This window comes from Exiguobacterium sp. s133, assembly GCF_018618595.1.
GTDB lineage: Bacteria > Bacillota > Bacilli > Exiguobacteriales > Exiguobacteriaceae > Exiguobacterium_A > Exiguobacterium_A oxidotolerans.
In genome coordinates, this window is record NZ_JACSMK010000002.1 from 230,687 (window position 1) to 346,029 (window position 115,343).

The following is a 115,343-nucleotide window of genomic DNA, read 5'->3' on the forward strand; positions in this document are numbered from 1 at the left end:
AATCTTCTGTAATTCGAACGATTTCTTCCCGACTTTCTTCTACGACACCAATGATGTTCTGTACGATATCATTCAAGGACAGCCGCTCCCTCATCTCATTCGTCATGCTACTCCCTCCAGTCCCCGTGGTTGTCTCTCTCCCGATTCGTCGTTATGCTAGAAAGAACTAGTTAACGAGGAGGACATTTTTGATTATGTCATTATTTAATTATTATACAGTAAAAGAAAATGGTTTCCATGAAATCATTATACAAAAGTCACGATTTATTACATATTTAGCACGCGCTACCTCTGAGCAAGAAGCACAGGGCTTCATCGCGGCGATTAAAAAGCAACACCATGACGCCAATCACAATTGTTCAGCGTACGTCATCGGTGAACGAAATGACATTCAAAAAGCGAATGATGATGGTGAACCGAGTGGAACGGCCGGCGTTCCGATGCTCGAAGTGTTGAAAAAACGTAATCTCCGGAATACGGTTGTCGTCGTCACCCGCTACTTCGGAGGAATCAAGCTCGGTGGCGGTGGTTTAATCCGTGCTTACGGCACAAGTGTCTCAGAAGGATTGAATACAATCGGCGTCATCGAACGCGTTTCCCACGACCTCCTTGAAGTGACGGTCGATTACACATGGCTCGGAAAATTAGAAAATGAACTCCGGGCGACGCGTCACCTCATCGACCAAATCCATTACCTCGATCATGTTCAAATCGACGTCCTCGTCAATTCAGACGATGTCGCCCCATTCATCGAGTGGATGACGAACTTGACGAATGGGCAAGCGAAGATACACGAAAATGGTTCTCGCTACATCGAGCACGATGTGACCTGACGTGACATTCTGTCTCGACCTGCTATACTGTTTGTAAAGAATTTAAAAGTTTTTTAATTATTCAGTAAAGTTAGGGGCAATGAACAGTGGAGGATTCTACACGATCTCGTTCTAATAACCGAAAATCAAAACGCTCTTGGTTTAAGATTTTCGTCACCGTATTTCTCATCGTCTTAGTCACAGGTGGCGCTACGTTCGCCTACGTCGCATATAAAACCTTTCAAACAGCCAACAAAACAGAAGTAAAATTATCCCGTGGTGAAAAATCAGAAAAACGTCCAGCGGCCGTCGATTTGACGAAAGATCATTTCTCCGTCCTGCTCGTCGGGACGGACGAACGCCCTGGTGACACTGCTTCACGATCAGACACGATGATTGTCGCCACCTTCAACAAAGCGGAAAAGAAAGTCAGCATGTTGAGTATCCCCCGGGATTCCCTCGTCATGATTCCGTCTGTCGGCTACGAAGATAAAATTAATCACTCGTATGCGTTCGGAGGAATCGATTCAACGATTGAGACGGTCGAGAACTTGCTCGATATCCCAATCGACTATTATGGCTCAATCAACTTTAATGGTGTCGTCGCGATTGTCGATGCAATTGGCGGAGTCGACGTCGACGTCAAGTTGCCGATCGACACACTCGATTCATCTGATCAACAGAGCGGCGTCAAGCTCGATCCCGGCGTTCAGACATTAACCGGTGAAGAAGCACTCGCCTATGCCCGGATGCGCTACGAAGATCCCGAAGGTGACATCGGCCGTACAAAACGCCAACAACAAATTTTACAAGCCATCATCGATGAATCGACTTCGCTCGGTTCAATCACAAAGTTGAATCAATTGATGCAAGCGACCGGCGATAACTTCCAAACAAACATGTCGTTAACGGAAGCATTCCAGCTGCAGCCGTTCGTCAAGTCACTCGCGACCGTCAACCGGATCGACTTAGAAGGATCGGATGCCCGAATCAACGGCGGCTATTACTACAAGCTGGATGAAGAGTCGCTCCAAGAAGCAAAAAACATGTTAAAAGAACAACTCGCTCTGCCGACGAACCAGGCAAGTGAGGCATCGGCTGACGATTCAGGGACAAAAGATGATACGTCGACTGAAGCAAACTGACTTTGAGGCGTTGTTCGCATTACAAAAACGTGCTTATCAAATAGAGGCGGAGTTAATCGGTACGACCGATTTTCCACCTTTGCGCCAAACATCGGCTGAATTGACGCAAGAAGCTCCGCTCGGTTACGTCTTGACGTCCGAATCCGGACTCATCGGTTGCCTGACGTATTCCGATCGGACGATTACACGTCTGCTCGTCGCACCCGATTTTTTCCGGCAAGGTGTCGCCTCTCGTTTACTGCACCATGCGCTTGCAGCAGAGGATCTGCAGTTCGTCTCAACGGCAAAATTGAACGCGCCGGCGATTGCGCTTTATCATCAATTCGGTTTCATCGAAGACGCGACGACCGTCCGGCAAGACATCGCCCTCGTCCACCTCAAGCGTAAGACTGGAAACAATGGAGCTGACTCATAAGTCAGAGTAAAATCAATCCTTATGTCGTACGTTTCCGACAACAATCAAATGGCCGATGATTCTCTCTTTTATGGAATCATCGGCCATTTCTATTTCCGTACTTTTCGCTCATGCCGTCTTGAAACCTATCCAAGTCTCGTGAAAGCCCGCACTTTTTGTACAAAGCGATCACGCGCTCTAAAGCGTCTGTAGATTGCCTTTTTTAAGTAAGACCGATTCCGCTTAACACCATTCCAATCACTGCTCCAAGTAAAACGATGCGTAACGGCGACTGGTTATAAAAACGAAGTAAACAAAAGAGCCCGAAGGCGACGAAGAAATCGAGACCCGTCTCGACGCTCGATGTAAAGATGGGGTCATATAGGGCGGCTAACAACAAACCAACGACTGCTGCATTGACGCCGATCAACATCCGTCCGACTTGTTTGTTCATCCGGACGCGATCCCAAAACGGGACGACGCCAATCACGAGCAGAAAACCGGGTAAAAAAATCGCCAATGTCGCGAGCAGACCACCCGACACACCTGAAATGACCGTCCCGAGGTAGGTCGCAAATGTAAAGAGTGGACCGGGAACGGCTTGGGCCGCGGCATACCCCGCCAGAAAGTTCGTTCCGTCCATAAATCCTGGTACGAGTGCCTGGTTGAGAAACGGTAAGACGACGTGACCGCCCCCAAACACGAGTGCACCGGCATTGTACATGATGCTCGCGAGCTGCACGTTTCCCGTCGCTACCGTTGCTAAAATCGGTGTCGCGACTAACAAACCGAAAAAGAGTATGAGCGCACTGATGCTCCACACGCGTGATACGTGAACGGCTAACGGCTGACCAGATTGTGGTTCAACTTTAAACAAGAGTAATCCGAACAATGCCGCCAGTAGTAAGACACCGACTTGCGCAAGCGGATGATCGAAGATTAAGACACCTGCAAGCGCAAGCAACATCAACGCTAACCGCTTCGGTCCAACAGCAAGCTTCATCCCCATTCCGAGTACAGCATCGGCAACAATCGCCACCGCGACGAGTTTCAGACCGTGAATGAATCCCGCATCGGTCAAATCGTAAGTTGTCGCAAGCAGTGCGAACATGATCAATAACAGACTCGACGGTAATGTAAACCCGATAAAGGAAATGATTGCACCGACGACGCCACCACGAATCAACCCGATTCCCATCCCGACTTGACTCGATGCCGGACCGGGAAGAAACTGGCAAAGTGCCACAAGATCGGCGTAGCCTTTCTCGTCAATCCACTTCCTTCGTTTGACGTATTCTTCATAAAAGTATCCGAGATGCGCGACAGGACCTCCGAACGATGTCAAGCCGAGCTTCAAAGAGACGATGAAGATTTCTATCCATCTACTCATTTCTCCACCTCCAACACCTAGTATACGAAACGTTTGTAAATTTTTTGTGACAGCTTACAGTTCAGTCGACTTTTGTTTTCCGTATGTCCCCTTTCTCCACAATGCTTCGATTGGCCCTTGGTGATGGTGTCGCAAATACCAACGCGAGAAAAACGTTTGGCAGGCTAATAAGATGAGAGCTCCTAACGTCCCTTGCCACAGCGGAATCGTGCCGTATGTCCCGGATAAGAAAACAAGGACTGTAAAAACGAGTGTGTGCGTCAAATAATTCGTTAGCGCCATCCGTCCGAGCAAGCGGAACCCTTCCATTCGCAGGCCGGCCCGAACAACCAAGGCGATGGCTGTCGCATAAGTAATGGCGAGCGTTCGTCCGGACAACCAGACGAAAAAGTAATTGATTAGTCCATCTGCAACCTGCCCTTGGTGAACGCGAATAATTTGCGTTAGTGCAGGGAGTGACAAAATCAAGCTTACGAGGAACCCTACGATGAGTAATCGTGTTGTCGGTGGCCGCACTGAAAAGCGTTCCATCAAATAGGCGCCGATTAAAAAGAGAGATAAAATTTCCGGCCAAAGCATCAACGTATTTCCGAGTGCATCCGGCAATTGGACGGTCGCATGATAAATGAAATAACCTCCGAGATCACGTTCGGCAACAAGATCGGTCAATCGACCGTCCGGTTCAATGATGGAACGATCGCCTTCTGATTGAGCAAAGAGATAAATTGAAAGATAGAGAGAGACCGTATACAGTTGGAGGGCAAGACCGATGAAGAGTTTGGTCAGCGGTCGTGTTTTGACGAAGAGCAACAAAAGGAATCCGCAAAACGCATACGTTTGGAGAATGTCACCTTCCCAAAACAATAAATGAATGAGACCGATCGCAAATAAAATCGTCAAACGGCGAACAAAAATCCACAGCGAACGCTTTTTTTGACGGAGCCGGTCGATGAAGAGGATAAAGCCAGCACCAAACAACGCGCTGAACAACGTATAAAACTTCGTTTGAATGAACAAATCAAAGAAAAGCCGGAGCAATCGGTCGACTTGTCCCATATCGGACACGAACCGTTCCCCGAGAAAACTCGGCATGTTGACGAGCAAAATCCCACACAGTGCAAAACCACGGAGGACATCCAAATAAATAATCCGTTCTTTTTCCGCTATCGGATTCATAATAGTCTCCTTAATCGTCAATCAGCCGCCCAAAAATCAAATTTTGAGCGGCTGATTGGTCATTTTGATGTAAGTCGTTCGAGTAAATTCAATAACGGACGATAGCGTTCGCCAAGTAGTCCCAGCGATTCGACTAAGATATCGAGCACAATCAATAACATGATTAACGAAACGAGTGCCCCGACGGAATTCGTTTGTGAAAATAAAATCGCCGTCATGCCGAAAATCGCACACAACCCATAAATCACGAGCACAGCTTGGCGCATCGTAAATCCAAGATCGAGCAGACGATGATGCAGGTGGGCTTTGTCTGGTGCGAACGGTGGTTTCCCTTGAAGAACACGCCGGACGATTGCAAACAACGTGTCGGAGATCGGAATCCCGAGCAAGATGACCGGAACGGCAAGCGAGAACAAGGTCACGTTTTTAAAACCGAGTAACGATAAGACACCAAGCATGTATCCAAGGAACAAGGCCCCTGTATCCCCCATGAAAATCTTCGCCGGATAAAAATTGTGGAACAAAAAGCCGAGCGTGCTCATCAAGAGTAAAATTGCGACGATCGTCACGTAAACATTTCCTTGGATGACAGCGAGGCTGATCAACGTCAACAACACGATGCTCGAGACACCGGCTGCGAGTCCATCCAGTCCATCAATCAAGTTGACGGCATTCGTAATCCCGATGACCCAAAGAAACGTCAACGGCACACTCCACCAACCGAGAAACAGTTGCTGGTCAAACGGCAAATTGATGAATTCGATTCGAATACCTCCATTTAAGACGATGACGGCAGCAACAATTTGTCCCATCAGTTTCAACCGGGCATTCAATTGGAATCGGTCGTCGAAGGCCCCCGTCAAAATGATGACGAATCCTCCGACTAGAATATGAGTCGCATAGGGACTCGAAGGTTGCAAAATAAAATAGCCAATCATGAACGCGATATAAATCGCCAAACCACCTAGACGTGGCATGATTCGCACATGTACTTTTCGCGCGTCCGGACTGTCAACGGCACCGACTGCAATCGCAAAGCGTTTTACGACGGGTGTGATCAGTAAGGCCGCGATAAAACAGACGATGGACGCAGTCCATAACATAATAACATCACGCTCCTGCGCGAATTATATCATAAAAAAAAAGAGCCGACGAGCGGCTCACATGAAGATTGGGACTTCAGCAGACGGATCATATGTATAAATCCCACGGCCAACCTTTTTGATTGCCGGGTTCGCTTGCTCGACTTTCGCCATCAATTGATAGATGTTACTGATTTGATGACGGTAACGTAATTCAAGTTCCATTTGAATGTCACGTGCCGACATCGATTCACGTTCACGCATCAAATCACTGATTTGGTGGACGTACACTTCAAGCGGGTAACGCTGATTGACACGCCGTTGTTTTAGAGGGCGTTCTTGTGCTACGGCGATTTCTTTTGAATACTCTCCAGCACCACGACTCAACTCTGCAATCAAGTATTCTGCACGCCGTTGAAGACGGCGGTATTCCTCTTCAATCTCCATCAACTCACGATAAATGTGTTCACTCGTTCCCATGTTTACCCTACCTTCCAAAATTAAACATAAATATTTCAATTATGTTTCAATTGTATGTTTATTGAAATATTACAGACTATAAATTGTCTGTGTAATATATAATTTTTTTAAATATTTAATTATCCTGTAATATTTTCATCAAACACCCGATACAATGGTTACACCTCATATTAACAGAAAGGAGCTAGAACGGAACATATAAATTATAAATTAAACTATCTCAAAAGCACTTATTTTATTCGTAAAGGTGTTCTAACTATTGATTTTACACAAAAGGAGACTGGAAAATTAATGGACAAATTAACTAAATTATTGTCGTTTGCACTAGTACTTTTGCTTCTACTCACGGTTGCGTTTCCGTCTTCTTTAGTATCGGCAGCTAGCGGTACTTCTTTTACGAAAACGACTTATAAAACAACAGATTCTTTAAATCTTCGGACATCCAATACAACCACGTCGAAAAAGTTGACGACGATTCCGAAAAACACACAGATCAGCTCCTCTTATCGTAAAGGGAATTGGTACAAACTGTCTTATCAAGGAAAGACGGGCTACGTGCTAGGAACATACTTAAAGAAAGTCGTCACGGGGACTGCTTTCGCGAAGACAACTTATCAAACAACCGCAGCACTTTCTTTACGCAAAGCAGCGACGACTTCTTCGACACGGCTGTTGACGATTCCAACAGGTAAAAAAATCAGCTCAAGCTATAAAGATGGAAACTGGTACAAAGTCACGTACAGTAATAAAACCGGTTACGTCTCCGGCTCTTACTTAAAAAAAGTCGCGGCTTCGACAACATCGAAAACGACTGCTTATACAACAACCGAACGGTTAAATCTTCGTACCGCACCGAGTGCATCCGGGAAACTGATCTTGACGATTCCGAAAACTCAAGTCGTTCAGTCGCTATCTACAAGTGGCGCGTGGCATAAAGTGACCTATAACGGATCGACGGGTTATGTCATCGGTACTTACTTGAAAAAAGGGACTTCTTCTCCCGCCTCTTCTTCTACGGCGAGCGTCGATTACAGCGGTTCAAAAATGTATGTCCTCATCAGCTCAGGTAGTACGGTCACATTACGCTCCGGTCCGTCTTCTTCAAGTAGCCAACTCGCTCGTCTCGGACGCGGTACGCCGGTCGTCGTCTCAAACAGTACACATAAAACACGTGGTTATGTCGCGGTCAAGACAGCGGACGGACGCTCCGGTTATGTCGAGTCGATGTATTTAACCCTCTTTCAACCCGCTCCTTCGAATCGACCATTGATCGTCCTTGATCCTGGTCATGGCGGTTATGATCCCGGTGCTACACGGGTCGGACTAACAGAACGCGATATCGTCCTCGCCGTCGCGCGTCAGGTCGCAAGCCTTCTCGAAGGAAAAGTCGATTTACAATTAACGCGGTATACGAATGACTATTATCCGACATTGACCGACCGCAGCGTCATGGCGAACTCACATGCAACTGCTCGCTTCGTCAGCATCCATATCAATGCCTCAAACGCTACGAGCGCTTCCGGTGCCGAAAACTATTACTATAGCGGATCAACATCCATTCAATTAGCAAATGCGATTCAACAACGGCTGGTCAGTTATGCCGGTATGCGAAATCGCGGTGTGGATTTCGGTAACTTAGCGGTCATCCGAGGCACGAATGCTCCCGCCGTTTTGACAGAACTCGGATTCCTTTCAAACAGCACAGATCGTTCGAAGTTAACGAACGCTGCCTACCAGGCACGTTACGCACAAGCGATCGCAGATGGAATTCTCGCGACACTTTAATTTTCCACAACACTTCGAGCCGACTAAAAAATATGACATACAATCACAAAAAAGGATTGCCATCTACCGATGCGCAATCCTTTCAGCGTGTAGACAAACTATTAAAAAGCGTAAACATATGGTATCGAGATGCAATCCGTTCGCGCTTCCCTGTCTCGCCTCGTCTTCAAAGCGGCAATCGGTCACGCCGCTACAGCAAAGCTGCAGGGTCGCGACCGATTGCTTTTCGCGGTTCTAAGCGATTCGAAACGGATTGCGCTCTAAAACGTCTCCATGCCCGGCTTTTTGGTCACGGTATTAGCTAAAAAGCGTCATATTTCGTTGACTCCTACGGGAAAAAGTGCGTTTTTAACGCACGTTCAGAGGCAGGCAAGACCCTGCTCGTTGTCCGTAAGGACCAAGGAGCAACGGCTTGCGCCTCGCCCGAGGAAAGCAACGAATAAAGACGCTTTTTCTCCTGATAGCACTTTGTCTACAGTCTGCACGCTAAAAGGATTGCCATCTACCGATGAATTTTGCGAAAAAAATTTGTTTTGAGAAGAAGCAGGAAAGCAACTTTTCACCATCCGTTAAGATTAAAAACCGCTTAATTTGTCTATACGCAAAAAGGACCGCTCAGGGAAGCGGTCCTTTTCCTCACATGAAAAGAGTCAATCAGATGAAACAACGAACCATCAGGGAATGGAACGTTGTCGTTAGCGATTAGCTAAGATTTGCTCAAGGGAAAGCAAATCTGTCGAATCGACACGATAGTCTGCCTCATGTAACGTCGTTTCCGGTCCGACGCCGACAGCATACATGCCTGCCGCGTGGATGGCTGTAATACCGGCTGCTGCATCTTCTACACCGATACAGCGACTCGGATCGACGTCAAGCGCTTCAGCTGCCCGTAAAAACACTTCAGGGTGTGGTTTAGACTGAGCAACTGTTGCCGCATCGACGATATCATCGAAATAGTGTCGGACCTTTAGTGCCTCAACGACCGTCAGCGCATTTTTCGAAGCCGACGCCATACCGATTTTCAGCCCAGCAGCCCGAATTTCATCCAAGAACGAAATAATTCCCGGAAGAAGATCTTGTTCTGAGATATGTTGAATCAACTCGACGTAGTGCTCGTTCTTTTTCGTCGCAAGCGCGTTTTTTTCGGCTTCCGTGAAAGCATGCTGCTTTCCACCGAGCGCCAAGATCCGCTCTAACGAATCGGTCCGACTTACACCTTTAAGTGTTTCGTTGAAATCCCGGTCGAACGGAATCTCAAGCTCCTCTCCGAGTTGCTTCCACGCTAAGTAATGATACTCGGCTGTATCGGTAATCACGCCGTCTAAGTCAAAAATAACCGCTTCAATCGTTGGTGCCATCCGACATCCATCCTTTCATCCATCGTACATGAAAGACAAGAAATCGAATGATTTGCGCAAACGATTGCACTTGCCTCAAGAAATATTTTACCTCTTCATACACCTCTTTGCAAGCGTTATCAAAAATTTCTTCATTTAGACCTTTTGAAGTTATCAGGAAAAATTAGTTTGCATTGATAACGCTTTCAAATAAGCATAAATGTTTTCTCTATTTATCTCTTTACTATTCGTTTTACATTTTTTAACTGGTATAATCAGGTTAGTTTTAGAATCGGAATTGAAGGAGTGACTTAGTATGTTTCAACGTGTCAAACAACTACTCGACGAACAGAGCCGTCGGATGCGACGTTATGAAAAAATCGTCCTGTCGATCAATAGTCTAGAAGCGGAAATGCAACAGAAGACCGATGACGAACTCTGCCGCTTAACCGCTTCTTTAAAAGAACGTCTTCAGACGGGTGAGTCGGTCGAAGCGATTACTGCGACTGCATTTGCGCTTGTTCGGGAAGCGAGTAAGCGGACGCTCGGATTCCGCCATTACGATGTCCAGCTGATTGGTGGCCTATCGCTACTTGAAGGACATATCGCCGAGATGGCGACCGGGGAAGGAAAAACCCTCGTCGCTTCGCTCGCCAGTTTTACACAGAGTCTGTACGGGCAAGGCGTCCATGTCATCACCGTCAATGAATATTTGGCCCGCCGTGACGCGGAACAAATCGGACAAATCCATCGCTTTTTAGGACTGACGGTCGGCATCAATCATTCCGACTTATCATTTGACGAGAAGCGAGCCGCCTACGCTGCCGATATTACATACGGAGTCGGAACGGAGTTCGGTTTTGATTACCTTCGCGACCATCTCGTCATGCGCAAAGAAGACCGGTTGCAACGCCCTCTCCGCTTTGCTCTGATCGATGAAGTCGATAGCATCTTGATTGATGAAGCTAAAACCCCCCTCATCATGGCGGAACGTGACACCGTTCACGAAGCGCTCCAACAACTCGTCCGTCGTGTCATCGAAGCGTTCCAGCCAGAGGAAGATTATACGTTTGACGATGAAATTAAAGCGGTTGCCTTAACCGACCAAGGCATCGAGACGATTGAGCGAACGTTCGGAGTCGATCAACTCTTTGCGGCAGAACATGCTGTCTTGTTTCATTATGTCATCCAGGCACTTCGCGCGCATGTCGTCTTGACACGCGATATCGACTACATCGTCAAAGATGATAAAATCGCCCTCGTCGACTTATTCACAGGTCGCTTAATGGAAGGGCGCAGTTTATCTGACGGCCTACACCAAGCACTCGAGGCAAAAGAGAATGTTACCGTGACTGAAGAAAACCGGACGACAGCCCAAATCACGATTCAACATTATTTCCGCCTCTACCGTCATGTTTCGGGTATGACGGGAACCGCGTCGACCTCACGCGATGAGTTCCTGAAAACTTACCGGATGGATGTCGTATCGATTCCACCGAATCGCCCGAAAATCCGAATCGATGAACCAGACGTCCTTTTTTTGACGCGTCAGGAAAAATATCAGGCCATCGCACAGGCAACACGACTCGCACATCAAACAGGACAACCCGTATTGATCGGGACGACTTCAATCGAACAATCCCTAAAAGTCGCTCACGTCCTGGAGCGCGAACAGTTGCCTTATGAGATTTTGAATGCAAAGACGGTTGATCAAGAAATCCGAATCATCGAGTCAGCCGGACAAGCCGGCCGGATTACGATTGCGACGAACATGGCCGGTCGTGGAACGGATATCGTCCTCGATGCCTCTGCCAAACAGCAAGGTGGATTGTTGGTCATCGGGACAGAACGCCACGAGTCGGTCCGCATCGATAATCAACTTCGCGGCCGGGCCGGTCGCCAAGGTGATCCAGGATTGACGCGCTTCTATTTATCACTCGAAGACGAGCTTCCCCGCCGCTTCGCAAAAGACCGCCTCACCCGTGTTCAAAAAAAGCTTCCCGATGTCGCAGGTCCTGTCACGTTAAAAGAGGCGCGTCAGTTGATGTGCTATGCGCAGGAGACATGTGAATCCGTCAACCGGAGCGTCCGTGATGAACTCGTCCAGCTAGAAGATGTCATCAGTGAGCAACGCCTCGCGATCTATCGTCTTCGCAATCAAATTGTTGAGTCCGAGTCACTTGAAGGGTTCGTCCAGTCCTTTGCTGCTCGTGTCATTCATGCCTTAGTCGATGAGCATCTCCATGACGCGCTCGTTCCAGAAGAATGGCCACTGGCATTACTGACATCGGAACTTGAACAGCTCGTCCAACAACCGGTCCTGCTCGAGCGCGTCGAATCGCGTGAAGAAATGAAACAACGATTGACTCCACTCATTGCAGAGACCGAGACCACGATGGCAGACCATCTTGCGTCCCATGAAGAAACAGCACGTCGCTTCATGCTGCTCGCACTCGATGAACAGTGGACGGGTCACTTAACGGCGATGAATTCATTGAAGGAAGGGATTCATCTTCGCGGTTATGCGCAGGAACAACCTGTTCGTATCTTTGAACAGGAAGGAATGGACTACTTCACTTATGCGATTTCTACTTTTGAAAAACAGATTGTCTCTAGTCTTTGTCGCTTCGAAAGTGTTACGACTGAAGGAGGAATGCTTCATGCAACCGTCGACTGATTCACCGGTTATTCAACCTGCGCTCTATTTCACGGACGATATGCCAATCGTCAAAGAAGATGAGTATGTCTTCCGCTACGTCGCGGCACAACTACCTGGACTCGCTCCTGGTCAAATGGCAATCCACCTCTTCCAAAGGTTAGAAAACAAGCCGTTGCGCTTGATTGCCTTGTTCCAAAATACACTTGACCAAGCTTTCCAGCTGAATGATTTAGTCGTTCTTGCACTGTCCGGCGACCAGTTGATTGCCCGGAAAACGCTTAGTATCGAGGAGATACCGGTCCTTTTACCAATGGTAACAATTCCGCTTTGGCTTGAGTTTGCGGAAGAAGATGTGTTTGTCGACCTTGATTTACTTACTGATCCGGTCCAACTTGTCTTTTCGAACGAATTATTGACCGATGTGCTGATTGATTCGTCCTTCTCGGAGACTGAACGCCAACGGATCCGCCAAATCGCTTTTTCTCACCCGATTCCTCCGACAGACGGTTGGTCGCTCCTTCCGGTATCGATTCTAAAAAAAGAGACTTCCGTTGAAGCGATTGTCTTAGTGCGTAATCCAAGTAATCAGCTTTTGACACTCGATCAGTTGGCATTCGAACTCGTGACCGGAGAAACGACGCTTGCGCAGACCGAGCACCCCGCTGTATCTGTTTTTTCGACGAGCGAATATGCCATTCGCCTCCAGTTTGACTATTCGGCAAAGGCAACTGAAACGTTCGCCCTCCGCTACCTCCCCTAATCAACAACGAGGCGCCTCGTCCAATGACGAAGCGCCTCGTTCCTTTTTTATCCTTTTAACAATCCGATGACGCGGACGTCGACTGCTTTCGGTGGGAATGCCAACATGTTTTCCATGTCTTGCACAATCCGTTCTTGCACTTTACCCGCTGTCTTGATGATCGACATACCATACTTGATATGAACAGCCAGGCTGACCGTAATCTCGCCTCCGACATCTTCGACCTTAACGAGTTTGACCATTTGTTTTTCTTGCAGTTTCGAATCATCTTGCGTAAATGCGATACCTTCTGTTTCCTTGACGGCAACTCCGGCGATGACCTCGATTACCTGCTGAGAAACGTTTACGACACCATCCGCGTTGTTTAAGTTATATGACATACTTTCCACGCCCTTCATCTATTAATCCATCTACTTTAAAGTGTATAGCATTTAACCTTTTTTTGAAAGGTCTTCCCGCTTCTCGACAATCGGACGGATGTCAATTTCAATCAATGGGCGTAACATCCGAACAACTGCCGGGTGAACGATGATTCCGACGATTAAAATCGCAACGCCAAAAATGATCAACAAAGCGACCCAAGGTTCTGTTACAAATGCACCCGTTACATATTGTCGCCAAGCCATGACGAAGAAGACGTGTAAAAGATAAACGTAGAGACTCAGCTCCCCTGCCCGGGTCACGAGTGGAAGCCTGCGCATCGGCACAAGCATCATGAACCCGAGTGACGCCGTGATCGATAAGAAATAGATGACGCTATGCTTCAGTACCCCGACCCAGGCATCGCTATCATATTGTTCGACGTAAGGAAAACGGTGTTTAAAGGCATTTGCAAGATCGACGACTTCTTGCGGTGTATCCCGCCAGGCTTGAAACAATAAAAAACCGACGACGGAAGTAAACGCGAGTCCGCCCAGTAAGCGGACGTTCATCCGGCGTTTGAAATTTTTCGGCATCTCGAAAATCCGGATAAACTCGTGTTCCGAGAGATAGTTCCCTAATAAGAAATACGGATAGAACATGATTAACTTCCGTAATGCCAGGAATCCTGTATTCTCAAGTTCGAAGCCGTATAACAGGGCGAACGCTAAACCGAACCAGATATATCCTCTCAAGTGCACGACGTATGGTGTGACAATGTACCAGACGACCATGACGAACAAATACCAAAGCGCCCAGTACGGACGCAACAAGTGCGTCCCGATATTTTGACCGGAAAATAAGGGTAACCCTTCCCCAAAGGTTGCCCACGACCCGATTAAAATTTGCCAGACACAATAGACGGCAAATAATTGAATCACCCGTAAGTACTTGTTTTCGCGAAAGAAGTAGCCACTCAAAATGATGAACAATGGCATGTGGAACGAATAAATAATTAAATAGACCGTCTCGAGTACCTTGCCATCATAGTCGAACCGAATATCAGTCAGCATATGACCAATGACAACGAAAATGACAAGAAATCCTTTAATATTGTCGAACCATGGATTTCGATTCATGTTACACTACCCCTTATACTCCTCTGAAAGGAACGATTGTTTTATGAAAAAAGCACTATTGATTCTCTCGGTTGTCATAAACATCGTTCTCCTTGCACTACTGTTCGGACGTAAACCACTTGATTTAATCGAAGACGTCTTCCCTGCAATGAGTTCGAAACCGGTTACGACATTCCAATACACAAAAAACTCCAACTATGTCCGATTGAATAGTCTCTTCCATACTTATCAATACCCAAAATCTCCGAATGCTGTCATGTTAGGTGATTCGATGACACATTTTGGTGACTGGCGGATTTTGATGAATGATTCATCGATCGTTAATTTCGGGATTCCCGGTGATACAACGGAAGGATTTTTGACACGACTTGACCTAATTCTTGAGTTAGAACCAAAACAAGTTTTCGTGATGGGTGGTATCAATGACATCCGGCACTTCACACCCGTCTCTAAGATTACAGAGAATATGACGACGATCGTGACGACACTCCGAAAAAATAACATCGACGTCGTCATCCAGTCAACGGTCCCCGTCGCACCGAAATATTCCGACTCCGTCCGGGTCAACCGTGAAGTCGAAGCGTTGAACCGTAATTTGAAGCAGCTCGCAGAATCGGTCGATGCCGACTTCGTCGATTTACGGCCGGTCTTGACGAACGATCAAGGATACCTCCAAAATCGGATGACGTATGATGGGTTGCACCTCGTCGGTGGCGGTTACTTGCGGTGGAGCGATGCCTTAAAACCGTATGCAGAAAAGATAGATGTGACGGAAAATAAATAAGCTCTACTCGGCCGACCCGAATGATGCGCTTGTCATTCGGTTGGCTTTGATTGTATTCAAAAATCTAAAAAGGACGATTCCGACAGCGGAATCGTCCTTTGAGCTTGTAAAGATTCGGTGAGGCTGATGCCTGACCAATTCTTAGTCTTCTTGATTTTTAACGCCCATGTACGCAGCAACGCTTGAAGCTGTGAACACAGCGATTGCGACGATACCAACCGCGATCCAAACGACTTGATCCACCATCTGTTTTCCTCCTTTAATGTAACCGCTCACTTTCTTTTTTTAGCGTACACGAAAATCGTCAAGAAAGAAACACATTTTCCATGTCTAATGACTGGACGTTTAGGGAAAAAGTAACTATAGTAGAAGGACAACTATAAATTGTCAGAAAATTCGATTATTTCACAAGGAGGTGATTCTGATGGCCACTCCACTCTTGAAACCGAAACTCATGATGCAACGACGAAGTACACTCAACTTTGGTTATTGGCTCGTCATCGGGCTCATTGGTTGGATGATGCTCAGCTTAGTCACAGGACTTCGCGATGTCCTGACAAGTCTTCCTTTGTATGAAACAATTCCACTGACATTTCTGATCGTCTTTGTTACCGGCGTTACTTTAAAGATGCTTCGCGATGAATGGTGGATTCGTTATCTCAATCGGCAAAAGCAATTCTATATCGGTCAAGAAACCGTCCTGACGTGGTGTTCGATCATCGACAGCATGTGGCTCGTCCGCAAACCGATGCGTCGCGAACTACGGCACCTGTACAAACATATCACACAGACGAAAATTTCTGAAGAAGCAAAAGAGACACTCGCAATGCAACTCGTTGAGCGAGGAATCTTGATTGTTTATTCTCGTCCGAAAAGTGACCATCCAGCTTAAGAAAAAAGCATTGAGAACTCAGGATTCTGCCCCTTGAGTTCTCAATGCTTTTTTATTGTGTCAATTGATTGTTTAACCAGGATGCCGCGCTTTCAATCGTCGGCATGACGAGCTGATGTCCGTGGTTTGACCATGTCACGTCGACATGCGCTCCGGCACCTTCAAATAGTGCTTTTAGTTCTTCCGTCTCACTTGCGGCACAAATCGGATCATTTGCCCCCGCTCCGATGAAGACGTTGACGCCTTCACTATTTGGCAACGGGATGCCACGACGCGGTACCATCGGATGGAGCAAAATCGCTTGTGCGAACAGCGCTTCTTCAAACATCATGTTCGCTGCGATATTCGCACCGTTCGAGTAACCGACGGGAATTAATTCCTGAACGGAAAATTGATACGTCTCACTTTTTTCTTTGATGAATGCCATCAATTCTTTTGTCCGTAAGGCTAAGTCGGCTTCGTCAAAGACGCCTTCTGCCAAGCGTTTAAAGAAACGCGGCATCCCATTTTCCGTGACTGCTCCACGAACGGAGAGATAACCGGCATCTGGATGAAGCAATTGGACGAGTCCGATTAAATCTTGTTCCGATCCACCCGTGCCATGGAGAAGCAAGAAAATCGGTGCGCCTTGTTTTTTAGGTTGTTCAAAAAGATGTATCATACGAGTCTCCCCTTCTTGACTGTGATTGGTGCGGCATGTTGCGCGATTTGCACCCGGTGCGCCTCAAATTGTTCCGGCAACTTTAAGTCTTCACCGAGTGCTTCGAATGCTTCATCAACGGCAAAACCAGGATTGTCCGTTGCGCTTTCATGACGATTACCTAGTTACTCCCTTTTATCCTTAATATAATAATAGTAACTAAATTACTAAAAGTAAACAAAAATGCTCAATTATATAAATTTTAAAAATGGAACCTTTAACCAGTTTTAACGTAAGGGTACAATGTAAAGAGAAGTGACTACTTAGTCTACCAAGGAGGTTCACATGCTAGAACTACAGAACATCACAAAACAGTTCGGCGATTTTACAGCCGTCGATGAGCTATCGTTTCAAGTTCCGGAAGGACAGATTTTCGGATTACTTGGCGCGAATGGTGCCGGAAAGACGACGACGTTCCGGATGTTGCTCGGTATCTTACAGCCGACGACAGGATCAATCACCTGGAAAGGAAAAGCCATCCCCCTCTCGCAAATCGGCTATTTACCAGAAGAACGCGGTCTTTATCCAAAGATTCGGGTGGACGAGCAATTAATCTTTTTAGCCGAGCTTCGTGGGATGCGGCGTAAAGAGGCTAAAGCATCTCTAGTGGCGTGGTTGGATTACTTTCAAATTCCTCAATATGAAAAGATGCGTGTCGAACAGCTTTCAAAAGGGAATCAGCAAAAAATTCAATTGATTTCTGCCGTCCTGCACAAGCCGGATCTGTTGATTCTCGATGAACCGTTCAGCGGACTTGACCCTGTCAACGTCGAACAACTTAAAAAAGCGGTCCGGAAACTGACGACGGACGGGACGACGATTGTCTTCTCGAGTCACCGGATGGATCATGTCGAAGAATTATGCGAACATGTCGCGATTTTAGATCACGGAAAACCTGTTGTCGCCGGTTACTTACCAGACATCAAAGCAGGCTACGGAAAAACGCGTGTTTTGTTAGCAACCGATGCCCCACCATTGTTATGGGATGCACTGCCTGGTATTTTACAGGTCGAGACGGAAGGCACCGGCTACACGCTCCAAGTCGAATCGAAAGAAGCCGCCGACGGATTACTTCGCCATTTAATTACAGAAGGTTTCCACGTCGAACGTTTCGTCTGGGATCAACTCTCCCTACAGGACATTTTCATCGAGGAGGTCGGAAAACGTTATGAACCGTAAATTTATGACCCTGTATCGCTTTAGTTTATTACAAAAATTGCGGGCAAAAAGTTTTCTTATCTCAACCGCTTTAATGATTGTTTTTTTGATTGGATTTTCGAATATCGAACGAATCATTGACTGGTTTGCAGGAGACGAACCTAAAATCGCTGTTGTCAGTTCACTGGATGCGGACATCGTTCCTGTTCTAAAAGAAAGTGGGATAAAATCCGAAATCGATCAGAAAGATTATTCATTACAGGAAGCACGAGATGCCGTTAAAGACGGCACATATGAAGTGGTTGCGTTGATGACGAGCGATCCTTACGCTGTCACATTAATTAGTGAGAGTCCGGAACAATCCCTGAAAACTCAACTGTCAACGGCACTAAAACTGGTTCGTGATCAAAAAATCATTTCTGAATCAAATGTTGATCCTGCGATTCTCGCCGCATTGGCTGCTCCTATTACAACAAAACAAGAGTTAACATCCACTGGCGGAAAAAATGAGGACGAACTGTTTGCCGCTTCTGCCCTCGTGTATGTTTTGCTGTTCTTAATGTATTTTACGATTGTAATTTATGGCGGAATGATTGTAACCGAGATTGCCAATGAAAAATCATCACGTGTCATGGAGCTGTTAATCTCTGCTGCCAGTCCGATTCAACATATGCTTGCAAAAATTTTATCCATTGCAACGGTCAGCATCATTCAACTTTCTTTGCTTGTTGGCGTTGGTTACTACAGTGGACAAAAAAGCAGCTTGTTTGACCAACTATCACTCGACTCTTTAAGCATTCAAACAGTTGTCTACTTATTTGTATTCTTCTTACTCGGCTACTTCCTTTATGCAACGTTGCTCGCCGCACTCGGTTCACTCGTCAGTCGGGTCGAAGATGCACAGCAAGTAACGATACCCGTTATCATGCTGATTGTAGCCGCGTTCATGATTTCCATTTTTAGTTTAAACGCTCCAACAAATCAAGCGGTCGTCGTCTTATCATTCATTCCGTTCTTCACCCCGATGTTGATGTTCTTACGGGTCATGCTGACGGACGTCCCGATGTGGCAAATCCTTTTATCCATCGGCTTAATGGGGGTAAGCATCGCCCTTGCCCTGTTCGTCGGAACGAAATTTTATCGAGGCGGTGTGCTGTTCTATGGATCGAACCCGCTCAAGCAACTGCGACGTATTTTAAGTGGTCGTCAGTAGTGGTTTACAAGATGAGACGTTTCCGCTATCGTTAAGTGAGAAAAACTTTAGGAGGAACTACGTTATGCGGTCTCGTTTTTGGGCAGCTATTTTATTCACCACTGCCGCCATCGTCTCGTCCCTTGTCATGTTTACGAAATTTCCACAAGCGAGCGAGACGTGGAAGCTCGTCCTTGCCTATGGTGGCATGACGTTTGTCGTCAGTCTATTTTTCTGGTCGTTCGTCGCTATCCGCATTCAATCATCTCGCCTCTTCGGAAGTTGGATGGGAATCTTCATCGCCGGCACGACGGTGTTACTCGTTTGTATCGCTCGGTTTGTGATCCGTGGAGATTTCATGATGGTCTTCAAATGGCAAGCTATGCTTGGTAGCTTGACGCTCAACTTTGGATACGTCGGATGGGTTCTCGTCATCGCGAACGCAATCATCGGCTTCATCATCGGGCGGACACGTCAAAAAAGCCGAGTCTCTCATCACCAAGTTCCACGACGATCATAAAACAAATGCCGCCACTTCTTCAGGAAGGGGCGGCATTTTTAATGAAAAGACTTCGCATCACTTTCGATGATAGCGCATTCGTTCAATCTGATTACTATACTGAGTGTAACACGTCGTTCGCTCGGTCGTTTCTCCCTCAGTCAAACGATCTAAATACTCGTCGAGTTGAATCATCGAGGGGAGTTTATCCTCGAACATCTCAAACGTCCCCCGCGCTTCTTCCCGACGAAGCTCTCCGGCCTCCATGACCGACTCGACCAGCTCGTGAAAGATTCGCTGTTCCGTCGTACTCATCGTCTGTTCAATTCGCTTCACGTCATCATCATACATCAAGTCAAACATCCGCATCCGTTCTTCGAGTTGTTCTTCGATGACGGATTCATCCTGACCCAGTGTCTGCTCGTACGCTAAACGCATTTCCTCGAGCGGTGTGCTGTCCTGCATGACGAACTTCAACGATTCCCCTGTCCAAATATGCCGCGCCAAATAACTCGAATCGATTTGTAAAACTTCTGCTAACGACTCGATGTAGGCTTTCGTCGGGTAGACCTCACTTAATTCTGTTCGTCGAATGAAATAAGGTGCGACACCCAGGTTATCTGCTAACTGATCAATCGAGATTCCGGCGCGTTCCCGCAAAATCCGAATCCGGTCCCCGTACCCTCGATATGGTGAATGATTCAGCATATGCTCCCTCCTCGCTATGCTCTTATCATACCCTTGAATCCGGTATCGGATACATCGAACTTTCGCCTGACTTTTGAAGCAGGTGTCGTGGGTATCGAACCCAGAGCGGGAAGATGCTTCCGATATAACAAAACGTGACGATTCCAATCCACATCAAGGAAACACCGAACAGGGGACCCATCTTAAGACCCGCCTCGGAAATGATGGCTTGGAACAACAACCAGGCATGAAATACGGAAATCAAGTATGGAATCATCAAGACCGCTCCATATTTCACAAGTAAAAACGTTCGGACACTTTGACGATCAAAACCGAGGGCAAACAGCGTCTTCAATCGTTTTTGTTCTTGTTCAGCCGTCATCTGCATCCAGACGTGGAGGAAACTCGCGTTGATGACGAAGAGCCAGACCGTCAGTAAAATGACGACGAATGAGACAAGACGGACAATCCGAATCCCATCGAGTTCATCTTCTGTTTCATTGATTAATTGATACGGCGCCGCCGCTTCGTTCGTCATCTTCGATTTCGACTGAATTTCCCGGACGATTGACATCCAGTCATCCCAAGCCCCTGTCCCGTAATCCCGATAGGCTGGCGTTTCAAAAACACGAATCCGGGCGAGGGATTGTGCCAGTTCGTTGAAGCGCTGATCACTGATGACAAACAGCGTTTCGATGCGATAGTTATAACCGAAAAAGAGGCGGTGTTTAGCCGGGGTTACTAATCTGTATCCAGCTTGTTCCATCGCCTGTCGCGCTTTTTCCATCGTCGGTGTCTGTTCTTTTAACTGAACGGGACGGGCTGGAATTTGAAGCGCCTCACGGTCGTTCAGCTCGCGTCGTTTCTGTCCCAGCTCGTTTAATAATTGATTGTAGTCGGATAAAGGCAACACGTAACGTGTCCCCTTCTTTTTCAGACGAACTTCCTGCTGATATTTGTCCGGGAACGTCTCTTCCATCGTCTCTTCAATCTTTTGCAAGCGTTCGGACTGCTCTTTCGACTCTTCATAATAGACGAGTCCAAAATGATTTTGTGAAGATAAGTCTAACCCGACTACTTGAAAGATGAAGACGAGCCCGACTGCCGTTAGTGCACATGACGTCAAAATCGTCCCAAGGGCAACGAGGGTGCTATTCGTCCGGAGCTGTGTCGCAATTTCAGAAAGGATGAGTTTACGTAACGACAACGTCCGGGGACGATACAATTTCATCAACGTCGGTAACACATTACGGCAGATGAAAAAGGAACCGATAAAAATGACGAGTGGAAACAACAAAACAAATCCGGTTTGTTGGACGAACGCTAATATATAGCCGTACAACAACAGAAGAATCGCCAGGACGCGCAGCGACATACGAAAGCGGCGTTTCCATGTTGAACGTGTCCGAATGGGGCGATCCGGACGGAATCGATAGATTGCGAGTACTGTCGCCGTTAAGAGAACGAGGAGCGCCCCGGCGATGAGTACCAAAAACGACAGTGCAGAGATTTCAATATCGAGTCGTGGTAAAAACATCACTTTTTCGATTGCCAGCAACATTAGTTTCGTCAAGACGACTCCAAGCAACAACCCCGCCGAAATCGCTAGTCCGCCGACAAGGAGAACCTCAATGAGGAAGTACTTTAAAAAGTGCGAAAATCCGCTCCCGAGCGTCCGCATGACACGTAAATCATTTTTACGGTGTTCAAGCATCGTATACGTCGTCGCATAGATGAACAGGATACTGAAAAACAAAATAATCAGTTCCGCGATAAAAACAAAAATCATCGTCAGTTCGATGACTTGATTCAATTGACTTAAGACTTTTGCGACATTTTGGAACGAAGCACTCGTCACTAAGTTCCAGTAGCTCGTCGAAATCGTCATCGCGATGACAATCGTCAGGGCGTACCCATAGTACAGACGCTGATAGCGTTTAATGTTACGTAGGGCGTATTGTAGATAGTTGATGTTCGTCCCCTCCTAATAACGACAGCGACTCGATGACGCGTTGAAAGAAGACACGACGCGGTTCGTCCCGAAACAACTCGGTTTGAATATTACCATCCTTCAAAAATAAGACATGGTTACAATACGAGGCGACCGTCGGGTCATGGGTGACGATGACCATCGTCATCCCGGCTGCATTTAACTCAGCAAGTAATTCCATTACATGTTTTGTCGCTTGGAAATCGAGTGCACCGGTCGGCTCGTCAGCCAACATCAAACGCGGAGCATGGATTAAAGCACGCCCAATCGCAGCGCGTTGGCGCTGTCCACCGGATACTTCATCCACCTGTTTGTCGAGTAGCTCATCGATTTGAAGCCGTTTTGCGAGATGCAGCATCTCCTCTCGCGCGAGCTTCGTCTTTTTCCCAGACAGCATCAACGGAACGAGCATGTTTTCACCAAGCGTCAACGAATCGAGTAGATTGAACTCTTGAAAAATGATTCCGAGTGTCTCACGCCGAAAGCGCGTCGTTTCTTTTCGCTTGAAGGTCGATGTATCAATGCCCTCCATCAAAATCGAACCCCAGCTCGGTTGATCGAGCGTCGCCAGTAAGTTGATCAGTGTCGACTTGCCACTTCCGGACGGCCCCATCACCGCGACCATCTCGCCTTCCTCGACACGGAAATTCAAATCCGTCAGCGGTTGTTCCGTTACTTTTCCTGCATATACTTTCCCAAGCTGTTTGACTTCAATCATCCGTTCGTCCTCCTACAAGCTTCAATCGACACGTCGTCCCTTGGCCTTCCAGACTATTCAATTCAATTTCATGCCCGAGCTTCGTACAGACCTGCCAGACGAAATAAAGTCCCATTCCGGTCGACTCTCCGTAACGCCGTCCATTTTCACCCGTGAAGAAGGCGTTGAAGACACGCGGCAAGTCACGCTTCGGAATGCCGACTCCATCATCAATCAATGTCAGCACGACTTGTCCGTCGCGTTCCATCGCCCGAATCAGAACTTCTTTACCATGTCCCGTCGTGTATTTGACGGCGTTCGTCAACAGTTGAAGTAACAAAAAGCGGAACCATTTAGCATCTGTATACACGTATAAGGACGGTTCGATTTCAAGCTTCGGATAGACTTTATTTTTGACAAACAGTCGTTTTTCTTGATTGATGATGTCCATGACGAGAACACGGAGATTAAGTTGCTCCGCCTTCAAATCCGTCTCGATTGCTTCGAGGCGTGATGAATACAACATTTGATCAAGACCTGTCCGTAGTCGTTCGACTTCGTGCCGCATATCTGTCCGGTAATCTTCACCCGGATGTTCAAGAATCAGTTCGATGACCGAGAGCGGCGTCTTCATTTGATGAATCCACTGATCGACGTACCGGTGCCGTTCTTTTTCTTTCCGCCGTTCGGCAAACAAACTGTTTCGAAAAATCGTTTGTTGCCGTTCTAAAAATTGTTCGACTGCTGCAGCGATTGGTTCCTCACTGCCGGGGCGAATCGGTTCTGCAACCGAGGTAATCGGATTTTGTAATCGTTTAAGCAGTGGCAACATACTAAAAAAGCGATAGCTTAAATAAATGATGAGCGCGATTGTATCAAGTAAGATGATATAGAAAAACGCTGCGGGTTGATAAAGATCGTATAACCATAAGACGAGAAATAAGCCGACCAGTTGAACGATGAAAAACAGCAGTCCTGGAATCGTATAACGAAAAAACAGTTTCATTTTTCAAGCACCAGGCAATACCCGACTCCCCGGACCGTCTCAAGCCCTGACACGCCGATTTCTGTCAAACGTTTACGAACACGCGTAATATTGACGTTCAATGTATTTTCATCGACGAAGGCTTCATCATCCCAAATTCGTTCGAGCAGGTCTCCCCGGCTGACAATCCGCGGGCTAGCCGTCAGTAACATTTCTAAAATCAAACCCTCTTTTTTCGATAGTTCAATCGATTGATCACCATGTTCGACGATATACCGATCTAAATACAACGTGATGCCCGCCTTCACGACGGTCCGTTCATCATTCTCACTTGATAACGTCCCGTACGCCCGCCGAATCTGACTTTTGATTTTCGCGATGACAACGGCTCCTTGGAACGGTTTAACGATGTAGTCATCCGCCCCATATTCAAGTGCCATGACTTGATCCATTTCTCCGACTCGCGCCGAAATGAACAAAATCGGGGCACGTGTTTTTAAGCGAAGCTGCCGGCACCAATAAAAGCCGTCGAACTTCGGAAGGTTCACATCAAGCAAGATGACATCCGGCTTCGTCTCTTCAAAACGTGCCGCGACATCACCAAATCCATCTTCGTGAATGACACGGAAATCATAACGTTCGAGCAACTCTTGAAGTAACTCCGCGATTTTTTGATCATCTTCCACTAATAAAATTGTTTCCATCGAATGATTCATCTCCTTCGTTATCTATCATACCGAACAAAAAAAGGACTGGAAACGATTATTCGTTTCCAGTCACCGTCGTCACATCACAATCCGCCGGTACGCTCGGACCGTCATGATGTAATACACAAGGTAGACGACCGTATAACAGCCAATCGCAAGGACTGTCGGCATGACGATGTTGTAGTTGAGTAGTTTTTGAAGGACTTGCATCGCAAAGATGCTGTGAATGAGTCCAAGGAGGTACGGTAGGGAGAAGACAAATCCGACGAGGCGACGAATGATACTCACCTGTTCGCCTTGCGCCACCCCAACCTTTTGAATGATCGCAAAACGGTGCTTTGATTCTTCTGCTTCCGCAAGCATCTTGAAGTAGATGATTGAACCTGTCGCGAGCAGGAAGACGAGTCCGAGGAAGCCGGCAGCAAATGCGAGCAGCCCTGTCGTCGCCGTCGTTATCGCGTAGACCGGATAATAGGCCGCCATGTCCGTTTCCGCCTGCTTTCCGTAAAGTGCCTCGAGTTTCTTCATCAACCCGTCATCCGTCCGTTCATCTGAAAATTGATAATTCGTCAGCATCCATGCACGCTCCGGCATCATCGCGAAGGCATCGTCCGAAACGACGAACGCCAATCGTTGTTTCTCATAGAGTTGAGCGATTGGTAAATCCGTTTCACCCGTGATGCGAAAGGACGAATGGATGTCGTTTATCTTGATTCCAACGGGTGACTTGACTCGTTCCTGCAACAAGTCGTTTCCTTTGAATGTCTCGAGGACAATCGCCTCACCTTGTTGCGGCTCAGGTAAAACACGTTTTCCGTTCGCCTTCGCTAGTCTGCGGTAGTCTGAATAATTGATGTAGCTGAATTGTCCTTTTGAACCGTCCATCGCATATGTTCGGTAGTACTTCGTCAAATATAACGGATTTGGTAACTCTTTCATCTGATGGTCGACATTTTTGACGTTGACCATCGTCCGCTGTTCAATGGTTTGATTCGATTCCTTAATCAATTGCTCTGCCTCCGGTCGTTTACTCGCAACCGATAAACTGTATGGCATTTGTTGCTCGACCGTTCGATCGATGAAATAGTAAATCGATGTCGCTGTTCCGACCGTCGTCAGTGTGACTGCCGTGATGACAGTAATCGTTGATAACATGACAGCATTCGACTTGACGCGTGACAGCAATTGACCATGTAAAATCAAATTCGTTCCTTCGAAGTGACGTGCCTGCTTACTGAGAACACGCAACAAGAAAATTGTAAAGTAACTCATCGTCCCGAATGTTCCGACGATGATACAAACTATCAAGAGTGGCGCGACTACAGTAAAGTGATCGAGCAGCGGCTGCCCCGTCAGGTAATAACCGAATCCCATCAATAGAAGAGAAAGGACTGCGAGAATCGGATGGACTTTCGGAATCACTTCGACTTGTTGGTTTGCTTTGAATAGTTCAATCAAGGTGAAGCGATAAATTGTTCGTGCCGATCGCAGAGCAATCAATAAAAAAATGACCAAGAACACGGCAATCGTCTGACCCATTGCAGCGAGGCTGATCGTAAACGTCGCTTCGATATCGATTGCCATGACATGCGCAAGCAGTTGAACAAAGTATTTTGAAGCAACCGTCCCTAGAGCGGTCCCGATGATCAATCCGACCATTCCATATCCCATCGTTTCAATAAAGATCAGTTGAGCGATTTGTTTTCGCTCGAGTCCAAGTAACGCATATAAACCAAGTTCTTGTTTACGACGTCGTAAGAAAAAGTCACCCGAATACCAAATGAAAATCGTCGAGAACACGGCCAAGATGATACTCGATCCCGTAAAGACCGTCCCGAGCTTACCGTACATCTCATTTGCGTTCAGCATCGCTTCGTTCGAACGAATCGCTAAAAACGTGTAATAAATCAAAATTGCGAATGTGACGGCACCTAGATACATCATATTGTGCCGAATGTTCTTTAAATTACGAAAAGCTAATTTAGACAAACTCACGTGCTGCACCCCCGAGTTCGCGTTGGACTTCCATGATTTGTTCGAAAAATTCCTTTTGCGTCCCAAACCGATGGATTTCTCGGAACAGCTCTCCATCTTTGACAAAGACAATGCGTTCCGCGTATGACGCCGTGACAGAATCATGGGTCACCATCAAAATCGTTGCCCCTTGTTCATTCAGCGTCTCGAGGGCTTCGAGTAACCCTGTCGCTGACTTTGAATCGAGTGCTCCCGTTGGCTCATCAGCTAAGAGGAGTGATGGTTGGTGGATGATTGCACGTGCTGCTGCGACGCGTTGTTTTTGACCACCTGAAAGTTCGACCGGACGTTTCTTCAACAAATCTTCGACTCCAAGTTGCCGCGCCACTTGTTCAACACGCAACACAATCATCGCTTTCTCGACACGTGCCAGCGCAAGCGGAAGGGCAATGTTTTCTTCGACCGTCATCGTGTCGAGTAAGTTAAAGTCTTGGAAGATGAAACCCAGTCGTTCCCGACGAAACCGTGCCAATTGTTTTTCAGTCATGCTCGTGACATCTTCACCATTAATCGAAATCATACCTTCACTCGGTTGATCAATCGTCGATAAAAGATTCAACAGTGTTGATTTACCAGCTCCTGAAGGACCCATGATGCTGACAAACTCCGCTTCATGTACCGTCAATGATGTCGGTTTTAGTGCTTCATGCCGCGCCATCTTCGTTTGGTATACCTTCGTGATATTTTCTGCATTCAAAATTGCTTTCATATTCTGTTCCTCCTGAAGTCGATTCGTTACCTTCAGTCTACCGAGCAATCGTACTTCAAGGGATGGAGTTGACTTTCAATTCACTTACAAAACAGTAAGGTTTGGGTGGAGAACAAAAAACTCCCTCATCTCGTAAGATGAGGGAGTCGTGTAGACAAACTCTTATGAAGCGTGAATATGCTATATCGAGACGGATTGGGTTCTAAACCGTCTGCATGCCTTGATTTCCCTCACGGTATTACCTAAAAAGCGTCACGTTTCGTTGACTCCTACGGGGAAAAGTGCGTTTATAACGCACTTTCAGAGGCAGGCAAGACCCTGCTCATTGGCCGCTAGGATCCAAGGAGCAACGGCTTGCGCCTCGCCCGAGGAAAGCAACGAAAAAAGACGCTTGCTCTCCCGATAGCACGTTGTCTACAGTCTGAAACTCCCTCATCTCGTAAGATGAGGGAGTTTCAGGAGAAGCGCAAAATTTCGCGCGTAATCAGATTATTTATGTGTTGCCTTGAACAATTCTGTTTCGCCTGCCACTACTGAAGTACCTTCAGCAGGAACAGCAGAAAGTGTGAATTGGTCGTGGTTCGTGACGATGATTGGTGTAACCGTCGATGGTGCATTCGCACGGATGTAATCTAAATCGAACTCAACGAGGACATCGCCCGCTTTGACTTTATCACCAGATTGAACATGTGCTGTGAAACCTTCACCTTTAAGGTTAACTGTATCTAAACCAACGTGAATTAATAGTTCGAGACCATCTTCACCTTTAAGACCGATTGCATGTTTTGTTGGGAAAATCGTTTCGACTGTTGCGTTAATCGGTGCGACCACTTTACCTTCAGTCGGTTCGATTGCGACTCCGTCTCCCATCATTTTTTGTGAGAAGACTTGATCGGGTACGTTCTCGATGCTGACGATTTTACCTGTAAGTGCAGAAGTGATTTTTGCGTTTCCTGCTTCGTTGCCACCAAACAATTTTTTAAAGAATCCCATGATACTATCCCTCTACTTTCTTGATCGTTTTTCTTCATTGAAGAAGATTCGATTTTTTTATAGGAGCGTGTTTATGAACGACTCGCTCACGTTCTCACAAAAAGCATACGTTTGTCCCTCTAGTTTTGCAAGTATTTTTGTGTGATAATAGTTAGAAATCAAAAGGAGGCGCTTACATGTTACCATTTTCAGAACTTACATATGTCCGTCCTGATCTGAATGTTTTAGAAACCACCATGCAAAACGCAATTTCTCGTTTAAAAGAAGCCACACAAGTCGAACAGGCAAACGCAGCCATCACTGAGATTAATACCCTTAGAAACCAATTCGAAACAGCGAGCCAAATCGTCGAGATTCGTCATACGATTGATACGCGCGACGCATTTTACGAAACGGAACAAGGTTTTTTTGATGAAGCAGGCCCCGTCTATCAGGGCTACGTCTCGAGTTACTATCATGTGTTGACGGCGCATGCGCTCCGTGAACAGCTCGAAACGACTTGGGGCAAACAACTCTTCCTCTTAGCAGAAGCCAGCTTAAAAACTTTTTCAGAAGCAATCATTCCGAAGCTTCAAGAAGAAAATCGTCTCTCGAGTGAATACACGAAGTTGATGTCTTCAGCAGAAATCGAATTTGATGGCAAAACGTTGAACTTGTCTCAGTTCGGTCCTTACTTGCAGTCACCTGACCGCGCGGTTCGTAAAGCGGCTTCAGAAGCCCGCTACGGTTATTTAAAAGAACACGGAGAAGCAATCGATACGATTTACGACAAACTCGTCCATGTCCGGACTGAAATCGCAACGACACTCGGCTTCCCATCATTTGTCGAACTCGGTTATGCCCGGATGCTTCGCGTCGACTATAACCAGTCGATGGTCGAGGATTACCGCCAGCAAATCCTTGACACGATCGTTCCGATTGCGACGTCACTAAAAGAACGTCAACAACGCCGGATTGGTGTCGATTCACTCTACTACTACGATGAAGGATTCGCTTTCAAATCAGGAAACGCGACACCGCAAGGCGAGGAAGCTTTCATCATCGAAGGCGGAAAGAAAATGTACCGCGAGATGTCGCCTGAGACAAATGAATTCTTCGATTACATGATCGAGCGTGGTGCCCTTGATTTGACGGCGAAGCCAGGTAAAGCAGGCGGTGGGTATTGTACCTACATCGCTGACGAAAAACTGCCGTTCATCTTCTCGAACTTCAACGGGACGTCGGGAGATATCGACGTCTTGACGCATGAAGTCGGTCATGCTTTCCAAGTTTATGAGAGCCGTCACTTCACGACACCGGAGTACGGGTTCCCGACATATGAGGCATGCGAAATCCATTCGATGTCGATGGAATACTTCGCGTACCCATGGATGGAAGAATTCTTCGGTGAAGAAACATCGAAGTATAAATTCAGTCACTTGGCTGGCGGTGTTACCTTCTTACCATATGGAGTCGCAGTCGACGAGTTCCAACACGTCATCTACAGCAAACCGGAGCTCACACCGGCTGAACGTCGTCAAGCGTGGCGGACGATCGAGAAGAAATACCTCCCGCATCGCAACTACGAGGAGAATGACTACCTCGATTCAGGTGCTTGGTGGCATCAGCAAGGACATGTCTTCGGCAGCCCGTTCTATTACATTGATTACACACTCGCTCAAGTCTGCGCCTTCCAGTTCTATGCGTGGATGGAGAAGGACCGCGAAGCCGCTTGGAAATCGTACCTCGCGCTCTGTAAAGCAGGTGGATCAGAAAGTTTCCTTGCACTTGTCGAACGCGCCGGCTTGAAGTCACCTTTCGCTGACGGAACAGTCGACGAAGCGGTCGCACCAATCAAAGCCTATCTCGAACAAGCAGACGACTTAGCACTCGATCGTGTCTAACTAAAACATGCCTGGCAGCAACAGGAATCACTCGTTCGCAAGTGTGCTGTCCTCAAGCAAAAAACATAAGCCCCGTTTTCCTGTCAGTTCAATGGACAGGAAAACGGAGCTTTTTTTGTGCACGCGTAGTTTACGTTAATCCCAGCCGAAACGAACGAAGTACCCACTCTCCGCTTCGGTTGTCTCATGAAGATTTCAATGTTTCCTGATGCTGCATGAACCAAACTTCAAATTCATCTGCCGGAATCGGACGGGAATAGTAGAACCCTTGTCCATATTCACAGTCGAGCTTTCGTAAACTCTCGCTTTGTTCCAACTGTTCAATTCCCTCTGCGACTACGTCGTACTTCAACGTATGCGCAAGCTTGATGATTGTCTCGATCAATGGTGCATTCGAACATGCATCTTCCCCGCTAATGAAGGAGCGGTCGATTTTCAGACGTTGGATCGGAAGGCGACTTAAATAAGACAAAGAAGAATAGCCGGTTCCAAAATCATCGATTGCCAATTGATAACCCATTGCATGTAGCGACTCGAGGGCATCAAAGACGCGTTTATCGGAAAAGACACCAAACGATTCCGTGATTTCTAACTCCATCCGCCGTTCAATTCCCGGATGTTCATTTCTGATATCCGCCAAATAGTCGACGATGCGACCGGAAGCAAGTTCTTTCACTGATAAGTTAGCTGAAACACCAAGCATCGCAAGTGGCGTCTGCTCCCAGCGTCTAATTTGGTTGACCGTTTCCTGAACGACCCACATGCCGACTTCTTCAATCAGCATCGAGCGCTCGGCAATCGGAATGAAGACGGCCGGGCTAATCATGCCTCGTTCAGGATGGAACCAACGGAGTAACGCTTCACAGCCTTCGACCTGTCCTGTCTTTAAGTTAATTTGTGGCTGATAAAATAATTGAAGCTCATTTTTGACGATCGCTTCGCGCAACTCTGCTTCGAGAACGACCGATTCACGGTACTCTTCACTCATCCATGATTCGAACCAAACCGGCTCCCCTGCTTGATCTCGTTTCGCATGTTGCATCGCGATATCAACAGATGACAAGAGCGAGGTCACGGCAACTGCATCGTTCGGATAACGGACCATACTCATACTGATGCTGACATGGATTTCTTCACCTTCGACATAATACGGAAGTTCCATGACTCGTTTTAATTCGTGGTAATCGACGATGCCTTGCTGCGAAATCAAGACAGCAAATTCATCTCCACCGATTCGTGCCGGTGAACCTGTCCCGATGAAGTGACGGCGTAAACGGTTCGCTACTTCTTTTAGAATCAAATCACCCGCGCTATGCCCATACGCATCATTGATGCGTCTAAACTGGCGTACACTGACTGTGACGAGTTCGCCGGGCTGTAACCCTGCCAATGCTTCCGTCATCTTTTGTTCGAAACCATTTCGATTCAATAGCGTTGTCAAGACGTCATACAGTGCCAGTTGCGTAATCCGCTCTTCTCGTCTGTATTGATCCGTTTCATCGTGACACGTTAAATAAAGTGCAATCCCGTTCTCGCTTTTCGTCGGCACATAAATGATGTTGACGAACATATTCCGAATGTCCGCTTCGAAAATCATCTTACAACGAATCGTTTGACTATGCCCTTCGATTGCCCCATTTAAGGCACGACGCACCCGGTTCAAATCAGCCGGGTGAATCAGTTCTTCAATCGTCACGAACTCTGTCGTCTCGACGAGCTTCTGGAACTGGTCATTCCCATGCAATAACTTGAAGTCTGCTGCTAAGGCAATGATTGGATCTGTATTTTGTGAAAACAGGGATTCGATTTCTGCTTTTCTCTGTTTGATTTCGAGCGTTTTTTGGTCATTGTAATCCAGTAGTCCTGAGATAATCGCCGTCATCGTCCGAAAAGCATGGACGACAGGTTGAAAATCATTGCGTTCCGGCACTTGATAAAACGATTGTTGCTGTCCTTCAGCAAATACGTTTGCTTCTTCCTGTAACATGACTAAGTCTTTTCGGAAAGCACGTAACAGCGAGAGCGTCAGTAAGAGTAAAGCGAAAATGATGAAGCACGTCGCAACGAACATCAACCACGCATTTCGAATGACATCATTTCCCCGGTCCGTCATTTCCGTTTGTACGTCTGAAATTGCTCGATTAAACAAACGGTACATGCTGCCTTGATAGCGATCTGAAATACGTTCTAACGTTTCGTATTCGCGAAGTGCGGGTTCACTCAACGTCGTATCGATCACACCAAAATATGCCGCCATCTCACTTTTCATCGTATTAATATCAAGTCTCGACGCTCCGTCTTCAGCATCAATCGTTGCCGAAAGCGTTTTCGTCACCGTATCATTTCTCACTGCCAAATCTTGACGTATTTGCCGTATTCTTGATAACTCGTATGCATCCAATTGTTTGTCTTGATCTGCACTAAGCAGGCTCTGTCCTGCTTTTCCGAAATCCCGTTCCATTAAGAACAGGTTAGAAAACAAGGAATAATATTTCCCGGTATCTTGACTGAGCGATAGCTGATTAAATAAAATTTCACTTTTATAATTTGCTACGGCCGTAAAAAATCGATTGCTCGCGACATAACCGTTTTTTCGAACCTCGTCGATTTCGGTTAGTACGTCCTCTTTCAAAGAACTTGTCGTCGGCATTGTCTCTAAACGTTTGCTCAGCGCCACGAGCTCGTCATCGACCTTTTTCGACCACTCGATTCGTTCCGTCAACGAGTCATCGACCCGTGAACTCAATGATAAGTAATAATAGTATGTAAGATCGCGTTCCGCCTGATTGACTTGTTCAAATACATCCATCACGCCGCTCGCACGTTTATAACTGTAACCTTCTTCTACATTTTTTAAGAGTTGCTGCGTCGCAATTAACACGGCTAACAACCCGATAATCGAAATCATCCATGAGAACGTTTTATAGTAGGAGCGTTTCCGAAATGCTTCTACGATGAAGACTGGTGGTAAAAGTCGCAACACATCGTCCTCCCTAAATTGTCATTATGTCTATATATCGTCTAAAAGAAGCGATTCGTGAAGCGGAAAGAGGTCAATAAAAACGCTTTCGCCCGTTTATTTTCGGGACAAAAGCGTTTTTGATCCATTCTTCAATATTGGACATTCTCTCGCTCTACCTTTTTAGCGAAATAGTCGATGATGTCGCGTCGACGAATGATTCCAATGAAGTGTTTGCCGTCATCAATGACGGGCACGAAGTTTTGATCAGTGATGACCTCAATCATTTCTTCCATTTGTGCTGTGATCGAAACGGGTTTATAACGAACACGTTGTTTAATGTCTGTCAGACGTGTTTGAAGTACATGATCATAATCCGCATGTTCCAGGTTTTTTTCAAGTGCCCAAAGCACATCACCTTCCGTGAGCGTTCCTGCATATTTTCCTTTATCATCAACGAGCGGGACTGACGTGAACCGATGATGTTTCATCTTTTCAAGTGCTTGCCTGACCGTCGACTCAGGATCTAAGTATTTCACTTCATCTTTTGGCAATAAGAAAAAAGCAATATTCATTTCTAAGTTCCTCCCTAGTCACTCTGTGACATCCACTTTATTTTATCATGAACTTCCGTTCGATTCATTTCTCAAATCATGAAAATCTCACCATAATTCCTTCATATTTAACATTACCCGTCCGATAATCAGAATAGACAGATTTTATAGATTATTTAGATAGGAGAATTACATATGCGCCTTCCCATCACACGCCGTCTTTTCATCGGTCTCATTCTATTACCTGCGCTTACGTTAGGTGTCTCAACCTGGTTCTCATACAACCAGACAAGTCAAACTGTTGAAAATCTTGTCGATTCAACGTCTCAAACGGCATTAAAGCAACTCGAGCAATCCTTCTCGCGGATCATCGACGATACAAAAAAAGATACGTCTTTACTCGCCGGACTCCCGTTCACGCGGGCGAGTGGCTCACTGCCGAACTATACTGATCCAAAAGACCTTCCTGATCTGACGGACGAACCGTCTCAAAAAGCAAAAGACATTTACAGCGTCCTCGAAAAATACGGTTCATCGAAAATCGAAAATTCTTTTCTCCAATACGCTGATACGTCAGGCGGCTACTTGAACTGGCCGAAGCAAGACGTCCCTGCCGGCTATGATCCACGAAGCGACCTTTGGTATAAACAAGCACTTGAAAATTCAAGTACGGTCGCCATGAGCGAACCGTATTATGACGAAGCGACGAAACTATCCATCATCAGTTTCTCAAAAGCGACACTTGATGATCAAGCAAACATCAAGGGTGTCTTGTCCGTCTATAAAAGCATCAACCGCCTCTCAGAAGACATGAAGCGAATCGAAATCGGACAGGAAGGTTTCGTATTCAGCTATACAAAAGACGGAAAAGTCGTCACGCACCCGAATAAAAATTACTTCTTTAAAAGTCTCGACCAACTCCGTGAAGAAGGAAAGTCTTATTTCAGTGCACCGAAACAGATGATTGACCAAGAATCCGGTTCCGCCATCATGGATGTTGCGGGGAAAAAATCAGTCGTCATCTGGCAACTCTCTTCTAAAACAGGTTTCAAGCTAGCAGTCGTACTAGATTATGCGTCTCTGTATGCTCCTAAAGATGCCATGCTCGAACAGTCGCTCATCAACTTTGTCGTCGCGATTGCGCTAGCGACATTGATTGCCTGGTTAATTGGACGCTCAATCAACCGTCCCCTCTCGACACTTCGGACGGAAGCCCTCGCGATCGCAAGCGGTGATTTACGGACGACAAAACGTCCAAAACGCTTTATTCGCGATGAACTTTCTGACCTCAATGAGAATTTCGATGCGATGCGTCAAAAGTTGCGTCAAACGATTACGGCCATGACACAATCAGCCGGAACCGTTCGTGATGCGTCACAGGACTTATCAGCAAATGCGACCCACGTCCAAAATGCGTCACAACAAATCGGTCAAACGATGGAAGAAATTGCAGCCGCCGGTGAAACGCAAACGAAACAGGCGGAACGATCTTCGCATGCCGTTTACGGTGTCAAGGAACGCTCCGTCGCGATGCAACAAGCGGCCGCTACGACGTTGTCTGAAGTCGCATCCGTCGCCGATGCCGCAACGCGCGGTAGCTCACTGACGAAACAAACGATTACCGACTTACTACAACACTCCGATTCACTCGAACAGGAAATTCAGAACACGTCCGAATTCCTCGGTAAACGTTCAGGCGAAATCGGAAAGATTCTCGGGACGCTTCAAGCAATTTCAAGCCAGACGAATCTCCTGGCTTTGAATGCCGCCATCGAAGCGGCGCGTGTCGGTGAACAAGGTCGAGGTTTTGCCGTCGTCGCAAGTGAAGTCCGGAAGCTTGCAGAGGAAAGCGATCATTCTGCAAAACAAATTAAACAGCTCCTCGATAACATTCAAAAAGAGACGCACACTGCGATGAGTGCGATGAACCATGTTATGGATGATTTGAAAATTTCCCTTGAGTCCGTCAAAACGACAGGCGTCGACTTCGAACAGATCGCCGGTTCCGTCCATCATGTCTCACAACGGACTGAATCGCTAACCGGTGATATCAGCGCTTTGACGACTGCGACAGAAGAAGTGTCTGACGCGATGGGAACCATTCTCGCGTTGACAGAAGAGAACGCAGCCGGTATCGAAACGAGTGCCGCAAGTATCCAGGAAACGAATGCGACAATCGAAGCCGTCACGACGGCAGCGACGCACTTGGCTCATATCGCAAGTGAACTTCATCAATTGACGTTCGACTTCCAATTAGACGATACACTGCCACCTGAAGAAAGAACCGAAGCTGACGAACTGCCTCATGCCGATGCGTCTGATGAAGTTGCGGACGAAGCAGCCGTGACCGAATTGGAACAGACAAGCGATAGCGACTTGTTTGAACTTGATGCTGAAGAAGTGCTCGATGATTCGACTAATCAGCAGGAATCAGACAATCGTTGATAAGCCTTATTAAAAAAGGAACCTGCCACGCGCAGGTTCCTTCTTTTCGTTCCTCCCTATACAATTTCTTGTACACCCCTTAGACTAGACTTAATGATTTCTACCGAGAGGAGTAGACCCATGAAGCCGCTACAAACAGACGATTTAATCCAGATTGCTGAAAGTATTTATGGGACGACCGGTTTTTTTGTATCGTACCAATCACATGAAAACGATTCACTTCATGTACGACCAACCGCGCCTGTCCATCCCGATCAATTGACGCTTGAAGCCGAGTGGCCGACTGCTGAATCGGTCCCACTCCTCTACACGCTAAAAGATGGAACGGCGTATTTATTCATTGCCGTCGCAGATCAAGGGCAATACCGAATTGGTCCCGTCCTGTTACAATCCGCCTTGTTTCGCGCGCATATTCAGGATGAGTCTTATCACCAATTTTATAAATCGTTACCTCGGACGACTGAAAATCGATTAATCGACTGCGCTCACCTCGTCTATCGGTTATTGAACGGACGACAGCTCCCGTCCCGCGCAATCCGGACGGAGTCTGAAATCGTCGAAGAAGAAATCCCGCTCGTCGCAGACGTACCTGCCCATACAGGAACGACAGCCTACCGCAAAGCTTGGCAACGCGAACAGCAAATCATCGACTGGATTTCCTCCGGTCAAAGCGAGCGATTGGCGACGACTTATTCCTTACCTGCTTATGGTGAATTCGGCTCGCTCGCACGCCATCAACCACTTCGGGCAGAAAAGAATCTCCTACTTGGAACGGTCCTGCTCAGCGCACGTGCTGCCATTATCGGTGGACTTGAACCGGACGAAGCCTTCTCACTCAGCGACCGGATGATTGATTCGATTGAAGCAGCAAACAGTATCTCTGAACTTCGTAATCGTCACGTCCGGATTACTGTCAGTTTTGCAGAAGCCGTCAAGCAAATCCAAGAGTTACGACACTCGCCACACGTCTTAGCTGCCATCCGTTACATTCAACAGCATCTTTACGATCCGTTGTCCGTCTCTTCAATCAGTCATGCGATTCACGTCTCCTCCAATTACCTATCCGTCCTGTTCAAGGACGAAACTGGTCTACCGCTTGCCCGGTATGTCATCCGGGAGCGAATCCGGGAGGCGAAACGCTTGCTCCGTTCGTCTGATGATTCGTTGCTGACGATATCAAACAAACTGCATTTTTCGAGCCAAAGTCACTTCAGTCAAGCGTTTAAACAGACGACTGGTGAGACACCCACCCATTATCGACAACGGCACTACCTGTAAAACGCAGCTGACGATTTAGTTTTTTAACCGACAACAGGCCCCCTCCGTTTACACGAAGGGGGCCTGTTTTTTGAATCGCCTGATTTAGTTAAAAGGACGAGTCGAACTCTTTTTTTAAAAGATCGACCGGCGCTGCATAGCCGATTGGACCACACAATAAATTTTCTCCGATCCACATACTTAAATCCATCATATGCACTTGTTCTGTCGGTAAAAAGTCCTCAAGCTTCCACGAAATACTAATGATGGCATCATTCAATTGTCCGATGATACTTCGATCATGTGTCTTCGAGTACTGGACGTCACCGCACCGTTCCAGATAACGATCCACGACCGCATTAGAAAATCCTTCTGCTAAAAATGTGTCCTTGATTGCCTTCAAGGCAATGACATCAAATTGTTTGAATTCTTTCATTTTCATGCCGTAGAAGACGATACTATATCTTGTTTTGTTATTCATCAAGACAACACATTTTCTTCGATCAAACGTGAACACATTCGCATGCCATTCATAAAAAGAACCTGCGTGAGTTGTCTCATACGGAGTTAAGTTGATTTTCATCGCATCTGCTAGTTTTTTTGTACATTCGATCAGCATGCTCCAACCCCGCTTTTCCTTTAGTTAGAAAGTTGCTCTTACATTTTTACGAAAAGAGCTACACTCTCGACGTGTGTCGTATGCGGGAACATATCGACAGGTGTGACTTCCATCAGCTTGTAACCAAGTTCAGCAAGCAACTTCGCGTCACGTGCTTGAGTTGACGCGTTACATGAGACATAGACGATTCGTTTTGGTGCCACTTCAGCCGCAGCACGCAGGAATTCTTCGTCACAGCCTTTACGCGGCGGGTCAACGACGATGACGTCCGGTTTGATTCCAGCTTTGACGAGTGCCGGCATGACGGATTCAGCCGTTCCATACTCGAATGATACGTTGTCGATACCGTTCGCAGCTGCGTTGCGACGTGCGTCGTCGATTGCTTGAGGAACCATTTCAATCCCGTAGACATGTTTCGCTTGTTGTGCAAGTGATAATGAAATCGAGCCGATACCGCAATACGCGTCGACGACGATTTCTTCACCTGTCAATTGTGCATACTCCAGTGCTTTACCGTATAGTTTCTCCGTTTGCAACGGATTGACTTGGAAGAATGAATGTGGCGAGATTTCATACGTCAATCCGGCGATTTGATCGCGGATGACAGCTGGTCCGTGCAGGACGATGTTCTTTTTCCCTAAGATGACGTTCGTATCCTCTGGGTTGATGTTGTGTTGAATCGATGTCACGTTCGGGACGGCTTTTAAGATGCCGGCGACGATTTTATCGATACCACGCAATTGTTTGACCTTCGTCACGAGGACGATCATCAATTCATTCGTATGGTACCCGTGACGTGCCATGATGTGACGGATGACACCCGTTTGTTTCTTTTCATCGTAAGCTGGGACTTTTAAGTCAGCGAGGACTTTACGGACCGCTTGGATTGCTTCATCATTTTCCTTGTTTTGAATCAAGCAGTAATCCATATCGATGATGCGGTGGCTCCGTTTTTGGTAAAAACCGGCCATCAACTTGTTCGACTGGAAAGCGACCGGGACTTGTGCTTTATTGCGGTAGCCCCATGGATCTTCCATCCCGATTGTTTCATGGACCGGAATTTCGAGTCCTGCGAGGCGGGCAAATGCATCACGAACACGGTTGTGCTTAAAGACGAGTTCTGCATCATATGATAAGTGTTGCAGTTGGCAGCCCCCACATTGGTTGTAGACAGGACATGGCGGCTCGACACGGTCAACACTCTTCGTCTTTTGACGGATAATTCGTCCGAAACCATATGATTTCGTTGTTTTCGTAATTCTGATTTTGACTTGTTCCGTCGGTAAAGCTCCTGGAATGAAGACCGTATAACCATCGATTCGTGCGACACCTGAACCGTCGTGCGTCAAATCAACGATATCGACGACGTGCTCGTCATTTTTTTGTACTGGGATCATAATTGGGTTCCTCCTAGAAAACCCCGCGCCTTACGCGAGGTTTGTTTCTGTTTCTTGTAGTTGTGTATTAATCAGTTCCATCTCATCGATCCGGAACTTCGGTGTCATGACATCGAAATGCGACTGTAAATTCGTCATCTCCCCTTCACAGGTGCCACCGAACTCACCGTCGATGTTCAAGCTCATCTCAGAAGTATTTTTCATCCGGACGAATGAAGTCGTGACATGCTCGACACAAGGATCCGAGAAGTGATCCCCTTTTAAGGCGAGACGCATGACGCGAATCAGTTCGACAAGATTACATTTTTTTAAGATGAATAAATCAAACCGTCCATCATTGAGTGACGCATTCGGAGATAGCTTCTCAAAGCCACCAACGGAGTTCGTATTCGAAGTCAAAAACAACATGACTTCGCCTTTGAACGTCCCTTTTTCATGTTCGAGTTCGACATACGTCGGACGGATTTGTGGTAACTTCTCCATCCCTTTGACGTAATAAGCGAGTTGTCCGAGTGCCGTTTTGAGTTTTGACGGAACCTCGTAAGACAACTCCGTCATGATGCCGCCACCTGCGATGTTGATGAAATAATGAACACCCGTCGTTCCTTCAATCTTCCCAATGTCGACAGGCATCGTATAGCCGGTGCAGATGACATCCATCGCGCCTTCAATCGTCAACGGAATCCGCATCGCTCGTCCAAAATCATTCGTCGTCCCGACAGGCAAGACACCCAGTTTAGGGCGAATCTTGTAGGCAGCCATCCCACTGATGACTTCGTTTAACGTTCCATCTCCACCCGCAGCCACGACGAGGTCAAATTCAGCTTCACAGGCCCGTGCTGCTTCATGTGTTGCGTCACCGACCGCTTTCGTCGAATAGACGGAAGTCTCATAACCCGCTGCTTCAAGCCGGTCTAAGATATACGGCAGATTTCGCTTTACCATCTCTTTCCCGGAAGTCGGGTTATAAATCACTCGCGCTCTAGGTCTCATAAGTTTTTCTCCTTTTTAATCAACCGGTCCATTTGATACATAACTGTTTTATTTTACATGAAGTTTTGCTACATTACAAAGCCGAAAAAAAAGATGTTCCCGTTTTCCGCCTGATTACGAGACGGAAAATGGGGACATCTACTACGATTTAAAGGATTATTTTAATTTTTCGAGTTCTTCATGGAAGAGTTGATCGAGGAGGGCCGGATTCGCCATCCCTTTCGTTTTCTTCATGATTTGACCGATGACGAAACCTTTTTTCCGGTCTCGTCCACCCACGAGTTCTTCGACGACAGCCGGATTTGCTTCGAACATCTCGACGATCAGTCCTCGTAAGAGACCCTCGTCAGAAATTTGAGCGAGTCCTTGTTCTTCGACATACTGACGCGGTTCGACACCCTGTTCGATCGTCGCCGCGAAAACTTGTTTCGCGATTTTCGAAGAAATCGTTCCGCCGGCAATCAATTCGATCATCTCGGCGAGACGTGCCGGTGTCAGTTTGATTGTTTCGAACGTTTCACTCGACTTGTTCAAGTGTCCTTGTACTTCACCGACTGTCCAGTTCGCTGCCGCTTTCGGTTCTGCACCGGCAGCAATCGTCGCTTCGAAGTACTCAGCCATCTCGCGTGTGACGGTTAATTGTTTCGCGTCATACGCGGATAAACCGAGCGTTTCTTGATAGCGGACACGACGTGCATCCGGAAGTTCCGGAATCGCGGCACGAATCGCTTCTTTCCAGTCTTCGTCGAGGACGAGCTTGACGAGATCCGGTTCTGGGAAGTACCGGTAATCGGACGCGCCTTCTTTCACACGCATCAAGACAGTCTGTTTTTTCGCTTCGTCAAACCGAAGTGTTTCTTGACGCATGACGCCACCCGCCAGTAAAAGTTTACGGTGACGGTCTTCTTCGAATTCGAGTCCTTTTAAGACGTTCCCGAACGAGTTGAGGTTCTTCAATTCGGTTTTTGTTCCGAACTTCTCTTGCCCGTAAGGACGGACTGAGATGTTACAGTCGCACCGTAACGAACCCTCTTCCATCTTCACGTCCGAGACGCCTGCGTATTGCAGGACTTCTTTCAAACGTTCGAGGTAGGCGACCGCTTCTTTTGGTGAACGCATGTCGGCTTCACTGACGATTTCAATCAAAGGTGCGCCCGTCCGGTTAAAGTCGACGACAGAATGATTAGCACCCGTATGGTTCATCTTCCCGGCATCTTCTTCTAAATGGACCCGTTCAATCCGGAAGCGTTTTGTTTCACCGTCGACTTCCGCATCGATGAATCCATCAAACCCGATTGGCTGATCGAATTGTGAGATTTGGTAGGCTTTCGGCGTATCCGGATAGAAGTAATTCTTCCGGTCGAATTTTGTTTGATCGGCGACGTGGCAGTTGAGCGCCATTGCCGCACGAACCGCGAGTTCGACTGCTTTTTCATTGACCATCGGAAGTACGCCCGGGTGTCCGAGACAAATCGGACAGGTCTTCGTATTTGTTTCCGCACCGTACTCACGGGCACAGCCACAAAACATTTTTGTATTTGTATTTAGTTCGGCGTGGACCTCGATGCCGATAACCGTTTCAAAGTTCATAACGCACTCTCCTTATAACTTCGGAAGCGCGAATCCGCCCGTTGCAAGCTCGAAAGCATGCGCCGCACGATAGATCGTCGCCTCGTCAAAGTGTTTTCCGATGATTTGTAGACCGACTGGTAATCCGTCGACGAGACCTGCCGGGACCGAAATCGCCGGAACACCCGCTAAGTTGATTGGAATCGTCAAGATATCATTCGCATACATCGTGACAGGATCATCGTTTTGCGCACCGAGTTCGAATGCAGGTGTAGGTGCCGTCGGTCCGATGATGACATCATAGTTCGCGAGGACGTCATCAAAATCTTTTTTAATCAATGTCCGCGCTTGTTGCGCTTTTTTATAATACGCGTCGTAATAACCTGAACTTAACGCATACGTTCCAAGCATGATGCGGCGTTTTACTTCGTCGCCGAATCCTTGGGCACGTGAATACTTGAAGACATCTTCGAGTGCATCTGCTTCAGCACGGACACCGTAACGGATTCCGTCAAAGCGGGCTAAGTTCGATGAGGCTTCCGATGAAGCGAGTAAGTAATACGTCGCAAGCGCGTACTTCGAGTTCGGAAGGGATACTTCGTCGACCGTCGCTCCGAGGGACTCGAGTTTTTTGATGGCTGCACGAATGTTGTCTTTCACAGATTCACTGACACCTTCACCGAAGTATTCTTTTGGAACGGCGATTTTTAAGCCTTTGATATCACCTGTTAGTGCTTTCGTATAATCAATATGGTCGACGTTCGCTGACGTCGAATCCATGTCACAATGCCCTGCGATCGCGCTGAGCAAATAGGCGTTGTCTTCGACCGTCCGTGTCAATGGTCCGATTTGGTCGAGTGATGACGCGAATGCGACGAGACCGAAACGTGAAACGAGACCATACGTTGGTTTTAAACCGACGACACCACAATAGGCAGCCGGTTGACGAATCGAACCACCTGTATCAGAACCGAGACTGAACAAGACTTCTCCTGCCGCAACAGCAGCAGCTGAGCCACCTGAAGATCCACCTGGAACGTGTTTTGTGTTCCATGGGTTACGGACCGGTTTGTATGCTGAGTTCTCATTGGAAGACCCCATCGCGAATTCATCCATGTTCAGTTTACCGATTGTGATGGCACCTGCTTCATGTAAGCGTTCGACGACAGTCGCGTCGTGCGCAGGGACGAAGTTCTCGAGGAATTTCGAGCCGCATGTCGTCGTCATCCCTTTTGTGACGATATTATCTTTTACACCGATCGGTAAGCCGAACAGTGGGTTTGCTTCATGTTTTGCGAGCTCATCCATCCGTTTTGCTTGTTCGAATGCGTCTTCGTTCAAGGATAAAAAGGCACCGACCTTCCCGTCAACACGATCGATTTGATCAAACGATTCTTGAACGAGATCCGATACTTTCACTTCGCCATCCTTGACGAGTGTATGCAGTTTTTTGACACCATGCTCAAAAAGTGACATCTCTGTGGTCTCCTCCTTATTCGAACACTGCTGGGACGCGGACTTGTCCGGCTTCCCAATCAGGTGCGAGTCGTTCTACTTCCGTGCGCGGAAGCGATGGGCGTACTTCGTCTTTTCGTAAGACGTTCTTTAAATCAAGGACATGTGTCGTTGGTTCGACTCCTGTCGTATCAAGTTCATTTAGTTGCTCAGCAAAACCGAGAATTTTTTCGAGCTGAACCGTAAATTGTTGTACTTCTTCATCTGTCACGGCAAGGCGTGCCAAATGCGCCACGTGGCGGACTTGCTCTTCATTAATATTTGCCATGTCATTCCACCTCCGGAACTTTTTCAGTATATTTTACACTATTTCTAATCATAGCACTTTTTAGTCAGACAAAAAAGACGATGGTGCATCGGGGGGAGGTCCGCACCATCGTCCTTATAGGGGTAGCAAAGCTTTCGGGCGGAAAGCTTCTAGTAATTCATTACCCGTGCGACTGTTTTACAAAACAAAATAACAGAATATTCAAACTAAGAGATCAACCAGTAAATAGACATTGAAGATGATGACGATCGTCACGATACTCCAGGCAAGGAGTTTCATCTTCATCCCGTTCTTGAAGTCACCCATGATTCGCCCACTCGACGTTGCCCGAATCAATGGAATCAGCGCGAACGGAATCCCGAACGATAAGGCGACCTGACTCCAGATTAAAGCACGCGTCGGATCAAATCCCGATAACAACAATACAATGGCTGGCGCCATCGTGATGCTCCGACGAAGGAAAATCGGAATCTCAATCTTTAGGAACCCACGCATAATCGCATCGCCGGACATTGTCCCGACACTTGATGATGCAAGACCGGAGACGAGTAAGGCGACCCCGAACAAGTACGGTGCTGTTCCACCGAGCGATGTCCCGAGTCCTGAAAAAATACTTTCAAGTGTCGCTGCTTTTTGATCGGTTCCGAAGAAGACTGTCGCCGCGATGACGAGCATCGCCCCATTGACCGCCCCTGCGATTAACATCGCTGCCCAAATATCGAGCGTCTGAATTTTCATCAATCCTCGTTTATCCGCAATTTTCCCCATCCGGCGTTTCGTCAAATCCGAGTGCAAATAAATCGCGTGCGGCATGACCGTTGCCCCTAACATCCCGGCAGCAAGGACGATACTCGGTGTTCCCTCGAATCCGGGAATCAAGCCCCCTGCCATGTCCCGCACGTTCGGCTCGACTTGAATGACTTGGATCGCGAATGCAACGGCAATGACGAGGACCAGTCCAGCGATGACGGCTTCGAAATGGTGTAAGCCCTTCCGTTCAAAGCCGAGAATGACGAACGACGCGATGGCTGTTAACAGCGCAGCGATTTTCATATCAATATTAAATAACAAATGAAATCCGAGTGCGGCACCAACGAATTCCGCGAGATCCGTCGCCATGGCGACGAGTTCTGCCTGTGCCCAGTAAAACAGTCGGGCAACGGGCGATAGCTCGTCCCGGATGACTTCCGCCAAGCTCATATTACTGACGAGTCCAAGTTTTGCTGACAACGTTTGGATGACGACCGCCATCAAGTTCGCTGCGACGATGATCCAAAGTAATAAAAATCCGTACTGGGCGCCGGCCGTCATGTTCGTCGCAAAGTTCCCCGGGTCGAGGTACGCGACGGCGGCAACAAAGGCCGGACCGATAAATTGTCTTTTTTTCAATCGTTCGACCGGTGCTACCGGTTGACTGACCATATTGAACACCTCTCTTTAGTTGCAAGTATACGCTTTTCTTTCCTTCAGGCAACATACATGCTTCACGGAAATACTTATTAACAAAGTAAACTGAATCATTCAGTCCTGAAATCAAGCCATCTACCATTCTTTTTGACCGCGCATTCTAACCACAAAAAAAATCGAAGTTCACATTCAAGTGAACTTCGATCAGATTGTAGACAAACGCTGATGAAGATTGAAGCTTATCTATTCGCATACTGTCTTACTGCGCTTCCCCGTCTTGACTCGTCTTCACGGCAATTCAAGACGAATTGCGCCCTAAACTGCCTGCATACCCGGCTTTCCGTCACGGTATCACCTAAAAAGCATCACGTTTCGTTGACTCCTACGGGAAAAGACGCTTGATCTCCCGATAGCACGTTGTCTACAGTCTGAGTTCAGTCCTTACATGACCTGCTGTTCACTTACACGATTTTCCGCTCTGGTTCGACACCTTTCAACTGCGCCTTTACTTCATCAAACTCACGGTAGACCGCTTCACTTGGTTCAGCCGTCGCCAGACTGACGACAACGAGTGCAATCGTCGACGCGAGGAATGCAGGAATCATTTCATACATCTCCGAAATATAGAACGGTAAATCCTTCACGTACAGTTTGACTAAAATCCAGGCGATGACGACGACGGATCCCGTCAGCATCGAAGCGAGTGCTCCCGCTTTGTTCATCCGGCGCCACAGTAAGCTGAACAAGACGACCGGACCAAAAGCAGAACCGAATCCTGCCCACGCGTACCCGACGAGTGTCAAAATCGATTTTTGTGCGCCGAACGATAACGCAATGGCAAGTAAGGCAACCGCCAGCACCATGATACGACCGACGAGCATCAACTCTTTGTCTGAAGGCGTCCGCTTCATGAAGCGTTGATAAAAGTCATTGGTCGCAGCACTCGAAGAGACGAGTAGCTGTGTCGAAATCGTCGACATGATGGCAGCGAGTAACGCTGCGAGTAAGAGACCGGTAATGAAGCCCGGGAATAGATCACGCGAAAGCTGAATGAAGACGTTCTCCGGGTTGTTCAGCTCAATCGCCTGTTGCGTAAAGTACGCATAACCGAATAATCCTGTCACCATCGCGCCGATGATGGAGAAGGTCATCCAAACCATCCCAATCCGGCGGGCCGACTTCATTTCACTCAAGTTACGTATCGCCATGAAACGGACGATGATGTGCGGCTGACCAAAGTAGCCGAGTCCCCAAGCGAGTAAGGAGATGATGCCGATAATCGTCGTTCCTTTAAACAGTTCAAGTTTTGAACCATCCGTCGTCCGAATCGTCTCGAGCGTCTCATTGATCCCGCCGCTCAGTGAAAGGGCGACACCCGGAACAATCAAGAGTGCGATGACCATGATCATCCCTTGGACGACATCCGTCCAACTGACGGCGAGGAATCCGCCAAGGAACACGTAGGCGATGACGACGCCTGCTAAAATCCAAAGACCCGTCGTGTACTCTAAACCGAAGACCGCTTCAAACAGCCGACCGCCGGCGACAAACCCGCTCGATGCGTACATTATAAAGAATATTAAGATAACTCCAGCTGAAACTGTACGCAACACACCACTTTTGTCATGGAATCGTTTTTCGAAATAGTCGGGAATCGTGATGGCGTCGCCCGCATGCGCCGTATACGCCCGCAGACGTGGCGCAACAAGCACCCAGTTTGCATAAGCTCCGAGCAATAGGCCGATCACGATCCATCCACTGGACAGACCAGTTGCAAACATCGCACCCGGCAATCCCATCAACAACCACCCGCTCATATCGCTTGCTCCGGCTGAGAGTGCAGTGACGACGGGCCCGATCGTACGTCCTCCAAGCATATAATCATTCATGTTTTTCGTCCGGTAATACGCCATCACGCCAAGCGTCACCATCAGACCGAGATACAGTAAAATCGCTAACCACATTCCGTTCATCCTTGCTCCCCCTTTTCTATGGTGTATAAAAAAACGGATATGCAGGTCGCATACCCGTTTCATCTATTAAACACTAATTCAGAACATTTCTGAAGTCGTTTTTGCTTGCAAGTGGAGTGTTAAATAATCCGGTCCACCGGCTTTTGAATCCGTTCCTGACATGTTGAAGCCACCAAACGGTTGGTACCCGACGATTGCGCCTGTACAACCACGGTTGAAATAGAGGTTCCCGACATGGAAGTTCGCCCGTGCGTACTCTTGGTTTGTCCGGTCTTGTGTGATGACTGCCCCTGTCAAACCGTACTCCGTGTTGTTCGCGATCGCGATTGCTTCTTTAAAGTCTTTCGCTTTCGTGAACGCAACGACCGGTCCGAAGATTTCTTCTTGCATCAAACGATCCGTCGGTTGAACGTCCGCGACGACCGTTGGTGAGACGAAGAAGCCTGTTGAATCGTCAGCCGTTCCGCCTGCTGCAATCCGTCCTTCTTGTTTTGCGATATCGAAGTACGACGTGATTTTTTTGAATGCCGCTGCATCGATGACAGGACCGACGTTGTTCGTCACGTCGACCGGGTTCCCGATGCTCAGTTTTGCTGTATTCGCAACAACTTTTTCGAGTAACTCGTCGTAGACAGAGTCGAGTGCGACGACACGTGAACATGCTGAACATTTTTGACCTGAGAAGCCGAATGCTGCTTTTGTGATCATGTCTGCCGCGTAATCAAGATCGGCTGACTCATCGATGACCATCGTGTCTTTTCCGCCCATCTCTGCGATGACACGTTTGAGCCAGATTTGACCGTCATTTAATTTCGAAGCACGTTCGTTAATCCGGAGACCGACATCACGTGAGCCTGTGAAGCTGATGAAACGTGTTTTCGGGTGGTCGACGAGGTAATCCCCGACTTCTGCCCCTGGTCCCGGGATGAAGTTCAAGACGCCAGCCGGAAGACCTGCCTGCTCCATGACTTCAACGAATTTAGCAGCGACGACTGGTGTCGTCGATGCCGGTTTCAAGAGAATCGGGTTTCCGGCGACGATTGCCGCAACCGCAGTCCCTGCCATGATCGCGAGTGGGAAGTTCCATGGTGAGATGATGACCCCGACACCGAGTGGGATGTAATCGTAACGGTTGTATTCACCCGGACGACTCTCGACTTTTTTGCCGTCTTTTAAGACGAGCATCTGACGTGCATAATATTCAAGGAAATCGATTGCTTCTGCTGTATCCGCATCTGCTTCGTTCCATGGTTTCCCAGCTTCTTTGACGAGGTAAGCCGAGAATTCATGTTTGCGTTTACGGATGATGTTCGCCGCTTTGAACAGGACGTCCGCACGAACACTCGGATTGACGAATTTCCACGTTTCGAATGCTGTGACAGCTGCCTGCATCGCATCCTCTGCGTGTGCTTGTGTCGCTTTTGAGACACGTCCGACGATCTCTTCTTTGTTTGCCGGATTGACCGAAACGATTTTATCTTCCGTCGTCACATGTTTGCCCCCGATGACGAGCGGATAATCTTTTCCTAGCTCTTGCGATACGAGTGCAAGTGCCTCCTCGAACGCTTTCTTGTTCGCTTCTTGTGAGAAGTCCGTGAATGGTTCGTGTTTGTACGGAATCATCTCTATTCCCCCTTTATACATACTTTTAATCGCTTACATTCTCCATTGTACAGAAGCATGACGCCGCTTACAATTATTCTAGTCAAAAAAAATGAGCAGGCTGCGTTCTCCCGCTCACGTTTCGCTCGAATTATTCAGTTGCTTGGGAAAAGACGATCTCTTCGTTTTGGATTGAGACCTTGACGTCCTGCTCCTGGAACAACCACTCATCTTGATCGGAGACGACGAAATGAATCCCGTCCACGACTTCTTCAACAGCTGCCCGTTCGACTTCTTCCATATGGACACCGACCGAAAATCCTTGTGTCAAATCCGTCGATCCGCCGTATTTCGCGAAAAAGCGAATCGTGTCGCCTTCCTTCGCTTCCATCTCATCTTTAAAGTATTGTAATGCTTCATCCGTTACGTGAATTTTCATGTTTTATCCACTCCCCTTTAGACTAGTGTACCTATTTCCTACTCAAAAAAGCGAATATCCTGTATGGTGAAGACAGTAAACACTTCATTCCATCATTCCTGTTGATTCTGATTTAGGAGGTCCTATATGAAACGATTAATCACAGCTCTACTATCAACGAGCATTCTGTTAGTCGGATGTGGGAACGATTCCACTTCCTCTACAGATACTGAATCCCCGAAGACGACGGAAACGAAACAAGTCGCGCAAGCCGATCAAGCCGTTCTTGATGTCTATCAAGCCTATCAAGATACGTTAGGGAAAACGGGATCAGCTGATGCGAAAGCACTCGCTAAGATTGAGTACACGGGTGAAGATGAACCGTTACGCGCAGCAGCGATTGGTGCTAAAAACCTGAACGTTACGCCTGGTAAGGTCGTTAAAAGCTTCCAACAAGGCGACGTCGCCTACATCATCCATGAGTTCAATGATGCGGACGGGTCCCCGCTCCCAAACCGTGCGTCGAAGTTATTCCTGAAAAAAGATGGGGAATGGAAAGCTGTCATCGCACCAACGACCTTTGAACCAGCCGTCTTCACGACGCTCGCTGAGATGTTTGATTCATTTAATGCAGACGAATATGGCGTCAATGCCAAAGCAGCAGAAGCCGTCGGGAACACACCGGAAGATGAACAGGATAAAGTGTTCACACGCGTCAATGCCCAAACCGACTATATGGCACTCGAAATGAACAGTAACATCTTAATGATTTACGGTATGGCACTCGGCAACGAAGGCAATCCCGAAGTATTAGTCGATTATTATTCCGATTACGCGGACTGGTATGTCGATGAACAAGATCTATTACTCAAAACTGCGAAGGCCGGAACAGACTACGAAAAATATTTAATTGCACTTGACCCATTAAAGGAAAGCTTACAAAAGAAACTCGGAAAGTACGCTGATCAACTGAATATGGAACTAGGTTAAAGGAGGACTCTTTTATGAACGCACCGACATTTACGTTACCGAACGCTACAGGCGAAGACATTTCACTCGCCGATTATCGTGGTAAGAAAGTCATTCTCTACTTCTATCCGAAGGACTCGACACCGGGTTGTACGACGGAAGCCTGTGACTTCCGTGACGCGACGGACGCCTTCGCGGCTGAAAATACCGTCATTCTCGGCATCTCCGCTGACAGTCAAAAACGGCATCAAAACTTTATCTCAAAATATGAACTTCCGTTTCAGCTTCTCTCTGATGTCGATCATACGGTCTGCGAACAGTATGGGGTCTGGCAACTCAAAAAGAACTACGGTAAGGAATATTACGGGATCGTCCGTTCAACGTTTTTAGTTGATGAGGCGGGTGAATTAATCCAAGAATGGCGGAGCGTTAAAGTTAAAGATCATGTTTCTGAAGCCTTAAACTACGTAAAATCACTTGATTAAAAAGAAAAACACGCTACTGATGTAGCCTGTTTCAATGTAGACAAACTCTTATGAAGAGTGAATATGCTATAACGAGAGGCAAAGTTCGCGGTTCTAAGCGATTCGAGACGGATTGCGCTCTAAACCGTCCGCATGCTCGGCTTTCCGTCACGATGTTACCTGAAAAGCGTCACCTCCTACGGGAAAAAGTGCGTTTTTAACGCACGTTCAGAGGCAGGCAAGACCCTGCTCGTTGGTCGTGAGGATCAAGGAGCAACGGCTTGCGCCTCGCCCGAGGAAAGCAACGAAAAAAGACGCTTTCATCTTCCGATATCACTTTGTCTACACGCTGACCACGTTACGGATGTAGCGTGTTTTTTAATTTTACAATCATTTTATCGCTACCAATTTTATCCTTTCAAAAATTTTTTTCACATAAAAAACCTTGGTATTGCTCATATTTTTAATGTTTTTGAAATAATCTGAAAATATTCTATTGATTTTTCTGAATATTGTATTTATTATTAGAAACAAGTTGATCCGGTGCTTTCCTTCAACAAAAGTAAAAGGCGATGACCCCTCTTATTTTTTTCATAGGACACCGGATCGCTCTAACTATCGGGTACTCATTTTATCATCATATATATTTATTCTTGGGAGGGAACTTATCATTATGAAGAAGAAAAAAACACTCGCACTCGTTGGTGCACTAACAATCGCAGGATCAAGCTTGGCAGCTTGTTCATCAACAGATGACTCGAAAGACACATCCGGCTCGACAGACACTGCAAAATCAGATGACAAGCAAGTCTTGAATTTAACAAGCGGATCAGACATCCCGGCACTTAGCCCGACAGTCGCGACAGACTCTGTTTCTTTCACAGTTTTAAACAACGTTCAAGAAGGTCTCTTCCGTCTTGATGAAAACCAAGAGCCAACACCAGGTGTTGCAGAAAATGTTGACGTCTCGGAAGATGGACTTACATACACATTCAAATTACGCGATTCAAAATGGTCTGACGGCAGCGATGTCACAGCAAAAGACTTCGAATATGCTTGGAAACGTGTCCTCGACCCTGATAGCGGTTCGCAATATGCTTATATCATGTATGTCATCGATGGAGCGGAAGGCTACAACACTGGTAAAGGGAAAGCGGAAGATGTCGGTGTCAAAGCAGTCGATGACAAGACACTCGAAGTTAAGTTGACACAACCTGCAGACTACTTCAAAGCCTTGACTGGATTCGGTTCATTCATGCCGCTTAAGCAGGAATTCGTCGAAGAAAAAGGTAAAGATTTCGCGAAAGATCCTGAAAACTTCCTTTACAACGGTCCATTCCAACTAACAGACTGGAAAACAGAAGTCGGTTGGTCGTACAAAAAGAACGATCAGTATTGGGATGCTGACGCAGTTAAACTTGAAGAAGTTAACTACAAAGTCGTTAAAGAAGTTTCAACGGCTGTCAACCTGTACGAAAAAGGCGACATCGATACAGTCGGTTTGACAAGCGAATTCGTCGATCAATATAAAGATGATGAAGATTTCCAAACACGTCTCGATGCATCAATGTACTATATCCAAATGAACTTCAAAAACGAATTGCTCAAAAATAAAGATATCCGTAAAGCGATCGACTCAGGATATGACAAAGAACAAATGGCGAAAGTCCTCTTAAACAACGGTTCAATCCCGGCATACTACTATGTCCCGCAAGAATTCGCAAATGGTCCGGACGGAAAAGACTTCCGCGACGGCAACGAAGGCTTCGGTTCATTCGATGCTTCATCTGCAAAAGCATCATTCGAGAAAGGTCTAAAAGCAGAAGGCAAAGACAAAGTTAAACTCGAGCTTCTCTCATATGATGATGACAACTCGAAAAAAATCTCTGAATACCTCAAAGGTGAATGGGAGAAAAACCTTCCTGGTCTTGAAGTAACAATCAAGCAGCAGCCATTCAAAAACAAATTAGATCTTGAATCGAAAGGTGAATTCGAACTTTCATTCGCTGGTTGGGGACCTGACTACCAGGATCCAATGACGTTCCTCGATATGTGGATGACTGGTGGACCGTACAACCGTGGTAAGTACTCAAGCGAAAAGTACGATTCACTCATCAAATCTGCAATGAAAGACGCGAATGCCGAAACACGCTGGCAGTCACTGAAGGATGCTGAAAAAGTCTTACTCGAAGACGATCAAGCAATCTCTGTCATGTACCAACGCGGTGCTTCCCTCTTACGTAAACCTTACGTTAAAGGAATCGTCAACCACAAAGTCGGAGCGGATACTTCGTTCAAATGGACATACATCGAAGGAAGATAAGCATACAAGATCTCTAAAGGCCAGCCTCGCTTTACGCGGGTCTGGTCTTTTTTTCCATATGGGGCGAATGTACTGTTTTTTAAATATTGATTAAAAAGTGGTAACATTCTGTTTTCATTTGTATTACTTCCATTTATACTTATGCAGAAGAAACTAAATTCACTTTTTTTTACAATAATTCGCGGTAATTCTTCAGATTTAATGAAAAAGTGCCGATACATTCTATATAGAGGACTTTTGCCTCAACACTACGATTATTTAGGAAGGAGGACTCATCTTTGAAGCAACGTGTACTGACGAGTCAACAAACATTCACAGAAGAACAAATCGAGATGATTGAAGCCATCCGTGCAGTCGGCGAACTGATTCAAGACCGGCCACGCCGGACGATCTACCGCCGCTATGCCGTTATACATGGTTGGCCATTACCTGAAAACATCATCCGTCAATTCGGTTCGTGGCCGGAAGCTTTATCTGCCGCAGGTTTTGAATGGCATATCGATCAGCAACCGGAAGAGCTGGAGCGGGCACCGAAATATACGAAAGATGAAATTCTGAATTCTTTCCACCGGTATGCGAAAGATGTCGGTTCGACGATTACCTTGAAGAAGTACCAAATTTGGCGGAAGTCGGTCCACCATGCACCGAGCCACTATCATATTGTGAAGATGTTTGGTTCTTGGCATGATGCCTGTACAGCAGCAGGACTCGAAGCAAGCGTCACGTATTCGAAAGCTGAGCTTGCGGCATCACTTCGACAAGCAATTGAAGAAGTCGGATTCTCATTGTCTTTTGAAGCTTACCGTGAGTGGGCGAAGCGAAACAACAAACCCTCTACAAAAGCATTGCTCCATCGCTATGGTTCATGGTCAGCCGCTATTCATGCGATCGAGAGTGAAATCCGTATGAGTAACCAACAAGCGCAATAATCAGTCTAGTGCATTCATTTTCTTCCTATTTTATAGTTCACACGCTAAACAGACCATTCGAAACCTCGACTGGTCTGTTTCATGTTTAATAGTAGTGGCCGATGCTTCCGTGAAAAGATGGAAGCATCGGCCACTTGATTTGATGTAGGACGAAAACGTCTGTCAAAAAGATTGTTTGGGCTACACTTATGAGTCAGCACCGTTATATTAAATCACTTTTTCTTTCCATTCTTGGTATGACGCAACGCGGTCACGCCCCTGGAATTTAGCCCCTACGTACATCGCACGGTCTGCATTTCGAATCAGGCTCGCAAGATCGCCTAACTCTTTCAACGTATCGATTCCGATGCTTGCGGTGATTTCTAACGAATGACCGGATACTTCGATTGGATTGGCGTGTAGCGTCTCACGGATGCGCTCTGCAACGATTCGTGCCGATTCGATGTCCGTATTCGGTAATAATACGACGAACTCTTCCCCACCGTACCGCGCGACAAGGTCTGTGATGCGTGTCGCCTGTATCAAGAGTTTAGCGACCTCGAACAATACAACATCTCCGATTTCGTGACCATGGGTATCATTGATTTGCTTAAAGTGATCCAAGTCAATCATTAATGCCGAGAACGGATATAAATCCTTTTGCTTGATTCGTCGATCGCCCCACTCTTGCAAGGCACGGTAGTTCGGTAATTTTGTCATGGCGTCTGTCCGGCTATCGATTAAAAGATGTTGTCGTTCTTGGGCCCGTTCAACAGCCCAGGATAACACACGCAATGCACGATACAGCTCATAACCAAAATCTGTCGTGAATTCACCACTTGCTTCTGATGCTAAAAATAACGAGCAATTGATGGTTTCCGTCGCTTCCGGTTTGATGAACAGAATCGATTGTGTTTCTTCAGGAAGACAATCGTAGAGGCGAATGTCCCACTCCTGTTGCATGCCGTAAAGGAGAACTTCCTCTTTTTCAATCAATTCTTCGATGATGATTCCTTCGACGTGATCCGCTTTTAATTTCCGTCCATCTTTCAGCGAATAATAGACTGTCTTTCCTTCTCCAAAATCAAACTTTATCCAGGCGATGTCAGGTTTAACGAATTGATTGAGTTGTTTTAAGTAGCGTTCGATGATGAACTGGGAATCCCCGTCCTGCCACGCTGCTTCTTTTAGACGCTCAATCTGTTCCCAGTGTTCAATCCGGTCACTCGCATGAACTGAACTGCCGAGCGCACGTTTGATGATGAATAATGCAAATGCCGTCATGACCAATGCACTGATTCCATTGTTTTGGGCCATCAAGGTACTAAAAACTCCAAATAACAGTTCTGCCGTAATGACGACTGCTTCAAAACGTAGCAACGGGATCATGACGCTGCTCGGGATATTCTCTCCGAGTAAGAAGTTCGACAATGTATATTGGAACAAGAGGACGACCCACATGATGACGACCATCGTCACGAGCGGTACGATATTCCCGATGAGTGAAAAATCCGGACCGTGTGTTCCACCGAGCGCATTGTAGGCTAAACCTGCCGGCAAAATCAATAAGAGTTCGAGCGTGACGTTGAATGGATAATTGTGCAGCATACGCCGTCGTCCGATTGCCGTATGAAAAGAACGCAATTGGTAAATCAGCATCGTCAATTGTCCGACACAAATCGCTGATAACAATCCGTATGTTAAAAAGGTATACAGGACAAATCCAAAGTGGAACGTAAAACTCATATGTCTTCGACGAACCGGGTCGACGACGAAAATCGTCGATAACGCTACTACCAAAAAGAATGTAAAGTAATCGATGCTGAGGCTGTATCCGTCTGCTCTCGCGATAAGATCAATGACAATCACGACGATAAAGAACACGACCCAGCTTCGAAGGAGGTATTGTTGAAAACGACGCACGTTGAGTTCCCCTTCCTAAAAAATTTTTATTTTTTTAAGTGTACTGCATTGCACCTAAGAAAATCTTCAAACGCTCTTTTTCCTAGACGGATTTGTTACAATGTAAACAGAGGTGATGAATACATGAGTACTCAATTTACAAAGGAAGCCTTCGAAACGTTTGAAATCGAAGGGTTAGAAAACCGGATGGAAGCGATCCGGGAACGGATACAACCTGTTTTCCGGCAGATTGGCGCTGAAGTCTCACCCGATTTGACAGTCAATCTCGCAGAGGATATGTATGTGCACATCGCACAACATGCAAGACGCAAGGTAAACCCGCCTAATGATACGTGGATGGCGTTTTCTCCAAACAAACGTGGTTATAAAAAACATCCGCATTTCCAAGTCGGACTCTTTGATGATCATTTGTTCATTTGGCTCGCTTATATCTACGAGCTTCCTAATAAACAACAATACGCGACACAACTTCTCGAGCAACAAAATTTGTTACAGGACTTACCGGAGGACTTCGTCATTTCCTACGATCACATGAAAAAAGAAGCAGTTCGTGTGACTGATGCAAACCTTGAACAAGGATTAGTTCGTTTTCGTGATGTAAAAAAAGCTGAATTTTTAATCGGACGGCATGTTTCCGCCCAAAAAGTCAGCACAATGTCCCATGATGCATTACTTGAATTGATTCGAAATACCTACGACCATCTCGTGCCGGTCTATAAAAAGGTTAAATAAAAAGGATGGCCTATAAGGTCATCCTTTTTCTCATTAGTTATATTTTACTAGAATTGACATGACTTGTGTACGGTCAGAATTTAAATTTAGATAAATGTTGACCTTTTTCGCTGAAACGGTCATCGTGTTGAACATTGGATCAAGTTTAGCAGTTGGATACGCTTTTTTTACTTCCTTGACAGAAATCGTGCGTTTGACCATTTTCGGATCATATACGATTGCTGAAACTTTTGCTTTACTGTCCTTTACTCCATACGTCGAACAATAATGAACGGAACGATCGGGTGTCATAAGCCCATTACCACTTTGGCACCAGTTCGAATTCTTTTCACCTTTATATGCACTATGTACCTGTGCGAGTGTCGTTCGGTTAAGTTTAACGTTTTTGTCGAGTGACTTAGCATAACCGGCGTTCTTCTTAATATGTTGAAGCCAATTGACATCCGTTGGTTTCGTTGCTTCTGCTGATTGATTATATGAAGTGCCTGACACGACGCTGACGGCAAGAGCTGCTGTTAAGATAAGTCCTAAGATTCGTTTCATGGTGTTACCTCCTAAAAATGCTTTGTTAAATAACTCATTCCCCCATTTCTCAAAAAATACTCATCTTCCATACATTTTTTAGAAAAATATTTTAAAAAAGGCTGGTATCCGTGGGATACCAGTCCTTTGTTATTTTTTATGCATTTTAAACTCTAAGAATAATTCATTGTAATGGGCAAGCATCTTTTTCCCCAAGTTTTTGTAGACTTCGAGTGTATCCGTCACAGCTTTATCCGGATAGAACCGTTCGTCTTCCCGTACCTCTGCGTCGAGGAGTTTTAAAGCATCTTTGTTCGGTGTCGAGTAGCCGACATAATCCGTATTCTTCGCAGCGATGTCCGGGCGCAACATGAAGTTGATGAACGCATGTGCCCCTTCGACGTTTTCCGCCGTTTTTGGAATGACGACATTATCAAACCAAACGTTCGATCCTTCTGACGGGATGACGTAGTTCAAGTCTTCATTTTCACTCATGATTTCATTGGCATCACCGGACCAGACGACCCCGATTCCAGCTTCTTCGTTTGCGAGCAGTAGCTTGATTTCATCTCCAACGATCGCTTTGACGTTCGGCGTCAAGTCCATCAAGTTCGCTTTTGCTTCCTGGAGCTTATCTTCGTCCGTTTCGTTCAATGAATAACCGAGACTGTTTAGACTCATCCCCATCACTTCACGGGCTCCGTCCGCTAATAAGATTTGATTTTTAAAGGCAGGGTCCCATAAATCTTCCCAACTCGTTGGTTCTTTTCCATCCAGAAGCTTTTGATTGTAGACGATGCCGACCGTCCCCCAAAAATACGGGATTGAATACTGATTGCCCGGGTCGAACGGCAAATCAAGGAAACGATCATCGATATGCTTGAGATTCGGAATTTTCGATTGATCAATCGGGATGACGAGATCTTCTTCAATCATCTTCGCAATCGCATAATCTGAAGGAACGGCGATATCATACGTCGTCCCTCCTTGCTCAATCTTCGTCAACATCGCTTCGTTCGAGTCGAATGTCTGATAGACGACTTTAATTCCTGACTCTTCTTCAAACTGATCGATTAAGTCCGGGTCGATGTAATCCCCCCAGTTGTAAATATTCAAGACATTTCCCCCGGAATAGCCTTGTGTCGCGTTTAAGCGGTTCAAAGCAAACAGGATGACGCCCGAGATTAGAAAAATCGTTACGAACAATTGGATTAATTTTTTCAACGGTCATTTCACCTCCGGTCGTGACAACTTCGCTACAGAACGTTGGTTCAAGAAATAGTAGCCGATGACAAGTAAGAACGTAAATAAGAAGATGACGGTCGACAAGGCATTGATTTTCATCGAAATCCCTTGGCGTGCCAATGAATAGATTTCAACGGATAAGGTCGTAAACCCATTCCCCGTCACGAAAAATGTCACGGCAAAATCATCAAGTGAGTACGTCAGTGCCGTAAAGAATCCGGCAAAGATCCCCGGTGTGATGTACGGCAAGATGACTTTCGTCAGGACGTCCAAACGACTTGCCCCTAAATCACGTGCCGCATCAACGAGCGTCGGGCTCATCTCTTGCAGTTTCGGCAAGACAAGGATGACGACGATCGGGACAGAAAACGCGATGTGCGACAGTAAGACGGATGTAAAGCCAAGTTGAATCCCAAGCATCGTAAAGAAGATTAAGAACGATGCTCCGATGATGACATCCGGACTGACAATCAAAATACTATTAAGTGTCAGGAGCGACGTTTCAATCCGCTTTTTCCGAACTGCTTGAATTCCAATTGCACCGAACACACCGACAATCGTCGAGATTGCTGCTGAGAGCAAGGCGATGACGAGTGTATTCAAGACGATGATCAAGAGGCGTGAATCTTGAAAGACTTCCTTATACCAATCCCACGTGAAGGAATCAAAATTCGTCATGTTATCTGCACTGTTGAACGAATAGAATGCGAGATAGAAGATTGGAGCATACAAGACGATGAAGACACCAATCAAATATAGGTTTGCCAGTTTAAACCGTTTCATCATGTCGTCGCTCCTTTCTTCCGTTTTGTACTCGTCAAGGCGAGAATGATGGCCATCGCGATAATCAAGAAGACGGCAATCGTCGCACCCATCCCCCAGTTTTGGGTGACAAGAAATTGTTGTTCAATTGCTGTACCGAGCGTGATGACACGGTTCCCGGCAATCAGGCGGGTAATCATGAAGAGTGATAACGCCGGGATGAAGACAAGTTGACAGCCTGACTTCACACCATCAATCGTCAACGGGAAGACGACACGACGAAATGTCGTAAAGTTCGATGCCCCTAAGTCACGTGCCGCAAAAACGAGCGACGGACTTAACTTTTCGATGGCATTAAAAATCGGCAAAATCATGAACGGGATGAAGATGTAGACCGACACGAACACGAAGCTGAAGTCCGTGAACAGGATTTGTTTGCGCCCGATGCCAATCGCTTCAAGCGTTTGGTTCGCAAGCCCATACGTACTGAACAATCCGATGAAAGCATAGGCTTTCAGCAACAGGTTGATCCAGGTCGGCAAGATGATCAAGAGCAACCAAAGTTGTTTATGCTTCGTTTTCGTCAATAAATAGGCCGTCGGATAACCGATCGCAAGCGAAAACAACGTGATTAAAAAAGCATACCAAAATGAACTGAGCGTCATCGTCAAATACGTCGAGGTAAAGAAATTCTGATAGTTGACGAACGAGAAGTTTCCATCTAAATCAAGGAACGAATAATAGATGACAAGCACGATTGGTGCGATGACGAACAAGGCAATCCAAAATGTATAGGGAATCAGGTACCAGTTACGTGTTTTTTGCATCATAACACCCCATCGTACGATTCAAGCCGTTTATCAAAGTCCTCTTCCGTCTCATTCAGACGCATGACATGAATCGCTTCCGGATCAAATGTCAGACCGATATGCTCACCGACTGTCGCTTTTTTCGTGCTATGGACGAGCCACTCATTTCCGACTTCATCGATACAGGCGATTTCATAATGGACGCCGCGGAAGAGTTGTGAATCGACCGTCACCTGTAACTTCCCTTGGGCGACATTCGTGATTTCTAAGTCTTCCGGACGGATGACGATTTCGACTGGCTCATTCAATTCAAGTCCCCGGTCGACACATTCAAATTCTTTTTCAGCGAACGAAACGAGGTAGTCGTTTAACATCCGTCCCGGAATGATGTTCGATTCACCGATGAAGTCGGCGACGAAGCGGTTGATCGGTTCATCATAAATGTCGGTCGGTGTCCCCGATTGTTGGATTGAACCATGATTTAAGACAAAAATTTCATCCGACATCGCAAGCGCTTCTTCTTGATCATGCGTGACGAAGATGAACGTAATCCCAAGACGACGCTGTAAGTCGCGCAGCTCGTATTGCATCTCCGTCCGCAACTTCAAATCGAGTGCTGACAAGGGTTCGTCCAGTAAAATCACTTCCGGTTCATTAACGATTGCCCGGGCAATCGCGACACGTTGACGTTGTCCACCCGACATCTCTGTGATTTCCCGTTTTTCATAGCCCGATAAGTTAACGAACTTCAACGCATCAAGGACACGTTGCTTAATGTCTGCTTCTTTGACCTTTTTGATTCGGAGGCCGAAGGCGATGTTCTCGAAGACGTTTAAGTGCGGGAACAAGGCATAATCCTGGAAAACCGTATTGACTTGACGTTTGTTCGCCGGAACATCGTTAATCCGTTTTCCGTTGAAGATGATTTCACCCGCTGTCGCTTCCGTAAAACCGGCAATTAAGCGCAGTACTGTCGTTTTACCGCAACCGGATGGCCCGAGCAATGTGTAGAACTTCCCCCGCTCGATTTCGAAGCTGACACCGTCGAGGACGGTTTGGTCGTCAAACTGTTTTGATACTTCTTTGAATTGAATGATCGTATTCGTTGTCACTTTAGTTCCTCCTTAAAGATACGAGTCGGTTGCTGTGACGAGAAGTTTCGCCTCCGTCGCTGACTCGTTTCGTAGTTGATGGATTTCTGACGCTTTATAGTAGAACGTCTCACCTTGTTTCGCCCGGAATATTTGTCGACCGAGTGCGAGTGTCACGTTACCCTTGAGGACATAAACGAATGTTTCCGATCCGGACGGTTCATAAGCTTTAAATGAACTGTTCGCAGCAAGCGTCAACAGGACCGGCTCCATTTCTTTTTCATTCGACTCCGGAATCAACCAGGTGACGTGGTACCCTCGTTCCTCATCGGCATAACTCGTGACATCGTCTCGTGTATAAACGACTTTCTGATTCAGCGCCTCCTCATCGAAAAAGTCTCTTGCTGAGATGCCTAATACTTCAAGGAGGCTAAATAATGTCTCGATCGAGGGAGAGCTGATCTCTCGCTCGATTTGCGAAATATATCCTTTACTTAAATCGGTTCTTTCCCCGAGCTCTTCTTGTGTCAATCCTTTTTGAAGACGCAGGTTTTTAATTTTATTACCAATCGTACGCACTTTACGCCCTCCTCTCCCATACTGTTCCTGAGTTTAGTATAAGACGACTGAAAGTTTACTAATCACGTACCGATTATAGCGTACTGACTTTTTTTAGCAAGGGAAATTACTCACTTTTTTCAGGAGAGTTTGACACTGATAGAGCTTACACCTACAATTAATATCAGGTACTAAAACGAGGAGGAATTCACGATGCGCATTGCTTGGATTACAGACAGTACGACGATTGTGCCAAACTCAATCGTCGACCATCAAGACTTAACGATCGTCCCGTTACTTGTCATGAAGGATGGTGAAAGTTTTATCGACGGTGTCGATGTCAATGCTGAGACTGTCTATAGCTGGATCGATGCCGGTCATAAGGTCACGACAAGCCAACCTTCGATTGGGACTTTTACAAAACACTATGAAAAACTAAAAGCAGACTATGACTTCGGATTTGCCGTTCATTTATCAAGCGAACTGAGCGGTACGTATAATACTTCCATTCAAGGAGCAGAAATTGCTGGTTTTCGTCTGATTGCGATTGATTCCCGTTGCGGTATCTATCCAGCAGGACAATTACTTGCGGAAGCGATCCAGTTAGCAGAACAAGGAGTTGCGATTGAACAAATCGAACAGATGATTTTAAAACGACGGTTCGATCATCACATCGAATTTACCGTCGAAAACTTAAAACAGTTGCAAGCTGGCGGTCGCATTTCATCAACGAAAGCTTTCGTCGGTAATTTACTTCAATTACGCCCGCTCTTCCACTTCGAGGAGGGCAAAATCGTTCCTTACCAGACGGTTCGGACCTTCAAGAAAGCACACTCCAAAATTTATGATCATCTCGTCGAAATCCTTGAACGTGGTGACGTAACGGATATTTCACTGTTTCATGCCACAGCGTACGACTTAGCACGGGAATGGAAGGTAAAACTTGAGGCGCGCTTCAATGTCTCGATTCGTATTGACGATCTTACGCCTGTCCTCGGCTCACACACCGGGAATCCGGCGATTGGCATGTCATTCTTGAATCCGACAAGCCGACACTAATGTCTAAAACTGAAAGATTCAGGGTAAACCTTCTTTAGAGATTAAAGGAGGTTTTTCTATTGAAAAATAAATGGATTTGGTTGAACTGGCTTGGTTTCATCTTTGCTGTAACAGTTAACGCACTCGACGGTGGGAAAACCGGTCGTATTTCCGACACGATTCCGACGTTGTTCAAACCTGCCGGGTACGCGTTCTCGATTTGGGGACTCATTTATGGTGTTTTACTTGTTTGGTTAATTTTACAGACCATCCCGAAATTCAAAGAACATGAAATCGCAAAAAAAATCGGTCCTTGGTTTTTGATTAGTTGTCTCTTTAATGCCGCTTGGATCGTCACATTCGCTTACAAACTTTTCCCATTGACGCTCGCCGTCATGATTGGTCTACTCGCTTCTTTGATGGTCATCTACTCGAAGGTCGATCGCGAAACAAAAGCCCTTCGTTTTAAAGTCCCGTTCTCCCTTTACATCGGCTGGGTCTCGGTCGCGACAATCGTTAACGTCTTCATCGTCATGCAGACGCAAGGCATCACGAAGTTGCTCGGCATCGGTGACGCCGGTTGGACGATGATCATGCTTCCGGTAGGTGTCATTGTCGCACTCATCTTTATGTTTGCGAACCGCGATCCGATTTATCCGCTCGTCTTCGTTTGGGCCTATATCGCGATCAACTTTAAATCAGATGACGGTCTCGTTGATACGGTCGTCCTCGGTAGCGTCGTCGTCCTTCTTGCAGGATACGTCTTCTTACTCGTCCGGATGCGTCGGCAAATCCATGTGAGCAAGTAACGTTATTTCTGTTTGAAACACGCGTATACTGGAGACAAAGGAGTGATTGTCATGAACATCACATTTACACGTCCCGCACTTGACCGGATTGAACAATTGCGCGGTGACATCAAAGGACAGCTTCATCTTTATTACGACACAGAAGGATGCGGTTGTGGAAACTCCGGTATCTTCAGTATCCGTTTCGTCGAGTCGGCGACTGACGAAGATATGACGATTGATTCAAATGTCGGTCCCGTCCTCGTCAAACGTTGGTCGAGTCACTTTCTCGATCAAGACATGACACTCGATTATAAAGAAGAATCAAAATCACTGATTTTAAAAAGCGACGGACAATACTTCAATACGAATGTTCTTGTGACCGATCATACCGGCTGTCAGTTGACACCGAATCGGTAAGTACAAAAAAGGCAGCCTCCCTTGTGGAAGCTGCCTTTTGTAATAGTTGGACAGACAGAGGCTGCGTTGATTACAGAGTCACGGTCATCTATAAAATGTACTAGAGTTCTGTCTGCATCGTACACGAGTCGAGTAGGTTTTTCCGCCCGATTAACCTACTACCAATACGTTTTTCGTCCCCCATATTTTCGCACGCATCATGCCGGCGTGCTTATCTAGCTTACGTAACCAATCCGTGATTGGATTTAAAAAACAACATTTTTTTAGCCGACATCACGTACTGTGCGCTCAATCGTCTGCTGATCCAAGTCCTTGACGTTCATCGGACGGCTATAATAATACCCTTGTCCATAATCACAGCCGAGGCGTTTTAAAAATTCGTGTTGTTCGAGTGTTTCGACACCTTCCGCCACGACCTCAATTCCGAGACTTTTCGCTAATTGAATGATCATTTCCGTGATGGCCGTGCCCCGCTCGTCATGCGGAACCTCATCGATGAACGATTTATCAATCTTTAAGATATCGATTGGTAAGTGCTTCAAGTGGGTCAATGAAGACAACCCTGTCCCGAAGTCATCCAAAGCAATCGTCAGACTCAACTGTTTCAGTTCACCAAGCATCATCAGGGCCCGTTCCAAGTTTTCCATGACAGAGGTTTCCGTAATTTCGAGTTGAAGATGAAGCTCTCCCCCGCGTTCGAGTGAATGATGGACAATCTCTTTAATCATTGAATTATGAGACTCGGACCGGAAGTGCATCGCTGATAAGTTGACCGACACTTGACGAATGAAATGATCCTCCTTTTTCCACAACTCCATCTGGTGGACCGTCTCCTTCAGGACCCATTCCGTCAGTCGATGAATCAAACTGTACTTTTCAGCAATCGGAATGAACTCGGCCGGTGAGATGAAGCCGAGTTTCGGATGGTTCCACCGAATCAGGACCTCTGCTTGTTCGACCTTCCCTGTCGCTAACGCAATCTTCGGCTGATAGACGAGATTAAATTCTTTGTAATCGGTCATCGCCTTTCGGAGTGAACCGACGATCAACTGTTCCCGTCGATCCGAGTGAATCAATTCATCATATAAAACAAACCGATCGCGCCCTTCATTTTTTCCGGCCCGTAAGGCACTCTCCATTTGACCAATCCGCATCTCTAACGTTTCTTCCGGATTCGGCAAGATGACACCAATCGTCGCAGTTAAATGAATCTCTTGATTTTCAAGGAGCATCGGTTGACGGATTTGCTCGAGTACTTGATTAAATGAAGCCTCAAGTTGTTCCGTATCGACTTGTTTAATCAAGAAAAATTGTGTTCCGTTATAGCGGATACAGGCTTCCTCTTCGCCGAGGATTTCTTTAATCCGATCTGCGAACTGACGAATGATCGTATCCCCTTGATCAAAACCGAATGTGTCGTTAATCCATTTATAGCCGTCTAAATCAATCAACGCCATCGCCATCGTTTGTTTCGAGCGGTTGTATTGTCCATCCACCTTCATCATGTGATGGTCAAGCCAGCGCCGATTGTGCAGCCCTGTCAAATGGTCCGTATAGGCCATCATTTGAAGTGCGCGTCGTTCCAAGTGGATGTAGAGTCCCGTGATCAAGATGATTAAAATAAAGATTGGAATCGCCACTTCACTCAAGATGTTCGACGTGATCGGGTCATTTGACAAAACGGTAGTGGAATCAGCCGGTATACAAAATGTCGTTCCGAGCATGCCTACGTAATGCATCGCTGATACGGCTAAGCCCATCAATGTCGCGACAGGGATTAAAATGCGTTTTTTGTCGACATGGCGCGTCATATAAAGCAATAATAGCGCCACATAGGCAACCGTCACGGCAATCAACACTGAAAGAGTGAAGATGCCGGTGTCATAACGGATATCTCCCCCAAACTGCATCGCGGCCATCCCGAGGTAATGCATCATTGTAATTCCAATCCCGATGAGTGAACCTGCAAGCACGACTTTTTTACGCGTGATTGCAGAATAATATAATAAATAAAAGGCAATCCATGCAGCCGTGATCGCGGGTACGACCGAGAGTAACATCAGGACCCAGTCATAATTGACCGCGACCGATAATTCGAATGCACCCATTCCAATAAAGTGCATGCCCCAAATCGATAATCCCATCGTCAATGATGAAAGAAGCAGTGTTCGTTTTCTTAAGGATGTCGCTTTAGCCAAGCGTCGATTGAGTTCAAGCGAGGCGTAGGATCCGACAATGGCGACGATAACCGATAGGATGACCAGTGCCTCTTCATAGTGTTTCGGTAGTATGATCCATTCATTCATTGTGTAAGTGCCTCTCTTTTTGACTGACATTCCTATTAGTATCGTCTTAATTCGTCATTTCTTTCAGTACTGTTTCGAATTTTTATACAGTTTGATGTGTTTTTCGACTATTTTGTACGAAATATACAAAAAAGAGACCCACATTTGTGGATCCCTCGACATTTCTTCTCTTATAGTGTAGCGGATGCAATGACTGCTCCGGTTGGTTGTTCTAAATCTGGTTCAGGTTCGACCGTAATCGCGACGGCATCAATCTTTCCACTGCCTTTGAGTGCAAAGACTGCTGCTGCTTGACCATCTTGTTCGATGACTCCGTTCGCCTGTACTTGATCGCCTTGAATCGTCCACATCTGATACAACTCGCCTTCTTTAAGCGGTGGCAAGTCTTTCAATTGAACGAGCATGTATTCTTTATCGTCTTTCGTAAAGATCATGCTCGATCCTTGAATCGAAGCCGTACTCTCGAAGTTTCCCATGCCGTTCACTTCATCCAGCGCTAACGCTTCTGTTTGTTCTGGTTCATCTTGCGCTAAGAAATAGGCGTTCGCTCCAAGCGATAATAAGAGAACCGCTGCAATGCTCATTAACCAACCGAGTGGGACTTTTCGTCTCGTTTGCTTTTTCGCACGTTTTGTCTCGAGTTCCGAGGCATGTTCCGGTGTCGGCTGTGTTGTTTTCACAATGTTAGGCGCTTCTTGATCCGTCTCGTTTGACGAAGCAAGGACTTCTCCTAAGATTCTTGATTTCATCCCAGCCGGTACCGGTCGTTCTGGAAGTGATTCCGCGATGGGAAGCATCAATTCTTCCATTTCTTGTAGCGCCTGCTTGCAGTCGTCACAAGTCGCAAGATGTGCTTCGAACGCGTCTCGATCGGCTGCAGATAACGTTCCATTAAAGTAATCAATTAAATCATGACAACGTTCTTCCATCAACGTTCCCTCCCTTCCAATAATTTTCGTAACGCTTGAATCGCACTCCTTATCCTCGTCTTCACCGTTCCGAGGGGCAATTCGAGCTGATCTGAGATTTGTTGTTGCGTTAACCCTTTAAAATAGACAAGCTCAATTAATTCTTGTTGCTCCGGTTTCAATGCTTGGACCGCTTCACGTACTTCAGAAGCGGTTTCCCGTTCGACGACCGTTCGTTCGACCGGTTCATCAAACCCACCGTCTCGTTCTTCAATTTCAATTGTCGGTTGTCGCTTTTCACGCCGTAAACAATCAAGCGCAGCATTTCGGGTAATCGTCAACACCCACGAAGAAAACTTTCCTTTCTCCGTATTGAAGTCAACACGTCCATTCCATATCTTCATCCAGACTTCTTGAATAACTTCTTCAGATAATCGATCGTTGTTCGTAAAGCGATGTGCGAATGAAAACAACAGCCTCTCGTATTTATCATATAACGTTTCAAGAGCCTGTTCATCTCCTCCACGCATCTGATGATAAAGCGATTCATCGGATTGAGTATGCATCCTTCTCCCCCTTGTGATTAGTCAGCCTTATCATATAGTATACGCAAGCTGACGCAAAATCGTTTTAGTTTTCTTTCGTTATTTTGATTATTTTTCTCCATCACATCCATATTCCCTGTTCTATCAAAAAATATAGCTGAAAAATCGATTGAATTGACAGAAATACCATGATGGGCATAGCATGAAGGTATCGAGAATACGTGTTGCACCTTAGAATGGAGGAAAATGAATGGATTACGATCAAAAGATGAAAAATCGGGTCAGTCGGATTGAAGGACAACTGCGCGGTATTTTACGGATGATGGAAGAAGGTCAAGATTGTCGTGACGTCATCACTCAGTTATCCGCTGCACGGTCAGCAATGGACCGGACGATCGGTGTCGTCGTTAGCTCAAACTTGATTGAATGTGTCAAAGAGGCTGAAGCCAGTGGTGAGGGACAAACAGAAGACTTAGTTAAGGAAGCTGTCAGTCTTCTTGTCAAAAGCCGTTAATTTAAAGGATGGTCTTCATTTCGGTAAACTTCCGAGCTGAAGACCTTTTTTTAATAGAATCGATTGAATTTTCGAGCGGACGTTTTAGATTAAAGTAAAACAGGTACATTTACTGTGGATACTATGATTCATTTTAGATCACGACACAAACGACTCATATCGCTCTCTTCATTAAGATAGCAATGGTAATTTGTCTTTACTTGATTGATTCAAGCAAGACCATACGTAGGAGGAACATATATGACAGTCTCACTTTTTATTGATGTAGCATGTAAAACAGGCGAATCGCCTGTCTATGACGCCAAAACGAAACGCTTTTATTTCGTTGACATTCCAAACAAGCTGTTCTTTTCATATGATTTGACGACTGAGGCCTTGAAGCCGTTCCAGGTACCGAGCGCGATCACTTCAATCGCTTTAACTGATGCCCCTGATTTTCTCCGGGTGACTTCAGAACATGGTTTCGGAACATTCGATCTGAAAGAAGGTCATCTCTCACTCGAAACGAAGTTGACGATGCCCGACTCGGACCGGATGAACGACGGTAAACTCGATCCATCTGCGCAGTATGTAGCCGGTAGCATCAATGAAGAGGACGGGGAAACGGCCAGTCTCTACCGTTTGCGTCACGATGGCTCGATTGATGTCTTGCTCGAAAGCCTCACGAACTCAAATGGTCTCGTCTGGTCAGAGGACGGAACGACGCTGTACCATATCGACACACCGACTAAAAAAGTCTACGCCTTTGACTACGCACCTGATCAGCCCTTGACGAATCGCCGCGTAGCAATCGATTTAGAAGAAGAAGATGGTTTTCCGGACGGCATGACGAAAGACCGGGATGGACATGTTTTCATCGCGCATTATGCCGGTTCTTGCATCACACGTTGGAATCTTGAAACGGGTGAGAAGCTCGCACACATCGAGTTCCCGGTTGCAAATCCGACGTGCCCAATCGCTTATGAAGATCGTCTGCTCGTCACGACAGCGGCAGATGGAGACGATTCTGCGCATGCTGGTGCCGTCTTCGAAGTCACGTATTAATTTTTGTTTACTCCTCGGTCCAGTCGAGGAGTTTTTTTGTAGACGTCTGTACTAAAACAGGTGATACTAAAGTATCGACGATTATTTTAACGAGGGAGTGAAACGCTATGCGGATCTCAACGATTGAACGACTCCATCAATTACAGACGACACCATCTTTTTTCCCGGTCAACTGTTACCTTTTTGAAGAAGCCGACAGCCTGACCTTGATTGATACCGGGATTTCACTGAACGCCAAAGCAATCCATCGCGTCATCAAGTCCCATCACAAACCGTTACGTTCCATCATCTTGACGCATGCCCACGCTGATCATGTCGGTTCACTCGACTTCTTAGCGAATGCCTTTCCACTCGCCGAAGTGGCAATCAGTTACCGCGACGCAGCGCTTCTTAGCGGTGACGAATCGCTTCGTGAAGGAGAGACGACACCCTTAAAAGGGGGCATCCCGAAAAACATCAAGACACGACCAGACCGTCTGCTTGAAAGCGGCCAACAAGTCGGAAGCCTGAGCGTCATTACGTCTCCTGGGCACACCCCGGGCTCGATTTCCTTATGGCATGAAGGCAGTCGGACGTTGATTGCCGGAGATGCCTTCCAAACACAAGGCGGAATCGCTGTTTCCGGCGATACGCGCTGGCAGTTCCCGTTCCCTGCTCTCGCGACTTGGGATAAAGACGTCGCCTTGAAGTCCGCCCATCAATTGACGGAACTGACGCCCGACATCCTTGCGACTGGACATGGTCCTCTCGTTCTCGCACCGAGCTATGAAATGCGTGAAGCTGTCGATCGGTTTGAACAATTGTTAAAACGCTGATCCCACAACAATCTACCGAACCCTTTACCTTGCTTAAAAAGCAGGAAGTGCGGGAGGTAAAAGCGTAAGTATAGACAATTCATGCAGCCGATTTAGAGCGCAATCCGTCTTGAATCGCATTAAACCGAAAAAAGCAATCGTTCGCGCCCCTGTCGCTTTGAAGACGAGACGAGGAACTGATCGCATCTAGACATAGCGTATTCACTTCTCGCACACGTTTTTCTACACGCTCAAAGGGTCTGACTCAAAAGCGGGAACCACTCTCGATTAAAAGGAATCAGGACTTTTTCCATACGTATCTCAGTCAAACACTCAACTATCTGAAACAATAAACATTTGTATAGATATGGCCGATGATCCCGTCAAAAGTGGGTCATCGGCCATTTACTTAATGGAGGACGGGAACGTTCATCCTCGACCCCTGTGGGAAAAGGTAGCGCGATTCGCGGTGAGGATAACAAAACCGTCCGTCACTCTGATTGATGTTGGAGCGACTCTTGAGTCAGCTCCTTCTTTTTTCATCAGCCCGTTCGAAATCAGCGGGACCTAACTCTTGTCATGACCCTCGATCAGAATGTTCCTCAAAACCACGGCACTTTTTCTAGCGTGTCACTTTCTTGTATTTTCCTAAGATGAAACCCTTCACTATTTCACCGACTCGTTTGGTACAGACGCGCCTCATAGGGCTGTAAGATCTCACTTGCACTCTCTTCATAGTTCGAGAGAAGTAACTGTTCATTCGGTAAGGCGAATGTCGTTTCGACCTGTTCATCATGGACGTTCAAGACGATTCGCCACGTCACCCCTGCGAATTCCCGTTCATATACGTAAAGATAAGGATCCTGAATCGCCAAATCACGATACACGCCATACACCATGACAGGATGTTCTTTTCGTAATTGAATCAACTCCCGGTAAAACGCGAGAACCGATTGCGGATCCTGTTCAGCTGCCTGCACGTTGATTGTTTTATAGTTCGGATTGACCGTCATCCATGGTGCCCCTGTCGTAAATCCGCCTGCCCGGCTATCATCCCATTGCATCGGTGTCCGCGAATTATCCCGCGCCCGTAGCTGCATCGATGACAAGACAGCGCCACTCGGCTCTCCCGCTGCGACGCGCTCCTCGTAACGATTACGGAAGGCGACGTCTTGGTACAGAGAAGCATCCGAGAAACGAATACCCGTCATCCCGATTTCTTCTCCTTGATAGACATACGGGATACCCGGTAACGTGTGTAACATCAAGCCGAGTAACTTGGCGCTCTCGACACGATAGCGCTCGCTACCGAAGCGCGTGACTTGTCTTGTATGATCGTGATTATTCAAAAATTGTGAAGTGACGCCTTTCGGGTACAGCGCATCATACCACCGTTTTTGAATCTGTTTATACCGCAACAGGTCCATTTCTTCCATGTCATCGGCGACTTCGAAATGAAACAACGTCTGTAACTCCTGACGTTCTTCGCTGACATATAACAGCCCGTCTTCGGGACCGACAAACGGAATCTCCCCGACCGTAAACAAGTCTTTCCCCGCAAGAACTTCCTGATGCATCTCCTGTAAAAATTCATGGACTCCCGGTTGATTGCCTAAGTAGGACAAGTCAAACGGATCCTCCACATCGTCAAACGCCGCTCGTTTTTTAATCAAGTTAATGACATCCATCCGGAAACCATCGATACCTCGGTCAATCCACCATCGCATCATCGTGTAGACAGCTTGACGGACGGCAGGCTGTTCCCAGTTCAAATCAGGTTGTTCTGACGCAAACGAATGAAAATAGTACTGTTGCCGTCCTTCATCCCACGTCCATGGACTCGGCGCAAAATACGACCGCCAATTGTTTGGTGGTGTTCCTTTTTCCCCGTCATGCCAAATGTACCAATCTGACTTATCATTCGTTTGATCACGGCGCGACTCCTCAAACCAGTGATGTTGATTACTTGTGTGATTGACGACAAGATCGAGAATGATTTTTAAGCCGCGCGCATGCGCCGATTCAATCAGCTGGTCCAAATCTGCCATCGTGCCGGCTTTCTCCATGATGCCGTAATAGTCAGCGATGTCGTAACCGTTGTCGATATCAGGTGATGTATAACAGGGGTTAAGCCAAATGACACCCACCCCGAGTGAGGCGATGTAGTCGAGCTTTTCGATCACGCCCCGCAAGTCCCCCATCCCGTCTCCATTCGAGTCGTTAAAACTCCGCCAGTACACTTGATAAACGACGGCTTCTTTCCACCAGGTCCGATTCATCTTTTCCATCTCCCGTCTAGTAGTCAATCGATTACTTGTCTAGTGTATCAAGAACATCGTCTGAAATTGGAATGTTCTTCTAATTTTTAAGGGATTTTAAAAAACCTCTTTCATTTTGACTGAAAATTCGCTATTCTTGACGACAATACCCGAAGGAGGAACAGAGATGAAACATTTCGCCCCATCGATCGCCATCGATCGCTTGCCCGATCCCGTCTTCGCAGAACTTGCCCAACGGATCGGTTCCGTCAAAGCCGCAGGACACGACGTCATCACGCTTGGTCAAGGAACGCCGGACCAAACGACACCCGTACATATTCTCGATGCTTTAAAACAAGCCATCGATGATGCAAGTAATCTCCAGTACCCCCCGTTTCGCGGACATGATTTCTTAAAGCAGGCCGTCGCTAATTTTTATGAATCAGAATTTGGCGTGTCGATTGATCCGGCGACAGAAGTCGCGATTTTACTCGGAAGCAAGGCCGGCATCGTCGCCCTTCCGCAGACGATCGTCAATCCCGGTGAAGGAGTCATCGTCCCGGATCCCGGTTACCCGGATTACTTGTCGGGCGCAGCACTTGCCGGTGCGTATCCAATCACGCTTCCGCTTCTCGCTGAAAATAGCTTTTTGCCTGACTATGACCTCCTCGATTCGCTCGACGTCGAACGGGCCCGGATGTTGTTCCTCAACTACCCGAGTAATCCGACCGGTGCGACGGCGACAGCGAAAGCCTTTGAACAGACGGTCGCATTCGCTGATGAAAACGACATTTGTGTCGTCCACGATTTAGCGTACGGCGGGATCAGCTTCGATGGTCCGACACGTAGTTTCCTCCAGACGGAAGGGGCAAAAGACGTCGGAATCGAACTGTTTTCGCTCTCAAAACGATTCAACATGTCCGGCTTTCGGATCGCCTTTGCGATCGGTAATCCATCCGTCATCGCGAGCATCGAAACATACCAGGAACACCTTTACGTCAGTGCCTTCACACCGATCCAGCATGCAGCGACGGTCGCACTTTCAAGCGATCAGACATGTGTCCGTGAACTGAGCGCCTTGTATGAGACGCGACGCGATGCGTTGTTCGGTGCATTAAACGAAATCGGCTGGGCAGGACCGGTTCCGGGTGGTTCGTTCTTCGTCTGGCTCCCTGTTCCGTCCGGCTTCACGTCACAAAGCTTCACCGATCACCTGCTCGACGAAGCGCACGTCGCCGTGACACCGGGTCATTTCTTTGGTACATACGGTGAAGGTTACGTCCGGATCAGTCTGATTGCCGATGTCGACCGACTCGTCGAGGCTGTCAAACGAATCGGGACCCTTCAGCTCTTCCAAACCGCCGTTGCCGAATAATTCTGAAAAAACGTTTGACAGATGGGAATCATTTCCGTTAAAGTAAATCCCAACAGCATAGCTACTTATCGAGAGCGACCGAGGGATTAGGCCCAACGACGTCCGGCAACCACCAGTAATGGAACGGTGCCACATCCTACAGAACTTCTTTTGTTCTGAGAGATAAGTTACGAAATTCTACAATTCGTCGCTTTTTTCTGGTTGCTCTCTAACTGGAAAAAAGCGATTTTTTTGTATAGGGAGGGAAACATCATGATTGAGTTCGCACACATCACAAAACAATTTGTCCGTGACCGCACACCGATTTTTGCATTAAACGATGTCAACTTAACGATTGAACAAGGGGAAATCTTCGGCATCATCGGTGAATCCGGCGCCGGAAAAAGTACACTCTTACGGTTGATTAACGGACTCGAGACACCGACGAGCGGTACGGTCATAGTAGACGGAGCCAATCTATCACGTGTCTCCAAAACGTCTCTCCGCAAACTCCGTCTCCGGGTCGGTATGATCTTTCAACACTTTCAACTGATTCAGTCCCGCACGGTTGCCGACAATATCGCGTTCGCCTTAAAGGCTGCCGGTGTCAAACGGCGTGAGTTCCCGAAACGGATTCAAGAATTAACGGCACTCGTCGGACTCGAAGGATTCGAGACGAACTATCCGAGCCAACTCAGTGGTGGACAAAAACAACGCGTCGGCATCGCACGAGCGCTCGCCAACAATCCAAACATCTTACTCTGTGACGAAGCGACATCAGCGCTCGATCCGGTGACGACGCTCCAGATTCTCGATTTACTGAAAGATTTGAACGCCCGGCTCGGTTTGACGATCATCCTCATCACCCACGAAATCGATGTCGTCAAACAAATTTGTCACCGCGTTGCCGTCATGGCGCACGGTGAAGTCGTCGAAGTCGCTTCGACTTACGCCATATTTAGTCAAGCCGAACATCCGGTCACAAAACATTACGTCGATACGGCACTCCAAATCGAGTTGCCGGAACGAATTTTACGGACGACACCCGGCAAAGTCATTCGACTTCAGTTCACGGGTGAAAAAACAGGTGAGAGTACCTTATCTGAAGCCATCAAACAATTCGATATCGCAGTCAGCATCCTGCATGGGAAGGTCGACTACATTCAGGACGTCGCGTTTGGCGTCTTAATCGTCAGTTTGACGGGACCGACACTGCATGTGAATCGTGCCTTAACCTGGCTCGAGGGACAGTTGCACGCAATCGAGGTGATTCAAGATGTCGCTTGACCGGTTTACGACAATGCTTCCCGACTTAACGAAAGCACTCGGAGAGACGGCCTTCATGGTCGGCATTTCACTCGCCTTCGCCATCATCATCGGAATTCCACTCGGGATTTTATTATTCATCACCGACCGCGGACTCTTTTTCCAAAATGTTTTCATTCGAACGACGTTGGACTTCGCCATCAACATCGTCCGCTCGTTACCATTCATCATCCTACTCGTTGCTTTGATTCCATTGACGCAACTCATCACGAAGACGACAATCGGTCCCGCTGCCGCCTCGGTCAGTTTGAGCGTCGCCGCGATTCCGTTTCTCGCCCGACTCGTCGAAACCTCACTCCGTGAGATTCCACCCGGCTTGATTGAAGCAGCAGAAGCGTGCGGGGCGAAACCGCTTCGCATCATTATCAGTGTTCTCCTTCCGGAAGCATTGCCCGGAATCATTCAAGGCTTGACGTTGACCTTGATCAGCCTGATCGGATTCTCAGCGATGGCAGGGATCGTCGGTGGCGGCGGAATTGGTGACCTCGCGATCCGGTTCGGTTATTACCGGTACGATAACGTCGTCATGATCATGACGATCGTCGTGCTTGTCGTCATCATTCAAGTCATTCAGGCACTCGGCAACCGGTTCGCACGTGTCGCCGATAAACGATAACTTACAAATAGAGAACGCAAGGGAGAGATTACGATGAAAAAACGCTATGCCTTTTTAGCAACAGGATTATTAGGAGCAAGCATCTTAGCCGGATGCGGTGACAGCAGTGCAAATGAAGAAACGAAGTCCATCAAAATCGGGGCGACGAGTGGTCCGTATAGCGATATGGTCAAAGAAGCGATTCAACCGGGACTCGAAAAGAAAGGCTATAAAGTCGAAATCGTCGAATTCAGTGATTACATTCAACCGAACCTTGCCCTCGGGAGCGGTGATATCGATGCCAACCTGTTCCAGCATTCGATTTATTTAAAAACGTTTGCGAAAGAAAAAAATCTCGACCTCACAGGGCTGATCACTGTCCCAACCGCACCGATGGGATTATACAGCAAGTCCTATAAAACGTTGGACGATGTCAAAGAAGGCGCTGAAGTCGCGACACCGAACGATCCGACGAACCAGGCACGTGCTTTGAACCTGTTAGCGGATCAAGGTTGGATTGAACTAAAAGCAGATACCGATCCACTGACCGTCTCAGAAAAGGACATCATCAAAAATCCAAAGAAACTCGTCATCAAACCGCTTGAAGCCGCTCAGCTTCCACGCGCTGTCGAAAGTGTCGATATTTCAGCCGTTCCCGGAAATTTCGCACTTGCTGCGAAGTTCGACTTACTCGATGCACTCGCACTCGAGACGATGAACGAGCAGTACCGCAACTTAGTCGCTGTTAAGACAAGTGACGAAGACAAACAACTGGCCAAAGACTTAACCGCTGTCGTCAAATCGGATGATTTTAATGAAGTGATCGAAAAATCATTCAAAGGATTCAGCAAACCAGACTGGGCGAATTGAGCAGAAGTGTCACTTTTACGGAAAGACCTTATTCTCGCCACTTCTCAAAAGAATAAACGCCATAAAAAACCGGACGGCTCCACCTCCTTTCAATAACAGGGGTGGGCCGTCCGGTTTTTCGATAGTATCTCTGTTACTCGTCGCTCCCCCTTCCCGAATCGCAGCCTTTCTCAGGTCTTCTTCCATTAGAAAGCCTAAAAAGATTTGCTTCCACGTGACTCCTACGGGAAAAAGCGCAAGGCTTGCTTGCGCTGTCAGAGGCAGGCGAGACCCTGCATCTTGACCTGTAAGGGAAAGAGGCAACGGCTTGCGCCTCGCCCGAGGAAAGCACGGGAAGTAAGAATCTTTCGTACCACTTATATCAACCACCTACGTTTTTTGATTCGTAAGATATCACGTTTCCCGGGACTCAAGACAAACCAAAAAGCCTAGGTTCCCATTGACGAGAACCTAGGCTTTACTTTAGTTCGTGCTATTTTCACGGTGTTCTAAAGTTAATCGTAAAGTACGGTGCATCTTTTCTAAACGCCACTCCAACATCCGCTTGTTTGAAGCCGCTTTGCATGATGTTTTCACGATGCCCTTTTGAGTTCATCAATCCCCAGTGGGCAGCGAAGACATTCGGATACCCCATCGATAAGTTTTCACCCGCCATCGAGAAGCGAATGCCTTCTGCCTTCATCCGGGCGAACGGGTCACGGCCTTCAGGATCCGTATGCGAGAAAAAGTTATTCTCCGCCATGTTTTCACTGTGTCCGCGCGTGACCGGTTTTAATGCTGTATACGGCGACAATGCAGGTTTCTTGTATTCGGCACGTTCCCAGTTCATCAGGCGTAACATCAATTTCTCATCCGTCGTCCGTAATGCTTTTGAAGCAGCACCATAGAACCCTTCTTTTTTCGCTTCGACGTCCTTCGGAATCGCCAGTGTTGCTTTGACGCGATTTTTATCATATTGATCAAAGAAATACGTCACGTAGTTATCGTTCTTTTCATAGACGGCTGCGTGATCAAGGTTCAGCATGTAGTTCGTATTTCCCTTTCGATAGGACTTGACGACCTTCCAGCCTTTTTTCGCAAGCGTCGCTTCCGTATCTTTATTTAACGTCGCGCCTTGCGTCGTCACGCCGTCCCGGAAACGATACTTCCCGTAATCTTTCCCGTCTTTCGTCAGTGCGACAAACTCCTCTGTCGCTGTCCGTCTGACTTCCCACTTGTATCCCGGGTACTCACTTGTATATGCATCAATCAGCTTTCCCCCACTTTTCGGGTACTCCGCCTCCGCTTGTTCGATTGGAACGCTTTCGCAACCAAAGAAAGCAAATGCTATTACCCCGAGGACTAATACTTTTTTCATCCTGCTGGTCCGCCTCCTTCTTTCTTGCATTACCCTTATTTTAAAAGAAATTGAACCGTTCGAACAGTCAGAGTATCCATTCTAAGAAAATCACATGATTCATTCGACTTGTTCACAACACAGACACATTTTAGTAACATCGCCTTTAAAGGTCTGACAACTTAGTCCGAAGCCATTCTCATTTCATTATCGTACAGAAAATGAACTATTTTCCCCTCTTGTTGAAATGTGTGAACATTCTTTTATTTTCATTCTTTGCAAATCTTATTGCCGTTCTTTCATCACCTAGCTAATATTAGGAATCGTAAGGAAAAAAATACGTGTTTGTCCATATAATATCCATCAAAAGGAGTATGCCATGATTCTTCTCTATTTTATTTATGAATCGATTACGTTTCTCGCGATTCAGCAGTACTTGTTTTCAGGTTGGATGATTCTCGTTGTGTTGACGGTCTCCTTTAGTCTCGCGAACGCACATGACGAAGTTCACTATAGCCAACGTTTCGGATTCGAACTGCTCGTCCCCGGTGTCGGAAACTTATTACGGAAGAACTTTATCGTCGGTCTCGCCACGATTATTACCTTAATCATCATCCACTTCATGTACATGTTTCGGATCCTTCCTCTTGAAACTGCCCTGCTCTTCACCTTTTCAATCAGTAGCCTTTCCTTCCTATCTCTTTTTATCCGAACACACAAAAAAGCGGACCGCTAAGTCCGCTTTTTTTATTTATTGAAATTTATCAGAAGTCGTTAATTTGTAGCGTTTTGAAAGCTCAAGCCAGTTCTGTCCATCTTTTTTCGTCTTCACAAGAATATACGGCAAGCCTTTCGAAACACGAAGTTCGAGTAATTCACCTTGTTGCTGACCATGTGTTTCACTCACTTTCAACCAACGCTTTGCAATTTTTCGTTCGATGACGATGTGTTTTCCTTTTTGAACAGCGCGCCATTTTCCGATTTCAGCTTTTCCTTTGACAGGAATCGCACTCTCCGCACCTTGAATCGAAATGATTGCCGGATCGTGGTCGCTCGCGCTTCCGTCTGCTTCCATGTAATCCGAGTTGATGTTGACAATATCAGATGAAGTATAGCGTTTTAAGTTTTTCGAGATTAAGATGTGATCGAGTACTTGTGCGTTACCATTATAGACATACGAGTAACGTTCTGATTTCGGAAGATCATCGACCGTGTTCCACAAGTTCTTTCCTTTGAGGATGTCGAGTGTTTTCGAGAACTGGAAGTCATTCAAGTCACCAAGAACAACGACATTCGAGTCTTTGACTTCTGTTTCGAGTTCATTGACGAAATCTTGGACGATTGTCGCAATCGCATGACGCTGTACTTCGCTCTTACGTACGACCGGTTGATTTTTACCGAAGTCTGCTCCGTCGCCACCTTTAGAGTTAAAGTGGTTGACGATGACATGGTACGACTCCCCTTTGAAGAGGAATTCCCCGACGAGTGGCTTCCGTGAACTTGCGAAGTTCGGGTCGAGCGGTTGAATCCGTCCCGGGTTACTCGTCAACTTGCCGTTTTCGACTGAAACCGCTTCTGTTGCCGTTCCTTTTTTACCTGGTGCAAGTGAGACGCGCTCCGGGTTATACAAGAAGCCGACACGGATGTTTCCGCCTGGCTGTCCGCCATCTTTTTTATCTTCTGGTGCGATGTCTGTATACGCATACTTAACGCCAGTTTTCGCTTCAATTGCTGCAATCAATGTTTCAAATGATTTGGATGCATCGACTGTTCCGCTATCAACTGCACCATCGTTATCTTGCATTTCTGTCAAACCGACGATGTCTGGTGTTTTGAGGAACGTCGCAATCCCTTCCGAGACACGATCAACTTTCCCGGCGTCTGCTGTCGAAGCAAAGTTTTCGACGTTATACGATGCGACCGTCAAACGTGACTCTCCTGTTTCGATGTTCGTCGGTTGACGATCAATTTCACTCGTGACGAGTTTCGGAAGATCAGCTGCTTTTGACAAGACTTTATAAGCAGAGTAGTTGTAGCTCATGACGCCTTCAATCGTTCCTTCAAAACGGTCACCTGATTTCGCACGGTATGACGAACTGCCCATCTCGACGAAGAGACGTTCCGGGTTGACGTTGTCTGCCGTCAAGATTGGTGTACCGCGTTTCGTGTAGACTTTGTCTGCTGTTTGCGTCCGGACCGGAATCGTCCGGTTTGCTTGTGGACCTGTGACGATGGCATTCGGAAGTGCAACACGCATCCCTTCGACACTTTCATACAGGTCGATTGCATCCTCTTCCGGATCAAAGTTCGCGAACGCATCGTTATCGACGACATCCGTCGGAATCAAAACGCCGTCCCCACCGAGGACGATGCTTGCAGGTAATCCTTCGTTAAGTGCTCCTTTAACGAGGTTGACAGCACTGAGCTCTGTTACAGGCAAGTCTGTCTCCGCTTTATCACTATATCCACCTAATAGCCATTCTTTCACATATCCAGTTGTCGCGACCTTTTGTCCGACTGCCGCTCCGTGGTTTTTCGAATACACTAAGATACCTTCAGATGTCTTACTGTTATTATCCGGATTCGGATCCTGCATGTAGAAGTTGTTTGCATCCACGATATACGTGACGACACCTGTCGTCCGGACGAGTTGATCGGCGTATGGAGACAAATGTGCAATTCCTTGGATACTGCTGATTTTCGTGAGGGGTGGTGCGATGTAATATTTGAACGTCGAAACGGCTGACGTTTTACCATTCTTGACGACGACTGCTTGAATCGTCATTTCCTCATTAATTGTGATCGGCTCTGAGTAAACCGGACTTTCAACTGTCGGTGTTAATCCATCGACTGTATAGTGAATCGTCCCTTCCCCTGTAAGCGTTACTTTATCACCACGCTCAACTTCGCCGACTGGGTCAGCCGTTGGTGCAACGAGAATATCACCTGCTTCTGCTTTATGTGATCCTAAATCTGTTAATGTATCGACCGGGAAGCTTGTCCATTGTGACGGTTCATATGTTTTTGAACCGGTCGTCACGTTTGTGTTACGGACGAGCGTCGTATCTTTCGCGAAATCCGCACTTGATCCGATCGGTCCGATGATGTCGAGGACGACATCTCCTTTTTTCAGGGCAACGGGATCGTTACCGTTGAAGTTCAGTGATCCTGTCGTTTGTTGTGCTTTTGCTTTAATGTCAGCATTTGCACTTGAGTTTGCAATGACGAATGTTTTCCCCGGGTCAATCGTTCCGGAAAGCGTGATTTTTGATTCAGACGGTCCACCATTCGTATACTGTACGAGTGTGTAGTCAGCGAGATTGATGATTTGCCCCGAACCATTGTAAATCTCGATCGCTTTGTTATTGCTCGATCCTTCTATGTACTCTGACAGGATGACGCCTTCGCCCTCTGCCCCTACGATGATGCCTGCCTGCGGAAGAATACCTGCTGTTAATGCTCCGACCAATGCCCACTTACCAAACGTACTTCCGTATTTCATTATGTTGACCCCCTATTTAATTTTCTGACACTTCTTTATAATATCAGAAATAATTTGTAAAGGTGTATATTTTTCGTAAAAAAAGATGTTATCCTTCGTAAATGATAAAAATGGTATCGCTTACAAATTTTTATCGTTCGCTTTTATTATAATTATCTTTTGGAGTCACTCTCATCAATGGATGTCTTCCCACCGTTAGCAGGTTAAAAAAGGGCATAAAAAAAACGCCTTCTCAGCGTGTTGGTTTCTTTTACATTAGTTGTCAGTGGAATCGAGGACACAGGTGATCAAAACACCTGAAACGACGAAAGCCCTACCTCTCTTTCGTTGTTACGGCTCCTTGGCCGCGCCAGCTGAATCAAGCGTTTTAGCAAGAATCAAGTTGCGTATTAGGTTACGCATTTACTGGGATTTTTAGAGTTTCGCTCGGATGAGCTGAAAAGTATCGAATGGAAGGTTTATCTTGCTGGGTCAACTTCTTCCCTAAAGAAGAAGGACAAAATAAAAGCGATGACTTATGTCTGACTCGATTGTCAGTTAAGGTCTAAAAATCCTGACCTGATTATTAAATTGTGTATTGTGGGTTAAAGATTCTCACATGAGTGATCATCCCCGATTCATGACATTTCTTAATATAACACAAAATATTTTACAAAGTCAATCTTTTTTTCATCTCTAGATCTCTTTGACTAAATCAAGTTGATACAGACCTTAGAAATCGCTATCGTAAAGATACAAATAATATAGAAGAAACGAGGTACACATTATGCCGACAAACCGGTTGATTCACGAAACAAGCCCTTACCTGCAACAACATGCTTCCAATCCGGTTGATTGGTATCCGTGGGGAGAAGAAGCCTTCACTGCCGCCCGGACAGCAAATAAACCGATTTTTTTATCGATTGGGTATTCGACCTGTCACTGGTGCCACGTCCTTGCCCATGAAAGTTTCGAGGATGACGAAACGGCGACGATGCTCAATGAACGTTTCATCTCGATTAAAGTCGATCGGGAGGAACGACCGGATATCGACCAAATCTACATGACGGCAGCCCAAATCATGACCGGTCAAGGAGGATGGCCGCTCAGCGTCTTCATGTCGCCGGAACAAGTTCCGTTTTACATCGGAACGTATTTTCCGAAGACACCCCAGTTCAACCTTCCGAGTTTCCGGCAAGTCCTGCTTCAGCTGAGCGAACACTATCAAACGGATCCGCAAAAAATTAAACGGGTCGGTACACAAATCGAACAGGCGTTGCTCGATGTCAGCACGGTCAAGCAGCACGGCACGCTGGATGAGGAGCTGTTACACACAACATTCGACCAAGCGATGCGCCAATTCGATGTCACGCATGGCGGATTTGGCGGTGCACCGAAATTCCCGTCTCCGTCCCTGTTGACGTTCCTGCTCGATTATTACAAGTACGCGGAAGACGAGACGGCACTCCAGATGGTCATGCGGACGCTGACTGCGATGCGTGACGGCGGCATCACCGATCAAGTCGGCTTCGGCCTCTATCGTTATACCGTGGATGCCGCTTGGATGATTCCCCATTTTGAAAAGATGCTCTACGATAATGCCTTGTTCGCGACCCTTTGCCTCGAGACGTATCAAGCTTCCGGGAATGACCGCTTCAAACAGTACGCGGAAGAAATCTTCACGTATGTCGAACGTGACCTGTTATCGAACGAAGGTGCTTTCTACTCGGCAGAAGATGCGGATAGTGACGGTCACGAAGGACTTTTTTATAGTTTCTCCTATGATGAGCTGACACAACTGCTAGGTGAAGAAGCCTTCTTCACGCGGTATTACGGTGCAACACCAAACGGGAACTTCGAAGGACGGAATGTGTTTCATCGTTCAAATCAAGATCTCCACGCATTCGCTGCTGAAGTAGCACGCCCCGTCGCAGATGTCGTGCGCCAACTTGAACACGAACGGCAACAACTCTTTGCACACCGCGCGCATCGAACTCGACCGTTTCGGGATGATAAGATTTTGACGTCATGGAACGCGTTAATGATTTCCGCTTTTGCAAAAGCAGGACGGATTTTAGGAAACCCGCATTATACGACCGTTGCCAAACGCGCGCTCACCTTCATCGAGCACCACTTACTCGATGGTAGCCGCTTACGCGTCAGCTATCGAGAAGGACACGCTCAAGGCAGAGGATTTCTCGACGACTACAGTTTTCTCGCGGAAGCTTATCTCGAGTTACATCTTACGACGCAAGAAGTACCGTACCTTAAACAGGCTCGTCGCCTGACGGATGTCATGCTTTCAGCGTTCGGCGATCCGTCCGGTAGTTTCTTCTTCACGGCGTCAGGAGCAGAACGCTTGTTGATTCGACCGAAGGAAGTCTATGACGGTGTGACACCGGCTGGTAATAGCACAGCGACCTTGAACTTATTCCGCCTCTCCCAATTGACGGGAGACTCACGTTACCTCGAGACGGCACACCGTGTCCTTCAATCGGTCGCGGAAGAGATCAAGCAACAACCGACCGGTTATGCTTCATTGATGAGCGTCTATTGCCGAATCATGATGAAACCTCAAGAATTGATTGTGTTAGCAGACGACATGACGAAGGTCGAACCGTATCTTCGGCGCCTCTTCAAACACCGTCACCCGGAGTTATCCCTTCTCGTCGGCCAAAAAGCAGAACTACTGGAAATCGCTCCATTTATCGAAGACTATCAGTTAATCGCGGGTCAGCCGACAGCCTATCTGTGCCACGACTTTACGTGCGATCAACCGACGACAAACCTCGACGAACTCCTCGATCAATTGGACCTCTAACAATCATTCCCTTCTGTTTTCTACAAACAGAAGGGTTTTTCAAAAATCTAAACCCCTATTTTCAAAAAAATTCTAATTTTACTTTAGATAAATGTTTTATTGTCGATAGTAGAGATAGGAACACTTATCTTACACCTTAGAATCGACACCCTAGAGCCTGAAACGTCCCCGGACGAATTCTAACTAGGAGGAAATGCTCTTTGAACACGACACTATTCACGAAAACCTTGAAGATGCTCGTCAGCTTCATCATGGTCCTCGGCGTAATGTTTACGTATACTAAAGCACCTGAGGCCGCCACGACGAAAGCGACGACTTATCGCCTGTCTACAGATAGTTATCTGTATGACCGGACGACATCTTCCCGGAAACGCTTGTTGACGATCAAGACCGGAACAATCGTTTCATCCACGTATGAGTCTACTTCTGGCTATTTCAGAAGAGTAACGTACGGCGGAAAAACGGGATACGTCGCGTCAAAATATTTAACACCCTACTATCAAAAACAATCGATCAGTGGGCAACGCTTCGCCATCTCAAAACCGATGACGCTCCATCAATCTGCGATGACGACCGCGAAAACAATCGCGACACTCGATGCAAACGATGTCTACTACACTTCTCAAAAGGTCATCAATCCTTACGGTGAAGTTTGGTATCGCGTCATGTACGACGGAAAGACAAGCTACATTCAAGCGCTCAACGCAAATCCGATCAGCTATCAACGTTTGACGGATACGACGTATGAGACGACCGACGCTTACAGCCTTCGTCAATACGCAGGAACAGGCTTCCCGCGTGAACTCGTCGTTCCGAGCGGGACGTCCTTAAAGACGACAGGTCGCATTGGGGATTGGTTCAAAGTATCCTATGCCGGAAAATCCGGTTATATGTACAAAGAGGCATTCCTTGGCGCCTCTAAACAAAACGTCACGACAATCCAAGAAACAACGTTCAAATTAAAGCTCACGACGTCGCTTTATGATGCGACGGACTTAAGTAAAAAATCGCTTTTGACGATCCCAAGCGGTACTCTCGTCAAATCGACCGTCAAATCAGGTCTCTATCACCGTGTTACATACAACGGAAAAACAGGCTATGTATTAACGACGGCACTCACTGAGTATACGTCGACTGCTAAAATCGCTTCTTCTCGTTTCATGATGACGAAGTCGCTTGAAATTAAAGCGATCCCATCCAGTACGAGTTCTACAAAAGCGACATTCCACTCAGGTGATGTCTACTATACAAAATACTTGGTGACGAACGCGATTGGCGAACAATGGCACAAAGTATCAAAAGATGGTCAGACTGGGTATGTCAAAATCAATCAAGGAACGTCGATCGCTTATAAAGCACTGACGGATCTCTCCTTAAAAACGACTGCTCCGACGGCACTTCGTTCCTATGCCGGTCCTTCATATGCGACCGTCAAAACGATTCCGACGGGTACGGTTATCGCAATTAAAGGTCAAATCGGCAGCTGGTACAAAATCACGTATGATGGCAAATCAGGTTATGCAGCAGCTTCAACGTTTGCCGATCATGTCACGACTGAAAAAATATCAGGTGTCCGTTTCAAACTTTCAACTGACGTCGCTATCAAAGCTTCACCAAAATCGTCAGCAACGACAGTCGCGACGTTCAGCAAGGATGACATTTATTACACGACTGAAGTCGTCACAAACGGCTCAGCTAAATGGCACCGTGTCACAAAAGACGGTAAGACAGGTTACATCCCTGTCAATCAAGGGACGCCCGTCTCTTATGCGTCAGAAGACTTGAATGTCAAGACGACTGCAACGACGTCACTCCGCTCTTACGCCGGATCTTACGACGTCATTAAAGCAATCCCGGCAGGAACGATCTTAGCGATCAAAGGCAAAATCAACGAGTGGTACAAACTCTCGTTCGATGGAAAAACGGGTTATGCCGACTCTGCTACAATGACGGAATTAATCACGAAGCAATCATTGTCTTCTTCACGCTTCATCTTATCGAAATCCGTCGAAATCAAAGCAAGTCATCATTCGACTGCTGATACGATCAAGACACTATCGGCTGGAAACGTCTACTATACGACGCAGCTCGTCACGAATGGACGCGATGAGAAGTGGCACCGTATGTCAATCGACGGACAAACAGGTTATGTCAAGATCAATCAAGGAACACCGATCTTATACAACAGCTTACCTTCACACCAGTATGAAGCGACAGCTGCAACACCAATTCGCTCGTACGCTGGATCATCATACGCAACACTCACGACGATCCCGACTGACACAGTCGTGACGCTAAGCGGACAGATTGGTGAATGGGTCAAAGTAACTTACAATGGCAAAACGGGTTATGCTTCGAGCGCTACACTGAAAGAGCATCTCGAAACGAAAAAAATCACAGGTTCACGCTTCTTGCTGAACAGTGCCATTGCCGTCAAATCATCTCCGGATGATACGGCAACAACCGTCACGACGTTAGGTTTCGGAAATGTTTACTACACGACGACACTCGTCACGACATTCACGAACAGCCAGTGGCATAAAATCACGGTCGATGGGAAAACAGGGTACGTCAAACTCGGTCAAGCGACGTCACCAATCAGCTACACGGCAAAAGACAAGCTTTATGTAAGAGCAACTGCGCCTACGTCACTTCGCTCGTACGTTGGTGATTCTTACAACGTCTTAAAGACGATTCCTGCAAACATCGTCCTGACCGTCACTGGTCAAATCGGAAACTGGTATAAAGTCAGCTACGATGGTAAAACAGGCTATGCGTATAATGGCACACTCGTCACGACATCATCGAAATTGAACGTCTACAACTCAGTTGCGACACCGTACACGTTCGACAGTTTCATCAGTGCACAAATGAAATTGTATCCATCACCACAAACAGATCTGTACAAAAATAAGATCATGTATGTCAGTGCTGGTTACGTCCGACTCGGTGGTGGACTCGATCCCGTTTACGGAACGCTTGCAACCGTCACAGCGACGACACCGCTCAACATCCGCTCAGGCGCGACGACAGCGAGTCACATCTATGGTCAGTTCAAACCAAACAATTTAATTAAGGTCTACCAAAACGTCAGCGGTTTCTATACGACGTATCCACGCGTCTACAGTTCATCTTCGAACTACTCGACAATCCAGTGGTTAAATGCACTCGAGTCAGACGTCCGTGATATCGCTGATCCATTGAAGGTCGACCGTAACTCACAATCATTCTATCAATTCCTTGATTTATCGAAGTCGACGGGTGCTTCTGCCGCGACGCTCGATAAAGTCATCGGTTCAAAAGGCATCTTTGCAAAATGTACGACAGGAAGTTGCGGACAAGCTTTCATCGACGCAGGTTCAAAATATGCAGTCAATGAAGCATACCTCATCTCGCATGCGATGCTTGAGACAGGCAACGGCACGTCGACACTCGCGATGGGTGTGACATGGAACGGACGTAAAGTCTACAACATGTACGGAATCGGTGCATATGACTATGATGCGATCAATACTGGCGCAGCTTACGCGTACAGCCAAGGCTGGTTCACACCGGAAGCAGCGATCATTGGTGGTGCGGAGTTCATTAGCACGAAGTACATCCATAACGCCTACGACCAAAACACGCTTTACAAAATGCGCTGGAGTCCGACGCGCCCTGGTTCCCATCAATATGCAACAGACATGGGCTGGGCCGTTAAACAGACGTACCAACTCTATAACCTCTATCAACAGATGGACAGTTATACGGCCGTCTTCGATATTCCAGTTTTTGCACGATAAGCACGACTTTGCTTCGCAACAAAAAAAACGCTGTTCCCGTCATTGCGGAAACAGCGTTTTTTCTTTGACCGATGATTATGATTGCTCATTCATTTTAGCTTGGACCGTCAAAGGAGCTAGCATCGTTACCCACAGGGCAACCACTCCAGAAACAAGAATCACAATATCGCGTTCGAATCCAAGGGTCAACAATGTAATACAACTTGCGACCAGTACGAGACAGAGCGTCGCGATCATGACATGACGCGATTGTTTCAACATTTTTCTCATGTGGCATCTCTCCTTTCCTTCCATACTCGCTTACTATTCTAACAAAGATCAGGTCGCTTGTGGGGCAGTGACACGGGATTGACGACGCTTTGTGACGGAACTGTCATCTGAAAGTTTACGTTTTCGGCGCCTCAGACATTCATTTGGTACACTGTTAGGTAAGACAGGTTAAGGGGGAATTTTTTTGTTACACGAACACTCATTCACACGCGTCGACGGTACGACAGCGACGTTAGACGACTACAAAGGACAAGCTTGGCTGATCGTCAATACCGCCAGTAGATGCGGCTTGACGCCACAATTCGAAGGACTCGAACAGTTGCATCAAACGTATCGCGATCAGGGTCTCGTCGTTCTCGGTTTCCCGTGTAATCAATTTGCTGAGCAGGATCCGGGCACGGATGAAGAAATCCAAGAATTTTGCCAAATCAACTACGGTGTCACGTTCCCGGTCTTCTCAAAAGTCGAAGTCAACTGCGCGCAGACCCATCCCTTATTCGCCGAACTAAAAGCAGCCGCACCAAACGCAGACGGTGCGGACGACGTCGAATGGAACTTCACGAAGTTCCTCGTCACGCGAGATGGTGAAGTGACACGCTTCTCACCGAAGACGAACCCAACTGATTTGACAGCAGCCATCGAACGCTTACTCGTTCGTGTCTGAACATGAAAAGACCACCGGCCGGATTCTTCAGCGAATCTGACCAGTGGTCTTTTTTATTTAAGGTGTGCCCGGTTCAAGGTGTCCTTTAATCATCTCTTCCGCGAGACGTGTCACGTCCTCGACATCACGCATTTCTGTAAACGAATGTCCCCAGACGTCAAGTCGTTCAATTTCTTCAATCGGCTGCGTGCTGAAGCGTTCGCCCGTCGGTTCAAATGAACTGGCGATCGTCGACTCAAACGCGGCATACTTTAATAACCACGGTTTGTCCGTCAACAACTTCACGACCTGCTTCGGTTGTTTGAACGCGACGTCGCCGACCAGTACGACGGGGTCAAATCGCTCATGGAGCGGGTGCGTATATTGGACAGACACGACGAGCGCATGTTGGACGTGCTTGTCATTTTGTCGGATGTACGACCGCGTCAAAAAATGTGGGACAAGTGACTCGGCACTATCTTTTGTCTGATGGATGCTTAAGCCATGCTCAGTCTGTACAAGATCAGGAAGAATCGGTTCGTACCCTCGATTCGCCAACTGCTGGTCCAGCTCTTTAAATAATAATAGTGTATGTTCGACGAGTGCCCGCACTTGACGAAATGACAGTTGAATCGATTGATTGATCATGAATGTGACCTGCCTTCCAAATGATATGGTAATATATAGTCTTTTACCCAGCTTAGACAGGCTTCATTCCTATTCTTTGAAAATCGTGCTAAGATTTCGAATTCACGTATTTAATCGACGCGTGATTTGCTCAGCACGACGAGCGAGACGCAAACGGGATAATTCGCTGTCTAACGTGACGCATTCGTCAGCATCATGAATCGATTCACAGATTAAAGCTGGCGCGTATGGACGTTCGACATGACCAGCAAGTATCACGCATGGTACTAAAGCTTCGTTCGCCCGCTCGGCGACGATTGCTGGTAACTTCCCTAGTGACGTTTGCGCATCCACTTTCCCTTCCCCTGTCCAGACGTAATCTGCCGCTTCGAGCCGTTGATCAAACTTAATCTGATTCAACAAAAAGAGTGCTCCGGAAAAGATATCCGCCCCTAATGCCGCAGCAGCTCCACCTAACCCGCCTGCAGCACCAGCACCTGCGACTTCGTTGACACCGAGTATGTTACCGATTCGTTCGAGATGAACATCGAGCACATCAATCTCTCGCGCCGTCAATCCCTTTTGTAGTCCGAATACTTTCGCTGCCCCGTGCTTTCCGGCATAAGCAGCTGTTACATCTGCCAACACGTGAAGTTTGACGGCAAGCTTTGGCAAGATGATGTGTTCCGTCTCGAATAAAGGGTTGTCTGTCCAAGTAATCGGTTGACTTCGTCCGTCAAGCAACATTGCACCGAGTTCATACAAAAATCCAAGCCCTCCATCCGTCGTCCCTGTCCCACCGAGTGTCAAAAAAATTTCTGTTACCCCTGCATCCATCGCGCGGAGCACGAGTCGCCCGACGCCTCTCGTATGAAGAGTGATCGGCAAACCGGTTGCTCTAACCTGTCCAAGACCACAAACTCTCGCCACCTCGATGATGGCTTGTTCATTTTTCCTGGTATATTGTGCCCGAATCGGACGACCTGCTAAATCGATTGTTTCTGCTTCTGCTTGAACAAAGCCGTTTGCAAACAGCATCTCAAGTGTTCCTTCTCCTCCATCTGCTCCCGGGCTCCAGTCAATCGTCGCCTCTCGATCCCCTTGTAAAATCCCGTTTTGGACGGCCAACGCTACTTCCTCCGATGTCAAACTGCCTTTGAAACTATCGCTGATATTGAACTACCTCCACCTACGCTTCGCTTAGAGGTGGAGGATTCCTGAGTGATCCGACCTAACGGTCGAAAATTGATCAGGCTAACCCCGTCGTCCCGACGGTTGAAGAAGCTAGGATGCGTTCTGCTTCTTGTTTAAGATTCAATCCTGCGTTCACATCCCGGTCGTGATGGATCCCGCAACTCGGACATGTCCATTCACGCAATCCAAGATGTTTCACGTCTTTGTGTTGATGTCCGCAACTGGAACACAGTTGACTAGAGGCGAAGGTCTTGCCGACTTTCACGACGGTCTTTCCGTACCATCCCGCCTTGTATCCGAGCATGCGGAAGAACTCCGACCAACTGACCTCGGAGATGGACTTGCTCAACTTGCGATTCTTCTGCATGTTCTTCACCTGCAAGGTCTCGATCCCGATGACGTCGTGGTTTTTGACGATTTCGGTCGATACCTTGTGCAGGAAATCGGTTCGCTTGTTGGCGATCTTCTCGTGGATGCGGGCGACCTTCCGCTTCTGCTTCTGATAGTTCTTCGCCTCGGAAAGTGTTCCTTTCTTGTCCAAGGCCAACCGTTGACGACGAGAGAGTTTACGTTGTTCACGTGCCAGCTTTTTCTCAAGCGAACGGAAGTAACGGTCATTCTTGTACACCGTGCCGTCCGACAGGATGGCGAAGTGCTTCAACCCGACATCGACGCCGACGGATGAACCCGTCTTCGGCATTTCATTGCTCTCCTGCTCGACGAGCAGGGAGACGAAGTATTTTCCTGAAGCGTTCCGCCGGATGGTCGCGTTCAAGATGCGTCCGACGACTTGCCTCGAATTAGCGAAGCGCACCCACTTCAGCTTTGGGATTTTGATTTTGGCGCCAACGATCGAGACTTCTGGAAGTTGAGACTTGCCCTGAATGTTCGTCTTATACGATTGAACAGGGTTGCACTTTGACTTGAAGCGGGGTCGTTCGTTCTGCTTCTTAAAGAAGCGGTCAAAGGCATCGGCAAGATGTTTGACGCTCGCTTGAACAGACGTGCTATCGACTTCCTTCAGCCAGTCGAACGCCTGCTTCAACATCGGAATTTCTTTCGAACAAGAACCGTAAGACAGTCCTTTTCCTGTCATTTTGTATGTCTCATCCCACTTCGCCAAAAAGTGATTGAAGACGAAGCGCGAACAACCAATCGTCTTCGCAATCAGGATTTCCTGCTCTTTTGTCGGATAGATTCTGAATTTGTAGGCCTTGTGAGTCAACAAGATTTTTCACCTCCTTCAAAAAGAATATACCCGAAAAGCAGGCTGGCGATTCATCTCCCACTTTCACTCGAGCTTCACCCTGATTGTTTAGAAGTGGGCGTATTCTCGCCTGATTTTGATAAAATGATGCATCCGTTATCCCTCCTGACGTTTTTGATTCAATCGGACATCGTTTTTTTGATTCCGCTTCCAGTTAATGTTATTATGGACTTAATTTTCATAATATTTTTTTGTTTGAAGAAATTATTTTCTTACAGGAGGTCTGTCGCATGGAACGCTGTTCGCTTTGTGGAACACCTTTAAAATCACAGGATACAGCTTGCTCCCATTGCCAGCATCCTGTGACTGAAAAAAAACGATTACATATGTCATCCACTTCATCGTCACACGTATCAAAGAAACGACATCCTCTGCTTTGGACGATTGCTGTCATGACGGTTTTCGTCATCTCTTTCGGTGCCTGGTCTTGGTTCGGTCCGACGACGGCAACGAAAATCGACAATCCGTCGAACGTCCAACCAATCGCCTTATCTGAATGGACAGATGAGGACAGTGCTTATAATCAAACGTATTCAAAAGAGAATCCACCGACTTCATATGAAGTCCTAAAATTCGTTCGCCAATATACGCAAACAATTCCGGAGCTCGTGACGTACTCCGCAGCAAATGATTCGCTTGAAACGTTTGCTGCGATTCAGTTCACAACGCTTGAGGCATTCCAGTCAGAGTTCGATGCCCTTCGCGCAATCGTCGCCGTAAGCGATCATCCAATCACGCCACTCCCGCATACGATTGATTTCAATCAGTTCCATTCAAAAGAGACGACATTCGAAGTCGAGACGACAGAAACGTATAAGATCGCTACCGTTCCGGAAAATCAGTTCGTGACGTATGACGTTCACTATACGGTTCGTCTGCATACCGACCACCTTCAAATCACGACCATCACGCGAAAGGAGGTCAACACATGAAACGATTGCTTTTATTGGTGCCCTTCTTTTTGATCGGCTGTACATCAGATCCAACAACACAGATTCAAGATGAGCTGGACAACAATCAATATACAAAAGCGGTCGATTTATCGACCGATCAAGACGAGATGAACGAGCCCGCCCGTTTGATGGTGCAGCTCGAACAGGCATTAGCCAGCTATCGTTTGCAGGATGTCGTAACCATCTCAAAAAAAATTGAACAGCTTAATCTTCCGGATGACCATACCGTTCGTGAACGGGCCGTCTCAATCCGTCTCGGTGTCGATGCGTTGTTACAGGACCTGTCGCGCCTCGAAGCGACCTACCGAGTCGATCGCAGTCTGTTGGATACAGGAGTGTCCGAAGAAAAATTTGACGGACAAGGTGACATCGAAATTCGATTCGATGACGAACACTCCCTGATTGCGACCTTCCTCTATGATGACTTCGGCATGAAAGAAGCACCCCGGCAAGGAACAGATGAAATCCGTTTTGAACCAGATTTGACGGCCCGCGTCCCTTTATCAGAAGGTGTCATCTCTTACCGCTTCATCCGCACGACCTTAAAAATCACATATGAAGGCCCCGGCGGAAAACGGATTTATTACTTGAAGCAACTAAAAGATGATGCGTAAACAGACAGATGACAAAATGGGACTATTCCGATAGCTGGAATAGTCCCATTCGTCTGCCAATATAACGCGAACAAGAAATGTCGTGTGATTTTTTATAACTTGGCGACGACTTCCGCACACAATTCATGGGTCGCCAAGCTGTCTTCCGCTGTAACGGACGATGACGGTTCACCATTAACGCTCGCAATAAATGCATCGACCATCTCGACGAATCCGCGCCGCTTGAGTGTCGCTTCCCAGTTGTCAAGCGGACGACGGAGCGTGCCTGCTTTCGTTAATTGATCGACCGACGTCACGTCCGTCGCAATCCGTTTTTCATGTGGTCCCATGACTTCGACACGTTCTTCTGTCACACCATTATTCCGGTTCATGATTCCGATTGCCGTGATCCCGTTCGCTTCGAACTGGATCGTCACGTGATGCAGTAAGTCGTCGACCTTTTTCCCGCGGACACTCAAGTTTTCGATTTTACCGCACCCTGTCAAAAAACGTAACGTATCGACGACATGGACAAAGTCGTCAAAAATGAATGATTTCGCATCTTCAATGAACGAAATCCGATTTTTTTGCATGACGATTAGATTCGGTTGTTCGACTTCTAATAACGTCCGGTGTGCCGACGCGAAACGTCGATTGAATCCTGTGATGAAGTGTAAGCCTTTCTCCCCTGCTAATCGTGTCAGCTCACGAATTTCCTCGATTTCCATCGAAACGGGCTTATCGATGTAGACATGGATGCCTGCTTCGAGCAGTTGTTTCGCTTGCATCGCGTGCACTTTCGTCGCCGAATGAATCATCGCCACGCCAATGCCTGCTTCCGTTAACTGATCAATCGATGTCAGTGTCCCGGCAAAACGATACGCATCACACAGTTGCTTCGCCTTGTCTTGATTTTCCGAGACAAGATAAATGTCTAAGTCGGACCGCTCCGCGTAGACCGGTAAGTACGCTTTTTGTGCAATATCCCCAAGACCAATGACTGCAATTTTCATGAATAAATCCCCCTCAGTTCTTTCTGTTCTACTCATTCCCTATGATACGTAGTTTCATACCTGGCGTGTAGAAAATTCTAGTTTTTTGAAAAAAAAGAGAATTTCCTTTTTTTGTTTTATGCTAGAGACATATTTGAACAAGGAGGGAATGAGATTTTTATGAAAGTATCGCTCAGAATTGGACTGACACTGTTACTGCTCGTCGCCCTATGTCTTCCGGCATTACCCGCACAAGCTGCCAGTTACCAGGTCGTCGTCACTTCGACGATCGGGGCGAACGTCCGAACGAAGCCGAGCACGAGTTCATCAGCGACCATCACGCGTCGCGCTCCGTACAAAGCGAAGTTCACAGCAGTCTCGTACTCAAACGGTTGGTACAAAATCAAAGATGGTAGTGCGTACCGTTACCTTTCGAATCAAGTCGCGAAAAAAGTCACGGCAAGTTCGACGAAAACGTATAAAATCATCGTCTACTCGAAGTATGGTGCGAACGTCCGTACATCACCAAGCACCGCGTCCTCTAAAAATATTAAACGGCTCGCTACATACAACTCGAAGTTTAATGCCGTTTCCTATTCGAATGGTTGGTACAAAGTAAAAGGGAAAGTGAACTATTATTACGTCTCAAGTCAGGTCGCGAAAAAAATCACGACAAGTGCACCTGCGACTTCAAGTAGTTATCCCGTCGCCTCGATGCGTTATTTCAAACTCGGCTCCTCAAGTTATGAACTGTCAAAAGCCAGTACGACACGCCGTTATCCGGCAAGCACGACAAAACTGTTGACGGCCCTCGTCGCTTATGACGCCGCTGCCAAAAAAGGAACGCTCGATCAAACGTTCACTTTGACCTACTCTATGCTCGCCGTTCCTGCTGGAAGCAGCACGGCTGGATTCCGTTCGGGTGATAAAGTCACACTCCGTCAACTGTTGAACGGGATGTTGATTCGCTCCGGCAACGACGCAGCAAAAGCCATCGCCATCCGTACGGCAGGTTCTGAATCGAAGTTCGTCTCGTTGATGAACAGTCGTGCCAAAACAATCGGTATGGCGTCAAGTCACTTCATGAATCCGCACGGCTTCTATCATGCGAGTCACTATACGACAGCAGCAGACATGCAAAAACTCGCTAACACGTATGCTGAATACAGTTACTTGATGACCGTCAGTGGCCGAAAATCATACAAAACGACCGTCAAAGGACCATACGCCCGGACGTTGACGTGGTACCATACGAACACGTCGCTTCCAAACGAATCGCGTGTCTATGCGAGTAAGACAGGGTATACACCAGAATCTGCCTATACACGTGTCTTCTTCATTAAAAAAGGTTCGACGCGCTACGGCCTCGTTACGTTGAAAGGAACACTTCCACAAACGGAAACGACATTACGCGCTGTCTTAAACCGTTAATCGCCCGTCCCCTAGGAGACTTTCTTCGGAAACGCTTCTAGGGGATTTTTTTGTTCTGATTGCGTTTAAAATTTCACTTGCATTGGAAGCGAATTCATCATATGGTTAAAGCACAATCAGACGTCTGACGTCTCAATGGAGGTATGACCGTGGGAAATGTAAGTTTATTATTTGGGGGCGTTGCGCTCTTTTTAAATAGTTTGTCCTTGTTTGGAAAAGTTGATTTAAAGAGTGCCGGTGTCTTCAGTTTGTTGACAGGATTACTACAAACGTTCGTTGCGACGTTGCTCGTCATCGGTGCAGCAGGTGATCCGATCTTGACGTTCGGCTATGCGAGCATTTATTTGTTTGCCTTTACGTATCTGTATGTCGGCATCACGTTCATCTTCGGACTCGACGGGAGCGGCGTCGGCTGGTTTTCCCTGTTCGTCGCCATCGCTGCATTTTTCTATGCCGGCGTCAGCTTTAGCGCAGGCGACTGGATGAGCGGAACGACGTGGTTGTTCTGGACACTCTTATGGTCGATGTTCTTCATCGGAATGGGACTGAACCGCAATGTCGATGCATTGACGGCACGCGTCGCACTCGTCCTCAGCTGGTTGACGTTGATCGTACCTGCACTCGTCGGACTTCGTTTCGGTACGGCAGGAAGCAGCTACCAACTGTTATGGAGCGCAGCTGCCATCGTGACCGTTCTCTACTTTGTTTACTCGGCCTTGAAATTGTCGCCGCTTCGCCGACCTGTCCAATCATGATGTCCGACACATGCTACTACAAAACGCGCTGTTCCCTTGATGCTTACAGGGAATAGCGCGTTTTTTTGGTTCGTAAGGCGCGTTCCCTTCCCGAATCATCTCCGAGCGGCAAGCTTTTTGGTTCGTAAGGTATTCGCATTTCTCGTCGCGCATTCTCTTCCCGAATCGTCTCCGAGCGGCAAGCTTTCGCGCCGCTTCGTTTCACTGCAGGGTCGCTCCTTCTTGCTCTTTCGCTCGAAAGCGATTCGTGTCAGGAAACGCGACGCATCACAGGCTTTTAGTGTTTCCTTCTATCAGAAAAGCTAAAAAGATTTGCTTCATCGTGACTCCTACGGGAAAAAGCATAAGATGACTTGTGCTGTCAGAGGCAGGCGAGACCCTGCCCCTTGACCTGTAAGGGCAAGAGGCAACGGCTTGCGCCTCATCCGAGGAAAGCACGGGAAGCAAAAATCTTTCGCACCATTTACATTGATCAACTACGTTTTTTGGTTCGTAAGGTCTCCTTTTATTCGGAAAGCTAAAAAGATTTGCTTCATCGTGACTCCTACGGGAAAAAGCACAAGGTGACTTGTGCTGTCAGAGGCAGGCGAGACCCTTCCCCTTGACCTGTAAGCGAAAGGGGCAACGGCTTGCGCCTCACCCGAGGAAAGCACGGGAAGCAAAAATCTTTCGCACCATTTACATTGATCAACTACGTTTTTGACGCATAAGACATTCCATTTCGCACCACTCAATCCTTGGGTTTCCTTCTATCAGAAAAGCTAAAAAGATTCGCTTCATCGTGACTCCTACGGGAATAAGCGCAAGGTGACTTGCGCTGTCAGAGGCAGGCGAGACCCTGCCCCTTGACCTGTAAGCGAAAGGGGCAACGGCTTGCGCCTCGCCCGAGGAAAGCACGGGAAGGAAGAATCTTTCGTACCACTTACATCGATCAGCTACGTTTTTGATGCATAAGACATCCCGTTTCGCATCACTCAATCCTTGGGTTTCCTTCTATCAGAAAAGCTAAAAAGATTTGCTTCATCGTGACTCCTACGGGAATAAGCGCAAGGTGACTTGCGCTGTCAGAGGCAGGCGAGACCCTGCCCCTTGACCTGTAAGGGAAAGGGGCAACGGCTTGCGCCTCGCCCGAGGAAAGCACGGGAAGCAAGAATCTTTCGTACCACTTGCATCGATCTACTACGATCTTTCCCGCCACTTAACTCCACTTTCCGATTCGGAAGATGTCTTGATCCCAAGCAAAAACCCAGACACCGTTCACTTTAAAACCCCGCTCTATCTCAACGATTGTTGCAAACTCGTTTGCACCTCTTTCAGTGACTCCGCCGTCGGATGCCAGTAATAAATCTGATCCGACTCGATTCCACCACTTCCCTCGAGCGATAACGTCTCGACGTTCTTCAAAGCATCACGGTAGTCTAACGCAATTTTCCGGACGACCGGAAACGGGACGTTCGTCTTGACGTTTTCACCGAGCACGCTGAGTACGTCGTTAAAGCGACTGAGCGAAAAATCTGACGTCAATTTGTCTGCGACAGCCTGAACGACTTGACGTTGACGGATTTGACGACCGAAGTCTCCTCGAGGATCGTCGTAGCGCATCCGTGCATAGGCCAACGCTTCTTTTCCGTTCAAGTCGAGCTGCCCTATCGGAAACTGCATCTCGTAATACGAAAAATCGATGTCATTCGTAACACGGACACCGTCAACTGCGTCAACAAGATCCGTAAAACCCTCGAGATTGATTTCAGCAAAGTAATCAATTCGGATATCGAGTAGGTTCTCGACCGTATCGATTGCCATTTCAGGCCCCCCGAAAGCATAGGCATGATTGATTTTATCGTGTGAGCCATTTCCGATGATTTCTGTTTTCAAGTCACGAGGTATGCTGAGCATCTTACTTTCCCCACTCGCAGGATCAATCGTTGCGACGATGATCGTATCGCTCCGTCCCGCCTCATCTCCATGCTGGTCGACCCCGAGCAAGAGAAAGGAAATCGTTCGTTCTTGTTCGACCGCTTCAATCGCTTCGACACTTGCCTCGACCGGCAACTGGACGTCTTCGAGCGTCTGACTCGCTTGATGGTAGACATATCCACCTGATCCGAAGAGAACGAGCAGTCCGATGCCAATGACCGTCAAGACAATCCACTTCCATTTTTTCATATCTCCATCCCCTTCGAATCAAGTCGATTTACGAATCTTGTTGGTTCATAAGCACCATGATTGCATTGCTCCAACTCCCGAACAGGGATGTGATGACACCAATACTCGGTACGTCCTGTCCTTCGCTAAAACGTTGGTAGCTCGCAATCGTCAAATGCTCCGTCTCGTGTCTGGCTCGCCCTAGCACGAGCAATACTTCCTCTTCCGTCCACCGTTTTCGCGGAAGTTCGATGCCGATGATTTCTAGCGCATTCGTCCATGAACCGTACCGTCGTGCGATTGTCGCTACCGTCGGCCGATTTTTTCCGACCGCCCATTTCGTATAGGCTTGACTCGTTAATGTAGGTAATGCTTCCTGTGCTTCCAGTAATGATTCGATGATCCGACGTTCCATCTCCTGGACCCGTTCCTTCAAAATGTCTGCTTCTGATAATGCCTGCTGCCACGAGTTGAATTGATGGACGATATCGGTCAAGCTCGGCGCCTGATGCCGTTGCGCCCACTCACGATATGTCGCACTCGTGAATGGTTCGAGTTCCGCTTTCGCCGCTCGTAATGCCTCGATGATGTCGGATTTTGTATAAACCACTCGGATTTGCCCGATTTCAGCGCGTTCCAGCGCGATTTGCCAAGATCCAAATAACATCAGGATTTCCGCGACGGTCGGATACTGGGTATTCAGTTGCCAACGAAAATAGGTATTTGCCGTCAGTTCATTCTTCCCGTTCGCAGCGAGACGGAGTGCTTCGATCGCTTCCTCCAGATCGCTCATCACGATGTCTCCCTCCCACACATTCATAGCCGAACGTTGCGTCGAACATCCTCAACAATACCTTGACGAACGGAGCGAATCACGAGTGCTTGTTCCGTAAACGTCATCTGTGAGGCGGACGGCAGACAAAGTCCTTCAGCAAACAAGCGACCGCTGACATCAATCCCGTCACTTGTAATGAACGGGACATCCCGGTAGACCGGTTGCAAGTGCATCGGTTTCCAGACCGGTCGTGACTCGATGTGATCCTGTTGTAAGCGGATGATCAATTGATCCCGTTGTTCCATTCCTCCCGGTAATGTCAAAGCCGTCAACCAGCGATTGGCGCGACTCCCTTCAACCTCTGCTTGGTACTGTGTGGCGTCGAGCATGTCGAAAGCCCGCGTATATCGCTGAAAGATTTTCCGGCGTGCCGCGACGCGATCTTCGATGACTTCGAGTTGTCCGCGTCCGATGCCGGCTGAGACATTACTCATCCGGTAATTAAACCCGACTTCTGTATGTTCATAATGAAGGACCGGTTGCCTAGCTTGCGTCGAGAGATAAAACGCCCGTTCAATCAAATGCGGATCGTTTGCGACAAGCATTCCGCCACTTGATGTCGTGATGATTTTGTTACCGTTGAACGAATAAATTCCGAACGTCCCGAATGTCCCAGTCATTCGACCGTTGATCGTCGAACCGAGTGATTCGGCTGCATCCTCAATCAACGGAACGTCATACTCGGCGCAAATCGCACTCAACTCTTCAATCTTTGCGACGACCCCGTATAAATGGACGACGATGACGGCTTTCGGCAGGCGTCCGCGTGTCGCGGCTTGAATCATGGCTCGCCGGAGTGCCGCGGGTGACATGTTCCACGTCTCCTCTTCCGAATCAATCAGGACAGGACGAGCACCGACGTAACGAATCGGATTGACGGAAGCAACGAACGTCAACGACTGACAGAAAACATCGTCGCCCGTCGTCACACCGAGTGTCGCCAAGGCGAGGTGAATCGCTGCCGTTCCACTACTTGTCGCGAGGGCTGCCTCTGTTTTGGTATATGCGCGCATCCCCGCTTCAAAGGCTTCAACGTTCGGTCCGAGTGGTGCAACCCAGTTCGTTTCGAGTGCTTCCGTGACATAGCGTGCTTCTTGGCCACTGAGGTGCGGGATCGATAGTGGGATTTGCTTCATGATGTTTCCTCCCCTCTTGATGACAAGTGACGGATCGGTGTGCGATAGACGGGAAACCACTTACAATCGTTCGCTGACGGGTACTGCGTTAAAAACGCTCGGTTCAATTGTTCATACGCCACTTCGTCAAGAATCGACGTCCCGATCGAAAAGAACGTATGCGCTCCTTCACTAAAGGAACGTTTATATAATAAAAGACTGTCTGATGCATCTTGTGAAGTGCCGCCCCCAAGATGCATCGCAACCATACCTTTCTCCTTTGCACGTCGCATCATCTCTGCGAATAACAACTGATTCGGTCGAACCTTTAACTGGCTCGGATCGGACGCCCCGAGGTGATAATGGGCGAAACGACTTCCATATAAGACGATGCACCCGGCGATGATGTGACCATTTAATTCTGCAACCAATACTTCGGCGTCGAGTGTTCCTGATAACAGCTGTTTAAAGTATTCATCCGTAAAGTAATACCGTGGTGCTGCCTCGTGCTTATCCATCGTCAAGCGGTAGAGGTGTTTAAATTTCTCGTACTCTGTCGGTGCGGCGACACGGATCGTGACGCCTTCACGGATTGCTTTTCGTACATTGCGCCGTGTCATTTTTGAAAAGCCACCGAGAATCATTTCATATGAATCCGTCAGCTCCACCGTCACGGTCGCTTGGAGTCGCTGCGTCGAACGACACCAATGCTTTCCCAGTTCAACGTTTTGCAAGAGCGGATGGAACCGAATCGTTTCGGTGATGATCTGTTCCGCACGACAATAGTCGAGAAAATGTTGACGGACTTCGCGGATTTGATCGAGTGACCAAAGCCCAACGAAAATCGGTCCCCCGTATCCGTAGGGTGTCGTGATGTCGTGATATGACGTTCCATCGATTGGTCGTTTCAAGTAAGGATAAATCAATGTCCCGAATTCCGTCGGATAGAAGAACATCTCCGGGGTGCCTACTTCTTCAAGTGCGAAGTAGGCATATTCGTAATAACAATCGAGGCGATACTGACTAACGAGTGCGTCCCATTCGGTCGGATCATGGATGAGTCGTTCATCGCTTAACGACATCATGGGGAACACCTCCGTCAAGTCCTTTGAACTCGCCCATCCCCGTCTGATGTTCCGTCGAGTTCCCTTCTGAGGAGACGACGATTTTTACTGTCTTCATGAGAATATAGAGATCGAGACGAAACGTCTGATGTGCCGCGTACCATTGGTCTTGTTCGAGCCGCTCTTGCCACGTCGTCGCGTTCCGCCCATGAATTTGTGCCCAACCGGTTAGTCCAGGCAACACATCATGCCGCATCATCTGCTCTTTCGAATAGTGGTTCAAGTAACTGACGAGGAGCGGACGCGGTCCGACGAAACTCATCTGACCGCGGACGATATTGAAAAATTGTGGGATTTCATCCAGGCTGAGCCGCCGAATCCATTCCATCGCGTGCGGGATCCGTTGTTCGTCTGGGAGTAAGAGGCCATCCGCATCCGTCTCGTTCGACATCGTCCGGAATTTATAAATTTTAAATAACTGTCCGTGATAACCAGGACGAACTTGATTGAAGAAGATCGGTCGACCGAGCTTCGTATAAATGAACAAGGCGACGAACAGGTAAACGGGGAGTAAGATGAGAATCGCGACTAGGCTGATTGTGAAATCGAATGTCCGTTTCATGATGACTTCCTCCTTTTACATAGTCGAAAAGAGATCGAGTTGTCGTTTGATGACATCAGCTTCGTTAAAATGTTTCATTGCCCGTTCGAATCCGGCCCGGCCCATCTCTGACGCCTGTTGCGGGTGTTTGACAAGATCGGTCATTCTTGCTGCCAACTGCGTTTCGTCATGGACTTCGACTAAATAACCGGTCGTGCCATCGATGACTTCTTCCCGGCAGCCGCGGATGTTCGTTGCGATGACCGGTTTCGCCGTCGCCATCGCCTCGATGATTGAGCGCGGGACCCCTTCTCGGTGCGATGGCAGGACAAAGGCATCGACTTGTTGTAAAAGTCGTGGCACATCTTCAACGAACCCTCGATACTCGATATTCGGAATCTCGCGTAGACGTTCGAGGAAACGATGTTTCGTCGTTTGATCCCGTTCGCTCTCCATCATTTCACCGGCGATGATCAAGCGGACATCCGGGTCTTGCGACACGACGTTTTCAAAAGCATTCAGAAGTTCGAGCACTCCTTTTTCCTCGACGATCCGTCCGATGAACAGGAAGGTGAAAGCTTCGTTTCCTTGCCGCGCCTGTGGATAGAATCGGGTCAAATCGATACCGTTCCCTAAATGCATCAACCGTTTCGTCGCCTTAAAACGTTTCCGGTTTGCCAGTTCATAATCTTCCCCGCTTTGGAGCAGGAGGTAATCCGTCGCGAAACGGGCGAGCCATTTTTCGACAGAATAGGTCAATTGATACGTCACCCGTCCCATCTTTTCATGAAAGTAAAAGCCGTGTGCCGTGTAGACGATATGCTTCGTCCCCGCTCGTTTCGCTGCGACCCGTCCGAGCGCTGCCGCGACCGGTGTGTGGACATGGACGGCGTCATAGCGACCCGTCTTTAAAATGTGAACGATCGAGCGGACCGTCTTCCAATTACTCGTCCAGTCAATTTTCCGTTCAATTGGAATGTCATGCATCGCAAAGCCTTGTGCTGCCAGCTTGTCAGAGGCTCCCGTGTCGGCACAAGCAATCCCGACATCATGCCCTGCGTCGCGCAGCGCAAGCAGTAACGGTTGCAGCATCGTTTCAGCTGTCGTATCAAGCGCGCAAACTTGGAGAATTCTTAAAGACGCCATAAGTGCACCCCTTCCGGTTTTTCAGCTGGTGCGAGCATCCCTTTAATGTCGACGACGACACCACGCCCCACTTTGAGTAAGTGTTTCGCGAGTAGCCAGTTTCCTTCGACGTACTCTTCATGACTGACGGCGAAGATGACGACGTCGGCTGGTTTAAGCTCTGTCATGTCGAGCAAATCAATCCCGTATTCGCGTTTCGCTTCATCCTTCGAGACAAGGCGATCGGTCACTTGGACTTCAATTCCGAATTCTTCGATCTCCTTGATTAAATTCGCGACTTTCGAATTCCGGATGTCACTGACGTTCTCCTTGAATGAAAGACCGAGGACAGTAACGCGTCCGCCGAGGACCGGCATGTTTTGTTTGATTAGATTTTTGACGAGTGATGTCGCAATGAAGCGCCCCATCGTATCGTTGATGCGTCGCCCGGCAAGGATGACTTCCGGATGATAACCGAGCGATTCAGCCTTCATCGTCAAGTAGAAGGGATCGACCCCGATGCAGTGTCCTCCGACGAGGCCTGGTCGAAACGGAAGGAAGTTCCACTTCGTCCCTGCTGCTTCGAGGACCTCGAGCGTATCGATGTCCATCCGGTCGAAGATGATGGCAAGTTCGTTCATCAAGGCGATGTTTAAGTCACGCTGCGTATTTTCGATGATTTTTGCCGCTTCTGCGACTTTGATCGATGATGCCCGGTGGACCCCCGCCTCGACGACGGCTTCGTACACTTCTGCGACAACATCGAGCGTTTTTTTATCCTGTGCTGAAACGATTTTTTTAATGGTCTTGAACGTATGTTCATGATCCCCCGGATTGATCCGTTCCGGTGAGTAACCGACGAAGAAGTCGACGCCTGCTTTAAGACCCGAAGATTCCTCAAGGACCGGGATACAATCTTCTTCCGTCGCCCCCGGATAGACGGTCGACTCGTAGACGACGATGTCGCCTTTATTCAGCTGGCGTCCGACAAGTTGTGACGCCCGTAAGAGCGGCGTCAAGTCCGGTTGATTTTGCGCATTAATCGGTGTCGGTACGGCGACGATGATGAAGTCACTCGCTTGAAGTGCTGCTGCATCCGTTACATAATTGACGTCCGCATTTTTTAAAGTGAACGGTGTCAGTTCGAGCGTCGCATCGACTCCTTCACGAAGTTCCTGGATGCGCTGTTCTTTAATGTCAAAACCGACGACACCTGTCTTTTCACCGAAAGCGATGGCGACCGGGAGACCGACGTAGCCGAGGCCGACGACGGCAATTGAACGGTTGGCGATGGGAAGTGATCGTGTTTCGGCTGCTGTCGTATCTGTGATGTGTTTGACTGCCTTATTCATGATGGACTCCTCCTATTTCATCGACTGTTTGATGATCAATGTTTTTCCATTCGGTTCTTGTTTAACTTGTTCGACGGACTCGAGCGTAATCAACATATCCGGTCCAAGCAATTTGCGCATCTCGTTCAATAAAATCTTTTCATGTTTCGGTTGGAAACGCTGATTGTCTGGAATGTAACGCAGTGTGACACGATTGAATGCGTATTGTTCGACTTGAAGTCGTAAGACCGAGTTTGGTAATTCGCGGGCAATTGTCGTAATATCACCTTCAAAGACTTTCCCCCGCTTCTCACTGACGATGAAACTTGTCCCCCGTCCGTCTATCGAGGCGATGACCGGTCCGTTCAATCCACATCCACACGTCTCATGACTGAGGGTCATGCGGTCACCAATCCGGTAACGGATCAGCGGGGTCCCGCGTGTCGTAAAACACGTCACGACGACTTCACCATCCGGTCCGTATGGTTCGATGATGCCAGTTTCGTGATGCAGGTGCAGCTTCCGGTGCGTGCATTCAGAAATGATCGGAGCGCCTTCTGACGAACCGTATTGATCGAAGACTGGTGCGACGAATGCCTCCTCAAGAATCGATCGCATTTCTTCTGTCACTGTTTCTGACGTCGGAAAGATGGCAACGATTTTGAAATCGAGTCGAATCTTATTTTTGAGTAAATAACGGGCGATTTCGACCATCGCCGTCGGCGTCCCGTCTAACGCGACTGGTCGGAAACGATTCAATTCCTCGATATAGGCGGGAAAGTTTTCTTCTTTCATATGAAAAATCGAGAGCAGCAATTGATTGAGCGGACGATTCATCCGCCAAAAGATCGGCTTTTTCTGATCGACTGCCGTCAAGGTCCGTCCGGTGAAACTCGCCCGTGGCATCCCGCCGTAAAACCCATGCTGTTCCTTAAAGTAATCGAGATGTGCCATTCGTTCTTGAATGTCCTCGCGCATGAAAGCAACCTGGAGTGACTTCCCGCTCGTTCCGCCTGTCCGTCCTCGGACAGGCGCGTCGACTTCCGACATGAATTCGTCGTTTTGCTGCCGTAACGTTTCTTTTTCAAGGACCGGAATCAGCGCCAACTGATCGAGTGACGTCAGCGGAAGTTTCATGTCGAGCTGTCGAAACAGCTCCCGGTAGTACGGGGTATGTTGTTGCACGAACAAGAGAAACGCATTCAAACGTTCAAGTTGTTCGACGCGATAGTCAAGTGACCGGTCTTTTTCGCGTAATTGCATCAGTTTTTGTTCATAACGGACCCCGTACCGCTCATGCATCAGCTTTTTGCCATAAATGGATGTCAAAATATTCTGAATAAATATCGGAGACTTATAATAAAGGTCTTCCTTAAGCGCCATCTTGGACCTCCTCCTTCAGCTGGTAATGACGTTCATACCAATCGATGAATGCATTGACGCCAGCTTCGACCGTCGTCCGTGGCCGGTAACCGATCGTCTCGAATAACGACGTGACGTCAGCGAAGCTTTCCGGGACGTCTCCTGCCTGGAGTGGCATACCATGTTTGATCGCCGTCTTCCCGAGCCGCCGTTCGATCAAGGCGACGAATTCGTTCAGGCGGATCGGACTGTGACTGCCGATGTTGAAGACCCGGTACGGAACGAAACTTCGGTCCGGTTGAGGCTGCGCCTTATCAAAGGATGGATCAGCGACCGGCTCTGTCTGTAACAACCGATAGATGCTCTCGATGATGTCGTCGACATAGGTGAAGTCGCGTCCCATCTCACCGTAGTTGTATAAATCAATCGGTTGACCGTTCGCGATTGCTTCCGTGAATTTGAACAACGCCATATCCGGGCGTCCCCACGGACCATAGACGCTGAAGAATCGAAGCCCCGTCGTTTTGATGCCGTATAGACTGCTGTAGGTGTGGGCCATCAACTCGTTCGCTTTTTTGGAAGCGGCATAGAGACTGAGCGGATGGTCGACCGCGTCCGTCACGGCGAAAGGCATCTTCGTGTTCGAGCCGTAAACGGAACTGGAAGAGGCATAGACGAGTTGTTCGACCGGATGATGGCGACAAGCTTCGAGAATCGACAGGAAGCCGACGATGTTCGATGTGATATAGACGTCCGGTCGATCGATGCTGTATCGGACACCTGCTTGTGCTGCGAGATGAAGCACGAGATCAATCTGTTCCTTCGCGAAGATGGCGTCGACGGCTGCTGTATCCTCGAGCGATACACGATAAAAAGTATAGCGTCTCGGATCGAGTTCGACTAAGCGCGCCTCTTTCAACGCCGGGTCGTAGTAATCGTTGACTTCGTCAAGTCCGATGACACGGTACCCTTCCGCTAAAAATCGACGAGCGGCATGAAACCCGATAAACCCTGCGATACCGGTGATTAAAATCGTTTTATTCTGCACGTTGTTCGACCTCCTCAAAGTGGTGAAGTGCCTGGTAACGAATATAATGAATCGATGTGTAGACGATCAGGAGCATCGGAAACAATTTGTAGCGGTGACGGATTGCCGTTCCGACGTTTCCTGTCCCAAGACCAAAGATGAGTGCATTGACGATGAAGAGGAGCAACATGAACAATAAAACAGCAGCGTAAGGATGGTGTTTCAAATAGCGGAAGTGCCGGATTGTCAGTGCGAACAGCAGGAGATAAACGGCGGCGTCGAAGAAGAAGATGGCGATGTTCGTCACACTGGACCATTGCCACGGGAACGGTGAGAAGAGGAAATAGATCATCCGGAGCGGTGAATAGAGAATCATGTCAAGTGGTCCCGTGACAGTCAACCCGTTCAAGTAAGCCGATCCACCACGGTCGTAACTCATCCCGCTAAACAATTGACCGTTTTCCGAGACGTGTGTGAATTTCGCGAACAAGACATCCTGAAAACTGTAGACGATGAAGCCGACGATCAGGACTTGCATGACCAACCGCTGTACTTTGGAAGCTTCGAAATCCATCCGACCGGTCGCATGATTATAAAAGGAGAAATAAACCAATAAGACGACGATTCCAATCGCGAGACCGGAATGGAAAATCGTACTGACGAAGTAAGCGAGGTAGGCCAGTGCCAAGGAAGTACCCGACTTATCCATCGTCCAGCGCACCATGTAATAGAGCGTATAGACAATACCGAGTGCGACGAGTTGATCGCGTAACAGGATCGGCGAAAGCAACAATCCTTGGGCGAAGAAGGCAAATAACAGCGTCGACAGGAACACGACCCGCATCGGCAGACCGAGCAGCCGAAGCGTTTTCGCGAGAATGACGACGGCGACGACGCCGAGGATGACGTTAAAGTATTGTGCCAAGATCCGTTCAGGTCCGAATGCAAGATAGAAGATGCCGAGGAACTTCGAGTAACTTCCGCGAACGACTTCGTTGAACATCGCTGGATCGAGATAGATTTGCAGCCCTTCGAGATGGAACGCCTCCGTATCATCCCCACTGTGTGGCGGGAGCCGAAACAGCTCAAGATCGACGAACATCAATCCGAGACGCACGATGAAGGCGGTGACGAAGACGAGAAATAATGGCGTCGTCTCCGAGTTTTTGAGCAAATACCAGAGCATCAAGATGGAATTGCCGACTAGCAGCAACGTGATATAACTTTCCGGTGTCGAAAAGAGCGGCCGCAACAGTTGACTGAGCAATGCTTCGATGATCAGTAGAATGAGGATCGGCCGCATCTTTTTCCCTCCTTTAGCTACTTTGTTCAATCGCGAGCGGCAAGTTCCGCGGATAGAGCGCCCGGTAGAGCGCTGGCACCAACAAGACGATTTGCGTGACGGCGCATAACGCATAAGCTGTCGTCGCACCGTATAACCCATACAGTGGAATCAAGAAACTGCAGGCAATCAGATTGACGGCGACACTTCCGAAAATCGCAAGCGTCTGGATACGAAATTGCTGGAATCCCGTTAGTAACGCTTGGATGACGGTCGAATTATAGAAAAAGAGCGAAGCGACCATCATCAAGACGAAAATTGTATGGTACTGCACGAATGAAGCATTGTAGAAAATCGTCAACCCCCATTTTCCGAAGAAGATGGCCCCGATGATCAACAGGACACCGACCGCGTTTGTCATCAGCAGCATCGAGCGTGTCAGCTTTCGGAGTGCCGGGAGACTTTGTCGTTCACCCGTCTCTGACGAAAAATTTGGTAAGAGAACGGCGACGAGCGAGTGGATGAACAAGCTACCTAAAACGAGTAAGTAAGCGATACTCGCGTAGTAACCGAGTTCTTCCGTCCCGATTGTTTGACCGACGAAGAGACGCGGGATGTTGGCATTCAAGGCAACGAGTAAGGCAACAAATCCGAGCGGGACGGCCTTGAAAAACAATTGCCGGCCCGTTTGGTAGCGATCGCTCATCGTGATATTTTCAAACCCTTGTCCAATCCGGCGGACGGTCGGTAAATCGTAGATGATCAGCATGATTAAGTTCCCAGCAATCATCGCGAGGACGAATCCGTGAATCGAATGAGTCGTAAAGAGGATCAAGGCTGCACCCGAGACGTTGATCAGACTTCTGAAAATCTTCGATAACGCGACTTCTTTGAACGCCATGTGTCCTTGGAGGAAGCCGTACGAGAGATCGGCGAACGATTCCATGTATTTATTGAGATAAACGAGTAACGTCAACAGTAAGATATCCGCTTCACCGAAGAAATAATAGACGATCAGTAAGACGAACACACCGAGCGTCAAGAGGAAGAACCGTGTTTTGATGAAAAGGGTGAAGTTCTTCAGCCCGGCCCGTTCCGCCGTCAAAATCGTGCTGGCATTGAGCCAACAAAACATGACGATCGGGGCCGTCAAGGCGAGAGCGTAATTGAAATAACCGATGTTGAGTGGCGTGCTCCATTTGATTAAGAGCGTCAAAATCATCCATTGGTGTAAGGAATAGGCCGTATCGGCAATGAAGATCAAGTTAAAGCGTGATAACTGCCGCGGTGCTTTCATTTATCTCACCTCTCATTCTCGCGCGATCCGGACGACTTCTGGCATCGCGACCGGGCGGCTGTCATTCGTCGCACCGAGCAGGTACGTCCGAAGCGCCTCTTCATCGTCGAGGCAACGATTGATTTCCCGAAGATACGGTTCGACGGAGCCGAAGGGCCGGGTCTTCCCAACTAGAATTTTCTCGAAAACCCGTTCCTCATGGACTTCTTCTTCTGCGAGTAACTCCTCATAAAGCTTCTCGCCTTTTCGAATGCCGCTGTAGACGATCGGAATCTGTTCTTCCGTAAAACCGCTCAAGTGAATCAAATTTTTCGCAAGCGTCGTGATGTTGACCGGTTTTCCCATGTCGAGGACGAACACCTCTCCTCCGCTTGCGAGGACGCTTGCCTGGATGACGAGCCGACTCGCTTCCGGAATCGTCATGAAGTACCGCGTCATCGCCGGGTCCGTCACGGTGATCGGTCCGCCTTTTGCGATTTGTTCCTTGAAGAGCGGGATGACGGAACCACGGCTGCCGAGTACATTTCCGAAACGGACGACGGCGAACGTCGTTTCACTGTTGCGGGCAATTTGCTGGATGACCATCTCGGCAATCCGTTTCGTCGCCCCCATCACGCTCGTCGGATTGACGGCCTTATCAGTCGAGATCATGACGAATCGTTTGACGTGTGCTGCTTCCGCCGCAAGCGCGACGTTGCGTGTCCCGTAAATATTATTTTTGACGGCTTCGCGTGGATTATCTTCCATCAACGGGACGTGCTTATGGGCTGCCGCATGATAGACGAGATCTGGTTCGAACCGTCCCATGACTTCATTCAGTCGTTCTAAATCCTGAACGTCCGCGATGACGGAATGAAGGACCGTACCATCGGTCATACATTCGAGCTCCCGGCGAATCAAGTAGATGCTGTTCTCGCCATGTCCGAGGAGGATGAGCCGGTCGGGCTTAAATTTAATCAACTGGCGACAAATCTCTGAGCCAATCGATCCACCGGCTCCCGTCACGAGGACGGTCGCCCCGCTGACGCTTCGTTCGATTTCCGTGATGTCGAGTTCGACCGGTTCACGACCGAGCAAATCAGCGATGGAGACTTCGCGGATTTGATTGATTGATACTTTTCCTGATGCCAGTTCGACGAGCATCGGTAACGTGTGGGCTTCGACCTTCGTCTGTTTGATGCGATTGAGTAAAGCGACCCGCTCCGTGTAGGATAAGGAAGGAATCGCGAGCACGACCGCTTCGATTTTCTGTTCTTCGATGATGAATTCGAGTTGCTCGATCGTTCCGATGACGGGGACGCCGTGGATGCGCATCCCTTTGAGTTCTGCGAGGTCGTCGAGTAAACCAACGACGTTCAAGATGTGCGCTTTTTTCTGCTTTAACTCTTTCGTAATCATCTGTCCGGAAGCTCCGGCACCGATGATTAACGTACGTTTACCGAGCGTCCGGTCCCGTTTCAGTTGAAGCGTCCGTCCGCGAATCGCTAAGCGGACAAATAAGATACCGTTCAGGACAAGTCCCGTTTGCAGGAAGACGGCGCGCTCGACGGCGAAGTCGAACAAGGCATACTCGAGCCCGAGTAAGACAAAGCTGCTGGCGACGACGACAAACAGGAGGACACCTAAATCCCTCAGACTCGCATAACGCCAAACGATTTGATAAAAGCGCATCCAGTGGGCGACGAGTGTTAGGGCGACCCATTGAATCAATGCGATTTCAATCGCATTCCGTAAATCGAACTGGACGGTCAGGTGAAGAGGATTGAAGAAGTAGAAGGTGACGACGGTTGCGGCGGCGATAATCAGTGCGTCGACCCCGCGTAAAAGTCCGATTTTCATATGGCGACGATACTGATGCAATGGTGGTGCTTGCATGACTGCTCCTCCTTCCCCGAATCATGAGTGTGGACGGCTGACGGCTTGTGGATAGGACGCATCATCTTTCGTTGATTCAGTTGCTGACTTCTTTCCTAGTACACGGGAATAGACGATTAGTAAGCCGAACATCAACCCGAGTACACCGCCGATTGCCGTGTTCATCAAGATGTTCGGAGACATCGGTTTCGTCGGAATCCGTGCCGTCGAGAAAACTTCCGTACTGCTCGTATCAATCAACTGAGGCAAGTAATCTTGGAACACTTCTGTCATCGTGTTCGCTTGGATGGCAGCTTGTTCAGCTGATCCATCTGTAATCGATAAGGCGATGACTTGAGAATCAAGGTTACTCGACACCGTCAAGCGATCGGTTAAATCGAATAGACGCTTATCGGTCACACCCATCTTTTGGGCGACTTGATCGACGACTTCCGGACTCCGAAGAATATCTTGATAGGTACTGACGAGTGACGTCGAGGAAGTCGTGTCACTACTCTTTTGCGGTACGACGAGGATGTAAGCTGTTGCTTCATACGTAGGTTTAATGACGTACGTGCTGATCAGGTAACCGGCACCCGCAAACAAGATGGCACAGACGATGAGGATCCACCAGCCCTTTTTCAATGTCATCAAGTGGTCTGCAAATGTTCTTTTTTGATGCATGGTATTCACATGGTTCACCCCTTTCTTACCTTGAACGTCGGAGGGTCATTGGTTATGACTTCACCTTATTTCCAAACGACTACCAAAACAATTAGAGCTTGGTGGAAATGATTAGTTTTTTTTCAGTAGTCGTTGTGCATGCGTATCATTACATCATCGAAAAATATCGTTTCACGAAAAAAAGACGATTCACAGAAAAATAATCGTCGTTCCTTCAAAAACATTCATCTTATCCGCATAAATATCGTTTATTTACGGGTAAATACCAATTTGATGATTAAAAAGTCACATAATCGGTAATAAGTCCTATATGAAGGGTGGATAGACTTTAGAAATGATGTTAAAATCCGTCAATATACCCGAGTCAATTGCCTTATTCATCCTATTGCTATTTGTGACGATTGATTTGTGGACGCGTCCGTTACGCTTTACGGATGAAGTCTTACCGGAGCATTGGAACGTCGTGACCGTCTTTTTATACCCGTTACTCTTTCTCATTTTTTATATCGTGTCCCGTCCGTTATACTTTCCGTTTCGGTCTCGTTCGCATCGACTCATCCTCGTCTTTTTGAGTTATTTGACATTACACACTGTCTTGTTTTTCTCTCGTCCCGCGACGGATGCACCTTTTTCACTCTTCTTTCTTTTGACGACATGGATGTTTCTGATCATCGTCCTATCACTCTCTTCTCCGCTTTTCACTCACTGGCACCGGTTCTTATTTCTCATCCTCTTTTATCAGGCACTATTTTTAGCGAGTTACGCCCTGCTCGTCTCGTTTGGACAATCCTACATCCCAATCGACAACTTGCAGTGGTTACGGATTGGTCCGATCGCGCTTCCACAACTCTATGTCGGGGAGCAAGGTAGCTTTCTACGCTTAGCCAGCTTGACGAACAATCCGAACGCATTTGCTGCTTGGCTTGTTCCTGGTGGATTGATTGCTTGGATTGCGGTCCTCCGTTCCATCACGACGAGTGCCTGGCGCCGTCTCTTCTTCTTTGGCGTTTCGCTGGCATTGATATGCGGAGGGCTGTTGGCAAGTGCTTCGCAAACGGGCATTTATTCTTTTTTTCTACTCACTTTATTGACGACCGTTCTATTGTTACCTTCGCGGCGACTACGTCTTCAGGTCAGCGCCTGTTACATCACCGGAATCGCAATTGTGTTTGGCGCCCTGTCGCTAAAGCTGGGACTCCTCCTCCATTTAGTCAGTTTGAATGGTCGCCTTGATCTTTGGCAGGCGGGACTCGCAGCTTCAGCAGATCGTTTTTGGGTCGGTCATGGTTTTGGCGCCGCAACGACCGGCTTATCTGAGCAATTGGGAGAAGAGACCCTTTACACGTTTCACAGTACGCCGATCGTTTTCCTCTATGAGTTCGGCATCATCGGGTTACTCCTCTACGTGTTATGTTTTAGTTTCATCTTGTTTCGTTTAATTCGGAATTATCGTTTTGACGACGTCGAGTCGCTCACACTTCTACTGCTCATCTTCTGGTTGTTGTTGCTTCAGTTTACAGAAAGCATCCTGATTCGACCGGGCGGCTTTTATTTCATCTGGCTCAGTCTACTCGCATACGCGACATTCCGTCGCGACACACCAACAGACAGTACCCACACCTAGACGAACACCTACACGAAAGGGGTATGACATCATGAAGAAATGGACAGAACAACAAGTGATTGATAGTTTGGTCGAGGCAAGTCTTGCCTCACCTGCGTTAGACGCTAAAACATATGCCCGCTGGTCCAGTACTAAAGAAGTACCTTCGATTACGACGATCATCAACGTCTTCGGTTCATGGCGCGAAGCATTGCATGCAGCAGGACTTTCATCGATTCGTCCCTACTTTTCCGATGAAGAAATCTTGACGTTCATCAAAGAAGCCTCGAACCGCCTTCATCCGTTTCATAGCAACAGTTATCGTGAATGGGCGAAAGCGAAACAGGGTCCTTCCTTAACGTTAATCAACCTTCGTTTCGGGTCATGGTCACGGGCCCTTGAGGAAGCACATATCGAGATGACACGCTCCGTCTGCATGACGGAAGAACGCATCATCAATGCGCTACTCGAAGCATCGGACGTCCTCCCGCGTCTGACGACCCAAACCTATTCGATTTGGGCGCAAGAAAATGGGCATCCGACGGTCGCGACGATTGCCCGAAAATACGGCTCGTGGGTCGATGCCCTCGCGTGCCTTGATATCGCGCCTCCCCGCCGGAAATGGGTCGAAGAAGATGTTCTCAGCGCCTTAAAACAAGCGCAAGCTGAACTTCCTTCCTTCAGCATCATCCATTACCGGAAGTGGGCTGAAGGAAAATCTGTCCCGAGCACTTCGACGATCAATGCCCTCTTCGGAAGCTGGACGTCCGCTGTTCAGTGCCTCAAGCGTTCCCGTGTGTCGCTCTCATAATTCCATTTAAAAACGGGGCTGGCTCAAAAGAAATCAAAGCTTTCGTATGTATAACGTAAAGACGCATCAAGACATCAGGAACGAGAAAAGACGCATCGAAAACGCCGATGGCTCCGTAGGAAAAACGGAAACATCGGCGTTTTATTTTATATGCGGAACACGCGTTTAAATATCTGCATGAATTTTCTTCCTTACGGCACAGCTCAAAGATTCGCTTTCAGCATGCTCACGCTTATGACGCGTGAACATGCGATATCGAGATACAATCAGTTCGCGCTTCCATCACTAAGATTTCGGAACGACGTAGGAGCCATCCTCCGTCTTTTTAGTATTTCGTTTGTTCAAACTGTGCCGCCGATACGAGCGTCAGCGTATCGTGCTTTATCATGTAAAGGTTTTCCTGATAGTGACCGATATCCGGTTGATTGACGAGCCCGCATAAATTGCGCCAGACTTGAGCGGGGAAGTTGACACCACATGCATAGGCATGGGGATACCCGCCGCCGAAGCGGGGATTGATTTCCGATAAGTAGAGCGTTCCGTCGACATCGAAAATATCGAAATCGAGCGGACCGACCAGTCCAGAACCGG

The 115,343-nt window shown here is 47.5% G+C and carries 101 protein-coding genes and 1 riboswitch (2 of these 102 running past the window's edge); of the genes, 40 read left to right on the forward strand and 61 right to left on the reverse strand.

Going from position 1 to position 115,343, the window contains the following annotated elements; translation table 11 throughout:
• Positions 1-106, reverse strand: the 5' portion of a protein-coding gene (locus KNP96_RS03760) for a sensor histidine kinase (protein ID WP_088837799.1). 1,067 nt of this gene lie to the left of the window's left edge; 106 of the gene's 1,173 nt are visible here — the first part of the coding sequence; its start codon is at positions 104-106; its stop codon lies beyond the left edge, outside the window.
• 88 nt (positions 107-194) lie between these two features.
• Here KNP96_RS03760 and KNP96_RS03765 point away from each other — a divergent pair, with 88 nt between their 5' ends.
• From KNP96_RS03765 to KNP96_RS03775, 3 genes are all read left to right on the forward strand, one after another.
• Complete coding sequence (locus KNP96_RS03765; protein WP_214768858.1) at positions 195-833, forward strand: YigZ family protein; 639 nt, start codon at positions 195-197, stop codon at positions 831-833.
• Between the two features lie 86 nt (positions 834-919).
• Positions 920-1,957, forward strand: a complete 1,038-nt coding sequence (locus tag KNP96_RS03770; protein WP_214768860.1) for an LCP family protein — start codon at positions 920-922, stop codon at positions 1,955-1,957.
• Complete coding sequence (locus tag KNP96_RS03775) at positions 1,932-2,372, forward strand: GNAT family N-acetyltransferase (RefSeq protein ID WP_088837802.1); 441 nt, start codon at positions 1,932-1,934, stop codon at positions 2,370-2,372. The genes KNP96_RS03770 and KNP96_RS03775 overlap by 26 nt, the downstream gene beginning before the upstream one ends.
• 202 nt (positions 2,373-2,574) lie before the next feature.
• Here the strand turns inward: KNP96_RS03775 and chrA are convergent, their stop codons facing one another.
• From chrA to KNP96_RS03795, 4 genes are read right to left on the reverse strand one after another with little or no spacing between them, the layout of a single operon-like run.
• Entirely contained in the window at positions 2,575-3,741 is a 1,167-nt protein-coding gene (gene chrA / locus KNP96_RS03780; RefSeq protein ID WP_214768862.1) for a chromate efflux transporter, read from the reverse strand.
• A 54-nt stretch (positions 3,742-3,795) separates the two neighbouring features.
• Complete coding sequence (locus KNP96_RS03785; RefSeq protein WP_088837804.1) at positions 3,796-4,917, reverse strand: DUF418 domain-containing protein; 1,122 nt, start codon at positions 4,915-4,917, stop codon at positions 3,796-3,798.
• 59 nt (positions 4,918-4,976) lie between these two features.
• The gene (locus KNP96_RS03790) at positions 4,977-6,020 is read right to left on the reverse strand and encodes a glycosyltransferase family 4 protein (RefSeq protein WP_214766783.1); all 1,044 of its coding nucleotides are present in this window, start codon (positions 6,018-6,020) and stop codon (positions 4,977-4,979) included.
• Positions 6,021-6,077: 57 nt separating this feature from the next.
• Positions 6,078-6,479 carry a Rok-like winged helix domain-containing protein gene (locus tag KNP96_RS03795; RefSeq protein ID WP_029331484.1) on the reverse strand — a complete coding sequence of 134 codons (402 nt, stop codon included), beginning with the start codon at positions 6,477-6,479 and terminating at the stop codon, positions 6,078-6,080.
• Between the two features lie 291 nt (positions 6,480-6,770).
• Here KNP96_RS03795 and KNP96_RS03800 point away from each other — a divergent pair, with 291 nt between their 5' ends.
• Together KNP96_RS03800 and KNP96_RS16830 are read left to right on the forward strand one after the other, a co-directional pair.
• The gene (locus KNP96_RS03800) at positions 6,771-8,264 is read left to right on the forward strand and encodes an N-acetylmuramoyl-L-alanine amidase (RefSeq protein ID WP_214768864.1); all 1,494 of its coding nucleotides are present in this window, start codon (positions 6,771-6,773) and stop codon (positions 8,262-8,264) included.
• Positions 8,265-8,393: 129 nt separating this feature from the next.
• Positions 8,394-8,528 carry a hypothetical protein gene (locus tag KNP96_RS16830; protein WP_256442617.1) on the forward strand — a complete coding sequence of 45 codons (135 nt, stop codon included), beginning with the start codon at positions 8,394-8,396 and terminating at the stop codon, positions 8,526-8,528.
• A gap of 431 nt (positions 8,529-8,959) precedes the next feature.
• On the opposite strand, the gene pgmB is transcribed toward KNP96_RS16830, so the two are convergent.
• Complete coding sequence (gene pgmB / locus KNP96_RS03805) at positions 8,960-9,622, reverse strand: beta-phosphoglucomutase (RefSeq protein WP_214767987.1); 663 nt, start codon at positions 9,620-9,622, stop codon at positions 8,960-8,962.
• 295 nt (positions 9,623-9,917) lie between these two features.
• Between pgmB and secA the strand changes: the two genes are divergently transcribed.
• Entirely contained in the window at positions 9,918-12,278 is a 2,361-nt protein-coding gene (gene secA / locus KNP96_RS03810) for a preprotein translocase subunit SecA (RefSeq protein WP_214768866.1), read from the forward strand.
• Positions 12,262-13,020 carry an SLAP domain-containing protein gene (locus KNP96_RS03815; protein ID WP_214768868.1) on the forward strand — a complete coding sequence of 253 codons (759 nt, stop codon included), beginning with the start codon at positions 12,262-12,264 and terminating at the stop codon, positions 13,018-13,020. Before secA ends, KNP96_RS03815 begins: the two co-directional genes overlap by 17 nt.
• A gap of 47 nt (positions 13,021-13,067) precedes the next feature.
• On the opposite strand, the gene KNP96_RS03820 is transcribed toward KNP96_RS03815, so the two are convergent.
• Both KNP96_RS03820 and KNP96_RS03825 read right to left on the reverse strand, forming a co-directional pair.
• A complete protein-coding gene (locus KNP96_RS03820) occupies positions 13,068-13,400 on the reverse strand; it encodes an Asp23/Gls24 family envelope stress response protein (protein WP_235195173.1) in 333 nt (110 codons plus the stop codon).
• Between the two features lie 51 nt (positions 13,401-13,451).
• Positions 13,452-14,519 (reverse strand): acyltransferase family protein, encoded by a 1,068-nt coding sequence (locus KNP96_RS03825; RefSeq protein WP_088837812.1) that lies wholly within the window; start codon positions 14,517-14,519, stop codon positions 13,452-13,454.
• Between the two features lie 43 nt (positions 14,520-14,562).
• Here KNP96_RS03825 and KNP96_RS03830 point away from each other — a divergent pair, with 43 nt between their 5' ends.
• Positions 14,563-15,303, forward strand: a complete 741-nt coding sequence (locus KNP96_RS03830; RefSeq protein WP_088837813.1) for an SGNH/GDSL hydrolase family protein — start codon at positions 14,563-14,565, stop codon at positions 15,301-15,303.
• Positions 15,304-15,727: 424 nt separating this feature from the next.
• Positions 15,728-16,195 (forward strand): hypothetical protein, encoded by a 468-nt coding sequence (locus KNP96_RS03835; protein WP_088837814.1) that lies wholly within the window; start codon positions 15,728-15,730, stop codon positions 16,193-16,195.
• Positions 16,196-16,247: 52 nt separating this feature from the next.
• Here KNP96_RS03835 and KNP96_RS03840 read toward each other — a convergent pair whose 3' ends face one another.
• The gene (locus tag KNP96_RS03840) at positions 16,248-16,856 is read right to left on the reverse strand and encodes an alpha/beta hydrolase (RefSeq protein ID WP_088837815.1); all 609 of its coding nucleotides are present in this window, start codon (positions 16,854-16,856) and stop codon (positions 16,248-16,250) included.
• 324 nt (positions 16,857-17,180) lie between these two features.
• Between KNP96_RS03840 and KNP96_RS03845 the strand changes: the two genes are divergently transcribed.
• The 3 genes from KNP96_RS03845 (at position 17,181) to KNP96_RS03855 (ending at position 19,765) form a co-directional block, all read left to right on the forward strand.
• A complete protein-coding gene (locus KNP96_RS03845) occupies positions 17,181-18,074 on the forward strand; it encodes an ABC transporter ATP-binding protein (RefSeq protein WP_088837816.1) in 894 nt (297 codons plus the stop codon).
• On the forward strand, positions 18,064-19,266 hold the full coding sequence (locus KNP96_RS03850) for an ABC transporter permease (protein WP_088837817.1): 1,203 nt from the start codon (positions 18,064-18,066) through the stop codon (positions 19,264-19,266). The genes KNP96_RS03845 and KNP96_RS03850 overlap by 11 nt, the downstream gene beginning before the upstream one ends.
• Positions 19,267-19,330: 64 nt before the next feature.
• Complete coding sequence (locus KNP96_RS03855; RefSeq protein WP_214768870.1) at positions 19,331-19,765, forward strand: hypothetical protein; 435 nt, start codon at positions 19,331-19,333, stop codon at positions 19,763-19,765.
• A gap of 57 nt (positions 19,766-19,822) precedes the next feature.
• On the opposite strand, the gene KNP96_RS03860 is transcribed toward KNP96_RS03855, so the two are convergent.
• The 8 genes from KNP96_RS03860 to KNP96_RS03895 all read right to left on the reverse strand — a co-directional run bounded on the left by KNP96_RS03860 (position 19,823) and on the right by KNP96_RS03895 (position 28,546).
• Positions 19,823-20,452: a helix-turn-helix domain-containing protein gene (locus KNP96_RS03860; protein ID WP_214767127.1), complete on the reverse strand. Its 630-nt coding sequence runs from the start codon at positions 20,450-20,452 to the stop codon at positions 19,823-19,825.
• Between the two features lie 25 nt (positions 20,453-20,477).
• Entirely contained in the window at positions 20,478-22,319 is a 1,842-nt protein-coding gene (locus KNP96_RS03865; protein ID WP_251135711.1) for an FtsX-like permease family protein, read from the reverse strand.
• Positions 22,320-22,374: 55 nt separating this feature from the next.
• Positions 22,375-23,139, reverse strand: a complete 765-nt coding sequence (locus KNP96_RS03870) for an ABC transporter ATP-binding protein (RefSeq protein WP_088837820.1) — start codon at positions 23,137-23,139, stop codon at positions 22,375-22,377.
• Positions 23,132-24,124, reverse strand: coding sequence for a sensor histidine kinase (locus KNP96_RS03875; RefSeq protein WP_214768872.1), 993 nt, complete (start codon positions 24,122-24,124; stop codon positions 23,132-23,134). The genes KNP96_RS03870 and KNP96_RS03875 overlap by 8 nt, the downstream gene beginning before the upstream one ends.
• On the reverse strand, positions 24,121-24,807 hold the full coding sequence (locus KNP96_RS03880) for a response regulator transcription factor (protein WP_214767123.1): 687 nt from the start codon (positions 24,805-24,807) through the stop codon (positions 24,121-24,123). Before KNP96_RS03880 ends, KNP96_RS03875 begins: the two co-directional genes overlap by 4 nt.
• A gap of 81 nt (positions 24,808-24,888) precedes the next feature.
• The gene (locus KNP96_RS03885) at positions 24,889-26,805 is read right to left on the reverse strand and encodes an ABC transporter permease (protein WP_214768874.1); all 1,917 of its coding nucleotides are present in this window, start codon (positions 26,803-26,805) and stop codon (positions 24,889-24,891) included.
• Positions 26,792-27,553, reverse strand: coding sequence for an ABC transporter ATP-binding protein (locus tag KNP96_RS03890; protein ID WP_214767119.1), 762 nt, complete (start codon positions 27,551-27,553; stop codon positions 26,792-26,794). The genes KNP96_RS03885 and KNP96_RS03890 overlap by 14 nt, the downstream gene beginning before the upstream one ends.
• A gap of 489 nt (positions 27,554-28,042) precedes the next feature.
• Positions 28,043-28,546, reverse strand: a complete 504-nt coding sequence (locus KNP96_RS03895; protein WP_088837825.1) for a PTS sugar transporter subunit IIA — start codon at positions 28,544-28,546, stop codon at positions 28,043-28,045.
• Positions 28,547-28,722: 176 nt separating this feature from the next.
• Here KNP96_RS03895 and KNP96_RS03900 point away from each other — a divergent pair, with 176 nt between their 5' ends.
• A complete protein-coding gene (locus tag KNP96_RS03900) occupies positions 28,723-30,429 on the forward strand; it encodes a M3 family oligoendopeptidase (protein ID WP_214768877.1) in 1,707 nt (568 codons plus the stop codon).
• Positions 30,430-30,613: 184 nt separating this feature from the next.
• Here the strand turns inward: KNP96_RS03900 and KNP96_RS03905 are convergent, their stop codons facing one another.
• On the reverse strand, positions 30,614-33,412 hold the full coding sequence (locus KNP96_RS03905) for a putative bifunctional diguanylate cyclase/phosphodiesterase (protein WP_214767115.1): 2,799 nt from the start codon (positions 33,410-33,412) through the stop codon (positions 30,614-30,616).
• Positions 33,413-33,540: 128 nt separating this feature from the next.
• Positions 33,541-33,963, reverse strand: a complete 423-nt coding sequence (locus KNP96_RS03910; RefSeq protein WP_029331512.1) for a CBS domain-containing protein — start codon at positions 33,961-33,963, stop codon at positions 33,541-33,543.
• A gap of 174 nt (positions 33,964-34,137) precedes the next feature.
• On the opposite strand from KNP96_RS03910, the gene KNP96_RS03915 reads away from it, so the two are divergent.
• Both KNP96_RS03915 and KNP96_RS03920 read left to right on the forward strand, forming a co-directional pair.
• Positions 34,138-36,387 carry a methyl-accepting chemotaxis protein gene (locus tag KNP96_RS03915; protein WP_214768880.1) on the forward strand — a complete coding sequence of 750 codons (2,250 nt, stop codon included), beginning with the start codon at positions 34,138-34,140 and terminating at the stop codon, positions 36,385-36,387.
• Between the two features lie 120 nt (positions 36,388-36,507).
• Positions 36,508-37,665, forward strand: a complete 1,158-nt coding sequence (locus KNP96_RS03920; RefSeq protein ID WP_214768883.1) for a helix-turn-helix domain-containing protein — start codon at positions 36,508-36,510, stop codon at positions 37,663-37,665.
• Positions 37,666-37,753: 88 nt separating this feature from the next.
• Here the strand turns inward: KNP96_RS03920 and KNP96_RS03925 are convergent, their stop codons facing one another.
• The 10 genes from KNP96_RS03925 to KNP96_RS03970 all read right to left on the reverse strand — a co-directional run bounded on the left by KNP96_RS03925 (position 37,754) and on the right by KNP96_RS03970 (position 49,426).
• Positions 37,754-38,263: a DUF6933 domain-containing protein gene (locus KNP96_RS03925; RefSeq protein ID WP_214768885.1), complete on the reverse strand. Its 510-nt coding sequence runs from the start codon at positions 38,261-38,263 to the stop codon at positions 37,754-37,756.
• Between the two features lie 38 nt (positions 38,264-38,301).
• Positions 38,302-39,660: a 23S rRNA (uracil(1939)-C(5))-methyltransferase RlmD gene (rlmD, locus tag KNP96_RS03930; RefSeq protein WP_029331518.1), complete on the reverse strand. Its 1,359-nt coding sequence runs from the start codon at positions 39,658-39,660 to the stop codon at positions 38,302-38,304.
• Between the two features lie 30 nt (positions 39,661-39,690).
• Positions 39,691-40,653 (reverse strand): diacylglycerol kinase, encoded by a 963-nt coding sequence (locus KNP96_RS03935; protein WP_214768888.1) that lies wholly within the window; start codon positions 40,651-40,653, stop codon positions 39,691-39,693.
• A 156-nt stretch (positions 40,654-40,809) separates the two neighbouring features.
• The gene (gene gatB, locus KNP96_RS03940) at positions 40,810-42,243 is read right to left on the reverse strand and encodes an Asp-tRNA(Asn)/Glu-tRNA(Gln) amidotransferase subunit GatB (RefSeq protein WP_088837831.1); all 1,434 of its coding nucleotides are present in this window, start codon (positions 42,241-42,243) and stop codon (positions 40,810-40,812) included.
• 12 nt (positions 42,244-42,255) lie between these two features.
• Complete coding sequence (gatA, locus tag KNP96_RS03945) at positions 42,256-43,698, reverse strand: Asp-tRNA(Asn)/Glu-tRNA(Gln) amidotransferase subunit GatA (protein WP_214768890.1); 1,443 nt, start codon at positions 43,696-43,698, stop codon at positions 42,256-42,258.
• 16 nt (positions 43,699-43,714) lie between these two features.
• Complete coding sequence (gene gatC / locus KNP96_RS03950; protein WP_088837833.1) at positions 43,715-44,005, reverse strand: Asp-tRNA(Asn)/Glu-tRNA(Gln) amidotransferase subunit GatC; 291 nt, start codon at positions 44,003-44,005, stop codon at positions 43,715-43,717.
• A gap of 201 nt (positions 44,006-44,206) precedes the next feature.
• Complete coding sequence (locus KNP96_RS03955; protein ID WP_214768891.1) at positions 44,207-45,427, reverse strand: Nramp family divalent metal transporter; 1,221 nt, start codon at positions 45,425-45,427, stop codon at positions 44,207-44,209.
• Between the two features lie 446 nt (positions 45,428-45,873).
• A complete protein-coding gene (gene putP, locus KNP96_RS03960; RefSeq protein WP_088837835.1) occupies positions 45,874-47,385 on the reverse strand; it encodes a sodium/proline symporter PutP in 1,512 nt (503 codons plus the stop codon).
• 78 nt (positions 47,386-47,463) lie between these two features.
• Positions 47,464-49,008, reverse strand: a complete 1,545-nt coding sequence (gene pruA, locus KNP96_RS03965; protein ID WP_029331525.1) for an L-glutamate gamma-semialdehyde dehydrogenase — start codon at positions 49,006-49,008, stop codon at positions 47,464-47,466.
• 130 nt (positions 49,009-49,138) lie between these two features.
• Positions 49,139-49,426, reverse strand: a complete 288-nt coding sequence (locus tag KNP96_RS03970) for a HesB/YadR/YfhF family protein (protein ID WP_088837836.1) — start codon at positions 49,424-49,426, stop codon at positions 49,139-49,141.
• Between the two features lie 126 nt (positions 49,427-49,552).
• Between KNP96_RS03970 and KNP96_RS03975 the strand changes: the two genes are divergently transcribed.
• The 4 genes from KNP96_RS03975 (at position 49,553) to KNP96_RS03990 (ending at position 54,090) form a co-directional block, all read left to right on the forward strand.
• Positions 49,553-50,395 (forward strand): hypothetical protein, encoded by an 843-nt coding sequence (locus tag KNP96_RS03975; protein WP_214768892.1) that lies wholly within the window; start codon positions 49,553-49,555, stop codon positions 50,393-50,395.
• Between the two features lie 14 nt (positions 50,396-50,409).
• Positions 50,410-50,859, forward strand: coding sequence for a thioredoxin-dependent thiol peroxidase (bcp, locus tag KNP96_RS03980; protein WP_088837838.1), 450 nt, complete (start codon positions 50,410-50,412; stop codon positions 50,857-50,859).
• Between the two features lie 652 nt (positions 50,860-51,511).
• Positions 51,512-53,161 (forward strand): peptide ABC transporter substrate-binding protein, encoded by a 1,650-nt coding sequence (locus KNP96_RS03985; RefSeq protein WP_214768893.1) that lies wholly within the window; start codon positions 51,512-51,514, stop codon positions 53,159-53,161.
• Positions 53,162-53,439: 278 nt separating this feature from the next.
• Positions 53,440-54,090 (forward strand): homing endonuclease associated repeat-containing protein, encoded by a 651-nt coding sequence (locus KNP96_RS03990; protein ID WP_088837840.1) that lies wholly within the window; start codon positions 53,440-53,442, stop codon positions 54,088-54,090.
• Between the two features lie 207 nt (positions 54,091-54,297).
• Here the strand turns inward: KNP96_RS03990 and KNP96_RS16900 are convergent, their stop codons facing one another.
• Positions 54,298-55,992 (reverse strand): GGDEF domain-containing protein, encoded by a 1,695-nt coding sequence (locus tag KNP96_RS16900; protein ID WP_214768894.1) that lies wholly within the window; start codon positions 55,990-55,992, stop codon positions 54,298-54,300.
• 123 nt (positions 55,993-56,115) lie between these two features.
• Here KNP96_RS16900 and KNP96_RS04000 point away from each other — a divergent pair, with 123 nt between their 5' ends.
• The gene (locus tag KNP96_RS04000) at positions 56,116-56,724 is read left to right on the forward strand and encodes a YktB family protein (protein WP_214768895.1); all 609 of its coding nucleotides are present in this window, start codon (positions 56,116-56,118) and stop codon (positions 56,722-56,724) included.
• A gap of 33 nt (positions 56,725-56,757) precedes the next feature.
• Here KNP96_RS04000 and KNP96_RS04005 read toward each other — a convergent pair whose 3' ends face one another.
• The 6 genes from KNP96_RS04005 to KNP96_RS04030 all read right to left on the reverse strand — a co-directional run bounded on the left by KNP96_RS04005 (position 56,758) and on the right by KNP96_RS04030 (position 61,732).
• Positions 56,758-57,267: a hypothetical protein gene (locus KNP96_RS04005; RefSeq protein WP_029331533.1), complete on the reverse strand. Its 510-nt coding sequence runs from the start codon at positions 57,265-57,267 to the stop codon at positions 56,758-56,760.
• Positions 57,268-57,396: 129 nt separating this feature from the next.
• Positions 57,397-58,458: an ABC transporter substrate-binding protein gene (locus KNP96_RS04010; RefSeq protein ID WP_483297864.1), complete on the reverse strand. Its 1,062-nt coding sequence runs from the start codon at positions 58,456-58,458 to the stop codon at positions 57,397-57,399.
• Between the two features lie 15 nt (positions 58,459-58,473).
• On the reverse strand, positions 58,474-59,277 hold the full coding sequence (locus tag KNP96_RS04015) for an ABC transporter permease (protein WP_088837844.1): 804 nt from the start codon (positions 59,275-59,277) through the stop codon (positions 58,474-58,476).
• Entirely contained in the window at positions 59,274-60,083 is an 810-nt protein-coding gene (locus tag KNP96_RS04020) for an ABC transporter permease (protein WP_204251404.1), read from the reverse strand. The genes KNP96_RS04015 and KNP96_RS04020 overlap by 4 nt, the downstream gene beginning before the upstream one ends.
• Positions 60,080-61,174: an ABC transporter ATP-binding protein gene (locus tag KNP96_RS04025; RefSeq protein ID WP_088837846.1), complete on the reverse strand. Its 1,095-nt coding sequence runs from the start codon at positions 61,172-61,174 to the stop codon at positions 60,080-60,082. The genes KNP96_RS04020 and KNP96_RS04025 overlap by 4 nt, the downstream gene beginning before the upstream one ends.
• A gap of 12 nt (positions 61,175-61,186) precedes the next feature.
• Positions 61,187-61,732 carry a helix-turn-helix domain-containing protein gene (locus KNP96_RS04030; RefSeq protein WP_088837847.1) on the reverse strand — a complete coding sequence of 182 codons (546 nt, stop codon included), beginning with the start codon at positions 61,730-61,732 and terminating at the stop codon, positions 61,187-61,189.
• Positions 61,733-61,924: 192 nt separating this feature from the next.
• On the opposite strand from KNP96_RS04030, the gene KNP96_RS04035 reads away from it, so the two are divergent.
• Genes KNP96_RS04035 through KNP96_RS04045 form a run of 3 tightly spaced genes read left to right on the forward strand, consistent with a single transcriptional unit; the run spans position 61,925 to position 63,957 of the window.
• Positions 61,925-62,770: a DegV family protein gene (locus KNP96_RS04035; protein WP_214768901.1), complete on the forward strand. Its 846-nt coding sequence runs from the start codon at positions 61,925-61,927 to the stop codon at positions 62,768-62,770.
• A 59-nt stretch (positions 62,771-62,829) separates the two neighbouring features.
• Positions 62,830-63,558 (forward strand): tryptophan-rich sensory protein, encoded by a 729-nt coding sequence (locus KNP96_RS04040; protein WP_214768903.1) that lies wholly within the window; start codon positions 62,830-62,832, stop codon positions 63,556-63,558.
• 51 nt (positions 63,559-63,609) lie between these two features.
• Entirely contained in the window at positions 63,610-63,957 is a 348-nt protein-coding gene (locus tag KNP96_RS04045) for an iron-sulfur cluster biosynthesis family protein (RefSeq protein WP_088837850.1), read from the forward strand.
• A 263-nt stretch (positions 63,958-64,220) separates the two neighbouring features.
• Here the strand turns inward: KNP96_RS04045 and KNP96_RS04050 are convergent, their stop codons facing one another.
• The 3 genes from KNP96_RS04050 to KNP96_RS04060 form a co-directional block, all read right to left on the reverse strand.
• Complete coding sequence (locus KNP96_RS04050; protein WP_214768905.1) at positions 64,221-66,263, reverse strand: putative bifunctional diguanylate cyclase/phosphodiesterase; 2,043 nt, start codon at positions 66,261-66,263, stop codon at positions 64,221-64,223.
• 170 nt (positions 66,264-66,433) lie between these two features.
• Positions 66,434-67,192 carry an anti-sigma factor gene (locus KNP96_RS04055; RefSeq protein ID WP_214767092.1) on the reverse strand — a complete coding sequence of 253 codons (759 nt, stop codon included), beginning with the start codon at positions 67,190-67,192 and terminating at the stop codon, positions 66,434-66,436.
• The gene (locus KNP96_RS04060) at positions 67,192-67,737 is read right to left on the reverse strand and encodes an RNA polymerase sigma factor (RefSeq protein WP_088837853.1); all 546 of its coding nucleotides are present in this window, start codon (positions 67,735-67,737) and stop codon (positions 67,192-67,194) included. Before KNP96_RS04060 ends, KNP96_RS04055 begins: the two co-directional genes overlap by 1 nt.
• Before the next feature lie 229 nt (positions 67,738-67,966).
• On the opposite strand from KNP96_RS04060, the gene KNP96_RS04065 reads away from it, so the two are divergent.
• The 3 genes from KNP96_RS04065 to KNP96_RS04075 all read left to right on the forward strand — a co-directional run bounded on the left by KNP96_RS04065 (position 67,967) and on the right by KNP96_RS04075 (position 70,089).
• Positions 67,967-68,230 (forward strand): metal-sensitive transcriptional regulator, encoded by a 264-nt coding sequence (locus tag KNP96_RS04065; RefSeq protein WP_088837854.1) that lies wholly within the window; start codon positions 67,967-67,969, stop codon positions 68,228-68,230.
• Positions 68,231-68,470: 240 nt separating this feature from the next.
• Positions 68,471-69,274: an SMP-30/gluconolactonase/LRE family protein gene (locus KNP96_RS04070; protein ID WP_214768907.1), complete on the forward strand. Its 804-nt coding sequence runs from the start codon at positions 68,471-68,473 to the stop codon at positions 69,272-69,274.
• Positions 69,275-69,381: 107 nt separating this feature from the next.
• A complete protein-coding gene (locus KNP96_RS04075; RefSeq protein ID WP_088837856.1) occupies positions 69,382-70,089 on the forward strand; it encodes an MBL fold metallo-hydrolase in 708 nt (235 codons plus the stop codon).
• Between the two features lie 650 nt (positions 70,090-70,739).
• Here KNP96_RS04075 and KNP96_RS04080 read toward each other — a convergent pair.
• Positions 70,740-72,347, reverse strand: a complete 1,608-nt coding sequence (locus KNP96_RS04080) for an alpha-glucosidase (RefSeq protein ID WP_214768909.1) — start codon at positions 72,345-72,347, stop codon at positions 70,740-70,742.
• A gap of 166 nt (positions 72,348-72,513) precedes the next feature.
• Between KNP96_RS04080 and KNP96_RS04085 the strand changes: the two genes are divergently transcribed.
• The 4 genes from KNP96_RS04085 to KNP96_RS04100 all read left to right on the forward strand — a co-directional run bounded on the left by KNP96_RS04085 (position 72,514) and on the right by KNP96_RS04100 (position 76,471).
• Positions 72,514-73,701, forward strand: coding sequence for an aminotransferase class I/II-fold pyridoxal phosphate-dependent enzyme (locus tag KNP96_RS04085; RefSeq protein ID WP_214768912.1), 1,188 nt, complete (start codon positions 72,514-72,516; stop codon positions 73,699-73,701).
• Positions 73,702-73,763: 62 nt separating this feature from the next.
• Positions 73,764-73,870, forward strand: a riboswitch (SAM riboswitch).
• 83 nt (positions 73,871-73,953) lie between these two features.
• Positions 73,954-74,967, forward strand: coding sequence for a methionine ABC transporter ATP-binding protein (locus tag KNP96_RS04090; protein WP_214768915.1), 1,014 nt, complete (start codon positions 73,954-73,956; stop codon positions 74,965-74,967).
• The gene (locus KNP96_RS04095; RefSeq protein ID WP_214767083.1) at positions 74,957-75,622 is read left to right on the forward strand and encodes a methionine ABC transporter permease; all 666 of its coding nucleotides are present in this window, start codon (positions 74,957-74,959) and stop codon (positions 75,620-75,622) included. The genes KNP96_RS04090 and KNP96_RS04095 overlap by 11 nt, the downstream gene beginning before the upstream one ends.
• Before the next feature lie 33 nt (positions 75,623-75,655).
• A complete protein-coding gene (locus tag KNP96_RS04100; RefSeq protein WP_214768917.1) occupies positions 75,656-76,471 on the forward strand; it encodes a MetQ/NlpA family ABC transporter substrate-binding protein in 816 nt (271 codons plus the stop codon).
• A 478-nt stretch (positions 76,472-76,949) separates the two neighbouring features.
• Here the strand turns inward: KNP96_RS04100 and KNP96_RS04105 are convergent, their stop codons facing one another.
• Positions 76,950-77,828, reverse strand: coding sequence for a CAP domain-containing protein (locus KNP96_RS04105; RefSeq protein ID WP_214767081.1), 879 nt, complete (start codon positions 77,826-77,828; stop codon positions 76,950-76,952).
• Between the two features lie 358 nt (positions 77,829-78,186).
• Between KNP96_RS04105 and KNP96_RS04110 the strand changes: the two genes are divergently transcribed.
• Positions 78,187-78,543, forward strand: a complete 357-nt coding sequence (locus KNP96_RS04110) for a hypothetical protein (protein ID WP_214768919.1) — start codon at positions 78,187-78,189, stop codon at positions 78,541-78,543.
• 15 nt (positions 78,544-78,558) lie between these two features.
• Here KNP96_RS04110 and KNP96_RS04115 read toward each other — a convergent pair whose 3' ends face one another.
• On the reverse strand, positions 78,559-81,309 hold the full coding sequence (locus KNP96_RS04115) for a chitobiase/beta-hexosaminidase C-terminal domain-containing protein (RefSeq protein WP_214768921.1): 2,751 nt from the start codon (positions 81,307-81,309) through the stop codon (positions 78,559-78,561).
• A gap of 766 nt (positions 81,310-82,075) precedes the next feature.
• Here KNP96_RS04115 and KNP96_RS04120 point away from each other — a divergent pair.
• The gene (locus tag KNP96_RS04120) at positions 82,076-84,109 is read left to right on the forward strand and encodes a thioredoxin domain-containing protein (protein ID WP_214768923.1); all 2,034 of its coding nucleotides are present in this window, start codon (positions 82,076-82,078) and stop codon (positions 84,107-84,109) included.
• A 200-nt stretch (positions 84,110-84,309) separates the two neighbouring features.
• Positions 84,310-87,891, forward strand: a complete 3,582-nt coding sequence (locus tag KNP96_RS04125) for an SH3 domain-containing protein (RefSeq protein ID WP_214768925.1) — start codon at positions 84,310-84,312, stop codon at positions 87,889-87,891.
• A gap of 75 nt (positions 87,892-87,966) precedes the next feature.
• Here KNP96_RS04125 and KNP96_RS04130 read toward each other — a convergent pair whose 3' ends face one another.
• The gene (locus KNP96_RS04130; protein ID WP_088837867.1) at positions 87,967-88,161 is read right to left on the reverse strand and encodes a hypothetical protein; all 195 of its coding nucleotides are present in this window, start codon (positions 88,159-88,161) and stop codon (positions 87,967-87,969) included.
• Positions 88,162-88,345: 184 nt separating this feature from the next.
• Between KNP96_RS04130 and KNP96_RS04135 the strand changes: the two genes are divergently transcribed.
• Positions 88,346-88,825: a glutathione peroxidase gene (locus KNP96_RS04135; RefSeq protein WP_214768928.1), complete on the forward strand. Its 480-nt coding sequence runs from the start codon at positions 88,346-88,348 to the stop codon at positions 88,823-88,825.
• A gap of 57 nt (positions 88,826-88,882) precedes the next feature.
• Here the strand turns inward: KNP96_RS04135 and KNP96_RS04140 are convergent, their stop codons facing one another.
• The 3 genes from KNP96_RS04140 to tnpB form a co-directional block, all read right to left on the reverse strand.
• Entirely contained in the window at positions 88,883-89,452 is a 570-nt protein-coding gene (locus KNP96_RS04140; RefSeq protein ID WP_088837869.1) for a hypothetical protein, read from the reverse strand.
• Positions 89,453-89,554: 102 nt separating this feature from the next.
• Positions 89,555-90,604 carry a glycerate kinase gene (locus KNP96_RS04145; protein ID WP_214769070.1) on the reverse strand — a complete coding sequence of 350 codons (1,050 nt, stop codon included), beginning with the start codon at positions 90,602-90,604 and terminating at the stop codon, positions 89,555-89,557.
• A 76-nt stretch (positions 90,605-90,680) separates the two neighbouring features.
• Complete coding sequence (gene tnpB, locus KNP96_RS04150; RefSeq protein WP_214767067.1) at positions 90,681-91,853, reverse strand: IS200/IS605 family element RNA-guided endonuclease TnpB; 1,173 nt, start codon at positions 91,851-91,853, stop codon at positions 90,681-90,683.
• 269 nt (positions 91,854-92,122) lie between these two features.
• Here tnpB and KNP96_RS04155 point away from each other — a divergent pair, with 269 nt between their 5' ends.
• Positions 92,123-92,824, forward strand: coding sequence for a zinc ribbon domain-containing protein (locus KNP96_RS04155; protein ID WP_214768931.1), 702 nt, complete (start codon positions 92,123-92,125; stop codon positions 92,822-92,824).
• Complete coding sequence (locus KNP96_RS04160; protein WP_088837872.1) at positions 92,821-93,459, forward strand: hypothetical protein; 639 nt, start codon at positions 92,821-92,823, stop codon at positions 93,457-93,459. Before KNP96_RS04155 ends, KNP96_RS04160 begins: the two co-directional genes overlap by 4 nt.
• A gap of 92 nt (positions 93,460-93,551) precedes the next feature.
• Here KNP96_RS04160 and KNP96_RS04165 read toward each other — a convergent pair whose 3' ends face one another.
• Complete coding sequence (locus KNP96_RS04165; RefSeq protein WP_214768933.1) at positions 93,552-94,451, reverse strand: Gfo/Idh/MocA family protein; 900 nt, start codon at positions 94,449-94,451, stop codon at positions 93,552-93,554.
• Positions 94,452-94,610: 159 nt separating this feature from the next.
• Here KNP96_RS04165 and KNP96_RS04170 point away from each other — a divergent pair, with 159 nt between their 5' ends.
• Together KNP96_RS04170 and KNP96_RS04175 are read left to right on the forward strand one after the other, a co-directional pair.
• Positions 94,611-95,861, forward strand: coding sequence for an SH3 domain-containing protein (locus tag KNP96_RS04170; protein WP_214768936.1), 1,251 nt, complete (start codon positions 94,611-94,613; stop codon positions 95,859-95,861).
• A gap of 143 nt (positions 95,862-96,004) precedes the next feature.
• Entirely contained in the window at positions 96,005-96,616 is a 612-nt protein-coding gene (locus tag KNP96_RS04175) for an AmiS/UreI family transporter (RefSeq protein ID WP_251132058.1), read from the forward strand.
• 1,275 nt (positions 96,617-97,891) lie between these two features.
• On the opposite strand, the gene KNP96_RS04180 is transcribed toward KNP96_RS04175, so the two are convergent.
• From KNP96_RS04180 to KNP96_RS04240, 13 genes are read right to left on the reverse strand one after another with little or no spacing between them, the layout of a single operon-like run.
• Complete coding sequence (locus tag KNP96_RS04180) at positions 97,892-98,782, reverse strand: LCP family glycopolymer transferase (protein WP_214768938.1); 891 nt, start codon at positions 98,780-98,782, stop codon at positions 97,892-97,894.
• 28 nt (positions 98,783-98,810) lie between these two features.
• Positions 98,811-99,554, reverse strand: coding sequence for a hypothetical protein (locus tag KNP96_RS04185; RefSeq protein WP_214769072.1), 744 nt, complete (start codon positions 99,552-99,554; stop codon positions 98,811-98,813).
• 23 nt (positions 99,555-99,577) lie between these two features.
• Entirely contained in the window at positions 99,578-100,732 is a 1,155-nt protein-coding gene (locus tag KNP96_RS04190; RefSeq protein WP_088837878.1) for an aminotransferase class I/II-fold pyridoxal phosphate-dependent enzyme, read from the reverse strand.
• Entirely contained in the window at positions 100,729-101,796 is a 1,068-nt protein-coding gene (locus tag KNP96_RS04195; protein WP_214768941.1) for a lipid II:glycine glycyltransferase FemX, read from the reverse strand. The genes KNP96_RS04190 and KNP96_RS04195 overlap by 4 nt, the downstream gene beginning before the upstream one ends.
• Positions 101,777-102,397 (reverse strand): sugar transferase, encoded by a 621-nt coding sequence (locus KNP96_RS04200; protein WP_214768942.1) that lies wholly within the window; start codon positions 102,395-102,397, stop codon positions 101,777-101,779. Before KNP96_RS04200 ends, KNP96_RS04195 begins: the two co-directional genes overlap by 20 nt.
• A gap of 15 nt (positions 102,398-102,412) precedes the next feature.
• The gene (locus tag KNP96_RS04205; RefSeq protein ID WP_088837881.1) at positions 102,413-103,522 is read right to left on the reverse strand and encodes a glycosyltransferase family 4 protein; all 1,110 of its coding nucleotides are present in this window, start codon (positions 103,520-103,522) and stop codon (positions 102,413-102,415) included.
• Complete coding sequence (locus KNP96_RS04210; RefSeq protein WP_088837882.1) at positions 103,510-104,853, reverse strand: nucleotide sugar dehydrogenase; 1,344 nt, start codon at positions 104,851-104,853, stop codon at positions 103,510-103,512. The genes KNP96_RS04205 and KNP96_RS04210 overlap by 13 nt, the downstream gene beginning before the upstream one ends.
• A 12-nt stretch (positions 104,854-104,865) precedes the next feature.
• On the reverse strand, positions 104,866-106,215 hold the full coding sequence (locus KNP96_RS04215) for a phenylacetate--CoA ligase family protein (protein ID WP_214768945.1): 1,350 nt from the start codon (positions 106,213-106,215) through the stop codon (positions 104,866-104,868).
• Entirely contained in the window at positions 106,205-107,242 is a 1,038-nt protein-coding gene (locus KNP96_RS04220; protein WP_088837884.1) for an NAD-dependent epimerase, read from the reverse strand. The genes KNP96_RS04215 and KNP96_RS04220 overlap by 11 nt, the downstream gene beginning before the upstream one ends.
• A complete protein-coding gene (locus KNP96_RS04225) occupies positions 107,232-108,524 on the reverse strand; it encodes a hypothetical protein (RefSeq protein ID WP_214768948.1) in 1,293 nt (430 codons plus the stop codon). Before KNP96_RS04225 ends, KNP96_RS04220 begins: the two co-directional genes overlap by 11 nt.
• Before the next feature lie 13 nt (positions 108,525-108,537).
• A complete protein-coding gene (locus tag KNP96_RS04230; protein ID WP_088837886.1) occupies positions 108,538-109,800 on the reverse strand; it encodes an oligosaccharide flippase family protein in 1,263 nt (420 codons plus the stop codon).
• A 12-nt stretch (positions 109,801-109,812) separates the two neighbouring features.
• Entirely contained in the window at positions 109,813-111,675 is a 1,863-nt protein-coding gene (locus KNP96_RS04235) for a polysaccharide biosynthesis protein (RefSeq protein WP_088837887.1), read from the reverse strand.
• A 21-nt stretch (positions 111,676-111,696) separates the two neighbouring features.
• Complete coding sequence (locus KNP96_RS04240; protein ID WP_251132218.1) at positions 111,697-112,338, reverse strand: YveK family protein; 642 nt, start codon at positions 112,336-112,338, stop codon at positions 111,697-111,699.
• Positions 112,339-112,672: 334 nt separating this feature from the next.
• On the opposite strand from KNP96_RS04240, the gene KNP96_RS04245 reads away from it, so the two are divergent.
• Positions 112,673-113,962, forward strand: a complete 1,290-nt coding sequence (locus tag KNP96_RS04245) for an O-antigen ligase family protein (protein ID WP_251135713.1) — start codon at positions 112,673-112,675, stop codon at positions 113,960-113,962.
• A gap of 31 nt (positions 113,963-113,993) precedes the next feature.
• Positions 113,994-114,752 (forward strand): homing endonuclease associated repeat-containing protein, encoded by a 759-nt coding sequence (locus KNP96_RS04250; protein ID WP_088837889.1) that lies wholly within the window; start codon positions 113,994-113,996, stop codon positions 114,750-114,752.
• 325 nt (positions 114,753-115,077) lie between these two features.
• On the opposite strand, the gene KNP96_RS04255 is transcribed toward KNP96_RS04250, so the two are convergent.
• Positions 115,078-115,343, reverse strand: the 3' end of a protein-coding gene (locus KNP96_RS04255; RefSeq protein ID WP_214768954.1) for an ATP-grasp domain-containing protein. 727 nt of this gene lie beyond the right edge of the window; 266 of the gene's 993 nt are visible here — the last part of the coding sequence; its start codon lies beyond the right edge, outside the window; the stop codon is at positions 115,078-115,080.

Excerpts from the sequence above, each read along its gene's own strand:
- KNP96_RS04160 (WP_088837872.1), top strand. The coding sequence starts at position 92,821 with ATGAAACGATTGCTTTTATTGGTGCCCTTCTTTTTGATCGGCTGTACA.
- KNP96_RS03830 (WP_088837813.1), top strand. The coding sequence starts at position 14,563 with ATGAAAAAAGCACTATTGATTCTCTCGGTTGTCATAAACATCGTTCTC.
- KNP96_RS03775 (WP_088837802.1), top strand. The coding sequence starts at position 1,932 with ATGATACGTCGACTGAAGCAAACTGACTTTGAGGCGTTGTTCGCATTA.
- KNP96_RS04130 (WP_088837867.1), bottom strand. The coding sequence starts at position 88,161 with ATGAGAAAAATGTTGAAACAATCGCGTCATGTCATGATCGCGACGCTC.
- KNP96_RS04105 (WP_214767081.1), bottom strand. The coding sequence starts at position 77,828 with ATGAAAAAAGTATTAGTCCTCGGGGTAATAGCATTTGCTTTCTTTGGT.
- gatB (WP_088837831.1), bottom strand. The coding sequence starts at position 42,243 with ATGAACTTTGAAACGGTTATCGGCATCGAGGTCCACGCCGAACTAAAT.
- KNP96_RS03875 (WP_214768872.1), bottom strand. The coding sequence starts at position 24,124 with ATGAAACTGTTTTTTCGTTATACGATTCCAGGACTGCTGTTTTTCATC.
- KNP96_RS03955 (WP_214768891.1), bottom strand. The coding sequence starts at position 45,427 with ATGGTCAGTCAACCGGTAGCACCGGTCGAACGATTGAAAAAAAGACAA.
- KNP96_RS04100 (WP_214768917.1), top strand. The coding sequence starts at position 75,656 with ATGAAAAAACGCTATGCCTTTTTAGCAACAGGATTATTAGGAGCAAGC.
- KNP96_RS03800 (WP_214768864.1), top strand. The coding sequence starts at position 6,771 with ATGGACAAATTAACTAAATTATTGTCGTTTGCACTAGTACTTTTGCTT.
- KNP96_RS03935 (WP_214768888.1), bottom strand. The coding sequence starts at position 40,653 with ATGAGACCTAGAGCGCGAGTGATTTATAACCCGACTTCCGGGAAAGAG.
- KNP96_RS03790 (WP_214766783.1), bottom strand. The coding sequence starts at position 6,020 with ATGTTATGGACTGCGTCCATCGTCTGTTTTATCGCGGCCTTACTGATC.
- KNP96_RS03845 (WP_088837816.1), top strand. The coding sequence starts at position 17,181 with ATGCTAGAACTACAGAACATCACAAAACAGTTCGGCGATTTTACAGCC.
- KNP96_RS04230 (WP_088837886.1), bottom strand. The coding sequence starts at position 109,800 with ATGAAAGCACCGCGGCAGTTATCACGCTTTAACTTGATCTTCATTGCC.
- KNP96_RS04240 (WP_251132218.1), bottom strand. The coding sequence starts at position 112,338 with ATGCATCAAAAAAGAACATTTGCAGACCACTTGATGACATTGAAAAAG.
- chrA (WP_214768862.1), bottom strand. The coding sequence starts at position 3,741 with ATGAGTAGATGGATAGAAATCTTCATCGTCTCTTTGAAGCTCGGCTTG.
- KNP96_RS04050 (WP_214768905.1), bottom strand. The coding sequence starts at position 66,263 with ATGAATGAATGGATCATACTACCGAAACACTATGAAGAGGCACTGGTC.
- KNP96_RS04110 (WP_214768919.1), top strand. The coding sequence starts at position 78,187 with ATGATTCTTCTCTATTTTATTTATGAATCGATTACGTTTCTCGCGATT.
- KNP96_RS04155 (WP_214768931.1), top strand. The coding sequence starts at position 92,123 with ATGGAACGCTGTTCGCTTTGTGGAACACCTTTAAAATCACAGGATACA.
- KNP96_RS03765 (WP_214768858.1), top strand. The coding sequence starts at position 195 with ATGTCATTATTTAATTATTATACAGTAAAAGAAAATGGTTTCCATGAA.
- KNP96_RS03795 (WP_029331484.1), bottom strand. The coding sequence starts at position 6,479 with ATGGGAACGAGTGAACACATTTATCGTGAGTTGATGGAGATTGAAGAG.
- KNP96_RS04185 (WP_214769072.1), bottom strand. The coding sequence starts at position 99,554 with ATGAGCGATCTGGAGGAAGCGATCGAAGCACTCCGTCTCGCTGCGAAC.
- KNP96_RS03860 (WP_214767127.1), bottom strand. The coding sequence starts at position 20,452 with ATGCTGAATCATTCACCATATCGAGGGTACGGGGACCGGATTCGGATT.
- KNP96_RS03815 (WP_214768868.1), top strand. The coding sequence starts at position 12,262 with ATGCAACCGTCGACTGATTCACCGGTTATTCAACCTGCGCTCTATTTC.
- putP (WP_088837835.1), bottom strand. The coding sequence starts at position 47,385 with ATGAACGGAATGTGGTTAGCGATTTTACTGTATCTCGGTCTGATGGTG.
- KNP96_RS04250 (WP_088837889.1), top strand. The coding sequence starts at position 113,994 with ATGAAGAAATGGACAGAACAACAAGTGATTGATAGTTTGGTCGAGGCA.
- KNP96_RS03825 (WP_088837812.1), bottom strand. The coding sequence starts at position 14,519 with ATGAATCGAAATCCATGGTTCGACAATATTAAAGGATTTCTTGTCATT.
- KNP96_RS03865 (WP_251135711.1), bottom strand. The coding sequence starts at position 22,319 with ATGACGATTTCGACGAGCTACTGGAACTTAGTGACGAGTGCTTCGTTC.
- KNP96_RS04000 (WP_214768895.1), top strand. The coding sequence starts at position 56,116 with ATGAGTACTCAATTTACAAAGGAAGCCTTCGAAACGTTTGAAATCGAA.
- KNP96_RS04055 (WP_214767092.1), bottom strand. The coding sequence starts at position 67,192 with ATGGAAGAACGTTGTCATGATTTAATTGATTACTTTAATGGAACGTTA.
- KNP96_RS03870 (WP_088837820.1), bottom strand. The coding sequence starts at position 23,139 with ATGATTGAAGTCAAACAGCTTGGGAAAGTATATGCAGGAAAAGTAACG.
- KNP96_RS03850 (WP_088837817.1), top strand. The coding sequence starts at position 18,064 with ATGAACCGTAAATTTATGACCCTGTATCGCTTTAGTTTATTACAAAAA.
- KNP96_RS03895 (WP_088837825.1), bottom strand. The coding sequence starts at position 28,546 with ATGGGATTCTTTAAAAAATTGTTTGGTGGCAACGAAGCAGGAAACGCA.
- KNP96_RS04070 (WP_214768907.1), top strand. The coding sequence starts at position 68,471 with ATGACAGTCTCACTTTTTATTGATGTAGCATGTAAAACAGGCGAATCG.
- KNP96_RS04210 (WP_088837882.1), bottom strand. The coding sequence starts at position 104,853 with ATGAATAAGGCAGTCAAACACATCACAGATACGACAGCAGCCGAAACA.
- KNP96_RS03820 (WP_235195173.1), bottom strand. The coding sequence starts at position 13,400 with ATGTCATATAACTTAAACAACGCGGATGGTGTCGTAAACGTTTCTCAG.
- KNP96_RS16830 (WP_256442617.1), top strand. The coding sequence starts at position 8,394 with ATGCAATCCGTTCGCGCTTCCCTGTCTCGCCTCGTCTTCAAAGCGGCA.
- KNP96_RS03925 (WP_214768885.1), bottom strand. The coding sequence starts at position 38,263 with ATGCTGATCGAATGTACAAAAAAACTAGCAGATGCGATGAAAATCAAC.
- KNP96_RS04005 (WP_029331533.1), bottom strand. The coding sequence starts at position 57,267 with ATGAAACGAATCTTAGGACTTATCTTAACAGCAGCTCTTGCCGTCAGC.
- KNP96_RS04075 (WP_088837856.1), top strand. The coding sequence starts at position 69,382 with ATGCGGATCTCAACGATTGAACGACTCCATCAATTACAGACGACACCA.
- KNP96_RS04065 (WP_088837854.1), top strand. The coding sequence starts at position 67,967 with ATGGATTACGATCAAAAGATGAAAAATCGGGTCAGTCGGATTGAAGGA.
- KNP96_RS04045 (WP_088837850.1), top strand. The coding sequence starts at position 63,610 with ATGAACATCACATTTACACGTCCCGCACTTGACCGGATTGAACAATTG.
- KNP96_RS04235 (WP_088837887.1), bottom strand. The coding sequence starts at position 111,675 with ATGCAAGCACCACCATTGCATCAGTATCGTCGCCATATGAAAATCGGA.
- KNP96_RS04200 (WP_214768942.1), bottom strand. The coding sequence starts at position 102,397 with ATGAAACGGACATTCGATTTCACAATCAGCCTAGTCGCGATTCTCATC.
- KNP96_RS04140 (WP_088837869.1), bottom strand. The coding sequence starts at position 89,452 with ATGATCAATCAATCGATTCAACTGTCATTTCGTCAAGTGCGGGCACTC.
- KNP96_RS03880 (WP_214767123.1), bottom strand. The coding sequence starts at position 24,807 with ATGGAAACAATTTTATTAGTGGAAGATGATCAAAAAATCGCGGAGTTA.
- KNP96_RS03785 (WP_088837804.1), bottom strand. The coding sequence starts at position 4,917 with ATGAATCCGATAGCGGAAAAAGAACGGATTATTTATTTGGATGTCCTC.
- KNP96_RS04015 (WP_088837844.1), bottom strand. The coding sequence starts at position 59,277 with ATGATGAAACGGTTTAAACTGGCAAACCTATATTTGATTGGTGTCTTC.
- KNP96_RS04090 (WP_214768915.1), top strand. The coding sequence starts at position 73,954 with ATGATTGAGTTCGCACACATCACAAAACAATTTGTCCGTGACCGCACA.
- KNP96_RS04085 (WP_214768912.1), top strand. The coding sequence starts at position 72,514 with ATGAAACATTTCGCCCCATCGATCGCCATCGATCGCTTGCCCGATCCC.
- KNP96_RS04205 (WP_088837881.1), bottom strand. The coding sequence starts at position 103,522 with ATGGCGTCTTTAAGAATTCTCCAAGTTTGCGCGCTTGATACGACAGCT.
- KNP96_RS03835 (WP_088837814.1), top strand. The coding sequence starts at position 15,728 with ATGGCCACTCCACTCTTGAAACCGAAACTCATGATGCAACGACGAAGT.
- KNP96_RS04080 (WP_214768909.1), bottom strand. The coding sequence starts at position 72,347 with ATGAATCGGACCTGGTGGAAAGAAGCCGTCGTTTATCAAGTGTACTGG.
- KNP96_RS04165 (WP_214768933.1), bottom strand. The coding sequence starts at position 94,451 with ATGAAAATTGCAGTCATTGGTCTTGGGGATATTGCACAAAAAGCGTAC.
- KNP96_RS04190 (WP_088837878.1), bottom strand. The coding sequence starts at position 100,732 with ATGAAGCAAATCCCACTATCGATCCCGCACCTCAGTGGCCAAGAAGCA.
- KNP96_RS03970 (WP_088837836.1), bottom strand. The coding sequence starts at position 49,426 with ATGAAAATTCACGTAACGGATGAAGCATTACAATACTTTAAAGATGAG.
- KNP96_RS04170 (WP_214768936.1), top strand. The coding sequence starts at position 94,611 with ATGAAAGTATCGCTCAGAATTGGACTGACACTGTTACTGCTCGTCGCC.
- KNP96_RS03910 (WP_029331512.1), bottom strand. The coding sequence starts at position 33,963 with ATGAATATTGCTTTTTTCTTATTGCCAAAAGATGAAGTGAAATACTTA.
- KNP96_RS04245 (WP_251135713.1), top strand. The coding sequence starts at position 112,673 with ATGATGTTAAAATCCGTCAATATACCCGAGTCAATTGCCTTATTCATC.
- KNP96_RS03855 (WP_214768870.1), top strand. The coding sequence starts at position 19,331 with ATGCGGTCTCGTTTTTGGGCAGCTATTTTATTCACCACTGCCGCCATC.
- KNP96_RS03840 (WP_088837815.1), bottom strand. The coding sequence starts at position 16,856 with ATGATACATCTTTTTGAACAACCTAAAAAACAAGGCGCACCGATTTTC.
- KNP96_RS03920 (WP_214768883.1), top strand. The coding sequence starts at position 36,508 with ATGAAGCCGCTACAAACAGACGATTTAATCCAGATTGCTGAAAGTATT.
- bcp (WP_088837838.1), top strand. The coding sequence starts at position 50,410 with ATGAACGCACCGACATTTACGTTACCGAACGCTACAGGCGAAGACATT.
- KNP96_RS03975 (WP_214768892.1), top strand. The coding sequence starts at position 49,553 with ATGAAACGATTAATCACAGCTCTACTATCAACGAGCATTCTGTTAGTC.
- KNP96_RS04195 (WP_214768941.1), bottom strand. The coding sequence starts at position 101,796 with ATGATGTCGTTAAGCGATGAACGACTCATCCATGATCCGACCGAATGG.
- KNP96_RS04225 (WP_214768948.1), bottom strand. The coding sequence starts at position 108,524 with ATGCGGCCGATCCTCATTCTACTGATCATCGAAGCATTGCTCAGTCAA.
- KNP96_RS04175 (WP_251132058.1), top strand. The coding sequence starts at position 96,005 with ATGACCGTGGGAAATGTAAGTTTATTATTTGGGGGCGTTGCGCTCTTT.
- KNP96_RS04035 (WP_214768901.1), top strand. The coding sequence starts at position 61,925 with ATGCGCATTGCTTGGATTACAGACAGTACGACGATTGTGCCAAACTCA.
- gatC (WP_088837833.1), bottom strand. The coding sequence starts at position 44,005 with ATGGCAAATATTAATGAAGAGCAAGTCCGCCACGTGGCGCATTTGGCA.
- KNP96_RS04215 (WP_214768945.1), bottom strand. The coding sequence starts at position 106,215 with ATGGCGCTTAAGGAAGACCTTTATTATAAGTCTCCGATATTTATTCAG.
- KNP96_RS04095 (WP_214767083.1), top strand. The coding sequence starts at position 74,957 with ATGTCGCTTGACCGGTTTACGACAATGCTTCCCGACTTAACGAAAGCA.
- secA (WP_214768866.1), top strand. The coding sequence starts at position 9,918 with ATGTTTCAACGTGTCAAACAACTACTCGACGAACAGAGCCGTCGGATG.
- KNP96_RS04060 (WP_088837853.1), bottom strand. The coding sequence starts at position 67,737 with ATGCATACTCAATCCGATGAATCGCTTTATCATCAGATGCGTGGAGGA.
- gatA (WP_214768890.1), bottom strand. The coding sequence starts at position 43,698 with ATGTCACTTTTTGAGCATGGTGTCAAAAAACTGCATACACTCGTCAAG.
- pruA (WP_029331525.1), bottom strand. The coding sequence starts at position 49,008 with ATGATTCCGTACAAACACGAACCATTCACGGACTTCTCACAAGAAGCG.
- KNP96_RS03900 (WP_214768877.1), top strand. The coding sequence starts at position 28,723 with ATGTTACCATTTTCAGAACTTACATATGTCCGTCCTGATCTGAATGTT.
- KNP96_RS04120 (WP_214768923.1), top strand. The coding sequence starts at position 82,076 with ATGCCGACAAACCGGTTGATTCACGAAACAAGCCCTTACCTGCAACAA.
- KNP96_RS04115 (WP_214768921.1), bottom strand. The coding sequence starts at position 81,309 with ATGAAATACGGAAGTACGTTTGGTAAGTGGGCATTGGTCGGAGCATTA.
- rlmD (WP_029331518.1), bottom strand. The coding sequence starts at position 39,660 with ATGATCCCAGTACAAAAAAATGACGAGCACGTCGTCGATATCGTTGAT.
- KNP96_RS03890 (WP_214767119.1), bottom strand. The coding sequence starts at position 27,553 with ATGAAAGCAATTTTGAATGCAGAAAATATCACGAAGGTATACCAAACG.
- pgmB (WP_214767987.1), bottom strand. The coding sequence starts at position 9,622 with ATGGCACCAACGATTGAAGCGGTTATTTTTGACTTAGACGGCGTGATT.
- KNP96_RS03985 (WP_214768893.1), top strand. The coding sequence starts at position 51,512 with ATGAAGAAGAAAAAAACACTCGCACTCGTTGGTGCACTAACAATCGCA.
- KNP96_RS04020 (WP_204251404.1), bottom strand. The coding sequence starts at position 60,083 with ATGATGCAAAAAACACGTAACTGGTACCTGATTCCCTATACATTTTGG.
- KNP96_RS03915 (WP_214768880.1), top strand. The coding sequence starts at position 34,138 with ATGCGCCTTCCCATCACACGCCGTCTTTTCATCGGTCTCATTCTATTA.
- KNP96_RS04180 (WP_214768938.1), bottom strand. The coding sequence starts at position 98,782 with ATGAAAAAATGGAAGTGGATTGTCTTGACGGTCATTGGCATCGGACTG.